The sequence below is a fragment of the Streptomyces sp. NBC_01217 genome (assembly GCF_035994185.1).
GTDB lineage: Bacteria > Actinomycetota > Actinomycetes > Streptomycetales > Streptomycetaceae > Streptomyces.
In genome coordinates this window covers 2,298,277-2,413,619 of sequence record NZ_CP108538.1, presented here as the reverse complement: position 1 = coordinate 2,413,619, position 115,343 = coordinate 2,298,277, and the positions used below count along the sequence as shown (strand labels likewise).

At 71.1% G+C, this 115,343-nt stretch carries 107 protein-coding genes (2 of these 107 only partly in view); 72 read left to right on the top strand and 35 right to left on the bottom strand.

Annotated elements, in window-relative coordinates; all coding sequences use genetic code 11:
* Positions 1–561, bottom strand: partial view of a YhgE/Pip domain-containing protein gene (locus tag OG507_RS10510; protein WP_327366903.1) — the beginning only. It extends 1,527 nt beyond the left edge of the window; only the first 561 of its 2,088 coding nucleotides appear in the window; its start codon is at positions 559–561; the stop codon falls past the left edge of the window.
* The gene (locus OG507_RS10505) at positions 533–1,336 is read right to left on the bottom strand and encodes an ATP-binding cassette domain-containing protein (protein WP_327366902.1); all 804 of its coding nucleotides are present in this window, start codon (positions 1,334–1,336) and stop codon (positions 533–535) included. The genes OG507_RS10510 and OG507_RS10505 overlap by 29 nt, the downstream gene beginning before the upstream one ends.
* A 165-nt stretch (positions 1,337–1,501) precedes the next feature.
* Between OG507_RS10505 and OG507_RS10500 the strand changes: the two genes are divergently transcribed.
* The 3 genes from OG507_RS10500 (at position 1,502) to OG507_RS10490 (ending at position 3,576) form a co-directional block, all read left to right on the top strand.
* Entirely contained in the window at positions 1,502–2,029 is a 528-nt protein-coding gene (locus OG507_RS10500) for an SAV_6107 family HEPN domain-containing protein (protein ID WP_327366901.1), read from the top strand.
* 102 nt (positions 2,030–2,131) lie between these two features.
* Positions 2,132–2,890, top strand: coding sequence for a class I SAM-dependent methyltransferase (locus tag OG507_RS10495; protein WP_327366900.1), 759 nt, complete (start codon positions 2,132–2,134; stop codon positions 2,888–2,890).
* A gap of 293 nt (positions 2,891–3,183) precedes the next feature.
* Positions 3,184–3,576: a DUF3040 domain-containing protein gene (locus OG507_RS10490; RefSeq protein ID WP_327275703.1), complete on the top strand. Its 393-nt coding sequence runs from the start codon at positions 3,184–3,186 to the stop codon at positions 3,574–3,576.
* A gap of 303 nt (positions 3,577–3,879) precedes the next feature.
* Here the strand turns inward: OG507_RS10490 and OG507_RS10485 are convergent, their stop codons facing one another.
* The 4 genes from OG507_RS10485 to OG507_RS10470 form a co-directional block, all read right to left on the bottom strand.
* Complete coding sequence (locus tag OG507_RS10485) at positions 3,880–6,312, bottom strand: transglutaminase TgpA family protein (protein ID WP_327366899.1); 2,433 nt, start codon at positions 6,310–6,312, stop codon at positions 3,880–3,882.
* Positions 6,309–7,697, bottom strand: a complete 1,389-nt coding sequence (locus tag OG507_RS10480) for a DUF58 domain-containing protein (RefSeq protein ID WP_327366898.1) — start codon at positions 7,695–7,697, stop codon at positions 6,309–6,311. The genes OG507_RS10485 and OG507_RS10480 overlap by 4 nt, the downstream gene beginning before the upstream one ends.
* Positions 7,697–8,746 (bottom strand): AAA family ATPase, encoded by a 1,050-nt coding sequence (locus OG507_RS10475; protein ID WP_327366896.1) that lies wholly within the window; start codon positions 8,744–8,746, stop codon positions 7,697–7,699. The genes OG507_RS10480 and OG507_RS10475 overlap by 1 nt, the downstream gene beginning before the upstream one ends.
* Positions 8,747–8,987: 241 nt before the next feature.
* Positions 8,988–9,551, bottom strand: a complete 564-nt coding sequence (locus OG507_RS10470) for a beta-class carbonic anhydrase (protein ID WP_327366895.1) — start codon at positions 9,549–9,551, stop codon at positions 8,988–8,990.
* A gap of 380 nt (positions 9,552–9,931) precedes the next feature.
* Here OG507_RS10470 and rsmH point away from each other — a divergent pair, with 380 nt between their 5' ends.
* The 16 genes from rsmH (at position 9,932) to OG507_RS10390 (ending at position 27,935) form a co-directional block, all read left to right on the top strand.
* Positions 9,932–10,897, top strand: a complete 966-nt coding sequence (gene rsmH / locus OG507_RS10465; protein ID WP_327366894.1) for a 16S rRNA (cytosine(1402)-N(4))-methyltransferase RsmH — start codon at positions 9,932–9,934, stop codon at positions 10,895–10,897.
* A gap of 49 nt (positions 10,898–10,946) precedes the next feature.
* Positions 10,947–11,534, top strand: a complete 588-nt coding sequence (locus OG507_RS10460) for an FtsB family cell division protein (RefSeq protein WP_327366893.1) — start codon at positions 10,947–10,949, stop codon at positions 11,532–11,534.
* Positions 11,535–11,538: 4 nt separating this feature from the next.
* Positions 11,539–13,524, top strand: a complete 1,986-nt coding sequence (locus tag OG507_RS10455) for a peptidoglycan D,D-transpeptidase FtsI family protein (RefSeq protein WP_327366892.1) — start codon at positions 11,539–11,541, stop codon at positions 13,522–13,524.
* Positions 13,525–13,542: 18 nt separating this feature from the next.
* The gene (locus tag OG507_RS10450) at positions 13,543–15,270 is read left to right on the top strand and encodes a UDP-N-acetylmuramoyl-L-alanyl-D-glutamate--2,6-diaminopimelate ligase (RefSeq protein WP_327366891.1); all 1,728 of its coding nucleotides are present in this window, start codon (positions 13,543–13,545) and stop codon (positions 15,268–15,270) included.
* A gap of 4 nt (positions 15,271–15,274) precedes the next feature.
* Positions 15,275–16,681 (top strand): UDP-N-acetylmuramoyl-tripeptide--D-alanyl-D-alanine ligase, encoded by a 1,407-nt coding sequence (locus OG507_RS10445; RefSeq protein ID WP_327366890.1) that lies wholly within the window; start codon positions 15,275–15,277, stop codon positions 16,679–16,681.
* The gene (mraY, locus tag OG507_RS10440; RefSeq protein ID WP_266745659.1) at positions 16,678–17,748 is read left to right on the top strand and encodes a phospho-N-acetylmuramoyl-pentapeptide-transferase; all 1,071 of its coding nucleotides are present in this window, start codon (positions 16,678–16,680) and stop codon (positions 17,746–17,748) included. The genes OG507_RS10445 and mraY overlap by 4 nt, the downstream gene beginning before the upstream one ends.
* Positions 17,730–19,172 (top strand): UDP-N-acetylmuramoyl-L-alanine--D-glutamate ligase, encoded by a 1,443-nt coding sequence (gene murD, locus OG507_RS10435; protein ID WP_327366889.1) that lies wholly within the window; start codon positions 17,730–17,732, stop codon positions 19,170–19,172. Before mraY ends, murD begins: the two co-directional genes overlap by 19 nt.
* Before the next feature lie 113 nt (positions 19,173–19,285).
* Entirely contained in the window at positions 19,286–20,740 is a 1,455-nt protein-coding gene (gene ftsW, locus OG507_RS10430) for a putative lipid II flippase FtsW (protein ID WP_327366888.1), read from the top strand.
* A 6-nt stretch (positions 20,741–20,746) separates the two neighbouring features.
* Positions 20,747–21,841, top strand: coding sequence for an undecaprenyldiphospho-muramoylpentapeptide beta-N-acetylglucosaminyltransferase (murG, locus tag OG507_RS10425; protein ID WP_327366887.1), 1,095 nt, complete (start codon positions 20,747–20,749; stop codon positions 21,839–21,841).
* A gap of 50 nt (positions 21,842–21,891) precedes the next feature.
* Positions 21,892–22,686 (top strand): cell division protein FtsQ/DivIB, encoded by a 795-nt coding sequence (locus OG507_RS10420; protein WP_327366886.1) that lies wholly within the window; start codon positions 21,892–21,894, stop codon positions 22,684–22,686.
* Positions 22,687–22,963: 277 nt separating this feature from the next.
* Positions 22,964–24,178, top strand: coding sequence for a cell division protein FtsZ (gene ftsZ / locus OG507_RS10415; RefSeq protein ID WP_327366885.1), 1,215 nt, complete (start codon positions 22,964–22,966; stop codon positions 24,176–24,178).
* Between the two features lie 26 nt (positions 24,179–24,204).
* Complete coding sequence (gene pgeF / locus OG507_RS10410; protein ID WP_327366884.1) at positions 24,205–24,942, top strand: peptidoglycan editing factor PgeF; 738 nt, start codon at positions 24,205–24,207, stop codon at positions 24,940–24,942.
* A 6-nt stretch (positions 24,943–24,948) separates the two neighbouring features.
* Positions 24,949–25,668 (top strand): YggS family pyridoxal phosphate-dependent enzyme, encoded by a 720-nt coding sequence (locus OG507_RS10405; RefSeq protein ID WP_327366883.1) that lies wholly within the window; start codon positions 24,949–24,951, stop codon positions 25,666–25,668.
* Between the two features lie 126 nt (positions 25,669–25,794).
* Positions 25,795–26,412: a cell division protein SepF gene (locus OG507_RS10400; RefSeq protein ID WP_327366882.1), complete on the top strand. Its 618-nt coding sequence runs from the start codon at positions 25,795–25,797 to the stop codon at positions 26,410–26,412.
* Between the two features lie 70 nt (positions 26,413–26,482).
* Complete coding sequence (locus OG507_RS10395; RefSeq protein WP_072483208.1) at positions 26,483–26,767, top strand: YggT family protein; 285 nt, start codon at positions 26,483–26,485, stop codon at positions 26,765–26,767.
* 49 nt (positions 26,768–26,816) lie between these two features.
* The gene (locus OG507_RS10390) at positions 26,817–27,935 is read left to right on the top strand and encodes a DivIVA domain-containing protein (RefSeq protein ID WP_327366881.1); all 1,119 of its coding nucleotides are present in this window, start codon (positions 26,817–26,819) and stop codon (positions 27,933–27,935) included.
* Between the two features lie 193 nt (positions 27,936–28,128).
* Here the strand turns inward: OG507_RS10390 and ileS are convergent, their stop codons facing one another.
* Positions 28,129–31,278, bottom strand: a complete 3,150-nt coding sequence (ileS, locus tag OG507_RS10385; protein ID WP_327366880.1) for an isoleucine--tRNA ligase — start codon at positions 31,276–31,278, stop codon at positions 28,129–28,131.
* Positions 31,279–31,819: 541 nt separating this feature from the next.
* On the opposite strand from ileS, the gene OG507_RS10380 reads away from it, so the two are divergent.
* From OG507_RS10380 to OG507_RS10355, 6 genes are all read left to right on the top strand, one after another.
* Positions 31,820–32,644, top strand: coding sequence for a TraR/DksA family transcriptional regulator (locus OG507_RS10380; protein ID WP_327366879.1), 825 nt, complete (start codon positions 31,820–31,822; stop codon positions 32,642–32,644).
* A 58-nt stretch (positions 32,645–32,702) separates the two neighbouring features.
* Positions 32,703–33,293 carry a signal peptidase II gene (gene lspA, locus OG507_RS10375; RefSeq protein WP_327366878.1) on the top strand — a complete coding sequence of 197 codons (591 nt, stop codon included), beginning with the start codon at positions 32,703–32,705 and terminating at the stop codon, positions 33,291–33,293.
* A gap of 23 nt (positions 33,294–33,316) precedes the next feature.
* A complete protein-coding gene (locus tag OG507_RS10370) occupies positions 33,317–34,258 on the top strand; it encodes an RluA family pseudouridine synthase (RefSeq protein WP_327366877.1) in 942 nt (313 codons plus the stop codon).
* The gene (locus OG507_RS10365) at positions 34,255–34,731 is read left to right on the top strand and encodes a GNAT family N-acetyltransferase (RefSeq protein WP_327366876.1); all 477 of its coding nucleotides are present in this window, start codon (positions 34,255–34,257) and stop codon (positions 34,729–34,731) included. Before OG507_RS10370 ends, OG507_RS10365 begins: the two co-directional genes overlap by 4 nt.
* 112 nt (positions 34,732–34,843) lie before the next feature.
* Positions 34,844–36,430 (top strand): Na+/H+ antiporter, encoded by a 1,587-nt coding sequence (locus OG507_RS10360; protein WP_327366875.1) that lies wholly within the window; start codon positions 34,844–34,846, stop codon positions 36,428–36,430.
* A 41-nt stretch (positions 36,431–36,471) separates the two neighbouring features.
* Entirely contained in the window at positions 36,472–37,050 is a 579-nt protein-coding gene (locus tag OG507_RS10355) for a dienelactone hydrolase family protein (RefSeq protein WP_327366874.1), read from the top strand.
* Between the two features lie 51 nt (positions 37,051–37,101).
* On the opposite strand, the gene OG507_RS10350 is transcribed toward OG507_RS10355, so the two are convergent.
* From OG507_RS10350 to OG507_RS10330, 5 genes are all read right to left on the bottom strand, one after another.
* Positions 37,102–38,106: a zinc metalloprotease gene (locus tag OG507_RS10350; protein WP_327366873.1), complete on the bottom strand. Its 1,005-nt coding sequence runs from the start codon at positions 38,104–38,106 to the stop codon at positions 37,102–37,104.
* Positions 38,107–38,390: 284 nt separating this feature from the next.
* Positions 38,391–40,052, bottom strand: coding sequence for an alkaline phosphatase D family protein (locus OG507_RS10345; protein ID WP_327366872.1), 1,662 nt, complete (start codon positions 40,050–40,052; stop codon positions 38,391–38,393).
* 85 nt (positions 40,053–40,137) lie between these two features.
* Entirely contained in the window at positions 40,138–40,953 is an 816-nt protein-coding gene (locus OG507_RS10340) for a DsbA family protein (RefSeq protein ID WP_327366871.1), read from the bottom strand.
* A 47-nt stretch (positions 40,954–41,000) separates the two neighbouring features.
* Positions 41,001–41,732 carry a hypothetical protein gene (locus OG507_RS10335; RefSeq protein ID WP_327366870.1) on the bottom strand — a complete coding sequence of 244 codons (732 nt, stop codon included), beginning with the start codon at positions 41,730–41,732 and terminating at the stop codon, positions 41,001–41,003.
* A 72-nt stretch (positions 41,733–41,804) separates the two neighbouring features.
* Positions 41,805–43,130, bottom strand: coding sequence for a DUF2252 domain-containing protein (locus OG507_RS10330; RefSeq protein WP_327366869.1), 1,326 nt, complete (start codon positions 43,128–43,130; stop codon positions 41,805–41,807).
* 168 nt (positions 43,131–43,298) lie between these two features.
* On the opposite strand from OG507_RS10330, the gene dnaE reads away from it, so the two are divergent.
* Positions 43,299–46,838: a DNA polymerase III subunit alpha gene (dnaE, locus tag OG507_RS10325; RefSeq protein WP_327366868.1), complete on the top strand. Its 3,540-nt coding sequence runs from the start codon at positions 43,299–43,301 to the stop codon at positions 46,836–46,838.
* 97 nt (positions 46,839–46,935) lie between these two features.
* Here dnaE and OG507_RS10320 read toward each other — a convergent pair whose 3' ends face one another.
* Positions 46,936–47,112, bottom strand: a complete 177-nt coding sequence (locus OG507_RS10320) for a hypothetical protein (RefSeq protein ID WP_327366867.1) — start codon at positions 47,110–47,112, stop codon at positions 46,936–46,938.
* A 224-nt stretch (positions 47,113–47,336) separates the two neighbouring features.
* Between OG507_RS10320 and OG507_RS10315 the strand changes: the two genes are divergently transcribed.
* The 4 genes from OG507_RS10315 (at position 47,337) to OG507_RS10300 (ending at position 51,437) form a co-directional block, all read left to right on the top strand.
* A complete protein-coding gene (locus tag OG507_RS10315) occupies positions 47,337–48,605 on the top strand; it encodes an NYN domain-containing protein (protein WP_327366866.1) in 1,269 nt (422 codons plus the stop codon).
* A 154-nt stretch (positions 48,606–48,759) separates the two neighbouring features.
* Entirely contained in the window at positions 48,760–49,734 is a 975-nt protein-coding gene (locus OG507_RS10310; protein WP_327371924.1) for an ABC transporter ATP-binding protein, read from the top strand.
* A 169-nt stretch (positions 49,735–49,903) separates the two neighbouring features.
* Positions 49,904–50,704: an ABC transporter permease gene (locus OG507_RS10305; RefSeq protein ID WP_327371923.1), complete on the top strand. Its 801-nt coding sequence runs from the start codon at positions 49,904–49,906 to the stop codon at positions 50,702–50,704.
* A gap of 34 nt (positions 50,705–50,738) precedes the next feature.
* A complete protein-coding gene (locus tag OG507_RS10300) occupies positions 50,739–51,437 on the top strand; it encodes an ABC transporter permease (protein WP_327366865.1) in 699 nt (232 codons plus the stop codon).
* Positions 51,438–51,570: 133 nt separating this feature from the next.
* On the opposite strand, the gene ybaK is transcribed toward OG507_RS10300, so the two are convergent.
* The 4 genes from ybaK to OG507_RS10280 form a co-directional block, all read right to left on the bottom strand.
* Entirely contained in the window at positions 51,571–52,074 is a 504-nt protein-coding gene (gene ybaK, locus OG507_RS10295) for a Cys-tRNA(Pro) deacylase (RefSeq protein WP_327366864.1), read from the bottom strand.
* Between the two features lie 21 nt (positions 52,075–52,095).
* Complete coding sequence (locus OG507_RS10290; RefSeq protein ID WP_327366863.1) at positions 52,096–52,839, bottom strand: LON peptidase substrate-binding domain-containing protein; 744 nt, start codon at positions 52,837–52,839, stop codon at positions 52,096–52,098.
* Positions 52,840–52,844: 5 nt separating this feature from the next.
* On the bottom strand, positions 52,845–53,882 hold the full coding sequence (locus OG507_RS10285) for a hypothetical protein (protein WP_327366862.1): 1,038 nt from the start codon (positions 53,880–53,882) through the stop codon (positions 52,845–52,847).
* Between the two features lie 266 nt (positions 53,883–54,148).
* Complete coding sequence (locus OG507_RS10280; RefSeq protein ID WP_327366861.1) at positions 54,149–55,750, bottom strand: oxidoreductase; 1,602 nt, start codon at positions 55,748–55,750, stop codon at positions 54,149–54,151.
* A gap of 138 nt (positions 55,751–55,888) precedes the next feature.
* On the opposite strand from OG507_RS10280, the gene hisD reads away from it, so the two are divergent.
* Genes hisD through hisF form a run of 8 tightly spaced genes read left to right on the top strand, consistent with a single transcriptional unit; the run spans position 55,889 to position 61,643 of the window.
* Positions 55,889–57,211 carry a histidinol dehydrogenase gene (gene hisD / locus OG507_RS10275; protein ID WP_327366860.1) on the top strand — a complete coding sequence of 441 codons (1,323 nt, stop codon included), beginning with the start codon at positions 55,889–55,891 and terminating at the stop codon, positions 57,209–57,211.
* A complete protein-coding gene (locus tag OG507_RS10270) occupies positions 57,208–58,356 on the top strand; it encodes a histidinol-phosphate transaminase (protein ID WP_327366859.1) in 1,149 nt (382 codons plus the stop codon). Before hisD ends, OG507_RS10270 begins: the two co-directional genes overlap by 4 nt.
* Positions 58,353–58,955 (top strand): imidazoleglycerol-phosphate dehydratase HisB, encoded by a 603-nt coding sequence (gene hisB / locus OG507_RS10265; RefSeq protein ID WP_327366858.1) that lies wholly within the window; start codon positions 58,353–58,355, stop codon positions 58,953–58,955. Before OG507_RS10270 ends, hisB begins: the two co-directional genes overlap by 4 nt.
* Positions 58,952–59,119, top strand: a complete 168-nt coding sequence (locus OG507_RS10260) for a hypothetical protein (protein WP_327366857.1) — start codon at positions 58,952–58,954, stop codon at positions 59,117–59,119. The genes hisB and OG507_RS10260 overlap by 4 nt, the downstream gene beginning before the upstream one ends.
* Positions 59,120–59,129: 10 nt before the next feature.
* A complete protein-coding gene (gene hisH / locus OG507_RS10255) occupies positions 59,130–59,771 on the top strand; it encodes an imidazole glycerol phosphate synthase subunit HisH (RefSeq protein ID WP_327366856.1) in 642 nt (213 codons plus the stop codon).
* The gene (priA, locus tag OG507_RS10250; RefSeq protein ID WP_327366855.1) at positions 59,771–60,496 is read left to right on the top strand and encodes a bifunctional 1-(5-phosphoribosyl)-5-((5-phosphoribosylamino)methylideneamino)imidazole-4-carboxamide isomerase/phosphoribosylanthranilate isomerase PriA; all 726 of its coding nucleotides are present in this window, start codon (positions 59,771–59,773) and stop codon (positions 60,494–60,496) included. The genes hisH and priA overlap by 1 nt, the downstream gene beginning before the upstream one ends.
* On the top strand, positions 60,493–60,891 hold the full coding sequence (locus OG507_RS10245) for a RidA family protein (protein WP_327366854.1): 399 nt from the start codon (positions 60,493–60,495) through the stop codon (positions 60,889–60,891). The genes priA and OG507_RS10245 overlap by 4 nt, the downstream gene beginning before the upstream one ends.
* Positions 60,888–61,643, top strand: coding sequence for an imidazole glycerol phosphate synthase subunit HisF (hisF, locus tag OG507_RS10240; RefSeq protein ID WP_327366853.1), 756 nt, complete (start codon positions 60,888–60,890; stop codon positions 61,641–61,643). The genes OG507_RS10245 and hisF overlap by 4 nt, the downstream gene beginning before the upstream one ends.
* Before the next feature lie 110 nt (positions 61,644–61,753).
* Here hisF and OG507_RS10235 read toward each other — a convergent pair whose 3' ends face one another.
* Positions 61,754–62,386, bottom strand: coding sequence for a TIGR03085 family metal-binding protein (locus OG507_RS10235; RefSeq protein WP_327366852.1), 633 nt, complete (start codon positions 62,384–62,386; stop codon positions 61,754–61,756).
* Positions 62,387–62,470: 84 nt separating this feature from the next.
* Between OG507_RS10235 and hisI the strand changes: the two genes are divergently transcribed.
* The 11 genes from hisI to lgt all read left to right on the top strand — a co-directional run bounded on the left by hisI (position 62,471) and on the right by lgt (position 71,353).
* Entirely contained in the window at positions 62,471–62,854 is a 384-nt protein-coding gene (hisI, locus tag OG507_RS10230; protein ID WP_327366851.1) for a phosphoribosyl-AMP cyclohydrolase, read from the top strand.
* An 11-nt stretch (positions 62,855–62,865) separates the two neighbouring features.
* The gene (locus tag OG507_RS10225; RefSeq protein ID WP_327366850.1) at positions 62,866–64,359 is read left to right on the top strand and encodes an anthranilate synthase component I; all 1,494 of its coding nucleotides are present in this window, start codon (positions 62,866–62,868) and stop codon (positions 64,357–64,359) included.
* 14 nt (positions 64,360–64,373) lie between these two features.
* Positions 64,374–65,033 carry a TIGR02234 family membrane protein gene (locus OG507_RS10220; protein WP_327366849.1) on the top strand — a complete coding sequence of 220 codons (660 nt, stop codon included), beginning with the start codon at positions 64,374–64,376 and terminating at the stop codon, positions 65,031–65,033.
* Between the two features lie 127 nt (positions 65,034–65,160).
* Positions 65,161–65,409 carry an HGxxPAAW family protein gene (locus OG507_RS10215; protein WP_327366848.1) on the top strand — a complete coding sequence of 83 codons (249 nt, stop codon included), beginning with the start codon at positions 65,161–65,163 and terminating at the stop codon, positions 65,407–65,409.
* A gap of 151 nt (positions 65,410–65,560) precedes the next feature.
* Positions 65,561–65,995 (top strand): DUF2752 domain-containing protein, encoded by a 435-nt coding sequence (locus OG507_RS10210; protein WP_327371922.1) that lies wholly within the window; start codon positions 65,561–65,563, stop codon positions 65,993–65,995.
* A 115-nt stretch (positions 65,996–66,110) separates the two neighbouring features.
* A complete protein-coding gene (gene trpC / locus OG507_RS10205; protein WP_327366846.1) occupies positions 66,111–66,920 on the top strand; it encodes an indole-3-glycerol phosphate synthase TrpC in 810 nt (269 codons plus the stop codon).
* Positions 66,921–66,928: 8 nt separating this feature from the next.
* On the top strand, positions 66,929–67,144 hold the full coding sequence (gene trpM / locus OG507_RS10200) for a tryptophan biosynthesis modulator TrpM (RefSeq protein WP_327366845.1): 216 nt from the start codon (positions 66,929–66,931) through the stop codon (positions 67,142–67,144).
* Positions 67,145–67,281: 137 nt separating this feature from the next.
* Positions 67,282–68,562 (top strand): tryptophan synthase subunit beta, encoded by a 1,281-nt coding sequence (gene trpB / locus OG507_RS10195; RefSeq protein ID WP_327366844.1) that lies wholly within the window; start codon positions 67,282–67,284, stop codon positions 68,560–68,562.
* Positions 68,559–69,371, top strand: a complete 813-nt coding sequence (gene trpA, locus OG507_RS10190; RefSeq protein WP_327366843.1) for a tryptophan synthase subunit alpha — start codon at positions 68,559–68,561, stop codon at positions 69,369–69,371. The genes trpB and trpA overlap by 4 nt, the downstream gene beginning before the upstream one ends.
* Before the next feature lie 75 nt (positions 69,372–69,446).
* Positions 69,447–70,274, top strand: a complete 828-nt coding sequence (locus OG507_RS10185) for a thioredoxin domain-containing protein (RefSeq protein WP_327366842.1) — start codon at positions 69,447–69,449, stop codon at positions 70,272–70,274.
* Positions 70,275–70,375: 101 nt separating this feature from the next.
* Positions 70,376–71,353, top strand: a complete 978-nt coding sequence (lgt, locus tag OG507_RS10180; RefSeq protein WP_327366841.1) for a prolipoprotein diacylglyceryl transferase — start codon at positions 70,376–70,378, stop codon at positions 71,351–71,353.
* Between the two features lie 139 nt (positions 71,354–71,492).
* On the opposite strand, the gene OG507_RS10175 is transcribed toward lgt, so the two are convergent.
* From OG507_RS10175 to OG507_RS10145, 7 genes are read right to left on the bottom strand one after another with little or no spacing between them, the layout of a single operon-like run.
* Positions 71,493–72,305, bottom strand: a complete 813-nt coding sequence (locus OG507_RS10175; protein ID WP_327366839.1) for an HpcH/HpaI aldolase/citrate lyase family protein — start codon at positions 72,303–72,305, stop codon at positions 71,493–71,495.
* Positions 72,302–73,501: a CaiB/BaiF CoA transferase family protein gene (locus OG507_RS10170; protein WP_327366838.1), complete on the bottom strand. Its 1,200-nt coding sequence runs from the start codon at positions 73,499–73,501 to the stop codon at positions 72,302–72,304. The genes OG507_RS10175 and OG507_RS10170 overlap by 4 nt, the downstream gene beginning before the upstream one ends.
* Entirely contained in the window at positions 73,498–74,382 is an 885-nt protein-coding gene (gene rbsK, locus OG507_RS10165) for a ribokinase (RefSeq protein WP_327366837.1), read from the bottom strand. Before rbsK ends, OG507_RS10170 begins: the two co-directional genes overlap by 4 nt.
* Positions 74,379–75,752: an ADP-ribosylglycohydrolase family protein gene (locus OG507_RS10160; protein WP_327366836.1), complete on the bottom strand. Its 1,374-nt coding sequence runs from the start codon at positions 75,750–75,752 to the stop codon at positions 74,379–74,381. The genes rbsK and OG507_RS10160 overlap by 4 nt, the downstream gene beginning before the upstream one ends.
* A complete protein-coding gene (locus OG507_RS10155; protein WP_327371921.1) occupies positions 75,749–76,927 on the bottom strand; it encodes an ADP-ribosylglycohydrolase family protein in 1,179 nt (392 codons plus the stop codon). The genes OG507_RS10160 and OG507_RS10155 overlap by 4 nt, the downstream gene beginning before the upstream one ends.
* Positions 76,878–78,149, bottom strand: a complete 1,272-nt coding sequence (locus OG507_RS10150; RefSeq protein WP_327366835.1) for an ADP-ribosylglycohydrolase family protein — start codon at positions 78,147–78,149, stop codon at positions 76,878–76,880. The genes OG507_RS10155 and OG507_RS10150 overlap by 50 nt, the downstream gene beginning before the upstream one ends.
* On the bottom strand, positions 78,146–79,300 hold the full coding sequence (locus tag OG507_RS10145) for an ADP-ribosylglycohydrolase family protein (RefSeq protein ID WP_327366834.1): 1,155 nt from the start codon (positions 79,298–79,300) through the stop codon (positions 78,146–78,148). The genes OG507_RS10150 and OG507_RS10145 overlap by 4 nt, the downstream gene beginning before the upstream one ends.
* Positions 79,301–79,563: 263 nt before the next feature.
* Here OG507_RS10145 and OG507_RS10140 point away from each other — a divergent pair, with 263 nt between their 5' ends.
* The 3 genes from OG507_RS10140 (at position 79,564) to OG507_RS10130 (ending at position 86,752) form a co-directional block, all read left to right on the top strand.
* Positions 79,564–80,298, top strand: coding sequence for a VIT1/CCC1 transporter family protein (locus OG507_RS10140; protein WP_327366832.1), 735 nt, complete (start codon positions 79,564–79,566; stop codon positions 80,296–80,298).
* Positions 80,299–80,739: 441 nt separating this feature from the next.
* Entirely contained in the window at positions 80,740–85,299 is a 4,560-nt protein-coding gene (gene gltB / locus OG507_RS10135) for a glutamate synthase large subunit (protein WP_327366831.1), read from the top strand.
* Positions 85,292–86,752, top strand: coding sequence for a glutamate synthase subunit beta (locus OG507_RS10130; protein ID WP_327366830.1), 1,461 nt, complete (start codon positions 85,292–85,294; stop codon positions 86,750–86,752). The genes gltB and OG507_RS10130 overlap by 8 nt, the downstream gene beginning before the upstream one ends.
* 128 nt (positions 86,753–86,880) lie before the next feature.
* On the opposite strand, the gene OG507_RS10125 is transcribed toward OG507_RS10130, so the two are convergent.
* Positions 86,881–87,804: a rhomboid family intramembrane serine protease gene (locus tag OG507_RS10125; RefSeq protein WP_327366829.1), complete on the bottom strand. Its 924-nt coding sequence runs from the start codon at positions 87,802–87,804 to the stop codon at positions 86,881–86,883.
* A 141-nt stretch (positions 87,805–87,945) separates the two neighbouring features.
* Between OG507_RS10125 and OG507_RS10120 the strand changes: the two genes are divergently transcribed.
* Positions 87,946–88,581 (top strand): HutD/Ves family protein, encoded by a 636-nt coding sequence (locus OG507_RS10120; protein ID WP_327366828.1) that lies wholly within the window; start codon positions 87,946–87,948, stop codon positions 88,579–88,581.
* An 81-nt stretch (positions 88,582–88,662) separates the two neighbouring features.
* Positions 88,663–89,169, top strand: a complete 507-nt coding sequence (locus tag OG507_RS10115; RefSeq protein WP_327366827.1) for a pyridoxamine 5'-phosphate oxidase family protein — start codon at positions 88,663–88,665, stop codon at positions 89,167–89,169.
* Here the strand turns inward: OG507_RS10115 and OG507_RS10110 are convergent.
* Together OG507_RS10110 and OG507_RS10105 are read right to left on the bottom strand one after the other, a co-directional pair.
* A complete protein-coding gene (locus OG507_RS10110) occupies positions 89,149–90,189 on the bottom strand; it encodes an acyl-CoA dehydrogenase family protein (protein WP_327366826.1) in 1,041 nt (346 codons plus the stop codon). The genes OG507_RS10115 and OG507_RS10110 overlap by 21 nt on opposite strands.
* Positions 90,189–91,334: an acyl-CoA dehydrogenase family protein gene (locus OG507_RS10105; RefSeq protein ID WP_327366825.1), complete on the bottom strand. Its 1,146-nt coding sequence runs from the start codon at positions 91,332–91,334 to the stop codon at positions 90,189–90,191. The genes OG507_RS10110 and OG507_RS10105 overlap by 1 nt, the downstream gene beginning before the upstream one ends.
* An 84-nt stretch (positions 91,335–91,418) precedes the next feature.
* Here OG507_RS10105 and OG507_RS10100 point away from each other — a divergent pair, with 84 nt between their 5' ends.
* The 5 genes from OG507_RS10100 to OG507_RS10080 all read left to right on the top strand — a co-directional run bounded on the left by OG507_RS10100 (position 91,419) and on the right by OG507_RS10080 (position 96,493).
* On the top strand, positions 91,419–92,201 hold the full coding sequence (locus tag OG507_RS10100) for an SDR family oxidoreductase (RefSeq protein ID WP_327366824.1): 783 nt from the start codon (positions 91,419–91,421) through the stop codon (positions 92,199–92,201).
* Positions 92,202–92,262: 61 nt separating this feature from the next.
* On the top strand, positions 92,263–92,874 hold the full coding sequence (locus OG507_RS10095) for a TetR/AcrR family transcriptional regulator (RefSeq protein ID WP_327366823.1): 612 nt from the start codon (positions 92,263–92,265) through the stop codon (positions 92,872–92,874).
* Positions 92,875–92,896: 22 nt separating this feature from the next.
* Complete coding sequence (locus OG507_RS10090) at positions 92,897–94,054, top strand: acetyl-CoA C-acetyltransferase (protein ID WP_327366822.1); 1,158 nt, start codon at positions 92,897–92,899, stop codon at positions 94,052–94,054.
* Between the two features lie 381 nt (positions 94,055–94,435).
* Complete coding sequence (locus tag OG507_RS10085) at positions 94,436–94,639, top strand: cold-shock protein (protein ID WP_003969786.1); 204 nt, start codon at positions 94,436–94,438, stop codon at positions 94,637–94,639.
* A gap of 177 nt (positions 94,640–94,816) precedes the next feature.
* Entirely contained in the window at positions 94,817–96,493 is a 1,677-nt protein-coding gene (locus OG507_RS10080; RefSeq protein ID WP_327366821.1) for a DEAD/DEAH box helicase, read from the top strand.
* A gap of 40 nt (positions 96,494–96,533) precedes the next feature.
* Here the strand turns inward: OG507_RS10080 and OG507_RS10075 are convergent, their stop codons facing one another.
* Genes OG507_RS10075 through OG507_RS10060 form a run of 4 tightly spaced genes read right to left on the bottom strand, consistent with a single transcriptional unit; the run spans position 96,534 to position 99,982 of the window.
* Positions 96,534–97,610: an NAD(P)H-dependent flavin oxidoreductase gene (locus OG507_RS10075; protein ID WP_327366820.1), complete on the bottom strand. Its 1,077-nt coding sequence runs from the start codon at positions 97,608–97,610 to the stop codon at positions 96,534–96,536.
* The gene (locus OG507_RS10070; protein WP_327366819.1) at positions 97,610–98,350 is read right to left on the bottom strand and encodes a CoA-transferase subunit beta; all 741 of its coding nucleotides are present in this window, start codon (positions 98,348–98,350) and stop codon (positions 97,610–97,612) included. Before OG507_RS10070 ends, OG507_RS10075 begins: the two co-directional genes overlap by 1 nt.
* On the bottom strand, positions 98,347–99,216 hold the full coding sequence (locus tag OG507_RS10065) for a CoA transferase subunit A (protein ID WP_327366818.1): 870 nt from the start codon (positions 99,214–99,216) through the stop codon (positions 98,347–98,349). The genes OG507_RS10070 and OG507_RS10065 overlap by 4 nt, the downstream gene beginning before the upstream one ends.
* Positions 99,217–99,238: 22 nt before the next feature.
* Positions 99,239–99,982: an enoyl-CoA hydratase family protein gene (locus tag OG507_RS10060; RefSeq protein ID WP_327366816.1), complete on the bottom strand. Its 744-nt coding sequence runs from the start codon at positions 99,980–99,982 to the stop codon at positions 99,239–99,241.
* A gap of 86 nt (positions 99,983–100,068) precedes the next feature.
* Between OG507_RS10060 and OG507_RS10055 the strand changes: the two genes are divergently transcribed.
* On the top strand, positions 100,069–101,007 hold the full coding sequence (locus tag OG507_RS10055) for an SDR family oxidoreductase (protein WP_327366815.1): 939 nt from the start codon (positions 100,069–100,071) through the stop codon (positions 101,005–101,007).
* Positions 101,008–101,078: 71 nt separating this feature from the next.
* Here the strand turns inward: OG507_RS10055 and OG507_RS10050 are convergent, their stop codons facing one another.
* Entirely contained in the window at positions 101,079–102,002 is a 924-nt protein-coding gene (locus OG507_RS10050; RefSeq protein ID WP_327366814.1) for a hypothetical protein, read from the bottom strand.
* Positions 102,003–102,234: 232 nt separating this feature from the next.
* Between OG507_RS10050 and OG507_RS10045 the strand changes: the two genes are divergently transcribed.
* Positions 102,235–103,011, top strand: a complete 777-nt coding sequence (locus tag OG507_RS10045; protein ID WP_327366813.1) for a serine protease — start codon at positions 102,235–102,237, stop codon at positions 103,009–103,011.
* Between the two features lie 22 nt (positions 103,012–103,033).
* Here OG507_RS10045 and OG507_RS10040 read toward each other — a convergent pair whose 3' ends face one another.
* Positions 103,034–104,866 (bottom strand): glycoside hydrolase family 35 protein, encoded by a 1,833-nt coding sequence (locus tag OG507_RS10040; RefSeq protein WP_327366812.1) that lies wholly within the window; start codon positions 104,864–104,866, stop codon positions 103,034–103,036.
* A 189-nt stretch (positions 104,867–105,055) separates the two neighbouring features.
* Here OG507_RS10040 and OG507_RS10035 point away from each other — a divergent pair, with 189 nt between their 5' ends.
* Positions 105,056–105,946 (top strand): helix-turn-helix domain-containing protein, encoded by an 891-nt coding sequence (locus OG507_RS10035; protein WP_327366811.1) that lies wholly within the window; start codon positions 105,056–105,058, stop codon positions 105,944–105,946.
* An 11-nt stretch (positions 105,947–105,957) separates the two neighbouring features.
* Positions 105,958–106,284: a chorismate mutase gene (locus OG507_RS10030; protein WP_327366810.1), complete on the top strand. Its 327-nt coding sequence runs from the start codon at positions 105,958–105,960 to the stop codon at positions 106,282–106,284.
* A 31-nt stretch (positions 106,285–106,315) separates the two neighbouring features.
* On the opposite strand, the gene OG507_RS10025 is transcribed toward OG507_RS10030, so the two are convergent.
* Positions 106,316–107,026: a hypothetical protein gene (locus OG507_RS10025; RefSeq protein WP_327366809.1), complete on the bottom strand. Its 711-nt coding sequence runs from the start codon at positions 107,024–107,026 to the stop codon at positions 106,316–106,318.
* Between the two features lie 252 nt (positions 107,027–107,278).
* On the opposite strand from OG507_RS10025, the gene OG507_RS10020 reads away from it, so the two are divergent.
* The 9 genes from OG507_RS10020 to OG507_RS09980 form a co-directional block, all read left to right on the top strand.
* Positions 107,279–108,772, top strand: coding sequence for an aldehyde dehydrogenase (locus OG507_RS10020; RefSeq protein WP_327366808.1), 1,494 nt, complete (start codon positions 107,279–107,281; stop codon positions 108,770–108,772).
* A gap of 29 nt (positions 108,773–108,801) precedes the next feature.
* Positions 108,802–109,767: a VOC family protein gene (locus tag OG507_RS10015; protein WP_327366807.1), complete on the top strand. Its 966-nt coding sequence runs from the start codon at positions 108,802–108,804 to the stop codon at positions 109,765–109,767.
* A complete protein-coding gene (locus tag OG507_RS10010) occupies positions 109,764–110,582 on the top strand; it encodes an aspartate dehydrogenase domain-containing protein (protein ID WP_327366806.1) in 819 nt (272 codons plus the stop codon). Before OG507_RS10015 ends, OG507_RS10010 begins: the two co-directional genes overlap by 4 nt.
* Positions 110,579–111,379: an alpha/beta fold hydrolase gene (locus tag OG507_RS10005; protein ID WP_327366805.1), complete on the top strand. Its 801-nt coding sequence runs from the start codon at positions 110,579–110,581 to the stop codon at positions 111,377–111,379. Before OG507_RS10010 ends, OG507_RS10005 begins: the two co-directional genes overlap by 4 nt.
* Before the next feature lie 44 nt (positions 111,380–111,423).
* A complete protein-coding gene (locus OG507_RS10000) occupies positions 111,424–111,945 on the top strand; it encodes a cupin domain-containing protein (protein WP_442810956.1) in 522 nt (173 codons plus the stop codon).
* Positions 111,945–112,739 carry an SDR family NAD(P)-dependent oxidoreductase gene (locus tag OG507_RS09995; RefSeq protein ID WP_327366804.1) on the top strand — a complete coding sequence of 265 codons (795 nt, stop codon included), beginning with the start codon at positions 111,945–111,947 and terminating at the stop codon, positions 112,737–112,739. Before OG507_RS10000 ends, OG507_RS09995 begins: the two co-directional genes overlap by 1 nt.
* A 67-nt stretch (positions 112,740–112,806) precedes the next feature.
* Positions 112,807–113,592, top strand: a complete 786-nt coding sequence (locus OG507_RS09990) for an SDR family oxidoreductase (RefSeq protein WP_327366803.1) — start codon at positions 112,807–112,809, stop codon at positions 113,590–113,592.
* Positions 113,593–113,620: 28 nt separating this feature from the next.
* Positions 113,621–115,318 (top strand): thiamine pyrophosphate-binding protein, encoded by a 1,698-nt coding sequence (locus OG507_RS09985; protein WP_327366802.1) that lies wholly within the window; start codon positions 113,621–113,623, stop codon positions 115,316–115,318.
* A protein-coding gene (locus tag OG507_RS09980) for a PDR/VanB family oxidoreductase (protein WP_327366801.1) crosses the window boundary here: on the top strand, positions 115,315–115,343 show its start. The gene runs 934 nt beyond the window's last position; 29 of the gene's 963 nt are visible here — the first part of the coding sequence; it begins with the start codon at positions 115,315–115,317; the stop codon falls past the right edge of the window. The genes OG507_RS09985 and OG507_RS09980 overlap by 4 nt, the downstream gene beginning before the upstream one ends.

The following is a 115,343-nucleotide window of genomic DNA, read 5'->3' as shown; positions in this document are numbered from 1 at the left end:
CTTGGCGGCCTTCGCCGTGGCGTCGTGGAGGTCGGAGAAGCTGATGAAGATCCGGTCGAGGAAGCCGCGCGAGGCGTTGGTCGACGCGGCGGTGCGCACCTCGGAGAACACCGTCCGGGAGATCTGCCCGACGATGTAGTTGTTGGCGTCGTTGGTCCGCACCTGGAGCGCACCGGTCTCGGGGGAGTCACCCGAACTGGACGCGATCCGCCTGCTGAAGTCCGACGGCATGGTGAGCGAGAGGTAGTACGTACCGTCCTCGACGCCCTTGTGTGCCTCGGCGGAACTCACCTCGTGCCACTGGAAGGTCTTGGAGTCGAGGAGCTTGCCGGTGATCTCGTCACCGGCCGCGAGGTGCCTTCCGTCGGCGGTGGCGCCCCTGTCGTTGTTGACCAGCGCGACCGGGATCCTGTCGAGGCGGCTGTACGGGTCCCAGAAGGAGCACAGGTACAGGGCGCCGTAGAGCAGTGGCAGTAGCAGGAGCGCGATGAGTGCGGCGACCGGCAGCTTCCCCCTGCCGAAACGCTTCAGCTCAAGCGCGGCCAGTCTCGGCGAACGCATCGGCCGGTTCCTCCTCGGTCGTGATGTCCTCGGCAGCGGCTTCCTCGGCAGCGGTGCCCCGCGCGTGTGCCGGTGCGGCCTTGGTGTCGGTACGTACGGTGAGGGCGCCCTCGGGCGCCTGGCTGCACACGGCGAGCACGGTCGTCCCGCTGTCGGCGATGGACCGCAGCAGCGCCCAGGCCTCGGCCCGCTCCGCGTCGGAGAGCTTGAGATCGGTGTCGTCCACCGCGAGCAGCCGGGGCCGGCCGATCAGCGCGAGGGCGATGGACAGCCGCAGCGCCTCCAGCCGTTCCAGATCCCGTACGGAGGTCCGCTCGGCCTTGGGCAGGGCGGACGGGTCGAGTCCGGCGGCGTCCAGTGCCGCGTCGATCCGTCCCTGCGCGGTGGCGACGCGCTCGGCGCGCGGACGCAGCAGAGCGCGCGGCGAACCGTCGAAGCGGCGTTGCAGCAGGGCCCGCTCGCGCAGGTGCTCGGCGACGGTGAAGGCCGGGTCGAGCTCGCTGACCCCGGGTACCGGGCCCAGTGCGCTGAAGCGGCGTACGGCGGCCATCCTGCGTGGCAGGAGGAGACCGCCGGTCTCCGCCCGGCCCTCGGTGGGGCGCATCCGGCCGGTGAGGGCGAGGAGCAGGCAGGTGCGGCCGGAGCCGGACGGGCCCTCGACCGCCACCAGCGAGCCGGGCCCTGCCTCGATGTCCACGCCTCGGAAGGCCCAGCCGCGCGGTCCCTTGAGCCCGAGATCCTCGGCGGTGACAGCTGCCCCGTGCGGGCTGTCCACAGACTCTCCCCTTTTTGAACTGACTGGTCAGTTCAAAAAGTAGCCCGAACTTGCGATCGAAGCAAAAGAGCAGGTCAGAGGGTGTGCGAGGCCGATTGTCAGTGGTGCCCCTCACGATGGATACATACGGCCACGGAGCCGTTACACGAGACAGGAGGTTTCGTCATGGCCCACTCGTCCGCAGCCGCCGCACCCCGGCGCCGCGCAGCCGGCCCTGCCCCCTCACCGACCGGTCCGGCAAACGACGTCCATCCCGTTCTGCGCCGCACCACGGCGCCGCCGGTCGCCCTCGAACTGCTCGCCCAGGCCCGCACCGGCCTCGACGAGGCCGCCGTTCTCGATGTGCCGAACGAGCGGTATGCCACCGCCCACCTCGCCGCGCTGCGCACCGCCGCCGCAGTGCTCGCCGTGCGGGGCCGCCCCGAGACCTCCAGGCGGCGCCGGGAGCGGATCCGCAGCGCCTGGGAGGTCCTCCCGGAAATAGCCCCCGAGCTGACGGAATGGAGCGCGCTGTTCGCCTCCGGCGCCCGCCGCAGGGCCCGGGCAGAGGCCGGTATCCCGGGCGCGGCCAGCAGGCGGGACGCCGACGACCTGCTGCGCGACGCGGCGATGTTCCTGCGCCTCGTGGAGCGGCTCCTGGTGCTTCAGCCGGTGCTCCCGCAGGCCCGGAAGGAGCGGCCCGACGCGGGATGACGGCGACGGGGGCGTGAGGCAATAGGGTGGACAGCACCTGTACCACCTGCACTGTTCACGCTCCGCCGTCCGTGGCGGCACCGTGCCGAGGAGTCATCTGCCGTGTCGGACCAGCTGCGCCCCCGCGCCTCCCTCCGTACCGCCGTGGTCTGGGAGGTCCTGAAGGACGCCCTCGACCGTCAGGTCAAGGCGACCGGCAGGGACGCCCTGGACGTCCTGGACACCGGCGGCGGCACCGGCAACTTCGCGGTGCCGGTCGCCCGTCTCGGCCACCGGGTCACCGTCGTCGACCCCAGCCCCAACGCGCTCTTCGCCCTGGAGCGCCGCGCCGCCGAGGCCGGGGTCGCCGACCGGGTCCGCGGGGTCCAGGGCGACATCCATGGCCTGTTCGAGGTGGTCGAGCGCGGTGGCTACGACGCGGTGCTGTGCCACGGCGTCCTGGAGTACGTGGACGACCCCGCCGAGGGCGTGCGCAACGCGGTCGAGGCGCTCCGCCCGTCCGGCGCGCTCAGCCTGCTCGCCGCCGGGCTCGGCGGCGCCGTCCTGGCCCGCGCGCTCGCCGGTCACTTCACCGAGGCCCGGCAGGCGCTCGGAGACCCGGCGGGCCGCTGGGGCGCCGGGGACCCGGTACCCCGGCGCTACACCGCTGAGCAGCTCACCGAGCTGGTCTCCGCGGCGGACGTCGAGGTCGGCGCGGTGCACGGCGTACGGGTCTTCGCCGACCTCGTACCGGGCGTTCTGGTGGACACCGAGCCCGGTGCCATGGAGGCCCTCCTCAAGCTGGAGGCGGCCGTGGCCGAACTGCCCGCCTTCCACTCGGTGGCGACGCAGCTGCACGTTCTGGGCACCAAGCGCGCCTGAGCGCGGCCGCGGACCGGTGGTAGCTCAGCCGTAGCGTGGCTGATCAGGGACGCAGCCGCAGATGGAGTACGCCACAGGACCCCCGATCGAGGGCTTCGCCCCGTATGATCGGGGGACACCATCCGGCATGACGGATCGGAGGTTGGGGAATCAACGCCTCAGCAGCTGAGCCGTCGTGGCGGCCCGGACTGGCTGATTGGCAAAGAGGGCGGGTTTCACGGGGGCGAATCCCTGCCTATCCTGGAAGGGCCGCATACCGGCCGCCCCCCGCGGCCGACGACGAGGAGGACTCCGTGCCGCTCTCGGAGCACGAGCAGCGAATGCTCGAGCAAATGGAGCGAGCGCTGTACGCCGAAGATCCCAAGTTCGCGACAGCGCTCGAGGGAAGCGGGCTGCGTACGTACACCCGGCGACGGGTCTACCAGGCGGTCGCAGGCTTCCTGGTGGGTATCGCGCTCCTCATGGCCGGAATGGTCGCGCAGCAGATCTGGATCAGCGTGGTGGGGTTCCTCGTCATGCTCGGCTGTGCGGTTCTTGCGGTCACTGGTTGGCGCAAAGCGCCCAAGCCGGGCGAGCGACAGGCAGCCGGAGGCGGTGGCGAGCGCCGCCAGCCCAGGCAACGCCGGACCGTGATGAATCGGATCGAGCAGCGGTGGCAGCGCCGCCGTGACGAGCAGGGCCAGTAGGCCTCGGACAATCTTGGATGAGGGGCGGCCGCAGACATGCGGCCGCCCCTCACGTGTACCCGGGTCCGGGCGGACTCGAAAATCAGGCCTGCCCGGCGCCTGAGGGCGGACCCTTGCCTGAGTCCGAGTAGGCCCGAGGAAGGCTGCCAGCCCGGCGGCTGTCCAGGGGCAGGGACAGGGGACTGCCGGGCGGGCCCCAGGGAGCATCAGGTCCGCCCGCTGCCGGAGGCGAAAGGCTGCACACCCGACCGGCCCGTCCGGCGGCTGAGGACAGAGGCGGGCCCGCAGGCCACGCCCCATCCGTCACCCCGCCTGCTGCCGGGACGGCCGTCGTAGCCGGTCCGTCAGCCGGCCCGGGCCCCGTTCCCACCGCGCCGCCCACCCACCGGTGAACGCCGCCCAGCGGTCGGACGCCGCCCATATCACCCGAATGGCGGAGCGCGGTGCAGCGACCGCGCGGATCCGGGCGAACCGATCGGCCGATGCCCGCAGACCGGCCCGTACCACCTCCACGTCCTCGGCGAGCCCGGTACCCCACCGGGGCTCCGGGGCGTAGAGCACCTGCTCCACCGCCCCCGCCACCCGGTGCACCGCGGCGGCCCCGTCGGGTTCGAGCTGCCCCAGCCGTACCACCCGGGCCGCCGCCTTGCGCGGGGTCAGGGAGTCGTCCGGCTCGATGCCGTGGTCCCACGCCGTGTCGGTGATCTCCTGCCAGGCCGCCAGCGTCCTGGCCGTCGCGTCCGCCGGCGTACGCCCGGCGGAGAAGCTCAGCCGGCGCCTGCGCACCCGCAGCCGCCAGAGCAGCGGCAGGAACGGCAGCGCCAGGATCACCACGGCGGCCAGGACCAGACCGAGGACGGTGCCCGTCGGCGTCCCGGAATCCGTCGGAGCCACTACCCCCGGCGCCACCGAGCTGCCGCATTCGCCCTGCCTGCGCAGCTGGGCCGGGCAGCTGTCCGAGACGGACGGCGCGACCGTCGGAGCGGCCGAAGCGTTCGTCTCCGGCCGGGCCGGGTCGGCGGCGCCACCGGCTGGGGCATCCGGCCGGGTGTAGGAGGGAGTGGAGCCCCGCGTCGGGGTCGGCTCGAAGCGGGTCCACCCGATGCCCTCGAAATACAGCTCGGGCCAGGCATGCGCATCGCGCAGCCCCACCGACACCGAGCCGTTCGACTGCCCGGTGCCGGGAGTGAAGCCCACCGCGACCCGGGCCGGAATGCCCAGCGTCCGCGCCATCGCGGCCATCGTGAACGAGAAGTGGACGCAGAAACCCCGCTTGTCCTTCAGGAACCGGCCGATCGCCGCGCTCCCGGTGCCCGAGCTCACGGAGGTGTCGTAGGTGAAGCCGCCGTCCGAGGCGAAGAAGTTCTGCAGCTTCACAGCGCGCTCGTAGTTGGTGGCGGCACCCTCCGTCACTCTGTCCGCGGTCCGGGCGACCACCTCCGGCAGGGAGCCGGGAACATGGGTGTACTCGCGCTGCAGGGCGGCCGGCGGGGAGCCCGCCGCGGCGAGCTGATCGGCGGTCGGCTGCACCATCAGACTGGATACCTGGTACTGCGCGCCACCGGTCGTCTCCCCGCGGTCACCGACGAGGGTCCGCCCCATCGGCTCGTACCGCCAGCGTCCGCCGATCTTGACCTCGGTCGCGGGGTAGGGGAGCGGCAGATAGGTCTGCTGGTAGGAGCGGGACGCGGAGATGTTCGTCCTGATCTCCGTGACCGTGACGTCCGGGCCGAGACCCTGCGGGGTCGGGAGCCGCTTCGGCACGTCCTCCAGACGGCGCGTGGAGGGCCGCCACTCGTTGCCGTTGAACTGGTCCAGGGCCAGGATCCGCAGATAGAAGCCCTGTGGGTCACCGGAATTGGTGCGGTAGGACATCACCTCCCGGTTCTCCGGCTGGTTCAGATTGTTCTGCAGCGAGACCAGGGGGTTGACCGCGGAGATGGTGCCACCGCCGCTCCCCTTGCCGTTCGTGCCGCCCGTACCGGCCAGCAGACCGCTGTCGAGCGCGGGCAGTGCCGCCGGCACGATCAGTGAGATCCCCAGCGCCAGCGCACCGATGCGCCGGCCGGTGCGGACCGGGGCCGTCGGCCGGCCGTCGGAGAACGCCGCGCCGACCGCCGGACCGCCCGGGGATCCGGCCGCGCCGCTGAAGACCCGTCCCCACTGGGAGAGCCGGTCGCGGCCCTCCGCCAGCAGAAGCAGCAGATAGCCACCGGCCGCGAGCAGGAACCAGAGCCAGTCCGCTCCGCCCTCGGTCAGCCCGGCGGCGACCGAGTACAGCGCGAGGAGCGGCAGACCGGCCGGGGCGGCGCTGCGGAACGTCACTGCGAGGGCGTCCACGATCAGGCCGACCAGCAGCACACCGCCGATCAGCATCAGCCGGATGCCGTCCGTCACCGGGGCCGGGGCGGCGTACCTCCCGACATCATCGGCGCCCGAGGTCAGCAGGTTCGCGAGCCGCTGGACGGCCTCCGGACCGGGCAGGACACCGGCCAGTGCCTGAGTCCTGGCGAACACCACCGTCAGCAGAACCAGCGTGACCAACATCTGCACCGCGACGATCAGCATCCGGGGCATGGGCGCCCGGCGGGCCAGCGCACCCAACCCGCCCTGGATCGCCAGCAGGAACGCGGCCTGCAGAATCCAACCGGCCGGCTCGACCAGCGGCAGCATCGAGCCCGCCGCCATCAGCGTCGCCGCAAAGGCGCACAGCGCCAGCCGACCACGACCGCTCATGACCATCCCCCGGAGAAACCTGTCGTGCCACCCGTGGTGCCGCCGACGGCGGAGTGCGCCGTGAGGCCCTGGTGCCCCGCCTGCTGCCAGTACTGGGCGAGACCGGTGCCCGGCGTCACCGTCACCGCCGTCCAGCCCGATTCGCGCAGCAGCCGAAGCCGCCGATCGAACGCCGTGTCCGGCCCCGCGGGCGGGGCGGCTCCCTGCACCCAGGCCGTGCTGTCCAGTACGAACGCGACGGCGCCGCCACTGCGCTGTCGCATCCGGGCCGCGACCGCCGCCTGCTCCTCGTCGAGATCGCCGAAGAACGCGATCAGCAGCCCTTCGTTGCCGCCGCGCAGCACGTCGTACGCGCGTGAGAGACCGCCCCCGTCGGAGTGGTCGACGACCGCCAGGGTGTCCATCATCAGTCCCGCGGAGTCGGCGGACTCCTGCGTCGATCCGGCGAAGCCGCCCTCGCCCTCGCCCGGGACCGCATTCCCGTCGTCGGTCAGCAGCCGGACCGCGAAGCCGCGCTCCAGCATGTGCACCAGCGTGGACGCCGCCCCGGACACCGCCCACTCGAAGGCGGAGTCGGGCCCCGTCCCCTGATAGGCGATCCGCCGGGTGTCCAGCAGCACCGTGCATCTGGCCCGCTGCGGCTGCTCCTCGCGGCGCACCATCAGCTCGCCGTAGCGCGCCGTGGAGCGCCAGTGGACCCGGCGCAGATCGTCGCCGTGCCGGTAGCCGCGCGGAATCACGTCGTCATCACCGGCCAGCGCCAGCGAACGCTGCCGTCCCTCGCCGTACCCCGAGGCCTCGCCCGCGAGCCGCACCGGCGGCAGCGGCTCGGTCCGCGGAATGACGACGAGGGTGTCGTACGCGCTGAACGAACGGGTCAGCTCGCACATCCCGAACGGATCGCTCAGCCGCAGCTGCAGTGGCCCCAGCGGATAGCGCCCGCGCAGATCCGAACGCACCCGGTAGGAGACCTCGCGACGGCCGCCCGCCTCCACCCGGTCCAGTACGAACCGGGGCCGCGGCCCGAGCACATAGGGCACCCGGTCCTGGAGCATCAGCAGCCCGGTCGGCAGCCGCGAGACGTTCTCCATCCGCAGATGGACCCGCGCCTCCGTGCCCGCGGGCACCCGGGACGGCGAGAGCCGCCGGGTGCCCGTGACCCGGTAACGGGTGCGGACGAGCATCACGACACAGACCAGCGGCAGCGCGGCGAGCAGCAACCCGACCCGCAGCAGATCCGCCTGCCCCAGCACATACGCGCAGATCGCCGCCGCGACACCGGCCGCGAGGAAGGACCGCCCACGCGTGGTCAGCCCGCTCAGCGCGGCCCGCAGACCGCCCTTGTCGTCGCCGTCGTCCATCGTGGGCGGCCCCCCGGCGGTCATCACACCCGCCGTACGCCGGGCTGCTGCCGGCCGTACACCGGATGGCCCGGCTGGTGCTGGGGCTGCACCTGGGTGACGCCGCCGGCGGCGGTCGGTACCGGTGTCTTCTGGAGGATCTCCAGCACGACCTGCTCGGCCGTACGGCGGTTCAGCTGGGCCTGCGCCGTCGGCAGCAGCCGGTGTGCGAGCACCGCGACCGCCAGCGCCTGCACATCGTCCGGCAGACAGTAGTCCCGGCCGCTCAGCGCCGCGGAGGCCTTCGCCGCGCGCAGCAGATGCAGGGTGGCCCGCGGCGAGGCACCGAGCCGGAGATCGGGATGGCTGCGGGTGGCCCCGACGAGCTCCACCGCGTACCGCCGCACGGCCTCGGCCACATGGACCGTCCGCACCGCCTCGATCAGCTTCACGATGTCGTGGGCGTGCGCCACCGGCTGCAGATCGTCGAGCGGCGAGATCCCGCCGTGCACATCGAGCATCTGCAGCTCGGCGTCCGCGCTCGGATAGCCGATCGACACCCGCGCCATGAACCGGTCGCGCTGGGCTTCGGGCAGCGGATAGGTGCCCTCCATCTCCACCGGGTTCTGGGTGGCCACCACCATGAACGGGTCGGGCAGCTCATAGGTGTGTCCGTCGATGGTGACCTGGCGCTCCTCCATCGACTCCAGCAGCGCCGACTGGGTCTTCGGCGAGGCCCGGTTGATCTCGTCGCCGATCACGATCTGGGCGAAGATCGCGCCCGGCTTGAACTCGAACTCGCGCCGCTGCTGGTCGAAGATGGACACACCGGTGATGTCCGAAGGCAGCAGGTCCGGTGTGAACTGAATGCGCCGCACCGAGCAGTCGATGGACCGCGCCAGCGTCTTGGCCAGCATCGTCTTGCCGACTCCGGGGACATCCTCGATGAGGAGATGTCCCTCCGCCAGCAGCACGGTCAGCGAAAGCCGTACGACCTCAGGCTTGCCCTCGATCACGCTCTCCACCGACCTGCGCACCCGCTCCGCAGTCGTGGTCAGATCTGTGAGGCTCGCTCGATCGTCATAGGTCGTCACCCGGCCCTCCTCGGCCCTGCCCCACGCTCACCAGGAGCAGGGGATACCCCATTCACGGACCGACGCCCATGCAGCGGCCCGGCCCACCCCGAAACACGGACACCCCTGCGGAGCGTCCGTCGGGATGTCACATGCGCATTCTTGTTGCCGTTACCGCTTCGTGTCACTCGCCTGTGGATAAGTGGGGGCGATATGCCGGGTTCGGTGGGGTTTTCGGTTCCCGAAGAACACCGTCGGGCGGTCAGGACACGGGAAGGATCTCGCGCAGCAGGCCATTGGTCACATCGAAGACGAAGCCGCGGACGTCGTCGGTGTGCAGCAGGAACGGTGAGGTGCGCACGCGCTGCATCGACTGCCGTACGTCCTGGTCGGCGTCCTTGTACGCCTCGACCGCCCAGACCGGACGCTGACCGACCTCCACCTCGAGCTCATGGCGGAATTCCTCGGTGATCGACTCCAGGCCGCAGTTCGTGTGATGGATGAGTATGACGCTGCGGGTGCCGAGGGCGCGCTGGCTGATCGTCAGCGAACGGATCACGTCATCGGTGACCACCCCGCCCGCGTTACGGATGGTGTGGCAGTCGCCGAGCGACAGACCGAGTGCGTCGTGCAGGTCGAGCCGGGCGTCCATGCACGCGACCACGGCGACGCGCAGCACCGGCTTGGCGTCCATGCCCGGGTCGTCGAATTCGGCGGCGTACCGGATGTTCGCCGCGACGAGGCGGTCGGTGACCGTTCCCCCGGTGCGGGCCTGGTCGGCAGTGGGCGCGGAAGGCTCGCCGGGGGAGTGCGCGGAAGTCGACATGGCTACGACGTTAGCTGTCGGCCCTGCTCCCGTCGTGCTGTGAGAAGGGACAAAGAACGTCAACGAGACTTGTTGTGAGGTAACCCACAAGCCTCACAGTCATTCATTCGACCGGGTGAACAGCGGGCACGGCGACGCGCTGCCCGGTTGATTGATCGGGAATCGATCGAATGGCAGGGTGGACTAAAGTGACGGGAAGTTACCGACACCCTGCACATTCCGTAGATTTCCCCTGTGTGTGCGGCGTACGTACGGTCCGGCCCTCTCCCGCTCGCCGGTCGACCGACGCCCCTTCCCCGGCGCCGGCCGACCTCCCCTTCTGAGCGGGCGGGGACCAGGCCGTACGTGCAGCCACACGGGACCTGAGCCTGAGAGGGCGCATGAGCCAGACCCGACACGTCCCGGTGATGCTCCAGCGGTGCCTGGACCTGTTGGCCCCGGCTCTGGAGGCGCCGGGTCCGCCGCAGCCCGTGGTCGTCGACTGCACCCTCGGCCTCGGCGGGCACAGCGAGGCCCTGCTCTCCGCCTTCCCCTCCGCGCGGCTGATCGCGCTGGACCGGGACAAGGAGGCGCTGCGCCTGTCCGGCGAGCGGCTCGCCCCGTACGGGGACCGGGCCACCCTGGTGCATGCCGTCTACGACGAACTGCCCGAGGTGCTCGCCAGGCTCGGCATCCCCAAGGTCCAGGGCGTCCTGTTCGACCTCGGCGTCTCCTCCATGCAGCTGGACGAGGCCGACCGCGGATTCGCGTACGCCCAGGACGCCCCGCTCGACATGCGCATGGACCAGACGACCGGCATCGGCGCCGCCGAGGTGCTCAACACCTATCCGCCGGGCGAACTGGTACGGATCCTGCGGGCCTACGGCGAGGAGAAGCAGGCCAAGCGGATCGTCTCCGCGATCGTGCGCGAGCGCGAGAAGGAGCCGTTCACCAACAGCGCCCGGCTCGTCGAGCTGATCCGTGACTCGCTGCCGCAGGCCGCCAAGCGCACCGGCGGCAACCCCGCCAAGCGCACCTTCCAGGCGCTGCGCATCGAGGTCAACGGCGAGCTCACCGTCCTGGAGCGGGCCATTCCGGCAGCCGTGCAGAGCCTCGCGGTCGGCGGCCGCATCGCCGTCCTCTCGTACCACTCGCTGGAGGACCGGCTGGTCAAGCAGGTCTTCGCGGCTGGCGCCGCCACCACGGCGCCGCCCGGACTGCCGGTCGTGCCCGAGCGCTATCAGCCCCGGCTGAAGCTGCTGACCCGCGGCGCGGAGCTCCCCACAGAGGAGGAGGTCGCCGAGAACCGGCGCGCCGCCCCCGCTCGGCTGCGCGGCGCCCAGCGGATCCGCGAGGAGGAACGATGAGCGTCCGGCATCCGGGAACCCGGACACCGGCGACGCCCGGGGCGGCGCGGTGAGCAAACCGGCCGGGCAGTTGAAAGGGCGGGCCGCGCGGCTCGCCCGGCTGATGCCGTCCGGGCCCAGCAACGCGGCCCGTACCCCTTTCGTCCTGCTGGTCGTGCTGCTTCTCGGCGGTGGCCTGATCACGCTCCTGGTGCTCAACTCGGCCCTCAACGAAGGATCGTTCAGACTGAGCGAGCTGAAGAAGCGGACCACCGAGCTCACGGACGAGCAGCAGGCCCTCCAGCACGACGTCGACAGCTACTCCGAGCCGGACGCCCTGGCCCGGCGAGCCCGCGAACTGGGCATGGTGCCCGGCGGCAGCCCCGCCTTCCTCGACCCGGGCGGCAAGGTCCGCGGTGTACCCGCCGAGACCAGCGCCGAGCCGGTCCCCGCACCGCCGCCGCAAAAGCCCAGCACCCCCCAGCCACCCCCCGCGACCGCACCGTCCACCGCCGCCTCGTCCCCGGCCCCCCGCTCGTCCTCCCCTTCGGCACCGGCCACCCCTTCGGGCGCCGCCGTGAAGCCCAGCACCTCCGCGGCCCCGCCCACCGGGCCGCGTACCCCTGCACCTCAGCCCTCGACGAGCCCCGGCAGGTGACGCAGTGCCTTCCAAGGAACCACCGCGCCGCCGGGTCCCCGGCCCCGCGCGCCCCCGCAGCGCCGCGGGCGGCCAGGGGCGCCCCCGGCCCGCCGCCCGCCGCTCGTCCGCCCCGGCACCGCGCCGACGCGCGCCCCGCAACGGACCCCCGCGCCCCCTCAGACTCGGCAGCCCGCGCCCCCGGCTCCGCCTCGTCAGCCTCGCCCTGACGCTCGTCATGCTGACGTTCGTCGTCCGGCTCCTCCAGGTCCAGGCCGTCGACGCCAACGCGTACGCGGCCAAGGCCAAGGAGAACCGCTACCTCAGCTACACGATCTCCGCCGAGCGGGGCGAGATCACCGACCGCAGCGGCATCGCGCTGGCCACCAGCGTCGACGCGTACGACATCACGGCCGACCCCAAGATGTTCACGCCCGAGGACAGCAAGGCCCCGGACGCACCGCAGCAGGCCGCGGCCCTCCTCGCCCCCATCCTCGGCGTCGACGCCGAGGAGCTGACGAAGAAGCTGTCGAAGCCGAAGAGCCGGTACGCGGTCCTGGCCCGCCGCCGGACCCCGCAGGTCTGGAACCAGATCAAGGACCTCAAGTCCGTCTTCGCCGAGAAGGCCGCCAAGGACAAGGCGGCCGGGGGGCCCGGAGCCAATGTGCTGGCCGGGGTCTTCCAGGAGTCGACCACCAAGCGGGTCTACCCCAACGGAGGGCTCGCCGCCGGGATACTTGGTTACGTCAACGGCGAAGGCAAGGGCGCGGGCGGCCTCGAATCGCAGCTGGACAAGGAACTCGCGGGCGAGGACGGCAAGATCAAGTACGCCCAGTCCGGCGGCCGGCGGGTGCCCACCGCGGGCACCAAGGAGGTCCCGGCCGTCCCTGGGTCCGACATCGAGCTGACCATCGACCGCGACATCCAGTGGGCCGCCCAGCAGGCCATCACCGACCAGGTGAAGAAGTCCAAGGCGGACCGCGGCTATGTGATCGTGCAGAACACCAGGACCGGCGAGGTCCTCGCCATGGCCAACGCACCCGGCTTCGACCCCAACGACCTCTCGCAGGCCGACGCGGCATCGCTGGGCAACGCGGCACTCCAGGACGTGTACGAGCCCGGCTCCACCAGCAAGGTCATGTCCATGGCCGCCGTGCTGGAGGAGGGGGTCGCCACCCCCGGCACCCATGTCACCGTCCCGAACCGGCTGCACCGCGGCGACCGGCTCTTCAAGGACGACATCGACCACGCCACCTGGTACCTGACGCTCAACGGCGTACTCGCCAAGTCGAGCAACATCGGCACCATCCTGGCCACCGGACAACTCGGCAAGACCCAGCCGGCGGCCAACAAGGTCCTCTACTCCTACCTGCGCAAATTCGGGATCGGCTCGCCCACCGGCCTCGACTACCCGGGCGAGACCCCCGGCATCCTCGCCAAGCCCGGGGACTGGTCCACCTCGCAGCAGTACACGATCCCTTTCGGCCAGGGCCTCTCGCTCAACGCCATGCAGGCCGCGTCCATCTACTCCACGATCGCCAACGGCGGGGTCCGCGTCGCGCCCACACTGGTACGCGGCACCAAGGGCCCCGACGGCCGCTTCGAGGCCGCCCCGGCCCCCGAGCAGGGGCGGGTGGTCAGCGAGAAGACCGCCAAGACGCTCGCCACCATGCTGGAGTCGGTGGTCGGCGACGAGGAGGGTACCGGAACGAAGGCCAAGATCCCCGGCTACCGGGTGGCGGGCAAGACCGGCACGGCCAACCGCGTCGATCCGGTACGCGGTGGCTACCACGGCTACACCGCGTCCTTCGCGGGCTTCGCGCCCGCCGACAACCCGCAGATCACCGTCTACTGCGCGATTCAGAACCCGACCAAGGGCAGCTACTTCGGCGGACAGATCTGCGGACCCATCTACAAACAGGTCATGGAGTTCGCACTGAAGACCCTCCAGACCCCACCGTCCGGCAGCGAGTCAGCCAGGCTGCCGGTGTCCTTCAATCCCGGCGAGTGAACACGGGGAAACCAGCCAGTGACAACCATCACCCCCGATCCCGGGAACCGGAACGGGAACCACCAGAACCCCGCCCCCTCACTTCGCGAGAGGCCGGGTGCGCCCGGTACGCTCACCGCCGTGCCCCACGCTGATCAGTTCCAAACCACCCTGAAGGACGCCCCTGTGAACTACCCGGGAGCGCCCCGCCCGGATCGGCTCGGGCCGACGCCCCTCGGCGAGCTGGCAGCCGCGCTGGGAGTCGAACCGCCCGCCACCGCGGAGGTCACCGGCATCACCCACGACTCGCGGGCGGTACGCCCCGGGGACGTGTACGCGGCCCTGCCGGGCGCCCGCTTCCACGGCGCCGACTTCGCCGCCCAGGCGGCCGGTCTCGGCGCTGCGGCGATCCTCACCGACCCGGCAGGTGCCGAGCGCGCCGCCGCCACGGGACTGCCGGTGCTGGTCACCGAGGACCCGCGCGGCCGGATGGGCGAACTCGCCGCCGAGATCTACGGACGGCCCGGCGCCGGCCTTCTCCAGATCGGCATCACCGGAACCTCCGGCAAGACCACCACCGCGTATCTCATCGAGGGCGGCTTCCGGGGCGCCGGGCGTTCCACCGGGCTGATCGGCACCGTGGAGACACGGATCGGCGACGAGCGCATCAAGTCCGAGCGCACCACCCCCGAAGCCACCGACCTGCAGGCCCTGTTCGCCGTCATGCGCGAACGCGGCGTCGACTCGGTGACCATGGAGGTCTCCAGCCACGCATTGGTGCTCGGCCGCGTCGACGGCTGCGTCTTCGACGTCGCGGTCTTCAACAACCTCAGCCCGGAGCACATGGAGTTCCACTCCGGGATGGAGGACTACTTCCAGGCCAAGGCGCAGCTCTTCACCCCCCGGCGCAGCCGGCAGGGCGTCGTCAACTTCGACGACGCGTACGGCCGCAGGCTGGTCACCGAGGCGTCCGTCCCGGTCGTCACCTTCTCCGCCGAGGGCCACCCGGACGCCGACTGGCGCGCCGAGGACGTCGAGATCGGGCCGTTGGGCTCCACCTTCACCGTCGTCGGCCCCAAGGACGAGCGGATCGCCGCCAGGGCCCCGCTGCCCGGCCCGTTCAACGTCGCCAACACCCTCGCCGCGATCGTCACGCTCGCCGTCGCGGGCCTCGACCCGCAGACCGCGGCCGACGGTGTCGCCGCCGTGCCGGGCGTCCCCGGCCGGCTGGAACGCGTCGACGCCGGACAGCCGTACCTCGCGGTCGTCGACTACGCGCACAAGACCGACGCCGTCGAATCCGTGCTGCGCTCCCTGCGCAAGGTCACCGAGGGCAGGCTGCACATCGTCCTCGGCTGCGGCGGCGACCGCGACACCACCAAACGCGGCCCGATGGGCGCCGCCGCCGCCCGTCTCGCCGACACCGCCGTACTGACCTCCGACAACCCCCGTTCCGAGGACCCCCTCGCAATCCTCGCCGCAATGCTCGCGGGCGCCGCCGAGGTGCCCGTCCACGAGCGGGGCGACGTCCTGGTCGACGCCGACCGGGCGGCCGCCATCGCCACCGTGGTCGCCCGTGCCGAGCCCGGTGACACGGTGCTGATCGCCGGCAAGGGCCACGAGCAGGGCCAGGACATCCATGGCGTGGTACGCCCCTTCGACGACCGTGTGGTCCTGCGCGCGGCCATCGAGCGGTCCCTGGGGCCCGGCGGCACCGAGAGCGCCGCCCACCGCGCCCACACCCACGAGAACAACAGTCAGGGATGACCAAGTGATCGCCCTTTCACTCGCCGAGATCGCCGAAATCGTCGGCGGGCAGTCGTACGACATACCCGATCCGGCAGCAACCGTCAGCGGGCCCGTCGTCATCGACTCCCGAGAGGTGGAGCAAGGCAGCCTGTTCGTCGCCTTCACCGGCGAGCGGGTCGACGGCCACGACTATGCGCAGCGCGCCGTCGAGGCGGGCGCGGCAGCCGTGCTGGCCGCCCGCCCCGTCGGTGTTCCGGCGATCGTCGTAGACGACGTCGTGGCCGCACTCGGCGCGCTCGCCCGCACCGTCGTCGGCCGCCTCGGCACCACCGTCGTCGCCCTCACCGGCTCCGCGGGCAAGACCTCCACCAAGGACCTCATCGCCCAGCTCCTCGAACGCAAGGGGCCCACCGTCTACCCGGCGGGCAACCTCAACAACGAGATCGGCCTGCCGCTCACGGCGCTGCGCGCCACCGAGGACACCCGGCACCTCGTCCTCGAAATGGGTGCACGCTACATCGGCGACATCCGTTACCTCACCGGCCTGGTCCCGCCCCGGATCGGCCTGGTACTCAACGTCGGCACCGCCCACATCGGCGAGTTCGGCGGCCGCGAGCAGATCGCCACGGCCAAGGGCGAGATGGTCGAGGCGCTGCCCGAGGACGGTCTCGCCGTGCTCAACGCCGACGATCCGCTCGTGCGCGCGATGTCCTCCCGTACGAAGGCCCGGGTGCTGCTCTTCGGCGAAGCCGCGGAAGCGGACGTACGGGGAGAGAACGTGCGTCTCACCGACGACGGACGCCCCGCTTTCAAGCTCCACACACCCACCGGGTGCAGCGACGTGACCATGCGCCTGTACGGTGAGCACCACGTGTCGAACGCGCTCGCCGCGGCCGCCGTCGCCCATGAGTTGGGCCTGTCCGCAGACGAGATCGCCGAAGGGCTCTCCGAGGCGGGCACCCTCTCCCGCTGGCGCATGGAGGTCACCGAGCGTCCGGACGGCGTGACGTTCGTCAATGACGCCTACAACGCGAACCCCGAATCCATGAGAGCAGCGCTGCGCGCGCTGGTCGCCATGGGGAAGGGCCGGCGTACGTGGGCGGTGCTCGGCCCCATGGCCGAGCTCGGCGACGCCTCGCTCGCCGAGCACGACGCGGTCGGGCGGCTCGCCGTCCGGCTCAACGTCAGCAAGCTCGTCGCAGTGGGGGGCAGAGAAGCCTCCTGGCTGCAACTGGGCGCATACAACGAGGGTTCGTGGGGTGAGGAGTCGGTGCACGTGTCCGACGCACAGGCTGCCGTCGACCTGTTGCGCAGTGAACTGCGCCCGGGAGACGTCGTGCTGGTGAAGGCGTCCCGGTCGGTCGGCCTGGAGCAGGTCGCCATGGCACTGCTGGAGAACGCGTCCGAGGGCGAGGTCGCCGGCCGATGAGGCAGATCCTCTTCGCGGGGGCCATCGGGCTCTTCCTGACCCTGGTCGGAACTCCGCTGCTGATCAAGCTCCTGGCCCGCAAGGGATACGGGCAGTTCATCCGGGACGACGGCCCACGCACCCACGGGTCCAAGAAGGGCACGCCCACCATGGGCGGTATTGCCTTCATCCTGGCGACGATCATCGCGTACGTCCTGGCGAAGGTGATCACCGGCGAGGAGATGCGCTTCTCCGGTGTGCTGGTGCTCTTCCTGATGACCGGCATGGGTCTGGTCGGCTTCCTCGACGACTACATCAAGATCGTCAAGCAGCGTTCGCTGGGTCTGCGGGCCAAGGCGAAGATGGCGGGCCAGCTGATCGTCGGTATCGCCTTCGCGGTGCTCTCGCTCCAGTTCGCCGACGCCCGCGGCAACACCCCGGCCTCCACGAAGCTTTCGTTCGTCGCCGACTTCGGCTGGTCGATCGGCCCCGTGCTGTTCGTGGTCTGGGCGCTGTTCATGATCCTGGCCATGTCCAACGGCGTGAACCTGACGGACGGTCTGGACGGCCTGGCGACCGGCGCGTCGGTGATGGTCTTCGGCGCGTACACCTTCATCGGGCTGTGGCAGTTCCAGGAGTCCTGCGCCAACGCGACGACCCTGACCAACCCCAACGCCTGTTTCGAGGTACGCGATCCACTCGATCTCGCGGTCGTCGCCTCCGCGCTGATGGGCGCCTGCTTCGGCTTCCTGTGGTGGAACACCTCACCCGCCAAGATCTTCATGGGTGACACCGGCTCGCTCGCCCTCGGCGGCGCCCTCGCCGGTCTCGCGATCTGCTCCCGCACCGAGTTCCTGATGGCGGTCCTCGGCGGCCTCTTCGTGATGATCACCATGTCCGTGGTCATCCAGGTCGGCTCCTTCAAGATGACCGGCAAGCGGGTCTTCCGGATGGCACCGCTCCAGCACCACTTCGAACTCAAGGGGTGGTCCGAAGTCCTTGTCGTGGTCCGCTTCTGGATCATCCAGGGCATGTGCGTGATCGTCGGACTCGGTCTCTTCTACGCAGGATGGGCAGCCGAGAAGTGAGCAACCAGGACTGGCAGGGCAAGCGCGTCACCGTCGCGGGACTCGGAGTCTCCGGCATTCCGGCGGCCAAGGTGCTGCACGGCCTCGGGGCCGTCGTCACGGTGGTCAACGACGGGGACGACGAGCGCTCCCGCACGCAGGCCGCGGAGCTGGAGGCGCAGGGCATCACCGTGCGCCTCGGCGACGGGGCGACCCTGCCCGAGTCCACCGAGCTCATCGTCACCACCCCGGGCTGGAAGCCCGACAAGCCGCTGTTCACCGCGGCCGCCGAGGCGGGCGTCCCGGTCTGGGGCGACGTCGAACTCGCCTGGCGGCTGCGCGGTCATGACGGCAGGGAACCAGCCCCCTGGCTCGCGGTCACCGGCACCAACGGCAAGACCACGACCGTACGGATGCTCGCCTCGATCCTGGAGGCGTCCGGGCTGCGCACCGCCGCCGTCGGCAACATCGGCGTCTCCCTCCTCGACGCCGTCCTCGGCGGCGAGGAGTACGACGTGCTCGCCGTCGAGCTGTCCAGCTACCAGCTCCACTGGGCGCCCTCGCTGCGCGCCCACTCCGCGGCCGTCCTCAACCTGGCCCCGGACCACCTCGACTGGCACGGCTCCATGGAGGCGTACGTCGCGGACAAGGGCCGGATCTACGAGGGCAATCGCGTCGCCTGCGTCTACAACGTCGCCGAGAAGGCGACCGAGGACCTGGTCCGCGAGGCCGACGTCGAGGAGGGCTGCCGCGCCATCGGCTTCACCCTGGCCACACCGGGCCCGTCCCAACTGGGCGTCGTCGACGGCATCCTCGTCGACCGTGCCTTCGTGACGAACCGGCAGAAGCAGGCCCAGGAGCTCGCCGAGGTCGGCGACATCGACCCGCCGGCCCCGCACAACATCGCCAACGCCCTGGCGGCTGCGGCCCTGGCCCGTGCCTTCGGTGTCGAACCCGCGGCCGTACGGGACGGGTTGCGGGCCTTCCGCCCCGACCCGCACCGCATCGAGCATGTCGCGGACGTCGCCGGGGTCACGTACATCGACGACTCCAAGGCCACCAACACCCATGCCGCCGAAGCCTCCCTCGCGGCCTACGACCCGATCGTCTGGATCGCCGGGGGCCTCGCCAAGGGCGCCACTTTCGACGAACTGGTGACCGGGGCGGCCGGGCGGCTGCGGGGCGTCGTACTGATCGGCCGGGACCGGGCGCTGATCCGCGAAGCCCTCGCGCGACACGCCCCCGAGGTCCCGGTGGTCGACCTCGACCGGACCGACACTGGGGCGATGTCCGAGGCGGTCCGCGAAGCGGCACGGCTCGCCCGGCCGGGAGACACCGTACTGATGGCCCCGGCCTGCGCCTCGATGGACATGTTCGTCAATTACAACAAGCGGGGCGAGGCGTTCGCGGACGCGGTCCGCGCACTCGCCGCCGAGAGCGCCTGACAGGCCCGGCCCCCGCGCCGTACCGTCCCGGACCAGGGGGCGCGGGCGGCCGCGCCACAGGCTCCGGCCCTCGGCGGCCGCCCCGGGCACGAGCAGTGGAGGGGACAGCGACAATGCCGGCCGAAGAGAGCTCCGCCGCGCCCCGTGGGGACCGCTCACGGGCCACCGCGGCGATCAGCCGGGCGCTCCCGGTGCCCCTGCTCGCCGGTGCGGGCGCGGGAGCCTGGGCGCCCCTCGGCCCCGCCCTGCGGGTCCGGTCGGTCAGCGGCTCCCGGCGCCCCCCGGTGCCACGCTCCAAGGGGCGCTCCACCGGCGACCCCCGCTCTCCCCGCGGTGGCGGAGTGCGGCGGATCTACGAGCAGGCACGCCGGGCCTGGGACCGCCCCCTGACCGCGTACTACCTGATCCTGGGCGCCGGCCTGCTGATCACCGTGCTCGGCCTCGTGATGGTCTACTCCGCCTCGATGATCAAGGCCCTGGAGCTGGACAAACCCGGCACCTACTTCTTCCGCAAACAGTTCCTCGCCGCAGTGATCGGCGCCGGACTGATGGCGCTCGCGGCCCGGATGCCCGCCAGACTGCACCGGGCGTTCGCCTACCCGCTGCTCATGGGAACCGTCTTCCTGATGGTGCTGGTCCAGGTGCCGGGGATAGGGATGTCGGTCAACGGCAACCAGAACTGGCTCTATCTGGGCGGCCCCTTCCAGCTCCAGCCCAGCGAGTTCGGAAAGCTCGCCCTGGTCCTGTGGGGCGCGGACCTGCTCGCCCGTAAACAGGACAAACGGCTGCTGACGCAGTGGAAGCACATGCTCGTGCCGCTCGTCCCGGTCACCTTCATGCTCCTCGGGCTGATCATGCTCGGCGGTGACATGGGCACCGCGATCATTCTCACGGCGATCCTGTTCGGGCTGCTCTGGCTGGCCGGGGCACCCACCCGGCTCTTCGCCGGGGTGCTCGCCTTCGCCGGAGTGATCGCCTTCGTGCTGATCAAGACCAGTCCGAACCGGATGTCCAGGCTCGCCTGCATCGGCGCCAGCGAACCCGGTCCGGGGGACTCCTGCTGGCAGGCCGTGCACGGCATCTATGCTCTGGCGTCCGGCGGGCTGTTCGGTTCCGGGCTCGGTGCGAGTGTGGAAAAATGGGGTCAACTACCTGAACCGCACACCGACTTCATCTTCGCCATCACCGGGGAGGAACTGGGGTTGGCGGGGACGCTGTCGGTACTCGCCCTCTTCGCGGCTCTAGGCTATGCGGGTATCCGCGTGGCCGGACGCACGGAGGACCCCTTCGTGAGGTACGCCGCGGGAGGTGTGACCACCTGGATCACGGTGCAGGCCGTGATCAACATTGGTGCGGTGCTCGGCCTGCTGCCGATCGCCGGTGTCCCGCTCCCGCTGTTCTCCTACGGAGGGTCGGCCCTGCTGCCGACCATGTTCGCTGTCGGGCTGCTGATCGCGTTCGCGCGAGAGGATCCCGCCGCGAAGGCGGCCCTGGCCATGCGGAGGCCCGGGGTGAGATGGAAGACGATGAGACGGCGCGTCAAGAAGCGTCCGTCCGGAGAGCGGTGAATTTCGGTGCATGTCGTACTCGCCGGTGGGGGGACCGCCGGCCACATCGAGCCCGCGCTTGCCCTCGCGGACGCCCTGCGCAGGCAGGACCCGACCGTGGGAATCACTGCCCTCGGCACGGAGCGCGGACTCGAGACCAGGCTCGTACCCGAGCGGGGGTACGATCTCGCGCTGATCCCGGCCGTGCCGCTGCCGCGCAAGCCCACCCCGGAACTGATCACCGTCCCGGGACGGCTGCGCGGCACCATCAAGGCCGCCGAGCAGATCCTGGAGCGCACCAAGGCGGACTGCGTCGTCGGCTTCGGCGGCTATGTCGCCCTGCCCGGCTACCTGGCGGCCAAGCGGGTCGGAGTGCCGATCGTCGTCCATGAGGCCAACGCCCGGCCGGGCCTGGCCAACAAGATCGGCTCCCGGTACGCCCACGGCGTCGCCGTCTCCACCCCCGACAGCAAGCTGCGCGGCGCCCGCTACATCGGCATCCCGCTGCGCCGCACCATCGCCACCCTGGACCGGGCCCGGGTCCGCCCCGAGGCGCGTGCCGCCTTCGGCCTCGACCCCAACCTGCCGACGCTGCTCGTCTCCGGCGGCTCGCAGGGCGCCCGGCACCTCAACGAGGTGGTCCAGCGGGTCGCCCCGCTGCTGCAGCGCTCCGGGATCCAGATCCTCCACGTGGTCGGCCCGAAGAACGAATTGCCGCGCGTCGACAACATGCCCGGGATGCCGCCCTACATCCCGGTACCGTACGTGGACCGGATGGATCTCGCGTACGCGGCGGCCGACATGATGCTCTGCCGTGCGGGCGCGATGACCGTCGCCGAACTCTCCGCCGTCGGGCTCCCCGCCGCCTACGTACCGCTGCCCATCGGCAACGGCGAACAGCGGCTCAACGCCCAGCCGGTGGTCAACGCCGGCGGCGGTCTGCTGGTGGACGACGCGGCGCTCACCCCCGAGTGGGTGCATGGCAACGTCCTTCCGGTGCTGGCGGATCCGCACCGGCTGTACGAGATGTCCCGCGCCGCCGCCGAGTTCGGCCGCCGGGACGCCGACGACCTGCTCGTCGGCATGGTGTACGAGGCGATTGCCGCACGCCGAGGGGCGTGAGGCGGACGGGTCCGGGGGCGCGGCCCCCGGACCCGGCATAAGGAGCGAGCGTGGCCGGACCGACGACCGCCCAGCGCGGTGCAGCACAGCAGGAGGACTCCCCGGCCCACCCGCCGAGCCCACGCCCCGAAGGGCGCCGACGGCCCAGCCGCAGACAGCTGATCGTGACCGGCGTGCTCGTGCTGCTGCTCGGCTCAGGCGCCGTCTGGGCGCTCTACGGCTCCTCCTGGCTCCGGGCCGAACACGTCAGGACCACCGGTGTCGACGTACTGACACCGGCCGAGGTCGAGGCCGCCGCGGCGGTGCCGATCGGGGCCCCGCTGATCTCCGTGGACACCGACGCCATCGCCGACCGGTTGCGCCAGAAGTTGCCTCGTATCGACTCGGTGGATGTCGTACGGTCATGGCCGCACGGAATCGGACTTAAAGTGACCGAACGACAGCCGGTCCTGTTGGTGAAAAAGGGCGCAAAGTTCATCGAAGTGGACGCGAAAGGCGTGCGCTTTGCAGCGGTGGACAAAGCGCCCGGGCGCGTACCTCTGCTGGAACTGACACCTGGTCGGTCCGCGAGCCTGCGCCGCTTCGGCAGTGCCCGGCTGGTGCAGGAAGCGGTCCGGGTCGCGGGCGAACTTCCGGGTGCGGTCGCCAAGGACACCAAGGTCGTACGGGTCACCTCGTACGACTCGATCTCCCTGGAACTCACCCGGGGCCGCACGGTGGTCTGGGGCAGCGGCGAAGAAGGTCCGGTGAAGGCAAGAGTCCTCACCGCTCTCATGAAAGCCTCTCCCAAAGCGGGACACTTCGACGTGAGTGCACCCACCGCACCTGCGGTGTCCGGCAGTTGACGCGCATTTGGCCTGGCCAGCACCCTGGTTGGTCAGCGCTACGGGTGATCACATAGGGTGAAAAGAAAAACGGGAGGTTCGGCGTGTTCGTTGAACGTGCGCCACTTGTCGACTTAGTGTCCTGTTCGGAAGAGTCCATGAAGCAGACACACTGGTAACCCTAAACTTCAACGTTAGGGTTTGGGTCGGCGTTTCGGACCGCCCCAATCGGCATCCGTCGTCGCGGCGGTACTACCGCAGAGCGACGACACGTAACTCGAGGCGAGAGGCCTTCGACGTGGCAGCACCGCAGAACTACCTCGCAGTCATCAAGGTCATCGGTGTCGGCGGCGGTGGTGTCAATGCCATCAACCGAATGATCGAGGTCGGTCTCAAGGGCGTCGAGTTCATCGCGATCAACACTGATGCGCAAGCCCTGTTGATGAGCGACGCCGACGTCAAGCTCGACGTCGGCCGCGAACTCACCCGCGGCCTCGGCGCCGGGGCGAACCCGGCCGTCGGTCGCAAGGCGGCAGAGGACCACCGTGAGGAGATCGAGGAGGTCCTCAAGGGGGCCGACATGGTCTTCGTCACCGCCGGAGAGGGCGGCGGCACCGGCACCGGCGGCGCACCCGTCGTCGCCAACATCGCGCGCTCGCTCGGCGCCCTGACGATCGGTGTGGTCACCCGCCCGTTCACCTTCGAGGGCCGGCGACGCGCGAACCAGGCGGAGGACGGCATCGCCGAGCTCCGCGAGGAGGTCGACACCCTCATCGTCATCCCCAACGACCGGCTGCTGTCCATCTCGGACCGCCAGGTCAGCGTGCTCGACGCCTTCAAGTCGGCCGACCAGGTGCTGCTCTCGGGCGTCCAGGGCATCACCGACCTCATCACGACCCCGGGTCTGATCAACCTCGACTTCGCCGACGTCAAGTCGGTCATGTCCGAGGCCGGATCGGCACTCATGGGGATCGGTTCCGCCCGTGGCGACGACCGCGCGGTGGCCGCCGCGGAGATGGCGATCTCCTCGCCGCTCCTGGAGGCGTCCATCGACGGCGCCCGCGGTGTACTGCTCTCCATCTCCGGCGGCAGCGACCTCGGTCTCTTCGAGATCAACGAGGCCGCCCAGCTGGTGAGCGAGGCGGCGCACCCCGAGGCGAACATCATCTTCGGTGCGGTCATCGACGACGCACTGGGCGACGAGGTACGCGTCACCGTGATCGCCGCGGGCTTCGACGGCGGACAGCCGCCCACCCGTCGCGAGAACGTCCTGGGCGCGAACTCCGCCAAGCGCGAGGAGCCGGTCCCGCCGGTCCGGTCCGCCGAGCCCGTGCGCCAGAGTGGCGGACTGGGCTCCCTGCCCCCGCGCGAGGAGCCCCCGGTCCAGGCCGAGCCCGTACCGGCGGCCAATGAGAGCCACCTGCCGCCGGTCGCTCCGCCGCACATCCCGCCGGCCCGTCCCTACCAGGACTCCCAGGCCGAAGAGCTGGATGTTCCGGACTTCTTGAAGTGATAGGTCCGCATCACACAGAATCCGAAGTGTCCTCTGTGTCCGCAGTGTCCTTGGAGGGGCGCGCGCACTTCGCCTTCACCGACAGGTGGGGCGGGGTGAGCGCCGCTCCGTACGAGGAACTCAACCTCGGCGGCGCGGTCGGCGACGACCCCGCCGCCGTTCTGGCGAACCGGGGGCGCGCCGCGCGGGCCCTCGGACTGGACCCGGCGCGGGTCGTCTGGATGAACCAGGTGCACGGGCGGGACGTCGCGGTCGTCGAAGGGCCGTGGGGAGACGCTTGCGAGATCCCCGCGGTGGACGCGGTGGTGACCGCACGGCGCGGGCTCCCGCTGGCCGTGCTCACCGCCGACTGCACCCCCGTACTGCTCGCCGACCCGGTCGCCGGGATCGCGGCGGCCGCACACGCGGGCCGTCCCGGTCTGGTCGCCGGAGTGGTCCCCGCCGTGATCGAGGCCATGACCGGACTCGGCGCCGAGCCCTCCCGGATCATCGCCCGCACCGGACCGGCGGTCTGTGGACGGTGCTACGAAGTCCCGTCCCGGATGCGCGACGAGGTCGCCGAGAGCGTCCCGGCCTCATGGTCCGAGACCAGTTGGGGCACCCCGGCCGTGGATGTCACCGCCGGGGTCCACGCCCAGCTCGAAGCCCTCGGGGTCGAGGACCGGCGCGCGTCGTCGGTCTGCACCCTCGAATCCGGCGACCATTTCTCGTACCGCCGCGACCGCACGACCGGGCGGCTCGCCGGATATGTCTGGTTGGACTGATAGGGCATGACGGACCGTAGGACTCAACTCGCCGAAAATCTGGCACAGGTGGAGGAACGCATTGCTTCCGCCTGTACCGCCGCCGGTCGCAAGAGGGAAGAAGTGACCCTCATCGTGGTCAGCAAGACCTACCCCGCGAGCGATGTGCGGATCCTGCATGAACTCGGTGTGCGCCATGTCGCCGAGAATCGTGACCAGGACGCGGCGCCCAAGGCAGCCGAATGTGCGGATCTGTCGCTCACCTGGCACTTTGTCGGCCAGTTGCAGACGAATAAGGTTCGTTCTGTGGCGAGTTATGCCGATGTCGTGCAGTCGGTGGACCGGACCAGACTGGTCACGGCTCTCTCGGCGGCGGCCGTGCGTGAGGGGCGCGAACTCGGCTGTCTCATCCAGGTCGCACTCGACGCGGAGAGCGGCGAGCGCGGTGACCGGGGCGGCGTCGCTCCGGACGGGATCGAGGAGTTGGCCGCCGCGGTCGAATCCGCGCCCGGGCTGCGGCTCGGCGGTCTGATGACCGTCGCACCACTCGCCGGGCCGTACGCGGGGCGGCAACGCGCCGCCTTCGACCGACTGATGGAATTCTCATCCCGCCTGCGCGGGAACCATCCGGCTGCGAACATGGTCTCTGCAGGGATGAGTGCGGACCTCGAGGACGCGGTTGCAGCCGGAGCGACACATGTGCGCGTCGGTACGGCGGTACTCGGAGTCCGACCGAGGCTCGGGTAACGTCGCCAAGCAGGTCGGACCACAGCAGAAAATATGGTCATTCCCGCCTATGGCGGGCAGGCCTCAGTGGATCGCGGGGCACTTGGTGACAGATGCCGATCCACCACAGAGCGGAGGACTCAGAGCATGGCCGGCGCGATGCGCAAGATGGCGGTCTACCTCGGCCTCGTGGAGGACGATGGGTACGACGGTCCGGGGTTCGACCCCGACGACGAATTCGAACCCGAGCCGGAGCCCGAGCGCGACCGGCGGCGGCACCAGCCCGTGCATCAGGTGGACCGGGACCGGGATCGGGACGAACCGGTGCGAGTGGTGCAGCCCCCCGCGCAGCGGGAACCGGTTCAGATCCCGGCGGAAAGGGAGCGACCCGCCCGAATCGCACCCGTGGCATCCATCACACCTGAACGTCCGAGCATGGAGAAGAACGCACCGGTGATCATGCCCAAGGTTGTGTCCGAGCGGGAGCCCTACCGCATCACCACGCTGCACCCCAGGACCTACAACGAGGCCCGTACCATCGGGGAACACTTCCGTGAGGGCACTCCGGTGATCATGAATCTCACGGAGATGGACGATACCGACGCGAAGCGACTTGTCGACTTTGCCGCAGGGCTCGTCTTCGGTCTCCATGGCAGCATTGAGCGCGTGACGCAGAAGGTGTTCCTGTTGTCGCCTGCTAACGTCGATGTCACGGCGGAGGACAAGGCCCGCATCGCTGAGGGCGGATTCTTCAACCAGAGCTGAGAACACGACACCGGGAACGACCCGGCCGCAGGGCCGGAGCTACGAGAGTCAGGGGAGAGGGAAGCGCGAAATGGGCGTCGCACTGCAGGTTGTCTATATCGCGTTGATGTGTTTCCTCATCGTGCTGATCTTCCGGCTGGTCATGGACTACGTCTTCCAGTTCGCACGTTCATGGCAGCCCGGCAAGCCGATGGTGGTCATACTTGAGGCCACCTACACTGTCACGGATCCACCGCTCAAGCTTCTGCGGCGGTTCATCCCGCCGCTGCGTCTCGGGGGCGTGGCACTCGACCTGTCCTTCTTCGTTCTGATGATCATCGTCTACATCCTGATCAGCATTGTGATCAGGCTGTGAGCGATACGGTCTTGCCGACTGCCGACGACTACGTAGAGGTGAAGAAGAGATGCCGCTGACCCCCGAGGACGTGCGGAACAAGCAGTTCACGACCGTCCGCCTCCGAGAAGGCTATGACGAGGACGAGGTCGATGCTTTCCTCGACGAGGTCGAGTCCGAGCTGACCCGCCTGCTCCGTGAGAACGAGGACCTGCGCGCCAAGCTGGCCGCCGCCACGCGTGCCGCCGCGCAGAACCAGCAGCAGGGGATGCGCAAGCCGGAGCCGCAGGACCGGCCCGGGGCACCTGTGCCCGCCGCCATATCGGGTCCGCCGGTCCAGCAGCAGCCCCCGCAGATGGGTCCCCCCCAGCTGCCCGGTGGTGCTCCGCAGCTGCCCGCCGGTCCCAGCGGTCACGGTCCCCAGGGCCCGCACGGCCCCGGTCCGATGCAGGGCGGTCCCATGGGTGGCCCGATGGGCGGCCCCATGGGCGGTCACGCCCCGCAGCAGATGCAGCAGATGCAGCAGCCGCCGCAGATGCAGCAGATGCAGCAGCCCGGTCAGGGCCCCGGTGGCGACAGCGCCGCCCGTGTCCTCTCGCTCGCGCAGCAGACCGCCGACCAGGCGATCGCGGAGGCCCGTTCCGAGGCCAACAAGATCGTCGGCGAGGCGCGTAGCCGTGCCGAGGGCCTGGAGCGGGACGCGCGCGCCAAGGCGGATGCGCTGGAGCGGGACGCGCAGGAGAAGCACCGCGTGGCGATGGGCTCGCTGGAGTCGGCCCGCGCGACGCTGGAGCGCAAGGTCGAGGACCTGCGCGGCTTCGAGCGCGAGTACCGGACCAGGCTGAAGTCCTACCTGGAGAGCCAGCTGCGTCAGCTGGAGACCCAGGCCGACGACTCGCTGGCCCCGCCGCGGACCCCGGCGGCCGCTTCGCTGCCGCCGTCGCCCTCGCTGGCTCCGGCCGGTGCGGGTGCGATGGGTCACACCATGGGCGGAAACCACGGCGGTCACGGCGGCCAGCAGATGGGCGGCAACCCGTCCATGGGCGGTGGGCCCTCGTACGGCGGCCAGCAGCAGATGTCGCCGGCGATGACCCAGCCGATGGCGCCGGTGCGGCCGCAGGCGCCGCAGCCGATGCAGCAGGCTCCTTCGCCGATGCGTGGGTTCCTGATCGACGAGGACGACAACTGAGCCGGGTGCGCGCGATGAGCGCGTAGCCGTCGGCAGGCTGAGGGCCGGGCCCCGGGGTTTTCCCCGGGGCCCGGCCCTTTTGCCGTGGGCGCGGACGGGCGTTCCCCGGGGGCCTCTGCCCCCGAACCCGCGGAAAACGCCGGAGGCCCGCCCGGAACGGGATTCCGGGCGGGCCTCCTGGGGGAGCTCGGGTTTACTGCTCCGTCTTGCGGAGGCGGAATGTCAGGGACAGGCCCTCGTCCTCGAACGGGGCGCCGTAGGCCTCGTCCGCCTCGCCCTGTGCGTAGTCCAGGGCCAGGACCTCGTCCGCGATCAGGGCCGCGTGCTCGGTCAGGGCCTCCACCGTGGCAGGGGAGGCCGACGTCCAGCGGACGGCGATGCGGTCCGCGACGTCCAGGCCGCTGTTCTTGCGGGCCTCCTGGATGAGGCGGATCGCGTCACGGGCGAGGCCCGCGCGCCGCAGCTCCGGGGTGATCTCCAGGTCCAGGGCGACTGTCGCGCCCGAGTCGGACGCCACCGACCAGCCCTCGCGCGGCGTCTCGGTGATGATCACCTCGTCGGGGGAGAGGGCGACCGTCTCGCCGTCCACCTCGACCGATGCCGTGCCCTCGCGCAGGGCCAGGGAGAGGGCCGCAGCGTCGGCGTTCGCGACGGCCTTGGCCACCGCCTGGACGCCCTTGCCGAACCGCTTGCCGAGCGCCCGGAAGTTCGCCTTCGCCGTGGTGTCGACCAGCGAGCCGCCGACATCCGAGAGGGAGGCCAGCGAGGAGATGTTCAGCTCCTCGGTGATCTGGGAGTGCAGGTCGGGGGAGAGCGCGTCGAAGCCCGCCGCCGCGACCAGGGCACGCGACAGCGGCTGACGGGTCTTGACGCCCGATTCGGCGCGCGTGGCCCGGCCGAGCTCGACCAGACGGCGCACCAGCGCCATCTGGGTGGAGAGCGCCGGATCGATGACCGCGAGGTCCGCCTTCGGCCAGGTGGAGAGGTGGACCGACTCGGGGGCTTCCGGGGTGACCGGGGCCACCAGGTCCTGCCAGACCCGCTCGGTGATGAACGGGGTGAGCGGGGCCATCAGCCGGGTCACCGTCTCGATGACCTCGTGCAGGGTGCGCAGCGCCGCCTTGTCGCCCTGCCAGAAGCGGCGGCGCGAGCGGCGTACGTACCAGTTGGACAGATCATCGACGAACGACGACAGCAGCTTGCCGGCGCGCTGGGTGTCGTAACCCTCCAGGGCCTGCGTGACCTGGTCCACCAGCGCGTTCAGCTCGCTCAGCAGCCAGCGGTCCAGGACCGTGCGGTCAGCCGGGGCCGGGTCGGCCGCGGAGGGCGCCCAGTTCGACGTACGGGCGTACAGGGCCTGGAAGGCGACCGTGTTCCAGTACGTCAGGAGGGTCTTGCGGACGACCTCCTGGATCGTGTTGTGGCCGACGCGGCGCGCCGCCCACGGGGAGCCGCCCGCCGCCATGAACCAGCGCACCGCGTCCGCGCCGTGCTGATCCATGAGGGGGATCGGCTGCAGGATGTTCCCGAGGTGCTTGGACATCTTGCGGCCGTCCTCGGCGAGGATGTGGCCCAGGCAGACCACGTTCTCGTAGGACGACTTGTCGAAGACCAGCGTGCCGACCGCCATCAGCGTGTAGAACCAGCCGCGGGTCTGGTCGATGGCCTCGGAGATGAACTGCGCCGGATAGCGGCTCTCGAAGATCTCCTTGTTCTTGTACGGGTAGCCCCACTGCGCGAACGGCATCGAGCCCGAGTCGTACCAGGCGTCGATGACCTCCGGGACGCGGTACGCCTCCAGCTGGCAGTTCTCGTGCGAGCAGGTGAATGTGATCTCGTCGATGAACGGGCGGTGCGGGTCGAGACCGGAGAGATCGGTGCCGGTGAGCTCGCTCAGCTCGGCGCGCGAGCCGACGCAGGTGAGGTGGCTGTCCTCGCAGCGCCAGATCGGCAGCGGGGTGCCCCAGTAGCGGTTGCGGGACAGTGCCCAGTCGACGTTGTTGTTCAGCCAGTCACCAAAGCGGCCGTTCTTGACCGAGTCCGGGAACCAGTTGGTCTTCTCGTTCTCTTCGAGGAGCCGGTCCTTGATGGCGGTCGTACGGATGTACCAGGACGGCTGCGCGTAGTAGAGCAGCGCGGTGTGGCAGCGCCAGCAGTGCGGGTAGCTGTGCTCGTACGGGACGTGCCGGAAGAGCTTGCCGCGGGCGGCCAGGTCCTCGGTGAGCGCCTCGTCGGCCTTCTTGAAGAAGACGCCGCCGACCAGCGGCAGGTCCTCCTCGAAGGTGCCGTCGGGGCGGACGGGGTTCACGACCGGGAGGCCGTAGGCACGGCAGACGACGAGGTCGTCGGCGCCGAAGGCGGGGGACTGGTGGACCAGACCCGTACCGTCCTCGGTCGTCACGTACTCGGCGTTGACCACGTAGTGGGCCTCCGCCGGGAAGTCGACCAGGGTGAACGGGCGCTCGTACGTCCAGCGCTCCATCTCACGGCCGGTGAAGGTCTGACCGGTGAGCTCCCAGCCCTCGCCGAGTGCCTTCTCGACGAGGGGCTGGGCGACGACGAGCTTCTTCTCGCCGTCGGTCGCGACGACGTAGGTGACGTCGGGGTGCGCGGCGACGGCGGTGTTGGAGACCAGGGTCCAGGGGGTGGTCGTCCAGACGAGAAGGGACGCCTCGCCGGCCAGCGGGCCCGAGGTGAGCGGGAAGCGCACGAAGACCGACGGGTCGACGACCGTCTCGTAACCCTGCGCCAGCTCGTGGTCCGAGAGGCCGGTCCCGCAGCGGGGGCACCAGGGGGCGACGCGGTGGTCCTGGACCAGCAGGCCCTTGTTGAAGATCTCCTTCAGCGACCACCACACCGACTCGACGTACTCGGGGTCCATCGTGCGGTACGCGTCGTCGAGGTCGACCCAGTAGCCCATCCGGGTCGTGAGCTCGGTGAACGCGTCGGTGTGACGGGTCACGGACTCGCGGCACTTGGCGTTGAACTCGGCGATGCCGTACGCCTCGATGTCCTTCTTGCCGTTGAAGCCCAGCTCCTTCTCGACCGCGAGCTCGACCGGCAGTCCGTGGCAGTCCCAGCCGGCCTTGCGGCCCACGTGGTAGCCCTGCATGGTGCGGAAGCGGGGGAAGACGTCCTTGAAGACGCGGGCCTCGATGTGGTGGGCGCCGGGCATGCCGTTGGCGGTGGGCGGGCCCTCGTAGAAGACCCACTCGGGGCGGCCCTCGGACTGTTCGAGGCTCTTGGCGAAGACCTTGCTCTCGCGCCAGAAATCGAGCACGGCGTGCTCCAGCGCGGGCAGGTCGACCTGGGCGGGTACCTGGCGGTACTGCGGCGATGTCATGGGCGAACTTCCTCCGGCGGACGTTTTCCACTTCCGTCGGAGGGACGAGAGCCTCATCGACTCCCGCGGTACCACCCTCCTTGGCCCCGGGTGTGCGCCCGTGGCCCCCTCATTGGGGTCGCGATGCCGGTTCTACTCGCCCTGCGGCTTTCTTCCGACGGCTCCGGGTGATCTTCACGACGCGCTCGCCCCCGGGCTTCCACCGTCCCCGGGTCGCTCCTGGCTGCGTACGACGCTACTCGTCCCATCCACGCCTCTCGCTGAGGCCAGTGTACGGGCCCGTACGGGCGACGGCCGACCGGTTTAACCCGTGGAGCGGGGCGTGACCCGAATGGCCAGACGCGGCCGTACGGAGTCCGGCCGGGGAGCCGGGAGGCGGATTACCCGGCGGGGAGCTGGGAACAACGGATTCAAGCGCGTCGGTATCCGGACACGGGGAGGGGCGATTCGGCGGCGTGCCCCGTTGCCGCGGGACTGGGGTCGATTTATCGTCCCAGCACGATTCGCGTGCAAGATCACAATATGTGAAGGGGCCGCGGCCATGGTGGTGAAGAAGACCGCCGCGAAGAAGTCGGCGTCATCGAGATCCACGGGTGCGGCGGCCGGAACGACGAGCGGAGAGGCGGGTACACAGAGCGGTTCGCAGGAGGGCGCGGCGAAGAAGACCGCGCTGAAGAAAACCGCGGCGAAGAAAACCGCGGCGAAGAAGTCCGCGGCGAAGAAGTCCGCTGGCAAGAAGGCGGCGGCTTCCGCGGAGCACGCGGCGCCCGCCGGAAAAGCACCTGCGAAGAAGAGCGCGGCCAAGAAGGCTTCGAAGAAGGCCGCTGCGGCGGCCACGATGGCGGCCGAGGCCGCCGAGCAGACGGGAGCCCACACGGTGGTAGCCAAGAAGAGCGCGGCCCGGACCCGCACGGCCGGCAAGGGCGCGGCGCCCGTGCCCCCGGCCCGTGGAACCGCCACGACAGCCCCCGGCGAGCTGGCGGTCCGGCCCGGTGAGGACCCCTGGACGCCGGAAGAGGTCGAAGAGGCGCGGGCCGTGCTGAGCAGCGAGATCATGCGGCTGCGAAGTGAGCTGGAGGCCGCGGGCGCCGCTCTCGCCGGGCTGATGCGCGACTCCGGCGACGGGGCGGGTGACGACGAGGCGGACACCGGCACCAAGAACATCACCCGCGAACACGAGATGTCGCTCGCCGCCAACGCCCAGGAGATGCTGGAGCAGACCGAGCGTGCCCTGGCCCGGCTCGACGCCGGGACGTACGGACTGTGCGAGGTCTGCGGCAATCCGATCGGCAAGGCGCGGATGCAGGCGTTCCCCCGCGCCACGCTCTGTGTCGAGGACAAACAGAAGCAGGAGCGTCGCGGCTGATCCGCGGCCGTGTGTCGTACCCTCGTCCTCAGTCAGGAACCTAGGTTGAGGGACTCACGTGGCAGAGGCGGAGCGCATCATCGGTACGCCGGACATCCCCGAAGCTGAGGGGACCGAAGGGGACGAGGCCGCGGACCGGGTCGAGGAGACGGCCCCGGGCAGGGGCAAGCGGAAGGTCGTGGTGCTCTTCGCCGTGGCCGTCTTCGCCTATCTGCTCGACCTGATCAGCAAGATGATCGTGGTCGCGAAGCTGGAGCACCACCCGCCGGTCGAGATCCTCGGCGACTGGCTGAAGTTCGACGCGATCCGTAACGCGGGCGCCGCGTTCGGCTTCGGTGAGGCCTTCACGATCATCTTCACCTTCATCGCGGCGACCGTCATCGTGGTGATCGCCCGCCTCGCCCGCAAGCTCTACAGCCTGCCGTGGGCCATCGCGCTCGGCCTGCTGCTCGGCGGGGCGCTCGGCAACCTCACCGACCGCATCTTCCGCGCTCCCGGCACCTTCCAGGGCGCGGTGGTGGACTTCATCGCGCCCGCGCACTTCGCCGTCTTCAACCTCGCCGACTCCGCGATCGTCTGCGGCGGCATCCTGATCGTGATCCTTTCCTTCAAGGGCCTGGACCCCGACGGCACCGTGCACAAGGACTAGCGGGCGCAAGGCATACTCGACAGGTGAGTACGTATCCCGAGGTCCGCACCCTGCCCGTACCCGACGGTCTGGAGGGCGAGCGTGTCGACGCCGCCATTTCCCGGATGTTCGGTTTCTCCCGCACCAAGGCCGCCGACCTGGCCGCTGCCGGAAAGGTGCAGGTGGACGGCGCGGTGGTCGGGAAGTCCGAGCGGGTACGGGGCGGTGCCTGGCTGGAAGTGGAGATGCCGCAGGCACCCGCTCCGGTGCAGATCGTCGCCGAGCCCGTCGAGGGCATGGAGATCGTGCACGACGACGACGACATCGTCGTGATCGTGAAGCCGGTCGGGGTCGCCGCCCACCCGAGCCCCGGCTGGACCGGAACGACCGTCATCGGCGGTCTCGCCGCCGCCGGGTACCGGATCTCGACCTCCGGCGCCGCCGAGCGCCAGGGCATCGTCCACCGCCTCGACGTCGGCACCTCCGGCCTGATGGTCGTCGCCAAGTCCGAGCGCGCCTACACCCTGCTGAAGGCGCAGTTCCGCGACCGGGTCGTCGAGAAGAAGTACCACGCGCTGGTCCAGGGCCACCCGGACCCGATGAGCGGCACGATCGACGCCCCCATCGGGCGCCATCCCAACCACGACTACAAGTGGGCCGTGACGGCCGAGGGCAAGCCCTCCGTGACGCACTACGACCTCATCGAGGCCTACCGCGCCGCCAGCCTCCTGGACATCAAGCTGGAGACGGGCCGTACGCACCAGATCCGGGTGCACATGTCCGCCCACCGCCACCCCTGCGTCGGTGACCTCACCTATGGCGCCGACCCGACGATGGCCAAGCGCCTCGGCCTGACGCGGCAGTGGCTGCACGCCGTCCGGCTCGGCTTCGAGCACCCGTCCGACGGCGTCTGGGTGGAGTTCTCCAGCAACTACCCGGACGACCTCCAGCAGGCCCTGGACAAGATCGCGGCGGAGAGCGAATGACCGGCACGCCCGCCCCGTACACCACGCGTACCGTCGTCGACGAGCAGGATCGCGCCGCCTGTTTCCAGATCCGCAAGGACGTCTTCGTCGGTGAGCAGAACGTGCCCGAGGAGATCGAGTACGACGCCCTCGACGCGGTCGCGGTGCATGTGATCGCCGTCGCGCCGGACGGCTCCGCGCTCGGCACCGGGCGGCTGCTGCACGGCCCGGCCGCCCTCGACAGGACCGGCGGCGACCTCACCGTCGGCTCGCTCGGCCGGCTGGCGGTGGCCAAGGAGGCGCGCGGTCTCGGTGTCGGTGTGGCGCTCGTCCGGGCCATCGAGGACGCGGCCCGTGAGCTCGGTCTGACCGCCGTCGATCTGCACGCCCAGACCCATGCGCTCGGCTTCTACGAGCGGCTCGGCTACGTGGCGTACGGCCCGGAGTTCCCGGACGCCGGGATCGCCCACCGGGCGATGCGCCGCGACCTGTAGCCGCCACGCCCCGCACAGCCGCGACCGTGTCCGGGCCGGTCCGGCAGGGCGGGCGTGACGTCCAGATCCGCCGATCACAGAGTTCGGCTCTCCGTGCTCCGGAAGGCACCTCGTGGACCAGATGGCACTGCTCCTCCTGCTGTTGCTCGGAGCCGTGGTCACGGTGCCCCTGGGGGAGCGTCTCGGACTGCCCGCGCCGGTGCTGATGACGCTCGCCGGGGTCGGCATGGCGTTCCTCAGCTTCGTACCGAACGTGGACATCCCGCCCGAGATCATTCTTCCCGCGCTGCTGCCGCCGCTGCTCTACGCCTCCGTGCAGCGCACCTCCTGGCGGCAGTTCGCCGCCAACAGACGACCGATCTTTCTGCTGGCCGTGGCGCTGGTCTTCATCACGACGGCCGCCGTCGCCGCGGTCGCCAACGCGATCGTGCCCGGGCTGCCCATCGCCGCCGCCGTGGCGCTCGGCGCGCTCGTCGCCCCGCCGGACCCGATCGCGGCGACGGCCGTCGCGGGCTCGGTCGGACTGCCGCGCAGGCTCGTCTCCATCCTGGAGGGCGAGGGGCTGTTCAACGACGTGACCGCGATCGTGCTGTACCACGTGGCGATCGCCGCCGCGGTGAGCGGCACGTTCTCCCTGCCGGAGGCATTCGGGCTGCTGATCCTCTCCGCCGTCGTCGCCGTGGCCGTGGGTCTCGTGCTCGGCTGGGTCACCATCAAGCTCATGGGCCTGCTCGGTGATGCCACGCTCCAGGTCGGTCTCACCCTGCTGGTGCCGTTCGTGAGCTATGTGCTCGCGGAGGAGCTGATGGGTTCCGGTGTGCTGGCCGTCCTCACCACCGCGCTCTTCCTCGCCGAGCACACCGCCGACGCCGACGACGTCCTCGGGCGGCTCACCGGCCGAACCTTCTGGGAGATCGTCGACACCCTCGTCACCGGGGTCGCCTTCGGACTTATCGGCCTCGAACTGCACAACGTCTTCGGGACGGCCGACGGGCGCGAGCTACGGATGCTCGGCTGGGGGCTGGCCGTCGTCGCGGTCGTCGTCGGCGTACGGCTGCTGTATCTGCTGCCCGCGACCTGGCTCGCCAAGCGGCTGCACACCCGGCGCGACGTCAGCGAGGAGATCCCCACCAGCTGGCGGGAGACCGTCGTGATGTGGTGGTCCGGGATGCGCGGAGTGGCCTCGGTCGCGCTGGCGCTCGCGATTCCGCTGAAGACGGACGACGGGAATCCGTTCCCGGGCCGGGACGAGATCGTCTTCATCGCCTTCGCCGTGATCATGGCCACGCTCGTCGTCCAGGGACTCACCCTGCCGTGGCTGGTGCGCAGACTCCGCGTCCGGGCGGACACGGACGCCGAGGCGGCGCTGGAGCGGGACCTCGCGATCCGTGCGGCGAAGGCCGCGAAGCAACGGCTCAAGGAGATCCGCGAGGTCGAGCAGTTCCCGGACGAGGTCGCGGAGCGGCTACAGCGCCTCGCGTACGACATGGGGGCGCGGATCAGCCCCGACATGGTCGACGAGGAGCGCCGTGAGGCCTATGCGCAGCGCGCCGAACGCTTCAGGGCGGTCAGCCGCGTCCAGCGCGAAATGATGTCGGCCGCCCGCCACGCGGTGCTCTCGGCCCGCAGCGAGGCGGGTGCGGACCCGGAGGTCGTCGACCGGGTGCTGCGGCAGCTGGACGTACGCAGCCTGCGGTGACGCGGTGCCGTGCGGCGCCGGTGTCCTGTGCGACTGGCACCATGGGCCCCATGAACATCATGCTTTTCCACTCGACGTACGGACTGCGCCCCGCCGTGCACGCGGCCGCCGCCCGGCTGCGCGCCGCCGGGCACGAGGTGCAGATGCCGGATCTCTTCGAGGGGCGCATCTTCGAGACCGTCGAGGAAGGCCTGGCCTTCAAGGAAGAGGTCGGCAAGGACGAACTGCTCAGGAGGGCCGTGCTGGCCGCCGCGCCCTACTCCGACCGGGGCCTGGTGTACGCGGGTTTCTCCTTCGGGGCGTCCACCGCCCAGACGCTGGCGCTCGGTGACGAGAAGGCGCGCGGTCTGCTGCTGTTCCACGGCACCTCGGACATCGCCGAGAACGCCTCGGTGGACGAGCTGCCCGTACAGCTGCATGTCGCGGACCCGGACCCGTTCGAGACGCACGACTGGCTGAACTCCTGGTATCTGCAGATGCAGCGGACCGGCGCCGATGTGGAGATCTACCGCTACCCGGGCGCGGGCCATCTCTTCACGGACGCCGAACTGCCGGACCACGACGCGGCCGCGGCCGAGCTGGCCTGGAAGGTCGCGCTCGGCTTCCTCGCCACGCTGTGAGCGAGCGAAGGGCCCCGCGCGGTGCGGGGCCCTTCGGACGGACAGGACGGATCATCCGCGGTAGGCGGTCCAGCTGTCGCTCATCCGCTGCACCTGGCCCGCGGTGAACTGGTACATGCAGGAGTCGTAGGTGTAGTCCATGAAGTTGTGGATCGGGTCGACCCCCGTCTTGTTGGCGCAGGTGTCGCGCCCGGTCGGGCACTCGAACGCGGCGCTCTTCTCGGCGGGTGTGTCGGAGACGTAGTCGCCGTTGCCGTTACAGCCGCCCTGGAAGGTGTGGTAGAGCCCCATCCAGTGGCCGACCTCGTGGGTCGCGGTGTCGCCCTCGTCGTAGTTGGTGGCCGAACCGCCGGGCAGCGAGGCGTCCAGGACGACGACGCCGTCCATGCTCGGGCTGGAGTTGTACGAGCTGGGGAAGGTGGCCCAGCCGAGCAGCCCGCCGCCGAGGTTGGCGGTGTAGACGTTGAGCGCGTTCGCACCGCCCTTGCGCAGCGCCGTCTTCATCGCCCTCTCGGCGGACGAGCCCGAGGAGAGGTTGTACCAGGAGGCGTTGTCGGTGTAGTCGGTGCCGGCCAGCGAGAACTGGAAGCCGGAGTCGGTGTTGCCCGTTCCCTGGCCGCTGTAGGCCGCGTTCAGCACGTTCATCTGGCTGCTGATGTCGCCCGAGGTGAGCTTGCCCGTGGTGCCGGAGTGGATGACGTGGAAGTAGACCGGGACGGTCGCTCCGGCGGCGAGCGTGGAGCCGCTGACCCGGCGGTCGGCGAGTCTCTCCTTGAGCTGGGCATCCATGGCCTTGGCCTGGGACGTCGTGAGCTCATTGGGGTCGGCGGCGTGCTCGGTGCCCGAGGGGCGGGCCTCGCGTGCGGTGGCGCTGGTGCTTGCCTCGCTCGCGCACTTCTCGGCGTTCGACGCGGCGGACGCGGAGGAGACCGTCGCCTTCGCGGCGGCGGAGCCGGTGGTGGCGGAAAGCGGTGCCAGGGCCAGCGTTCCGGCCAGGACGGCGGTGCCGATCGCACGGTGACGCAGACGTGGCGATATACGGGCAAGAGCGCGCACAGGGACTCCTCGCGGATGTGTGGGGGAGGGATTTCCTCACCTGCCGCCGGGAGATTACGTGCGCATGTCAGATCTTGAGGAGAATCGATCAGGCCCAATGATTCATGGGGCAAACCGGGGGAAGGGGGAGAAATAATTCTGTGCGTTCCAGAGTTTGAGATGCGGACGTAACGTCCGGCGTTACCCCGGCGGTGGTGTGTCCCCATTGGAGCCGGAGGACACACCACCCGCCGTAGCGATGTAATGCGCCGTCAACATGAGCCTCGGTGGCTGAAAACAGACCCTCAACGCACCGGGCGGTCCACCCGCTCGACCTTCTGCGTTCCGCTGAGCGTCCGGTACGAACGCGTCCAGGCGGAGGTCGCGTCCTGCTTCGTCCTGTCGGAGACCACGTAGTAGTCCATCTGCGAACGCTCGGCAGTCACATCCAGGACGCCGTAGCCGTGCGAGTCCATGTCCACCCACTTCACATGGCGGTTGGCGGCCTTGACCGCGGCGGCGGCGACCACCGAGACGGTCTGCGGCGCCACATGGAGGATGTCGTCGAGATTGTCCGAGGTCACCGACGTCACCACGAACTCGGTGGCGGCCGACGCCGAGAGCGGGTACGTCGCGGCCTTCACCGGCACGTTATTGGCCCACGCCATGTGGATGTCGCCGGTCAGGAAGACCGTGTTGGTGATCGACCGGTCCCGCAGATGCGCGATCAGCTCCTTGCGGTCGTCCGTGTAGCCGTCCCACTGGTCGACGTTGACGGCGAGACCCTCCGTGGGCAGCCCCAGCAACCCGGCCAGCGGCTCCAGCAGATGCGCGGGTACGGAGCCGAACGCGACCGGCGAGATCATCACGGACGTACCGACCAGCTTCCAGGTGGCGTCCGAGCCGGCCAGGCCCGACTTCAGCCAGTCCAGCTGTGCCCGGCCGGTGATCGTGCGGTCCGGGTCGTCGACCGAGCCGTTGCCGATCGTCGACTGCTGGGAGCGGAAGGTGCGCAGATCGAGGAGGTGGAGATCGGCCAGGTTGCCGAAGCGCAGCCGCCGGTAGACCGTGCCCTCGGTGGAGGCGCGGACCGGCATCCACTCGAAGTACGCCTGCTTGGCGCCCGCCGCCCGGTCGGCCCAGGCGCCCTCCGTGCCCGGGGTGTGGTTCTCGGCCCCGCCCGACCAGGCGTCGTTGGCGAACTCGTGGTCGTCCCAGATCGCGATCACCGGGTGGGTGGCGTGCAGGGTCTGGAGGTCGGTGTCCGTCTTGTAATTGCCGTGCCGGGTGCGGTAGTCGGCGAGGGTGAGGATCTCGTGCCTCGGCTCGTGCGGCCGTACGACGTACTTCGCGGCCGGGTAGGCGCCCGACGCGTACTCGTAGATGTAGTCGCCGAGATGCAGCACCGCGTCGAGGTCGGCGCGGGCGGCGAGATGCCGGTACGGGGAGAAGAACCCGGCCTCCCAGTTGGCGCACGACACCACCCCGAAACGCACACCGGGCGTGGTGGCACCGGCCGCGGGTGCGGTCCGGGTGCGGCCCGTCGGCGAGAACGTCTGCGTACCGTCGCCCGCCGAGAAGCGGAACCAGTACGCGGTGGCCGGGCTCAGCCCGCGTACATCGGCCTTGACGGTGTGGTCGGAAGCGGCCTTCGCGACGGTCGTGCCCCGGGCGGCGATCCGGGTGAAGCCCTTGTCCTCGGCGACCTCCCAGCGCACCGCCGTATCGGCGCCGCGGCCGGAGCCGGGCACGGCGTCGGGGGTCGGGGTGACACGGGTCCACAGGAGTATGCCGTCGGGCAGGGGGTCGCCGGAGGCGACGCCGTGGAGGAAGGCCGGACCGTCCGCGGCACGCGCGGGGGTGGCGGCGCCCAGCACGGGGACGGCGACGGCGGTGGCGGCAGCGGCCTTGACGAGCGTGCGGCGGCTGGGAGCGGACAGTGGCGAGGGAAGGTGTCGGCTGGTCACGGACGAGAACCCTACTGACCGGTAAAGCGAACGGGCGGGCGAACAAAGGATGTTCGCCCGCCCGTCGGGAAACCGCCGCCCGGAATTAGCCCTTCAGGGCGTTGGTGACCGCGGTGTTGAATTCGGCGACGGTCATGGGGGCGTTCTCGGTGCCCTCGCCGGTGAGCGTCTTGCCGTCCATCTTCAGCGTCGGGGTGCCCTGCACGCCGCTCTTGTCGAACGTCGCGGACATCTTCATCGCCCAGTTGTCGTACGTACCGTCCTCGACGTTCTTCTGGAACGCCTTGTTGCCCTTCAGGGCGTCGACCGTGTCGGCGACCTTGATCAGGTACGCGTCGTCCTTGAACTTGTCGTCGGTCTCCTCCGGGTGGTACTTCGCGGAGTAGAGCGCGTACTTGTAGTCGAGGAACGCCTCCGGGCTGACGTCGAGCGCGGCACCCAGCGCGCTCAGCGCGTTCTTCGAGCCCTCGCCGCCCGCACCGTTGTCGATGAACGTGGCACCGATGTACTTGATCTTGTACTTCCCGGCGTCGACGTCCTTGTGCACCGTCTCGCCGACGGTCTGCTCGAACGAGGCGCAGACCGGGCAGCGCGAGTCCTCGTACAGCTCCAGGGTCTTCTTGGCGGTCGACTTGCCGATGACGACGGTGGTGCCGTCGTCGCCCGAGGTGTTCTTGGGCGCGGTCACGTTCTTCGCGTCCGCGGCCGCCTCCCAGTGGGACGGCTTGTTCAGCTGCATGACACCCCAGCTGGCGGCGCCCACGATCGCCAGGACGGCGACGATCGAGCCGCCGACGACGAGCTGCCTGCGGGTCTTGTCCCTCTTGGCCTGGCGCTCGCGCTCGGCGCGCAGACGCTCGCGGGCCGCCGCCTTGTTGGCCTGGCTGTTGCGCTTGCTCATGTTCGTCTCTCCATGGTGTGGGTGGTACGGCGTCGGGGTGTACGTGTTCAGGCGAAGACGCAGGCCGAGCGCGGCGGTCCCCTTCGTCCCACGGAGTGCACGAGCAGACGGGCGTGTACGGGCAGATGCGGGCCGCGTCCGGCGGGGCGCACTCCGCGGCGTACGGAGCGGCGGGCCGTACCCACCACGGCGACCGCGATCAGCAGCGGCCGGAACGCCAGGACCGCGGCCGCCCCCAGCAGACCGGCGAGCGCGGACTCGCCGTGCCGCAGCCAGGCCGCGGCGAGCAGCCCGACCGTCACATGGGCGGCGAGCAGCAGCCACGGCACCGCGGGGCCGGGCGAGGCCAGCAGCGCGGCCGCCGTGTGTCCGGTGCCGGTCACCGAGGCGATCGGGGTGCCGACGTCACCGACGCCGCCGATCTTCGACGCACCGTCGCCGAGGTCACCGCCGCCGCACAGCACATCGACGCCGACCCAGCGCAGCGGACCCGTGACCGGGCCGCCCGCCGCGCCGTAACAGAGGTGCTGGCCGGTGGTGAAGACGGTGTCGGCCGCCAGCTCCAGCGGGACCAGCAGCCCGGCGATCGCCCCGAAACCGCGCTCCCGGCCGGCCAGCGCGTACGCCACCGCGAAGACCACGCCGGCCAGCAGGGCGACGACGGTCAGCGGCAGCGGGACCCGGGAGAGCAGCACATGGGACGCAGCGGAGAGCGTCACGACGAGCGCTGTGAAAAGCGCCGCGCGAACGACTCTGAGCTGCGTCCCGGATATGTCCATCGTCGAGGAGTGTCGCATGCGAACCTGTAGGCGATTTTTGGGGCCTTGGAATGCCCGGCCGCTTGCGGAGCCCTACAGCCCCGGGATGCGGCCGTTGCGGAAGAGGTCCACGAAGATCTGGTGGTCCGCGCGGGCCCGGGCGCCGTAGCTGTGGGCGAAGTCCACCAGCAGGCCGGTGAAGCCCTCCTCGTCCGCCGCGATCGCCGCGTCGATCGCCCGCTCGGTGGAGAACGGCACCAGCGAGTGACCGCTCTCGTCGTCCGCCGCGGAGTGCATCGTCGCCGTCGCCCGGCCGAGGTCCGCGACGACCGCGGCGATCTCCTCCGGCTCGTCGATGTCGGACCAGTCGAGATCGACCGCGTACGGAGACACCTCGGCGACCAGCTGCCCGGCCCCGTCCAGCTCGGTCCAGCCGAGCCACGGGTCGGCGTGCGCCTGCAGGGCGCGCTGCGAGATGACCGTGCGGTGGCCCTCGTGCTGGAAGTAGTCACGCACGGCCGCGTCGGTGATGTGCCGGGAGACCGCGGGGGTCTGCGCCTGCTTGAGATAGATCACCACATCGTTCTCCAGGGCGTCGCTGTTGCCCTCCAGAAGGATGTTGTACGAGGGCAGCCCGGCCGAGCCGATGCCGATGCCGCGACGGCCGACGACATCCTTCACCCGGTAGGAGTCGGGGCGGGTCAGGCTCGACTCCGGCAGGGTCTCCAGATAGCCGTCGAAGGCGGCAAGCACCTTGTAGCGCGTGGCCGCGTCCAGATCGATCGAGCCGCCGCCCGCCGCGAACCGGCGCTCGAAGTCACGGATCTCCGTCATCGAGTCCAGCAGCGAGAACCGGGTCAGCGACCGGGCGTCGCGCAGCGCGTCCAGCAGCGGGCCGTCCGCCGTGTCCAGCGTGAACGGCGGCACCTCGTCGTTCTTCGCGCCCGCCGCCAGGGCGTGGATCCGCTCGCGGTAGGCCGCCGCGTAGATCCGGACGAGCTCGCTGATCTGGTCGTCGCCCAGCGCCTTCGCGTACCCGATCAGGGCGACGGAGGCGGCGAAGCGCTTGAGGTCCCAGGTGAACGGGCCGACATACGCCTCGTCGAAGTCGTTCACATTGAAGATCAGCCGGCCGTTGGCGTCCATGTACGTGCCGAAGTTCTCCGCGTGCAGATCGCCGTGGATCCACACCCGGCCGGTCCGCTCGTCCAGATACGGGCCGCCGTGCCGCTCCCGCTCCAGGTCGTTGTAGAACAGGCACGCCGTGCCCCGGTAGAAGGCGAACGCCGAGCCCGCCATCTTGCGGAACTTGACCCGGAAGGCAGCCGGATCGGCGGCCAGCAGCTCCCCGAACGCGGTGTCGAAGACCTCAAGAATCTGCTCCCCGCGCTGCGCTGCGCCGGTCTGCGCTTCCGACATCTCTGGGTGCCTCCTGGTACCTGACGTGCATGACAAATGGGACGGACTTCTCAGCCCTTCAACGCGCGACCGTACCCGGGAGTGCCCCTCGGTTGTCACCTCCAAGACGTAGACTTCCACGCTGTCCCCCCAGCCAGTCATTGCCTGTTTCCCCGGAGGCCCGACGCCGTGACCAAGCCGCCTTTTACGCACCTCCACGTCCACACCCAGTACTCGCTGCTGGACGGTGCCGCGCGGCTCAAGGACATGTTCGCCGCCTGTAACGAGATGGGCATGTCGCACATCGCGATGACGGACCACGGCAACCTGCACGGGGCGTACGACTTCTTCCACTCGGCGAAGAAGGCGGGTGTGACGCCGGTCATCGGGATCGAGGCGTACGTCGCCCCGGAGTCGCGCAAGCACAAGCGGAAGATCCAGTGGGGCCAGCCGCACCAGAAGCGCGACGACGTCTCCGGTTCGGGCGGTTACACCCACAAGACGATCTGGGCGTCGAACGCGAAGGGGCTGCACAACCTCTTCCGGCTCTCCTCGGACGCGTACGCCGAGGGCTGGCTGCAGAAGTGGCCGCGCATGGACAAGGAGACCATCGCCCAGTGGTCCGAGGGCCTGATCGCGTCCACCGGTTGCCCCTCCGGCGAGGTGCAGACCCGACTGCGGCTCGGCCAGTTCGACGAGGCGGTCCAGGCGGCCTCCGACTACAAGGACATCTTCGGCGAGGGCAAGTACTTCCTGGAGCTGATGGACCACGGCATCGAGATCGAGCGCCGGGTCCGTGACGGGCTCCTCGAAATCGGCAAGAAGCTGAACATCCCGCCGCTGGTCACCAACGACTCGCACTACACCTACGCGCACGAGGCCACCGCGCACGACGCGCTGCTGTGCATCCAGACCGGCAAGAACCTCTCCGACCCGGACCGCTTCCGCTTCGACGGCACGGGCTACTACCTCAAGACGACGGACGAGATGTACGCCGTCGACTCCTCCGACGCCTGGCAGCAGGGGTGCGCCAACACCCTGCTGGTCGCCGAGCAGATCGACACCACCGGGATGTTCGAGAAGCGCGACCTGATGCCGAAGTTCGACATCCCGGAGGGTTTCACCGAGATCACCTGGTTCCAGGAAGAGGTCCGGGTCGGGATGAACCGCCGCTACCCCGGCGGCGTCCCCGAGGACCGGCAGAAGCAGGCCGAGTACGAGATGGACGTCATCATCCAGATGGGGTTCCCGGGATACTTCCTCGTCGTCGCCGACTTCATCATGTGGGCGAAGAACAACGGCATCGCGGTCGGCCCCGGCCGAGGCTCCGCGGCCGGTTCGATCGTGGCGTACGCGATGGGCATCACCGACCTCGACCCGATCGAGCACGGACTGATCTTCGAGCGGTTCCTCAACCCCGAGCGCGTCTCCATGCCCGATGTCGACATCGACTTCGACGAGCGCCGGCGCGTCGAAGTGATCAGGTACGTGACGGAGAAGTACGGCGCCGACAAGGTCGCCATGATCGGCACGTACGGCAAGATCAAGGCCAAGAACGCCATCAAGGACTCCGCCCGCGTCCTCGGCTACCCCTACGCGATGGGCGACCGGCTCACCAAGGCCATGCCCGCCGACGTCCTCGGCAAGGGCATCGACCTCAACGGCATCACCGACCCCAAGCACCCGCGCTACAGCGAGGCGGGCGAGATCCGGGGGATGTACGAGAACGAGCCGGACGTGAAGAAGGTCATCGACACCGCGAAGGGCGTCGAGGGCCTGGTCCGGCAGATGGGCGTGCACGCCGCGGGCGTCATCATGTCGAGCGAGCCGATCGTCGACCACGCCCCGATCTGGGTGCGGCACACCGATGGCGTCACCATCACACAGTGGGACTACCCCCAGTGCGAGTCGCTCGGCCTGCTGAAGATGGACTTCCTGGGCCTCAGGAACCTGACCATCATGGACGACGCCGTCAAGATGGTGGAGACCAACAAGGGCGTCAAGCTGGACCTGCTCGGCCTCCCGCTGGACGACCCGAAGACATACGAAATGCTCTGCCGCGGTGACACGCTCGGCGTGTTCCAGTTCGACGGCGGCCCGATGCGCTCCCTGCTGCGCCAGATGCAGCCCGACAACTTCGAGGACATTTCCGCCGTCTCGGCCCTGTACCGGCCGGGCCCGATGGGCATGAACTCGCACACGAACTACGCCGAGCGAAAGAACGGCCGCCAGGAGATCACCCCGATCCACCCGGAGCTGGAGGAGCCGCTCAAGGAGACGCTCGGCCTGACCTACGGCCTGATCGTCTACCAGGAGCAGGTACAGAAGGCCGCCCAGATCGTCGCCGGATACTCGCTCGGCGAGGCCGACATCCTGCGCCGCGTGATGGGCAAGAAGAAGGCCGACGAACTGGCGAAGAACTTCGTGCTCTTCCAGGCGGGCGCCAAGAAGAACGGCTACTCCGACGCGGCGATCCAGGCCCTGTGGGACGTGCTGGTCCCCTTCGCCGGATACGCCTTCAACAAGGCGCACTCCTCCGCGTACGGCCTGGTCACCTACTGGACCGCCTACCTCAAGGCGAACTACCCCGCCGAGTACATGGCGGCGCTGCTGACCTCGGTCAAGGACGACAAGGACAAGTCGGCGGTCTATCTCAACGAGTGCCGTCGCATGGGCATCAAGGTGCTGCCGCCCAATGTGAACGAATCCCTGTCGAACTTCGCCGCGCAGGGCGACGACGTGATCCTCTTCGGCCTGACCGCCGTCCGCAACGTCGGTCAGAACGTCGTCGACTCGATCATCCGGTGCCGCAAGGCGAAGGGGAAGTACGGCTCCTTCCCCGACTTCCTGGACAAGGTCGAGGCGGTCGTCTGCAACAAGCGCACCGTCGAGTCGCTGATCAAGGCCGGCGCCTTCGACGAGATGGGCCACACCCGCAAGGGCCTGGTCGCCCACCACGAGCCGATGATCGACAACGTGGTGCAGGTCAAGCGCAAGGAGGCCGAGGGACAGTTCGACCTCTTCGGCGGCATGGGCGAGGAGGAGAGCGACGAGCCGGGCTTCGGGCTCGACGTGGAGTTCTCCGACATCGAGTGGGAGAAGTCCTACCTGCTCGCGCAGGAGCGCGAGATGCTCGGCCTGTACGTCTCCGACCACCCGCTCTTCGGCCTGGAACACGTGCTGTCCGACAAAGCCGACTCCTCGATCTCCCAGCTGACCGGCGGCGAACACGCCGACGGGGCGATCGTCACCGTCGGCGGCATCATCTCCGGCCTCCAGCGCAAGATGACCAAACAGGGCAACGCCTGGGCCATCGCCACCGTCGAGGACCTGGCCGGTTCCATCGAGTGCATGTTCTTCCCCGCCACCTATCAGCTGGTCTCCACCCAGCTCGTCGAGGACACCGTCGTCTTCGTCAAGGGACGCCTGGACAAGCGCGAGGACGTGCCCCGGCTCGTCGCCATGGAGATGCAGGTCCCCGACATCTCGTCGGCCGGCACCAACGCCCCCGTGGTCCTGACCATCCCCACGGTCAAGATCACCCCGCCGATGGTCAGCCGCCTCGGCGAGGTCCTCAGCAGCCACCGCGGCGACACCGAGGTACGGATCAGGCTCCAGGGCCCCCGCAAGACCACGGTGCTCCGGCTCGACCGGCACCGGGTGAAGCCCGATCCGGCGCTCTTCGGCGACCTGAAGGTGCTGCTCGGCCCGTCCTGCCTGGCCGGCTGAGCCGGTCGGCGACAGACGTACGAGAGGGGCGCCCCGCGAAAGCGGGAGCGCCCCTCTCGGTCATCCGGCACGGGGGCCGGACCGGAGATCCACCCGGTCAGTTGTGGCCGAAGCGCCGCTGGTGCTTACGGGCAACATCGGCAGGGCTGCCCTGGGCCTGCGACTGAGGCTGTATCTGCGTCTCGTACGCGTTCTTGGACTCTTCCGCGCCGCGCTCCGGGCCGGACGCACGGTTCTGCTGGCTGCTCTGCTTGCGGTTCTTGTTCTTGGCCATGGTGTTCCTCCTGTGGGGACTCTCGGGGCCAGGACCGCGTTCAGATTCACATAGCGCATCAAAGCGTGCATGTTGGATCATTACCGTGCGTAGTGAGGGGGTATCATGCGCCGTTTTCCCGATCCGCCACGCCGATGATCGAGTTCCGGCCGTCAACCCCTGCGCGGTCGGGCAGACTCGAAGGAAACCCTTGGCAAAGACCACACCCGAACTTCTGGAAGAGGGTGGAACGCGTGGACCGTTGCGTCGTCCTGGTGGACGCCGGCTACCTGCTGGGAGCAGCCGCGAGTCTGCTGGCCGGGGAGCCCGCCCGATCCCGCATCACCGTCGACCACGCGGCCCTCATCCGGGGCCTGCGCGAGCTGGCAGAGGCCGATACGCAGCAGCCGCTGCTGCGGATCTACTGGTTCGACGGCGCCCCCGACCGCGTACCGCAGCCCGAGCACCGCAGACTGCGCGTGATGCCCAGGGTGACCGTCCGGCTCGGCGCTCTCACCCGCAGTGACGGGCGCTGGGCACAGAAGGGCGTCGACGCCGCGATGCACGCCGAACTCACCGAACTGGCCAGGAACCGGGCCTGCTCCGACGTGGTGCTGGTGACCGGCGACGGCGATCTGCTGCCCGGCCTGATGTCCGCCAAGGAACACGGCGTCGCCGTCCATCTGTGGGCCGTCCAGGCCGCCGACGGCGACTACAACCAGTCCGAGGACCTGGTCGCCGAGGCCGACGAACGCAGGGTGCTCGACCGCGCCTGGATCACCCAGTCCGTACGGGCCAAGGAGACGGGCGTCTGCGCCCCGCCGCCCGCGCCCCGCCCGGAGATCGCCGCGATCCTCTCCGCACCGCTGCCCGAGGCGGCCCTCGCCGCCTCCGCCGAGCGGGCATCGGAGGCCCAGGCGGCCGCCGCCAACGGCAGCGCGGCACCGCCCGAGGAGACCACCACCGCCGACCGGCCCGGCCACGGCGGAAGGGGCGTCCCCACTCCCAAGGACCTGGCGGGCACTCTGCGCGGCCCCGGCATTCAGACCGCCCAGCCGTCCTCGCCCGCCAACGCGACCCTGCGCTGGTCCTCCGACAAGGGCTGGCTGGAGCGCGGCGGACCGCTCGGCGAGCCCGCCGAGACCGCCTCCCTGCCGACGCTGGCCCAGCTCACCAGCGCCGAGCAGCGCTGGGCGGACCGCGAGGAGGACATCACCACCGTCGGCGGCGACCCCTTCGAGGTGGGCCAGGTCTTCGCCCGCCGCTGGATGGAGCGGCTGCCGGAGACCACGCATCTGCAGAAGCTGTCGACCATGTATCCGCGCATCCCACACCGCATCGACGGCGAGCTGCTGCGGTACGCGGCACGGTTCGGCCTGCTCGCCCACAAGGACGACCAGATCGACGAACACGACCGTTATGCGATCCGGGCAGGATTCTGGCGGGAGATCGACGTGCGGGCCGCGGCGGAACACGCCCCGGTGGTGGAGCGGACGAGCCCGTCCGCCGACTGACGGTGCGGCGGCCCCGAGGGCGGGCGAGAAGGCCGCCGATCGCGGCGCTGGCGCCCGACCGGCATGGCCCCGGAGGCAATACGGGGCATCCGACCCCGTACTCTCGTACCTCGTGAGTACGGGCACAGCACAGGCGCAGACGGCGACCGGGACCGTGTGCGCGGTGCGTGATCTGGTCAAGACCTATCCCGCCGCCCGCGGCCGCCGCGGTGCACCGGCCACCCCCGAGGTGCGCGCCACCGACGGGATCAGCCTGGACGTGCGGCGCGGCGAGATCTTCGGACTCCTCGGCCCCAACGGCGCCGGGAAGTCCACCCTGGTACGCCAGCTCACCGGGCTGATGCGGCCCGACTCCGGCAGCGTCGACGTGCTGGGCCACGATCTCGTACGCCATCCCGAGCGGGCCTCCCGGCTGATCGGATACCTCGGCCAGGAGTCCACCGCCCTCGACGAGCTGACCGTGTCGCTGGCCGCCGAGACCACCGGACGGCTTCGCGGCCTCGCGGTACGGGACGCCCGCGCCGAGCGCGACGCCGTACTCGACGAACTCGGCCTCACCGAGATCGCGGGACGCCCGCTGAGGAAGCTCTCCGGCGGCCAGCGGCGGCTCGCCTGCTTCGCGGCCACGCTGGTCGGCGAGCGGCCGGTGCTGGTGCTGGACGAGCCGACCACCGGGATGGACCCCGTCGCACGGCGTGCCGTCTGGGCCGCTGTCGACCGGCGCCGGGCCGAGCGCGGCACGACGGTGCTGCTCGTCACCCACAACGTCATCGAGGCCGAGACGGTCCTCGACCGGGTCGCCGTGATCGAACGGGGCAAGGTCATCGCCTGCGACACGCCGACCGGGCTCAAGGAACGGGTCGCGGGCGAGGTCCGCGTCGAGCTGGTGTGGCGCGAGCGGGCGCCCCTGGAGGTGCCCGAAGTGGCCGCACTGCGCGGCTCGGCCCAGGAGTCAGGGCGGCGCTGGGTGCTGCGGCTGGGCCCCGACGAGGCACGGGCGGCGGTCGCCGCGGTGACCGGAGGCGCGGCCTTCGCCGCACTCGACGACTTCACGCTGGCGACGCCCAGCCTGGAGGACGTCTATCTCGCGCTCGGCGGGGACGCGACCAAGGGGCTGGTGAAGTCATGACCGGGACCGGCGGGACTGACGTGGCGAGCGGGGCGGCCGGGTGCGCGTGCGTGGCCGGGCAGGGAGCGAACAGGAGCAGCGCCAGGTGACGAGCATCGTTCCCGCGCAGGCGGTGACCGGACCTGTCCGGACCGCCGGTGACGGCCGTGCCGGACGCGACAGCGAGGGCTTGGACGGGGAGGTCTTCGACGGCGAGGGCTTCGGCGGGGCTGCTCCCGCGCCGCTCGCGCCGCGGGCCCGGCTGCTCCCGTCGCTCGCGGCCGTCTACCGTGCCCAGCTGTCCAGGGCCAGGGTCGCCCGCATCCCGCTGCTGTTCGTCGCGACCTTCCAGTCCGTCGGGATCATGGTGCTGATGCGCGGGGTCGTCGAAGGCGGCTCCGAGGCGCGGGCCGTCGTCGCCGGATCCAGCGTCCTCGTGGTGGCCTTCGTCGCGCTCAACCTGCTCGCCCAGTACTTCGGGCAGCTGCGGGCCGGGGGCGGGCTCGACCACTACGCCACCCTGCCGGTGCCGCCCGCCGCTGTGGTGCTCGGCGCGGCCGGGGCGTACGCCTCCTTCACCGTGCCCGGCACGATCGTCACGGCCGTGGCGGGCAGCGTGCTGTTCGGGCTGCCGCTGACACATCTGTGGGTGCTCGTCGCCGTCATCCCGCTCTCCGGGGCGGCGCTCTCCGGGCTCGGTGCCGCTATGGGGCTGCTCGCGCCCCGGCAGGAGCTGGCCACGCTGCTCGGGCAGCTGGGCATGTCGGCGGCGCTGCTGCTCGGCGTCCTGCCGGCCGACCGGTTGCCCGGGCCGATCGGCTGGGCCCGCGATCTGCTGCCGTCGACGTACGGCGTCGAGGCGCTCTCCCGGTCCTTCGACGCCCACCCCGACTGGGCGGTCGTCGCCCTGGACCTCGCGGTCTGCGCCGTCGTCGGCGTCCTCTCGCTGGCCGCGGCCACGTGGGCGTACCGCAGGGCAGCGGTCCGGTGAGGCGCGGCACAGGGACGCCTGGCACGATGGCACGGTGACCGCACCTCTGACGCCGCCTCACCAGCCCTCGTCCAATGACCCCTGGCAGACCCCGCCGAAATGGGGTGGGCCGGTCGGGACCGGTGGCCCCGGAGGCCCCGGTGGGCCTCACGCCGGGGCCCTGCTGGAGTCCGACGGGTCGAGCGATCGCCGGTCGGATCTGTGGCGGGCCGTGACCGTCGCCCTTTTCGTGACCGTCGCGGGGATCGGGCTCGCGTTTCTCTGGCTGTGGCTGGCCCCGCGGATTCCGCTGATCTCCGACGGCACGGCCGTCTTCCTCAGCGACAGCGAGGGTGAGGAGGCGATCGGCGCCGACGGTACGTTCGTGCTGCTGGCGCTGGCGTTCGGCGCGGTCTCCGCGGTGCTGGCCTTCCTCTTCCAGCGGCGCGGCGGGATCGCCCTGGTGGTGGGGCTCGCGGTGGGCGGGGTGCTCGGTTCGCTGCTGGCCTGGCGGCTGGGGGTGTGGCTGGGACCGACCCAGGACGTGGTCGCGCACGCGCGCGAGGTCGGCAAGGGCGTGGTCTTCGACGCGCCGCTTCGGCTGCGGGCGAAGTGGGCGGCGCTGCTGGCGTGGCCGCTGGCGGCGATGGCGGTTCATCTCGGGCTGACGGCGTTGTTCGGGCCGCGGGATCCGGAGCCGGAGTGGGGGGTGTTTCCGGGGGCGGGGGCGCCGGTGCCGCCGGGGGAGTCGTAAAGGCGGGTGCGGGTGGGGCGGGGGTGGGCCGCTGCGCGGGGCTTGTCCCCTACCCGCCCCTTCCCGAAACCGGGGCTCTGCCCCGGACCCCGGTCCTCAAACGCCGGACGGGCTGAAAATTCGGCTGTGGTGTCTACCCCCGGCCGATCTCCGCGAACACCGCCCCCGTCAGCGACGCCAGGTCCGTGGGGGAGAGTTCTACCTCCAGGCCCCGGCGGCCTGCCGAGACGCAGATTGTTTCGTGGGACCGGGCCGATTCGTCCAGCACCGTACGCAGGCGCTTGCGCTGGCCCAGGGGGGAGATGCCGCCGCGTACGTAGCCGGTGGTGCGTTCTGCTGCTGCCGGGTCGGCCATGGCGGCTCGTTTGCCGCCCACCGCGGAGGCCAGGGCCTTGAGGTCGAGGGAGCCGGCCACCGGGACGACGGCCACGGTGAGGGTGCCGTCGACGTCCGCGACGAGGGTCTTGAAGACGCGGTCGGGGGAGACGCCCAAGGCCTCGGCCGCCTCCTCGCCGTAGGAGGCGGATGCCGGGTCGTGGTCGTAGGAGTGGACGGTGAACGCCGTGCCGGCCGCGGTCAGCGCGACCGTTGCCGGGGTGCCGCCGGACTGTTGCTGCTTCTTCGGCTTCTTCGCCACGGGGAAGGGTCCTCGGGTCGGTCAGTTGGGGTGGGTCGGGGCGCGCGTCAGGTCCACCGCGGGCAGGGACGGCAGATGCCGGATCACGGCGGTCTCCGAGCGCAGCAGCGTCAGTTCCTCGCGCAGCCGGGTCGCGGTGTCGGGCGCCTGGAGCAGCCGCTGCTTGCACGGGATGTCGAACACGGCCGCCGCCGCGACCAGGTAGGAGACGACGGAAGGGTCGTCGGGCAGGTCCGCGCCCGTCGTCAGGGACCGTTCGCTCGCCCCGGCCAGTCGCTTCTGGTAGCTGCGGAAGGCCCGCAGGACGCCCTCGGCGAGCGCACCGGCCTCCTCGCCGGGCTCCTCGTCCAGCTCTTCGAGTTCGGCCGTCAGATAGGGGCCGCTCGCATCGACGGAGAGCAGCTTGACCCGGGTGGTGCCGGTCGCGAGGACCTCGAAGCTGCCGTCCGGCCGTTCCCGGATCTTCGCCGCGTCGGCGATGCAGCCGACCCGGTGGAAGGTCTGGATCGGGTCGGGGCCGAAGCCGTCCGAGGGGCCGCGCTCGGCGGGGGTACGCGTCGGGTCGGGCATTCCCGTGGCCGTCGGTGCGATCTCGCGGCCGTCGCGGATCGCGACCACGGCGAAACGGCGGGGCTCGTCGTCATCGGTCTTCAGCAACTCGCGCATCATGGCGCGATAACGCTCTTCGAAGACGTTCAGCGGCAGCACGAGGCCGGGGAACAGCACCGCGTTCAGCGGGAACAGAGGCAGGCGAGCGGTGGTCACAACGGTCAAGCGTAATGGCCGCGGGGCCTGCCCCGGTCGGCCCTGCCCGGCATGGGCGTCACACAGGCCACCCGGAGCCGCGCGTCGTCCCTCGCGTCGAGGAACCGGCCGAGCGGATCCTCGGAGACCGACGACCACGGGAACGACGACGCATGGGGTCCGATCTGCCGGAACTGTTCCAGTGCCTCGGCCCAGCGGCCCCGGGCGACCAGCACGAACGCCAGCAGGTTGCGGACCTCGGCGGGCCAGGGATCGCCGGGCGCGAACGAGGCGGACAGCGTGATCGCCAGATCCGCCGCCGCGTCGATCCGCTCCTCCTGCACCGAGGTGGTCCGTACACCCGGCTCCTCGATCAGCAGGGCGAAGGCGGCCCGCAGCGGCAGGGCCTGCACCAGCGAGCTGGGCAGCGAGTCCTCGGCCGCGCGCTCCGCGAAGTCGAAGCACTCACGGTGCGAGCCGTACCAGGCGGCGGAGAGATACCGCAGCGCCGCGACGTGGCAGCCGTAGTGGTGCGAGGAGCGCTGGATCGCCTGCTCCCACAGCGCCTCGAACATGGTGTGTGTGGCGTGCGTGCCGCGCGCGTGGTCGAGCGCGAGGCGCCAGGGCACGGGGTCGCGCGGATCGCTCTCGGCCGCCGCGGTGATCAGCGGCCCCACCTCGCGCAGCTGCTCGGCCCGCACGGGCGACTCCCAGGCCCGGCGGACCGCCAGCTCGGCCTTGACGAGCAGCGCGTCCGGGTCGTGCGGGGCGGCGGCGAGCCAGTCGGTCAGCCAGCCGTCGCGGTTGCGGGCGAAGGTGACGAGCCGGCCGAGGTAGCGGTCCCGGTCCTCCCACTCCGCGGCGTCGCGGGTGGTGGCGAGGAGTTTCGCGGCCGGTTCGTACTCCCCGAGGGCGGCGGCGACGAGCGCCGGGGAGAGCCGCTCGTCGGGGGCGTCGAGCAGCACCGCGTCGTCCGCAGGCAGTCCGGCCGCCCCCAGGGGGGAGTGCCGGATCCTGCGCGCGGTACGGAGCAGAGCGCGAAGGAATGGCATGGTGCAGACCATTGAAATGCGCTGGTCGGGACGGTGCCAGGGGGGCACTGTGAAGCTTTGGTGCCGAGTGAATGGGTTGTACCGGGCTTGGTCAATAAAGGGCAAAGGAAAGTGTGGAATCTGGCTTGTTCCCACCGCTGTGGCCATCATTTCCGCCACTTCGGCCGTGGCCCGTCCGGACGTTCGGCCGCGACCTCCGCGGCCTCGGCGGCCGCTGCGTGGAAGGGCTCCGGGCGGTCGGACGGCCGGTCCCGCGACCATCCGCGGCCAGATTTCGGTCAGCCACGGCGCAGCAGCCGTGAGGCGCCCGCGGCGACCGTCGTGGCCAGTATCCAACCCAGCAGGACGAGCACGGCAGCCACCCACTGCCAGCCGCCCTCCATCCGCCAGTAGCCGTCCTGGCCGAGATTGATCACCGGCACCAGCAGATCGAGCGCGTACAGCGCCGCGTTCCACTGCGGATGCTCGTCCTGTTTGATCGCGGTGGGGACGTGCCGGGAGAAGGCCAGCGCACCCGCCGCCCACAGCACCGCCATCCACACCGCGGCCCGCCCCGGCCGGTAGCCGTACGCCACCGTCCAGTCCTGCAGGAAGCCCCAGAGCTTCGCGGCGGGCGGCAGCGTCTCGCGCCGCCGCCGCTGCTTGGCCAGCAGCACCTCACGGGCGTCCGCGTCCTCCCCGCAGTTGCGCAGCACCGCCGCGAGGCGTTCGTACGGCTCCGGCACGTACTCCGGGGTCGCCGCGGCCACCCACTCCAGGCGCCGGGAGAGCGGGAAGTGCCCGTACGGGACGAGGTTCTCGTACACGAAACCGCCCATCGCCAGACCGCCTGGCCCCGGCCAGCTGGTCGACACATCGATCAGCGTGACGACCTTCGCGCCGTTCAGCACGACCCGGCCCTCCTCCGGCCGCTCCGCGTTGAACCGCAGCTCGGGGGTGACGATCCGGCGCAGCGACAGCTCCTCGTGCCGGGCCAGCACGAACCGCGCCTTGTGCAGGTCGACCGCGTCGCCGAACCGCCCGTCGTCCAGCCGCACCCCGCCACGGCACTCGAAGATCTGCGAACGCGTGCCGCGCGCCGGGGTCGGGGCCATGACGATGCCGTACGGGGGAGTGGTGCCCTGGTTCCCGGTGTCGATGCTCACCCACGCCTCGCTCATGTACAGCGTCCGCTCCACGGTCAGCTGAGGGGCGTTCAGCGCGCGCCGCCCCTCCCTGCCCCGCAGCCGGCTGCCGCGCAGACTCAGCGAACCGCCTACCTTCGCCCCGCGCAGGCTCAGCTCGCCGCGCGCCTCGACCATCTCCGCCTGCAGGTCCTGGCCGACCGCCAGCCCGTCGGCGGCCAGGGCGCGGCCGCCCCGGTCGGGACCGACCTCGATCTGGTTGATCAGCAGATCGGTGCCGATCTGCGCGTCGGTGAGCCGGATCCCGCGCTTGATGCGACAACGCGGCAGATGCAGATCGCCCTCCGTGCGCAGCCGGGCCGCCTCCAGCCGCGGCATCGCGCAGCCGACCATCCGCAACGTCGTGAAATGGCATTCGGGCAGCACCACCTCGCTCTCGAAGCGGCAGCCGGTCAGCTCGACGTACGGCGCGACGCGCCCGCCCGCGAGATCGAGTGTCCCGGTGATCCGTACGCCCCGGAGCTTCAGCGCCGCGACCCGGCCGGGCCTCGGCGGCGGCCCCGACAGCAGCAGCCGGGCAACGACGCGCCCGTCCACACTGCGCTCCGGTCCCCAGGCGCACGGCGCGAACGGATCGTCCCGCGCCGGGTCACGGGCGCGCAGATCGTAGGTGCTGCCGTTCCGGAAGGCCTGCCACATGCCCAGCTCGGCCGCGCTGAGACCGTCCGGAAAATCGCCGTCGTGCGGTTCGGTCACGGGTGCCCCTTCCGCTCGGAGCTGTTCTTCCCCCTGAGTGACGACGTGAACGCGATTGGTCAGCAGTGACAGCCGGGACATGTATCAGCCAGTGATACGGGCGTCCGGACGCCGGAGGCGGTCTGCGAGAATTGCGGTGTGATCTCTCGAATCGATCTGCGCGGCGGTGCCCTCCCCGAGGGCGGCGACCTGCGCGACCTGCTGCCCCGAGCCGAGTTCGACGTGGAAGCCGCCCTGGAGACGGTGCGGCCCATCTGCGAGGACGTACGCCATCGTGGCTCGGCGGCAGTGATCGAGTGGGGGGAGAAATTCGACGGCGTACGGCTCGACTCGATCCGGGTCCCGGCGGCGGCGATCGCCGAGGCGCTGGAGAATCTCGACCCCGCCGTACGGGCCGCCCTTGAGGAGTCGATCCGCCGCGCCCGCCTCGTCCACCGCGAGCAGCGCCGCACCACGCACACCACCCAGGTCGTCCCCGGCGGCACCGTCACCGAGAAGTGGGTGCCGGTCGAGCGCGTCGGGCTGTACGTACCGGGCGGGCGCTCCGTCTACCCGTCGTCCGTCGTCATGAACGTCGTACCGGCCCAGGAGGCGGGCGTCGAGGGCATCGCCGTCGCGTCCCCGCCGCAGAAGGACTTCTACGGTCTGCCGCACCCGGCGATCCTGGCAGCCTGTGCCCTGCTCGGCGTCGACGAGGTGTACGCGGCCGGGGGCGCCCAGGCCATCGCGATGTTCGCGTACGGAACGGCCGAATGTCCCCCGGTGAACCTCGTCACCGGCCCCGGCAACATCTACGTCGCCGCCGCCAAGCGCCTCCTCAAGGGACGCATCGGCATCGACGCCGAGGCCGGCCCCACCGAGATCGCGATCCTCGCCGACTCCACCGCCGACCCGGTGCACGTCGCCGCCGACCTGATCAGCCAGGCCGAGCACGACCCGATGGCCGCCGCCGTCCTCGTCACCGACTCCGAGGAGCTGGCCGCCGCCACCGAGGCCGAGCTGAAGCCGCAGGTCGCCGCGACCAAGCACATCACCGACCGGATCGAGCCCGCACTGGCCGGCCGCCAGTCCGCGATCGTCCTGGTCAACGACCTGGAGGACGGCCTCAGGGTCGTCGACGCGTACGCCGCCGAGCACCTGGAGATCCAGACCGCCGACGCCGCCGCGCTCGCCGACCGGGTCCGCAACGCCGGAGCGGTCTTCGTCGGCCCGTGGGCCCCGGTCTCGCTCGGCGACTACTGCGCCGGCTCCAACCACGTCCTGCCGACCGGCGGCTGCGCCTGCCACTCCTCGGGCCTGTCGGTGCAGTCCTTCCTGCGGGGCATCCACATCGTCGACTACACGCGCGACGCGCTCGCCGAGGTCACCCACCACGTCGTGACGCTCGCCGAGGCGGAGGACCTACCCGCCCACGGCGCCGCGCTCAAGGCCAGGTTCGGCGGAGAGGTCCCGCAGCAGTGACGAACAGCGACACCCCTCGCAGGACCGTCCGGATCGACGACCTTCCGGTCCGGGAGGAGCTCCGCGGCAAGTCCCCGTACGGGGCGCCGCAGCTCGACGTACCCGTGCGGCTGAACACCAACGAGAACCCGTACCCGCTGCCCGAGGAGCTCGTCGACCGGATCGCCGAGCGTGTCCGCGAGGCCGCCCGCGACCTCAACCGCTACCCCGACCGGGACGCCGTCGAACTCCGTACGGAGCTGGCCCGCTACCTCAGCCGCACCGCCGGGCACGAGGTCGCCCTCGCCAACGTCTGGGCGGCCAACGGCTCCAACGAGGTGCTCCAGCAGCTGCTGCAGACCTTCGGCGGCCCGGGGCGCACCGCGATCGGCTTCGAGCCCTCGTACTCCATGCACGCCCTCATCGCCCGAGGCACCGGCACCGGCTGGATCTCCGGACCGCGCAACGAGGACTTCACCATCGACGTCGAGGCCGCCGAGAAGGCCATCGCCGAGCACCGGCCCGATGTCGTCTTCATCACCTCGCCCAACAACCCCACCGGCACCGCCGTCGACGCCGATACCGTTCTCGCGCTGTACGAAGCGGCCCAGGCGGCCAGGCCGTCGATGGTTGTCGTCGACGAGGCGTACGGCGAGTTCAGCCACCACCCCTCACTGCTCCCGCTGATCGAGGGCCGGCCGAACATGGTGCTCTCGCGCACCATGTCGAAGGCGTTCGGCGCCGCCGGACTGCGCCTGGGCTACCTCGCCGCCGATCCGGCCGTCGTCGACGCCGTCCAGCTGGTGCGGCTGCCGTACCACCTGTCCTCCGTCACCCAGGCCACCGCGCTCGCCGCCCTGGAGCACACGGATACGCTGCTCGGATACGTCGCGCAGCTCAAGAGCGAGCGCGACCGGATCGTCACCGAACTGCGCGCCCTCGGCTTCGACGTGACGGACTCGGACGCCAACTTCGTCCAGTTCGGCCGCTTCGCCGACAGTCACACCGCCTGGCAGCAGATCCTCGACCGGGGCGTCCTGGTCCGGGACAACGGCGTACCGGGATGGCTGCGGGTCTCCGCAGGAACCCCGGCAGAGAACGACGCGTTCCTCGACGCGGCACGCACGCTTGTAACTGAGAACGCCAAGAAGGAGCACGACGCATGACTCGCGCGGCCCGCGTAGGAAGAGTCGAACGCACCACCAAGGAGACCTCGGTTCTCGTCGAGATCAACCTCGACGGCACCGGCAAGGTCGACGTGTCGACCGGGGTCGGCTTCTACGACCACATGCTCGACCAGCTCGGCCGGCACGGGCTCTTCGACCTCACGGTCAAGACCGACGGCGACCTGCACATCGACTCGCACCACACCATCGAGGACACCGCCCTCGCACTCGGCGGCGCGTTCAAGCAGGCACTCGGCGACAAGGTCGGCGTCTACCGCTTCGGCAACTGCACCGTCCCGCTGGACGAGTCGCTCGCCCAGGTCACCGTCGACCTGTCCGGCCGCCCGTACCTGGTGCACACCGAGCCGGAGAACATGGCGCCCATGATCGGCGCGTACGACACGACGATGACCCGGCACATCCTGGAGTCCTTCGTCGCCCAGGCGCAGATCGCCCTGCACGTCCACGTGCCGTACGGGCGCAACGCCCACCACATCGTGGAGTGCCAGTTCAAGGCGCTCGCCCGCGCTCTGCGCTACGCCAGCGAGCACGACCCGCGCGCCGCCGGGATCCTCCCCTCCACGAAGGGCGCACTGTGACCGGCCTCAACACCATCCTGATCCTGGCCGGCCTGTTCCTGGCCGGCGGGGTCTACTCCTTCTCGAAGCAGAAGATGCCCAAGGGCGTCATCGTCCTGCTCGGGATCGCGTCCGTGATGTGCCTGGTCGCAGGCGTCATGCGGATCCAGGGACTCTGGGACTGAGGTAGGACTTGTGAGTGACCAGAAGAAGGTCGTCGTCTTCGACTACGGCTTCGGCAACGTCCGGTCCGCCGAGCGCGCCCTCGCCCATGTCGGCGCGGACGTCGAGATCACCCGCGACTACGACAGGGCGATGAACGCCGACGGGCTGCTGGTGCCCGGTGTCGGCGCGTTCTCCGCCTGCATGGAGGGGCTGAAGCGGGCCCGCGGCGAATGGATCATCGGCCGCAGGCTCTCCGGCGGCCGACCCGTCATGGGCATCTGCGTCGGTATGCAGATCCTCTTCGAGCGCGGCATCGAGCACGGCGTCGAGACGGAGGGGCTGGACGAATGGCCCGGTACCGTCGCCCCGCTGAAGGCCCCGATCGTCCCGCACATGGGCTGGAACACCGTGCGGTCCCCCGAAAACTCCCAGCTCTTCGCGGGGCTCGACCCCGAGGCCCGGTTCTACTTCGTGCACTCCTACGCCGTGCACGACTGGAGCCTGGAGGTCACCAACGACAGGATCCGGGCGCCCCGGGTCACCTGGGCCACCCACGGCGAGCCGTTCGTCGCGGCCGTGGAGAACGGCGCCCTGTGGGCCACCCAGTTCCACCCCGAGAAGTCCGGCGATGCCGGCGCCCAGCTGCTGACCAACTGGATCGAGACGCTGTAATGCCGAAGCTTGAACTCCTTCCCGCCGTCGACGTCCGCGACGGCCAGGCCGTCCGTCTCGTCCACGGCGAGTCCGGCTCCGAGACCTCCTACGGTGACCCCCTGCAGGCCGCCCTCGCCTGGCAGCAGTCGGGCGCCGAATGGCTGCATCTCGTCGACCTGGACGCCGCGTTCGGCACCGGTGACAACCGGGAGCGGATCGCCGAGGTCGCCCGCTCCATGGACATCAAGGTCGAGCTCTCCGGCGGCATCCGCGACGACGCCTCGCTCGCCGCCGCCCTCGCCACCGGCTGCACCCGGGTCAACCTCGGAACCGCCGCCCTGGAGACGCCGGAGTGGGTCGCCAAGGTCATCGCCGAGCACGGCGACAAGATCGCCGTCGGCCTCGACGTCCGCGGCACGACGCTGCGCGGCCGCGGCTGGACCCGTGACGGCGGCGACCTCTACGAGACGCTCGCCCGCCTCGACTCCGAGGGCTGCGCCCGCTACGTCGTCACCGACATCGCCAAGGACGGCACGCTCCAGGGCCCCAACCTGGAGCTCCTGAAGAACGTCTGCGCCGCCACCGACAAGCCCGTCGTCGCCTCCGGCGGTGTCTCCTCGCTGGACGACCTGCGGGCCATTTCCTCTCTCGTCCCGGACGGCGTCGAGGGCGCGATCGTCGGCAAGGCGCTGTACGCGAAGGCGTTCACCCTCGAAGAGGCGCTGCAGGTGGTATCCGGATGACCGACTCCGTCAACCGCATCTCCTCCGGGGCTCCCTGGGAGGACAAGTTCGGCTACTCCCGCGCGGTCGAGCTTCCGAACGGCCTTGTCCTGGTCGCCGGTTGCACGTCGGTGGTGGGCGGGCAGATCTCCGCGGGCGGCCCGTACGAGCAGGCAGTCACCTCCTTCAAGGTGTCCTTCGACGCGCTGAAGCAGGTCGGTCTCGGCCGCGAGGACGTCGTCCGCACCCGGATGTACATCACCCACGCCCGGGACGTGGACGAGGTCGGCCGCGCCCACAAGGAGCTGTTCGACGACGTACGCCCCGCCGCGTCGATGATCATCGTGTCCGGCTTCGTCGACCCGAGCCTGGTCGTCGAGGTCGAGGTCGAGGCCTACCGGGCAGGTGCGCGATGACTCTCGCCGTACGTGTCATTCCGTGCCTGGACGTCGACAACGGCCGGGTCGTCAAGGGCGTCAACTTCCAGAACCTGCGCGATGCGGGCGACCCCGTCGAGATGGCGAAGCTGTACGACGCCGAGGGCGCCGACGAGCTGACCTTCCTGGACATCACCGCATCCAGCGGCGACCGGGAGACCACCTACGACGTGGTGCGCCGCACCGCCGAGCAGGTCTTCATCCCGCTCACGGTCGGCGGCGGCGTCCGTACCGCCGACGATGTCGACAAGCTGCTGCGGGCCGGCGCCGACAAGGTCGGCGTCAACACCGCGGCCATCGCACGCCCCGACCTCATCCGGGAGATCGCCGAGCGCTTCGGCCGCCAGGTCCTGGTGCTCTCCGTGGACGCCCGGCGCACGCCCGCGGGCACCTTCGAGGTCACCACCCACGGCGGCCGCAAGGGCACCGGCATCGACGCCGTCGAATGGGCACACCGCGCCGCCGAGCTGGGCGCGGGCGAGATCCTGCTCAACTCGATGGACGCGGACGGCACCAAGGACGGCTACGACACCGAGATGATCGCCGCGGTACGGGAGCACGTGACCGTCCCCGTCATCGCCTCCGGCGGCGCGGGCCGGCTCGCGGACTTCGCGCCGGCCATCGCGGCGGGCGCCGACGCGGTGCTCGCCGCATCCGTCTTCCACTTCGGGGATCTGCGGATCTCCGAGGTCAAGGGCGCGCTCAGGGAGGCCGGACACCCGGTCCGCTGACCGCGGCACGGATCGACCCCATCGCCGGGCGGAGCCGTTTTTCGGCCCCGCCCGGCGATGGGCGTTCTGCGGGCCGTCTCCGGCCCTATCGCTCAGGTGTTCGGGTGCCACTACATCCCCAGCTCCGCCGTGTGCAGCCGGGCCACCGCCTCCTTGTCGCCGTCGAGGTCCACCGTCGCCGCGTCCTGCCGGCCGAACACGAAGAGCAGCAGCTCGCCCGGCTCGCCGGTGACCGTCACCACCGGGGTGCCCTTGTGCGCCACCGCCGTCTGGCCGTCCGGGCGGCGCAGCACCAGCCCCACCGGGGACTTGCGGCCCAGCAGCCGGGCCGTCCTCTCGGCGCGCGACCACAGCACATCGGCGAAGACCGGGTCCAGCTCCCGCCGCGACCAGTCCGGCTGGGCCCGGCGCACATCCTCCGCGTGGATGTAGAACTCGACGGTGTTGGCGGCCTCGTCGACCTGCTTCACAGCGTACGGGGAGAACCTCGGTGGTCCCGTACGGATCAGCTGGATCAGCTCCTCGTACGGCTTCGCGGCGAATTCCTCCTGCACCCGCTCCAGACGGTTCCTGAGCGCGCCCAGCAGAATCCCTCCCGCCGCGTCCGGCCGGCGCTCGCGGACCACCACATGGGCGGCCAGGTCCCGGGCCGTCCAGCCGTGGCACAGGGTCGGGGCTTCCGGTCCCGCCGCCTCCAACAGGTCGGCGAGCAGAAGTCGTTCACGCTTCGCATGGGTCGACATGCTCGCCAGCGTACGGCCGCCGTACGCGGTCCGCCCAGTGGACGCCGCACGGAACCGCATCCGCGGCCACGGCACAATGGGCGCATGACCAGCGAGCCCACGCCCAGCACTCCGCCGCCGTCCGGCAACCTCGACCCGGCCATCGCGGCCCGCCTCAAGCGCGGTGCCGACGGCCTCGTCCCGGCCATCGCCCAGCAGTACGACACCGGCGAGGTGCTGATGCTCGGCTGGATGGATGACGAGGCCCTGCACCGCACCCTCACCACCGGCCGCTGCACCTACTGGTCCCGCAGCCGCCAGGAGTACTGGGTCAAGGGCGACACCTCGGGCCACATCCAGCAGGTCAAGTCCGTCGCCCTGGACTGCGACGCCGACACCGTCCTCGTCAAGGTCGACCAGACGGGTGCCGCCTGCCACACCGGCGACCGCACCTGCTTCGACGCCGACGTCCTTCCGCTCACGCAGTAGGGTCAGCCGCCATGGATCTCGGTACCTTCCGCAAGCTGGCCGTCGACCGGCGTGTCATCCCCGTCAGCCGCAGACTCCTCGCGGACGGCGACACCCCGGTCGGGCTCTACCGCAAACTCGCGGGCGAGCGCACCGGCACCTTCCTGCTCGAATCCGCGGAGAACGGCCGCACCTGGTCGCGCTACTCCTTCATCGGGGTACGCAGCGCCGCCACCCTCACCGCACGCGACGGACAGGCCCACTGGCTGGGCACCCCGCCCGTCGGCGTCCCCGTCGACGGCGACCCCCTGCAGGCCCTGCGCGCCACCATCGAGACCCTGCACACCCCTCACGATTTGGTCGTCGACGACGGGCTGCCCCCGTTCACCGGCGGAATGGTCGGCTATCTGGGCTACGACATCGTCCGCCGCCTGGAGAAGATCGGCGACAGCGTCGAGGACGACCTCCACGTCCCCGAGCTGACGATGCTGCTGACCTCGGACCTCGCCGTGCTCGACCACTGGGACGGCAGCGTCCTGCTGATCGCCAACGCGATCAACCACAACGACCTGGCGACCGGCGTCGACGAGGCGTACGCGGACGCCGTCGCCCGTCTCGACGCCATGGAGCGGGACCTCTCGCGCCCCGTCGAGAACGCCCCCGCCGCCCTCCCGCCGTCCGAGCTCCCCCCGTACACCGCGCTGTGGGGCGGCAAGGCGTACCAGGACGCGGTCGAGGACGTGAAGGAGCGCATCAGGGCCGGTGAAGCCTTCCAGGTCGTCCCCTCACAGCGCTTCGAAACCCCGTGCACGGCAAGCGCGTTGGACGTCTACCGGGTGCTGCGCGCCACCAATCCGTCGCCGTACATGTACCTCTTCCGCTTCGACGGCTTCGACGTCGCGGGCTCCAGCCCGGAGGCCCTCGTCAAGGTCGAGGACGGACGTGCCATGGTCCACCCGATCGCCGGGACCAGGCACCGCGGCGCCACCCCGCAGGAGGACCAGGCGCTCGCCGACGAACTCCTCGCCGACCCGAAGGAACGCGCCGAGCACCTGATGCTCGTCGACCTCGGCCGCAATGACCTGGGGCGGGTCTGCGAACCCGGCAGCGTCGAGGTCGTCGACTTCATGTCGATCGAGCGGTACTCGCACGTGATGCACATCGTCTCCACCGTCACCGGCCGCGTCGCCGAGGGCCGCACCGCCTTCGACGTCCTCACCGCGTGCTTCCCCGCGGGCACCCTCTCCGGCGCCCCCAAGCCCCGTGCGATGCAGATCATCGAGGAGCTCGAACCGACCCGCCGCGGACTGTACGGAGGCTGCGTCGGCTACCTCGACTTCGCCGGGGACTCCGACACCGCCATCGCGATCCGTACCGCCCTGCTCCGCGACGGCACGGCGTACGTCCAGGCCGGAGCGGGTGTCGTCGCCGACTCCGACCCGGTCGGCGAGGACACCGAGTGCCGCAACAAGGCCGCCGCGGTGCTCCGCGCGGTGCATACGGCCAACCGGCTCCACGGAGCATGAGGCGGTAAGGGATAGTGGGGTACGTGAGTGCTGTCCCCGTACCCCAGCCCCGTGCCCGCGCCGTCACCGCGCCGGACGCCACGGGAAACCGCCGTAGTCTGGCCGCCGGTCTGCTCCTCGGGGCGGTCGGCGCCACCGTCGTCCTGCTCGCCTCCGGCCAGACCTGGGCCGAGGGCCGGGCGGCCGTCGGCGGTGGCACCCTGCCGCTGACCGCCGACGGCCAGGACGTCACCGGCCTCCCGGCCGCCCTGGCCATAGTCGGCCTGGCCGCCCTCGTCGCCGTCTTCGCCGTCCGCAGCGGCGGGCGGCTGATCGTCGCCGGGCTCCTCGCCCTCAGCGGCCTCGGTGCCGGACTGAGCGCCTACCTCGGCGCCTCCGACAGCTCGGCGCTCGACGAGAAGGCCGCACAGACCACCGGCGACGCCTCGGCGACCATCGACGCCCTCAGCCACACCGCGTGGCCCTACGTCACCGCGGCCGGCGGCCTGCTGATCCTCCTCGCCGGGCTCCTCGCCCTGCGCTACGGGAAGCTCTGGCCCACCATGTCGGGACGGTACGAACGGGACGGAACCCCCCGCCCCCGCAGGGCCGCCCGCACCGCCCCGGACCCGGACCGGCCCGAGGACCTCTGGAAGGCTCTGGACCGCGGCGAGGACCCGACGCGCGAGGCATGACCCCCAGCTCACGTCGTACCCGCACGTACGGGACAATGAAGCTGAGCTTTCTGCACAGCGGCACCGACAGCGGCACCGGCTTTGCGTACAGCGATACCAACAGCGCATCACCAACAAGGAGCAACTCATGGCGGGCAGCAGCCACGGACACACCCCGGCCGCCTGGACCGGTGTCATCATCTCCTTCATCGGCTTCTGCGTCGCAGGCGTCTTCATGGTCGCGGCCAGCCCGATCGGCTTCTGGGCCGGTATCGCCGTCATCTTCCTCGGCGGGATCGTCGGCCTCGCGATGAAGGCCGCGGGCCTCGGCATGCCGAAGGAGTCGGAGGAGATGGCCCGGGCCAGGGCGCGCGCCGCGCAGGCCCAGGTCTCCTGACGCACGCACCATCCGTACGCATACGAGGCGCAGCCCGGACCGGGCTGCGCCTTTCCGTATCAGCGGGGACAATCACCGGGTGGACGCATTGCCTACTCCAGCCGCCGCCCCGTCGGCGCCGGGCTCCCGGCCCGCCCCCGGCCACCCGCCGATGCCCGGACCGGTCCTCCCTCCGGCGCCCGCCCCCGCCTCGCGCCTCCGGCGGCTCGCCACCCCGGTGGGCGTCATGGCTGTCGTCGTCGGGGCCTTCGGCTATGTCGGTGCCGTCGACCCCAACCAGCCGGGCCACTACCCGGTCTGCCCCCTGCTCCGCCTCACCGGTCTGTACTGCCCGGGCTGCGGCGGGCTGCGCAGCGCCCATGCCGTCGCGCACGGCGACATCGCCGCCGCCCTCGGCTCCAATGCGCTCGCCGTCGTCGGCTACGGGATCTTCGCCGTCCTCTGGGCGGTCTGGATGGTCCGCGCCGCCCGGGGAAGGCCCATGAGCATCGCCGCGAAGCCCGTCGTCTGGTGGGGGATCGGGGCCGTGCTGCTGATCTTCTCGATCGTCCGGAATCTGCCGTTCGGATCGGCTCTGGTGCCTTGAATGCCCAGGTAATGGGACATTCGACGACTGGATTCGGGCCCTTCGGCCTCCTGCGGATAGCATTGACATGGCTGATCCTGTTCCCTCATCACCGTCCCGGAAGGGGGCCGCTCGCGTGAGTGTGCTCGACGAGATCATCGAAGGCGTACGCGCCGACCTCGCAGAGCGGCAGGCGCGTGTCAGCCTCGACGAGCTGAAGGAACGCGCGGCGCGCGCTCCTGCCGCCAAGGACGGAGTCGCCGCCCTGCGCGGCGAGGGCGTGACCGTCATCTGCGAGGTCAAGCGCTCAAGCCCCTCCAAGGGGGCGCTTGCCGCGATCGCCGACCCGGCCGCGCTCGCCGCGGACTACGAGGCGGGCGGCGCGTCCGTCATCTCGGTCCTCACCGAGGAGCGCCGCTTCGGCGGTTCCCTCGCCGACCTGGAGGCCGTCCGCGCCAAGGTCGACATCCCGGTCCTGCGCAAGGACTTCATCGTCACCTCGTACCAGCTCTGGGAGGCCCGCGCCTACGGCGCCGACCTCGCCCTGCTGATCGTCGCCGCCCTTGACCAGGAGGCCCTGGTCTCCCTGATCGAGCGCGCCGAGTCCATCGGCCTGACGCCGCTGGTCGAGGCGCACGACGAGGAGGAGGCCGAGCGTGCCGTGGACGCCGGGGCGAAGATCATCGGTGTCAACGCGCGCAACCTCAAGGACCTCAAGGTCGACCGCTCCACCTTCGAGCGTGTCGCCCCCGAGATCCCCAACCACATCGTCAAGGTCGCCGAATCCGGCGTCCGCGGTCCGCACGACCTGATCGCGTACGCCAACGCGGGCGCCGACGCGGTGCTCGTGGGCGAGTCCCTGGTCACCGGCCGTGACCCGCGGGCCGCCGTCGCCGACCTGGTCGCCGCCGGTGCCCACCCGGCGCTCCGGCACGGACGGGGCTGACCGAGACCGTGTCCGCCGACCGTCCCGCGTCCCGTACCCGGCCGGGCCTGCGCCCCGCCGGTACGACGGCCCGGGTACCGCACGCCCCGCTGGCGCGCGGCTGCCGCCCTCGTGGCTGCCGCGCCCCCGCCCGGCGCGTGCGCGGTCGGCGCGTGCGGTACGTGATCGGCGACGAGCCCGGCCAGGTCAACGGCATGCGATGGCGCACGGGGTCCGCGCTGTAGCGAGCCCCGGCCGACGTACCCCGCACCACTTCTGTCGTACGTACGACCGCACCGCCCGACCACCCCCGGTCGCGGTGGCGCTCCGCTCACGGCGCATACGGTGAACCCACCCATTGCAATGTCGAGGAGCACGTCGGATGTCATCTGACTTCTTCATCCCGGACCCGGAGGGTCTGATCCCCAGCGCCGAGGGGTACTTCGGTGCGTTCGGCGGCAAGTTCATCCCGGAGGCGCTCGTCGCCGCCGTGGACGAGGTCGCCGTCGAGTACGACAAGGCGAAGGCCGACCCGGCCTTCGCCGCCGAGCTCAACGAGCTCATGGTCAACTACACCGGCCGGCCCAGCGCGCTGACCGAGGTCCCGCGCTTCGCGGAGCACGCGGGCGGCGCCCGGATCTTCCTCAAGCGCGAGGACCTGAACCACACCGGCTCGCACAAGATCAACAACGTGCTGGGACAGGCGCTGCTCACCCGGCGCATGGGCAAGACCCGGGTCATCGCCGAGACCGGCGCCGGACAGCACGGCGTCGCCACCGCGACCGCCTGCGCGCTCTTCGGCCTCGAATGCACCATCTACATGGGTGAGATCGACACCGAGCGGCAGGCGCTGAACGTGGCGCGGATGCGGATGCTCGGCGCCGAGGTCATCTCCGTGAAGTCCGGCTCAAGGACCCTGAAGGACGCCATCAACGAGGCGTTCCGCGACTGGGTCGCCAATGTGGACCACACGCACTACCTCTTCGGCACCGTCGCGGGACCGCACCCCTTCCCCGCCATGGTCCGCGACTTCCACCGTGTCATCGGCGTCGAGGCCCGCCGCCAGATCCTGGAGCGGACCGGCCGGCTGCCGGACGCCGCGATCGCCTGCGTCGGCGGCGGCTCCAACGCCATCGGGCTCTTCCACGCCTTCATCCCGGACGCCCACGTCCGGCTGATCGGCTGCGAGCCCGCCGGACACGGGGTGGAGACCGGCGAGCACGCGGCGACCCTGACCGCGGGCGAGCCCGGGATCCTGCACGGCTCGCGCAGCTACGTCCTCCAGGACGAAGAGGGCCAGATTACCGAGCCGTACTCCATCTCGGCGGGCCTCGACTACCCGGGCATCGGCCCGGAGCACGCCTACCTCAAGGACATCGGCCGCGGCGAGTACCGCGCCGTCACCGACGACGCCGCCATGCAGTCGCTGCGCCTCCTCTCCCGTACCGAAGGGATCATTCCGGCCATCGAGAGCGCCCACGCGCTGGCCGGAGCCCTGGAGGTCGGGAAGGAGCTCGGCAAGGGCGGACTGCTCGTGGTCAATCTGTCGGGCCGCGGCGACAAGGACATGGACACGGCGGCCCGCTACTTCGGGCTGTACGACGGGAGCGACGGGGTCGTCGAGGCCGATGTGGCCGACGGGGAAGAGGAGGTCACCAAGTGAGCGGCAATGTGGAGTTGTTGAGTTCCTCCCTCGCACGGGCGAAGGCGGAGAACAGGTCCGCGCTCATCGCGTACCTCCCGGCCGGCTTCCCGACCGTCGACGGCGCGATCGCCGCCGTGAAGGCGGTCGTGGCGGGCGGTGCGGACATCGTCGAGGTGGGGCTGCCGCACAGCGACCCGGTGCTCGACGGCCCGGTCATCCAGACCGCCGACGACATCGCCCTGCGCGGCGGCGTGAAGATCGCCGACGTGATGCGCACGGTCCGCGAGGCGTACGAGGCGACCGGTGTCCCGATCCTCGTCATGACGTACTGGAACCCGATCGACCGGTACGGCGTCGAGCGCTTCACCGCCGAGCTCGCCGAGGCCGGCGGTGCCGGGTGCATCCTGCCCGACCTGCCGGTCCAGGAGTCCGGCCTGTGGCGCGAGCACGCCGACAAGCACGGTCTCGCGACCGTCTTCGTCGTCGCGCCGAGCAGCAAGGACGAGCGCCTGGCCACCATCACCGCGGCCGGCTCGGGATTCGTCTACGCGGCATCCCTGATGGGTGTCACCGGCACCCGCGAGTCCGTCGGCGAGCAGGCCCAGGACCTGGTCGCGCGCACACGCGCCACCACGTCCCTGCCGGTCTGCGTCGGCCTCGGCGTCTCCAACGCCCGGCAGGCCGCCGAGGTCGCGGGCTTCGCCGACGGCGTGATCGTCGGCTCCGCCTTCGTCAAGGGCATGCTCGACGCCCCCGACGAGGCGGCCGGCCTTGCCGCGATCCGCTCACTGGCGGGCGAACTGGCCGAAGGCGTTCGAAAGCGCTGAATCGGGTGTAATCCAAACGGGTGGACCTGGACCCGGGGAGGCACGCAGGTGCCTCCCCGGGTCGTTGCTGCGGGTGTGAGCGAGAAGAACGAACAGGGAAAAAGGGCCGCGCGAGACCGGCTCGTCCAGCAGCGCGAGCGCCAGAAGGCGCGCGAGCACCGCAGGCGCACGCTGATCGTCGGCGGTGGCCTGGTGGGGGTGCTCGCGCTGGCCGCCGTCGTCGGCGTGATCGCCGCGAACACGGGCGACAACGGCGGCAAGAGCAAGACGGCGGGCCCCGTCGTCGCGCCGTCCGGAGCGACCGGCAAGGACAGTCTGGCCATCCAGGTCGGCGCGGACAGTGCCCCGTCCACGCTCACCGTCTGGGAGGACTTCCGCTGCCCGGTCTGCGCCCAGTTCGAGAACGCGTTCCGGGACACCATCCACCAGCTGGAAAGCACGAAACAGGTCAAGGTCGAGTACCACCTCGCCACGATCATCGACGGCAATCTCGGCGGCAGCGGTTCGCTGCGGGCGGCCAACGCCGCAGCCTGTGCACAGGGCGTCGGCAAGTTCGCCGCGTACCACGACGTCCTCTACCGCAACCAGCCGGCGGAGTCCGACGACGCCTTCGGTGACAACGCCAAGCTGATCGAGCTCTCCGGGAAGGTCCCGGGGCTCGACACGCCCGGCTTCCGCAGCTGTGTGGAAGACGGCACGCACGACAGCTGGGTCCAGAAATCCAACAAGGCGTTCCTGAGCGGCGGCTTCCAGGGCACGCCGACCGCGCTGCTCAACGGCGAGTCGATCTTCCCGAAGAAGGGGAACGAGCCCATTACCGCGGCGAATCTGAAGAAGTGGGTCGCCGAGGCCAACAAGGCCAAGAAGCCGGGCACGGTCACCCCGGCGCCGTCGGCCTCCTGACCGGCATCCGGCAAGGGGGGAAGAGATGACCCGCCCGTTACCCAGACGTTGTCGGGTGGGTTGCCGTAGGCCCCGCCCGGCAAGGTAGCGTCGACCCTGCCATGGACCTTGCCTACATTCCCAGCCCGTCGACCGGCGTGATCGATCTCGGCCCGATCCCGCTCCGCGGCTACGCGTTCTGCATCATCATCGGTGTCTTCGTCGCCGTCTGGTTCGGCAACAAGCGCTGGATCGCCCGGGGCGGCAGAGCCGGCACCGTTGCCGACGTCGCCGTCTGGGCCGTGCCCTTCGGCCTCGTCGGCGGCCGGCTCTACCACGTCATCACCGACTACCAGCTGTACTTCAGCGACGGTGAGAACTGGGTCGACGCCTTCAAGATCTGGCAGGGCGGCCTCGGCATCTGGGGCGCGATCGCGCTCGGTGCCGTCGGCGCCTGGATCGGCTGCCGCCGCCGCGGGATCCCGCTGCCCGCCTGGGCCGACGCGCTCGCCCCCGGCATCGCCTTCGCCCAGGCGATCGGTCGCTGGGGCAACTGGTTCAACCAGGAGCTGTACGGCAAGCCGACCGATCTGCCGTGGGCGCTGAAGATCAGCGAGGGCCCCAACCGGGTCGCCGGTACGTACCACCCGACGTTTCTGTACGAGTCGCTGTGGTGCATCGGCGTCGCCCTGCTGGTGATCTGGGCGGACCGCCGCTTCAGGCTCGGACACGGCCGGGCGTTCGCGCTGTACGTCGCCGCGTACTGCGCGGGTCGCGGCTGGATCGAGTACATGCGGGTCGACGAGGCCCACCACATCCTGGGCCTGCGCCTGAATGTGTGGACCGCGCTGATCGTGTTCGTGCTGGCGGTGACGTACATCGTGATCTCGGCGAAGGTACGGCCGGGGCGCGAGGAGATCGTGGAGCCGGGCGCGGTGGAAGCCGGAGGCGTCGAGGACGCGGAGGGCGGTGACGCGGAGGGCCGTGACGCCGCCGGTGACGCGGAGCCCGATGCGGACGGTGAGGCCGGGCGCGCGGAGGACGGCGTGGCGGACGCGCCGACGAAGAACGGCACCGCGGAGGCGGCGAAGAACGGCTGAGCGGTGTGTGCGTGTACGGGGGCCCCGAGCCGGACGGTTCGGGGCCCCCACGCATGACCCCGGCCGGTGGCCGAGCGCCGCACTCAAACGGACAAGCGGGCAGGTGGTGGGCCCGCACCGGGCCTTGAGCATCCCCCCGTCACCCCCCTCCCCGCGCCAGCGTCAGCGTGCGGCGGGCCGATGCGACCACCGCCGCGTCGACGAAACGGCCGTCCGGGAGGGCCAGCGCGCCCTCGTCCGTCACGGCCGCCTCCACGATCTCCCGTGCCGCCTCGACCTCCTCGGACGTCGGGCGGAATGCCCGCTCGATGACCGGGAGCTGGCGGGGATGGATCGCCGCCCGGCCCAGGAACCCCAGTGCCCGGCCGTGCGCGCAGGACGCCCGCAGGCCGTCCAGGTCACGTACGTCCGTGAACACCGACTGGGTGGGGGGTGCGAGCCCCGCCGCGCGGGCGGCGACCACGACCCGGCTGCGCGACCAGTCGAGCCCGGTGTCCTCCCGTACCCCCAGATCGGCCCGGAGGTCCGCCTCGCCCAGGGCGATGGAGCGCACCTGGGGATGGGAGGCGGCGACCGTGTACGCGTGCTCGATGCCGAGCGCCGATTCCAGCAGGGGACAGAGTGCGACCCCCGGTGCCACGGCGGCGATGTGGTGGACGGACGCCGCGTGCGTGATCTTGGGCAGCCGGAGTTCGGCGAGGCCCGGCAGCCCGGCCAGGGCGAGGACGTCCGCCTCGGTGTGGACCCGGACATGGATGGGCACGGTCGTCTCCCCGGCCGCCTCGGACAAAAGCTCGACGGTGGCCGCCCGTGCGTACTCCTTGCGGTCCGGCGCGACCGCGTCCTCCAGATCGACGATCACCACGTCCGCGCCCGCGTCACGCGCCTTGCGCACCACCTCCGGGCGGTCCCCGGGGACGTACAGCAGGGTGAGGGGGACCGCCGCCGTCACAGGACGCTCTCCGCCCGCAGCGCGGCGATCTCCGGGCCCGACAGGCCCAGCCCGGTGAGGATCTCCTCGGTGTCCGCGCCGTGCGGCCGGCCCGCCCAGCGGATCGCGCCCGGTGTCCCCGACAGGCGGAACAGGACGTTCTGCATCCGCAGCGGCCCCAGCTCCGGGTCGTCGACCTCGGTGATGGAGTCCAGGGCCCGGTACTGCGGGTCCTCCATCACGTCCCGGATGTCGTGGATGGGCGCGATCGCCGCCTCCGCCTTCTCGAACGCGCAGACCGCGGCCTCCCGGGTGTGCCGGGCGATCCAGTTGCCGACCGCCTCGTCGAGTTCGTCGGTGTGCTCGGCGCGGGTGGTGCCGGAGCCGAACCAGGGTTCGTCGATCAGTTCGGGTCTGCCGACCAGATGCATGACCCGCTCGGCGATCGACTGCGCGGAGGTGGAGACGGCGACCCAGTGCCCGTCCGAGGTGCGGTACGTATTGCGCGGGGCGTTGTTCCGGGAGCGGTTGCCGGTGCGCGGCTGTACGTAGCCGAGCTGGTCGTACCAGAGCGGCTGCGGGCCGAGCACGGTCAGGATCGGCTCGATGATCGCCATGTCGACGATTTGTCCCTGCCCGGTACGGTCGCGCCCGGCGAGCGCGGCCATCACGGCGTACGCGGTGGCCAGCGCCGCGATCGAGTCGGCGAGCCCGAACGGCGGCAGCGTGGGCGGCCCGTCCGGCTCCCCGGTGATCGCGGCGAACCCGCTCATCGCCTCGGCCAGGGTGCCGAAGCCGGGGCGGTGCGCGTACGGGCCGAACTGGCCGAAGCCGGTGACCCTCGTCAGCACCAGCCGCGGGTTGACGGCGTGCAGCTCCGCCCAGCCCAGGCCCCAGCGCTCCAGCGTCCCGGGCCGGAAGTTCTCGATGATCACATCGGTCTCGGCGGCCAGCCGGAGCAGGATGTCGCGGCCACCGGGGCTGGACAGATCGAGGGTCAGATTGCGCTTGTTGCGGCCGAGCACCTTCCACCACAGGCCGATGCCGTCCTTGGCGGGCCCGTGCCCGCGCGAGGGATCGGGCCTGCGCGGATGCTCGACCTTGATCACCTCGGCGCCGAAGTCGCCGAGCATGGTGGCGGAGAGGGGGCCCGCGAAGAGCGTGGCGAGGTCGATGACCCGCAGTCCGGTCAGGGGTGCCTGTGTGTTCGTTTTCATGCGGCGTCGATCTCGCTTCGGTACGGCATGGAGGTCGAGGCGCCCGGCCGCTGTACGCAGAGTGCGGCGGCGGACGACGCCCAGGCCAGTGACTCCGGTACGGACCGCCGCTCGCCGAGGGCGACGGCGAGCGTGCCGACGAAGGTGTCCCCGGCCCCGGTGGTGTCCACGGCGGTGACCTCGGGGGCGGGGAAGAGGATGGTCTCGCTGCCCCGGGCCGCGTACAGACAGCCCTTCGAGCCGAGGGTGATGACGACCGCCGGGACCTGGCCGAGCAGGATCTGCGCCGCCGCACGGGGGTCGCTGGCGCCGGTGAGCGCGGCCGCCTCGTGCTCGTTGGGGATCAGCAGGTCGACGCAGTCGAGGAGTTCGGAAGGCAGGGGCTGTACGGGGGACGGGGTGAGGATCGTCCGTACGCCCTGGGCGTGGGCCACCCGTGCGCCCTCCAGCACGGCGGGCAGCGGCAGCTCCAGCTGGAGGAGCAGCAGATCGGCTCCGGCCACGGCGGCCATCTCGCCGGGGCCGAGCGAGGTGACCGTGCCGTTCGCGCCGGGGATCACCACGATGGAGTTGGAGCCCAGGTCGTCGACGACGATGTGCGCGGTGCCGCTGGGGCCTTCCGCGGTGTGCAGCAGATCCGTGTCGACGCCCGCGTGTTCCAGGCCGGACCGCAGCAGGGTGCCGTACTCGTCGTCGCCGACCGCGCCGATCATCAGCACGTCGCCGCCCGCGCGTGCGGCGGCGACGGCCTGGTTGGCGCCCTTGCCGCCGGGAATGGTGCGCAGCTCCCGTCCGGTGACGGTCTCCCCGCGCTCCGGAGCCCGTGCGACGTATGCGACAAGGTCCATGTTGGTGCTGCCGAGCACCGCGATGCCGGTCATGGGCGGAGTGCCTCCTTGAGGGTGAGCCGGTGGGTCTGTTCGGCGAGTGCGTCGAAGCCGATGGAGTCGAAACCGGGGACGGACGTGGCGAGGCGGTTCTTCAGCGGGGTCGTCCAGCGGTCGGGCAGCCGCTCCGGGGATCCGGTCAGCAGTCCGGCGAGCGAACCGGCGGTCGCGCCGTTCGAATCGGTGTCCAGGCCACCGGAGACCGCACGGCAGATGGAGGCGGAGAAGTCGCCGTCGGCATGGGTGAGGGCGGCGGCGAGCAGCGCGGCATTGGGCAGTACGTGGACCCAGTGGTGCCCGCCGTACTCGGCGTGCAGCCGGTCGACGACCGCGTCGAAGCCGTCCTCGCCGCGGGCCGCCCCGATGCCGGAGCGCACCGCGTGCGCGAACCGCGAACGCGGCGGCACGACCCGCAGCCCGGCGGCCAGGCATCCGTGCACATCGCTTCCGCCACCGGCCGCCTCGGCGAGCGCCGCGGCCGTGAACATCGCGCCGTACACCCCGTTGGCGGTATGGGTGAGGACCGCGTCCCGGTGCGCCTGTTCCGCCGCGGCCGCCGGATCGCCCGGATGCGTCCAGCCATGCACATCGGCCCGGATCTGCGCACCGATCCACTCCCGGAACGGATTGCGGTACCGGGCGGTGTGAGGGGGCTCGATCCCGTCGAGCAGATTGCGGTACGCGATCCGTTCGGCGGTGAACATCCGCCCGGCCGGGAGTTCGTCGAGCCAGAGCCGGGCGAGGTCGCAGGTGGTGAAGGAGGGGCCGTGACGCCGGAGCAACAGCAGGGTCAGCAAAGGGTGGTTGAGGTCGTCGTCCTCCGGCATGCCGTCGATGTTCTCGGCCAGGGACGTGGGTGCGGAGCGGCGGTTCCAGGGGTAGGTGGCGGCCAGTTCGGCGGGCAGCCCCTTAGCCGTGAACCAGGTGGTCAGCGGCCAGTTCCCGGTGGCGCGGGCCAGGGCGCGGATGCCGGTGAGGGGAAGTTTCTCGACGGGTTTGCCGAGCAGACAGCCCGCGGCCCGGCCCAGCCAGGCGGCGTGCAGCCGGTCCCGGCCCACCGGCGGCGGGTCCATGCGCGGGGCGGGCCAGTCGGGGCAGGCGGCCCGGATCGCGGGCAGCTCCGTCGGCTCGTCCGCCGCCAACGGGGATTCCAGCAGGGCGAGTTCGTCGAGAAGCCGCTCGGCGAGCGCCCGCAGCTCCGGTGCCGGAGCGGTCGACGCACCCGCGCGCTCCGGGGCGGGGGCGCCGCCCGCCTCGTACCACCGGCGCGCTACGGTCCGCGCGTCCCGCCCGTCCTCGGCCGCCTGGCGCAGCTCGTGCCCGACCAGGTCCTCGGGCTGCACCCATGTCACCCGTACGTTCACGGCGTGCCCGCCAGCGCGGCGAACGCCGACTCGTGCGCGCGCCGCCGGGCCGTGTCCCGTACGAACACCTCGCGGGCGACGTCCGCCAGGGTGTGCGCGGGGGCGTGCAGATCGAGCCGGCTGGCCTCGGCGACCGTCTTCACCCAGTCGGCGGGGATCGTCCGTTCACCGTGGAGCGCGCCCGCGATCGCGCCGCTCATCGTGGCGATCGAGTCGCAGTCCCGGCCGTAGTTGACCGAGCCGAGCACCGCGCGCCGGTAGTCGCCGTTCGCGGCGAGCAGCATCCCGAGCGCGATCGGGAGCTCCTCGATGGAGTGCAGCCGGGACGGCCGGCGGGCGCCGAGGGAGGGGGCGCGGTAGTCGGGGCCGACGGTGTCGAAGGGGGCGACCGCGGTACGCAGCGGGGCCAGCGCCGACTCGAAATCGCTGTGTTCTGCGGCCACTTCGCAGACCGCCTCGATGGCGGACCGAGTGCCGTCCTTGGCGAGCGACAGACAGGTGTCGACGACGGTGGCGGGCGTCGCGTCCGGGGCACAGGCAGCGGCGACGGCCGCCGCGAAGACCCCGGCCGCCTCCCTGCCGTACGAGGACTGATGGGCACCGGCGACATCCAGCGCCTCCGCGTACGCGGCCTGCGGATGGGCGGCGTTGACCAGGCCGACCGGTGCCATGTACATCGCCGCACCGCAGTTGACGATGTTTCCGGAGCCCGCCTCGCGCGGATCGACGTGGCCGTAGTGCAGCCGCGCGACGATCCACTTCTCGGCCAGAAAGATCCGCTGGAGCGGCAGCGCGTCCGCCTCCAGCTCCGGGATCCAGCGAGGCGTGGAGATCAGCTCGGGTACGAGGTGGTCGGCGACCGCGTACGCGTCGAGATGGTCGCGCACGGCGCCGTACACCCGCACCAGCGCATGGGTCATCAGGGTGTCGTCGGTGACGTGTCCGTCGCCCTTGTGGTACGGCGCGATGGGGCGGGCGGTGCGCCAGTCGTCGCCGTCCCACGGGCCGACGATGCCGCTGATCCGCCCGCCGTGGCGGGCCACGATCTGCTCGGGGGGCCTGCCCTCGACCGGACCGCCGAGAGCGTCGCCGACCGCGGCGCCGACGAGTGCTCCCGTGATCCGTTCATCGAGTGTGAGTGCCGTGGTCCTCGCCTCGGACCGCATGGGCGTCATGGATGTCATGCCCGAATTGTCCACCCGTGGGCTTCGGTTCCGTGTCTGCCAGCAGCCCGGCGAGTTCGATGAGATCGGTCCCCGCGAGACGGGGCAGCGCGCATCCGGCCAGGGTGCGGCAGGCCTCGCGCCAGCTGTCGGGGACGGTGCAGATTCCGCCGAGCGCGCCGGTCAGCGCACCGGCCAGGGCGGGCGCCGAGTCGGCCACCCGCGACAGGCAGGCCGCCGCGGGAACGGCCTGGGCGATCTGACCGCGGGCCGCGGTGGCCAGGGCGAGGGCGACCGGAACGGTCTCGGCGGCGGCGATCCCGTAGCTGTAGACATGGTCGACGATCTGATGCTCCAGCACCGGTACGACGGCGAACGCGCCCGCCGTCTCGCCGACGAAGTCACGGGCGATCCGGACGGCGTGGGCGGCGTTGCGGGCGATCTCCGTACCGTCGGGGAGCTGGGCGAGCGCGGCGTTCACCGCGGTGTCCACGTCCGCACCGCCCAGCGCCTCGGCGACCGCGGCCGCCATCGCCCGGGCGCCGTGCACCCCGTCGCCGTCCTGGGTGTAGCGGGCGTCGAACTCGGCGAGGTCGGCGGCCGCGGCGGGGTCCGCGGGGTGGACGACGGCGAGCACGGCGGCCCGTACACAGGCCGCGTCGTCGAAGTAGTGCGGGTTGTCGTGGCCGGTGGCGGGCGGGCGCAGCCCGGCCGCGAGATTGCCGAGCCCGGCCCGTACCGAGATCCGGGCGCGCAGGGGGAGCACCGCGGACTCGACCTCGGGAGCCCGGGCGGCCGCCGCTGCGACCTCGGCCGCCAGGGCGTTCCAGGCGACGTCGATGGCGGCCCGCACCCGGCGCTCTGGGGACAGCCCGTGCAGCGGACCGGCCGCCGAGGTGAGCACGGTCCCGGCGGCGAACGCCGCCCATTCGGCATCGTCGGAGGGCCCCAGCCGCAGGGGTTCGGGCGGCTGGTTGAGCGCGATGGGGACGGGCAGCGTGGTCGTGGCGTTCTGCTCGGCGAAGGTGTCGAGCTCCCGGGTCAGGCGCCGGGTCCACTCCGGCATCCTGGCGGCCCGGTGCCGCGCGGCCGGCCATCCGGCGGCGTCCCCGGAGGCCAGCCCGAGCAGCAGCCCCTCGATCCGGGCCCGGCGCCCGGGGGCGGGACGGGTACGGAGCCGGGCTGCCGGGGCGTCCGGGTGGGAGCCGTGCTGAGCGCCGCGCGCGGCGCTCATCGCTCCACCACCGTTGCGGGGGAGGCGGGGTCGGCGCCGGTGTCCCGCAGCCCCTCGCTCTCCCGCGCGCCCCTGTACACCTCGTCCGTGTCCTCCGGGGTGAGCAACTCCGCGATGTCCAGGACGTGGTGGCCCCGCATCGACGGCAGGCAGCTGCCCCGGACCGGGCCGATCGCGTCCCCCCAGTGCCGGGGAATCGCGGACGCCCCGTGCTGGGCGCCGGCCAGGGCCCCCGCCACCGCGGCCGTCGTGTCCGCGTCGCGGCCCATGTTGACCGCGGTCAGCACCGCCGTACGGAAATCGCCGCGCGCCGCCGCGAACGCGCCGAAGGCCAGGCCGACCGCCTCGGGCGCCAGGTCCGTCCACGGGTAGCCGCCGATGACCACCGCGGAGCGCACCGCGCGCTCCCTGGTGATCCGGTCGGGGTAGGTGTGCTGCGCGGCCGCCACCGCGCGCCGCAGCGAGCGCGCCGTCCAGGAGTCCATGGGGACCACGGACAGCGCGGCGGCGATCACCGACGCGACCCCCGCACCCACCATCGCCGCGGCGACCCCGGCCGCCACCGCCTGGCCGCCGTAGATGCCCTCCCCGTCATGGCTGACCCGGCCGTCCACCGCGACCAGCCGCGCCGCCTCGTCCGGCCGGCCTGCCGCGAAGACGCCGAACGGCGCCGCCCGCATCGCCAGGCCGTCGCTCCAGGCGTGCCGGTGCTGGGCGGAGATCGGGGCGGCGAGGCCCCGGCGCAGATTCTCCAGCGTGCCGCGCTCACTGAACCCGGCGCCGCGGAACGGCCCCTCGTCCAGGTCGGCGATCCACAGATGCCAGGCCCGCTCCACATGGGTGACGGTCAGCGCCGAACCGTGCCGGGCGAGCAGCAGCCCGGAGAAGATCGCGTACTCCGTGTCGTCCGTACCCGCGGGGTCCTCGCTCACGAAGCCCTCGATCCGGCCCCAGCGACGACGGATCTCGGAGGGCCGCAGGTTCTCCGCCGGTGCGCCCAGCGCGTCACCGACCGCGAGACCGAGCAGGGAGCCGCGGGCCCGGTCGGCCAGGTCCCCCCGCACCACCGCGGCCCGCTCGGCGCCGCCCCGCACCGCCGCCTGCGTACCGCCCGTCCGCGGCTCTGCCGGATTTCCTGCAGTCAACTCCATCGCGTCGACCCTTCGCTCACACCGAGCCAGTTCTCGTGCCTGCTCGATCTGTGCCACGCGGAGCACCGACAGAGGCCGATAATCGCAACAAAAGGGCCAGTCGGATGACGCCCCGGAGTCGGCAAGGCAGGCCGTACTTACCTGCCCCGTGACCAGGTAAGTACGGCCTGCCTTGCTGGCGGGGGGCCTTTTTCGTGCGTACTTTCGATGGTGTCGAGCGGGGGCGGAGCGCGGGAAACCCGCTGCCGGAGAAGGGGAGAGCTGTGGCCATCATCGAGATCGACGCCGTACTGCACGAGGCGCACCGCGACAATCACACCCATCGCGATGTGAACGGTGGCTGGCTGCGTCCGGCGGTGTTCGGTGCGATGGACGGGCTGGTCTCCAACCTCGCGCTGATGACCGGCGTCGCGGGTGGTGCCGTCTCCCAGCAGACGATTGTGATCACCGGTCTGGCGGGCCTGGCCGCCGGTGCGTTCTCCATGGCGGCCGGCGAATACACCTCCGTGGCCTCGCAACGCGAGCTCGTCGAGGCGGAACTCGACGTCGAGCGCCGCGAGTTGCGCAAGCACCCCAAGGACGAGGAGCGGGAGCTCGCCGCGCTCTATGTGTCCCGTGGTGTCGATTCCGGGCTCGCCCGCGAGGTCGCCCGGCAGCTGTCGCGCGATCCGGAGCAGGCCCTGGAGATCCACGCCCGCGAGGAGCTCGGCATCGACCCGGGCGATCTGCCCTCGCCGCTCGTCGCCGCCGTGTCGTCGTTCGGCGCGTTCGCGCTGGGGGCCCTGCTGCCCGTACTGCCGTATCTGCTCGGTGCGAGCGCGCTGTGGCCGGCCGTGCTGCTCGCGCTGGCGGGGCTGTTCGCCTGCGGAGCGGTGGTGGCCAGGGTGACGGCGCGCAGCTGGCTGTACAGCGGGCTGCGCCAGCTGGCGCTGGGCGGGGCCGCTGCGGCCATCACCTACGGCCTGGGCACGCTGTTCGGCGTGGCCGTCGGTGGCTGACCCCCGCCGAGGGGTGTGATATCAAGCCCGTCCGGTTGGGAGCTTTTGTCCCTGTTTGCCGGTCGGGCTTTATTTCCGTAACGTGTACGCCATCCGTGTGACGTACGTCCTGATGCCGGCCTCTGGGCGGACGGCTTCACCCGGCGTAAAATGAGTCTCTATACAAGGCTGCGCATAACTAGCCGTTAACTGGCGGTTTCGTTTCCTTTGCCGCCGGGCATGAGCCGTAGACACCGCGGGCAACGACGCCTGCTCTCTGTGGTCCCCCGGGCGCCGATCCTCCGACAGCGACCCACCTCGCCGCCTCGCGCGGTGTCCGTATGTTGGAACGAACTATCCGCTTCTTGAGAAGCGCCCCATCATGTAACCTGCACGAAATTTCGCAGAGGGCCAACGTCGTCCCTCGGCACTGCATATGCCACGACGACGACGGGAGAGCCGATGCGTTCCGACGCCTGGTCGCCCATGGACGGTCGCCCCGCCCAGCAGGGGATGTACGACCCCCGTAACGAGCACGACGCCTGTGGCGTCGGGTTCGTGGCCACTCTGACCGGTGTGGCCAGCCATGAGCTGGTCGAGCAGGCGCTGACCGTACTGCGCAACCTCGAACACCGCGGTGCCACCGGATCCGAGCCCGACTCCGGCGACGGCGCCGGAATCCTCCTGCAGGTGCCGGACGCCTTCCTTCGCGACGAGGCCGCCTTCGACCTCCCCGAGGCCGGTGGCTACGCCGTCGGAATCGCCTTCCTGCCCGCGGACGACGCCACCGAGGCCGTCCGGAAGCTGGAGAAGATCTCCGCCGAGGAGGGCCTCAAGGTCCTCGGCTGGCGCCATGTCCCGGTCACCCCGGACATCCTCGGCAACGGCGCCCGCGCCACCATGCCCGAGTTCCGCCAGCTCTTCGTCACGGACGGCGAGAGCACCGGCATCGCGCTCGACCGCAAGGCCTTCGTGCTGCGCAAGCGCGCCGAGCGGGAGGCCGGGGTGTACTTCCCCTCGCTCTCCGCCCGCACGATCGTCTACAAGGGCATGCTCACCACGGGCCAGCTGGAGCCGTTCTTCCCGGACCTCTCCGACCGCCGCCTCGCCACCGCCGTCGCGCTCGTGCACTCGCGCTTCTCCACGAACACCTTCCCGAGCTGGCCGCTCGCTCACCCGTACCGCTTCGTCGCACACAACGGCGAGATCAACACGGTCAAGGGCAACCGCAACTGGATGAAGGCCCGCGAGTCCCAGCTCGCCTCGGACCTCTTCGGTACGGAGCAGCTGGACCGGATCTTCCCCGTCTGCACCCCCGACGCCTCCGACTCCGCCTCCTTCGACGAGGTCCTGGAGCTGCTCCACCTCGGCGGCCGCTCGCTGCCGCACTCGGTGCTGATGATGGTCCCCGAGGCGTGGGAGAACCATGACTCGATGGACCCGGCCCGGCGCGCCTTCTACCAGTACCACGCCACGATGATGGAGCCCTGGGACGGCCCGGCCTGCGTCACCTTCACCGACGGCACCCAGGTCGGCGCGGTCCTGGACCGCAACGGTCTGCGCCCCGGCCGCTACTGGGTCACCGACGACGGCCTCGTCGTGCTCTCCTCCGAGGTCGGCGTCCTGGACATCGACCCCGCCAAGGTCGTCCGCAAGGGCCGCCTCCAGCCCGGCAGGATGTTCCTCGTCGACACGGCCGAGGGCCGCATCATCGAGGACGACGAGATCAAGGCGGGCCTCGCCGCCGAGCAGCCGTACCAGGAGTGGCTGGAGACCGGCGAGATCGAGCTCGGCGACCTCCCCGAGCGCGAGCACATCGTGCACACGCACGCCTCCGTCACCCGCCGCCAGCAGACCTTCGGCTACACCGAGGAAGAGCTCCGCGTCATCCTCGCGCCGATGGCCCGCACCGCCGGCGAGCCGCTCGGCTCCATGGGCACGGACTCGCCGATCGCCGCGCTGTCCGAGCGCCCCCGGCTGCTCTTCGACTACTTCACCCAGCTGTTCGCGCAGGTCACCAACCCGCCGCTGGACGCCATCCGCGAGGAGCTCGTCACCTCGCTGCGCTCCTCGCTCGGCCCCGCGGGCAACCTGCTGGAGCCGACGGCCGCGTCGTGCCGCAGCGTCACGCTGCCGTTCCCGGTGATCGACAACGACGAGCTGGCCAAGCTGATACACATCAATGCCGACGGCGACATGCCGGGCATGAAGGCCGCCACGCTCTCCGGTCTCTACCGGGTCAGCGGGGGCGGCGACGCCCTCGCGGCGCGGATCGAGCAGATCTGTACCGAGGTCGACGCCGCCATAGAGGACGGCGCCCGGCTGATCGTCCTGTCCGACCGGCACTCCGACGCCGAGCACGCGCCGATGCCCTCGCTGCTGCTCACCTCGGCCGTCCACCACCACCTCATCCGCACCAAGCAGCGCACCCAGGTGGGCCTGCTGGTCGAGGCGGGGGACGTCCGCGAGGTCCACCACGTCGCGCTGCTGATCGGCTTCGGCGCGGCAGCGGTCAACCCGTACCTGGCGATGGAGTCCGTCGAGGACCTGGTACGCGCCGGTACGTTCATCGAGGGCATCGAGCCCGAGCAGGCCATCCGCAACCTGATCTACGCGCTCGGCAAGGGCGTCCTGAAGGTCATGTCCAAGATGGGCATCTCGACGGTCGCCTCCTACCGCGGCGCCCAGGTCTTCGAGGCAGTCGGCCTGGACGAGGGCTTCGTCGCGAAGTACTTCAACGGCACCGCCACCAAGATCGGCGGCGCCGGACTCGACGTCATCGCCAAGGAGGTCGCTGCCCGCCACGCCAAGGGCTACCCCGCCTCCGGCATCTCCGCCTCGCACCGCGCGCTGGAGATCGGCGGCGAGTACCAGTGGCGCCGCGAGGGCGAGCCGCACCTGTTCGACCCGGAGACGGTCTTCCGCCTCCAGCACGCCACGCGCAACAAGCGCTACGACATCTTCAAGAAGTACACGGACCGGGTGAACGAGCAGTCCGAGCGCCTGATGACGCTCCGCGGCCTGTTCGGCTTCAGGAGCGACCGTGCGGCGATCTCGATCGACGAGGTCGAGTCCGTCTCCGACATCGTCAAGCGCTTCTCCACCGGCGCCATGTCGTACGGCTCGATCTCCCGCGAGGCGCACGAGACCCTCGCCATCGCCATGAACCAGCTGGGCGGCAAGTCCAACACCGGTGAGGGCGGCGAGGACGCCGACCGGCTCTACGACCCGGCGCGCCGCTCGTCCATCAAGCAGGTCGCCTCCGGCCGCTTCGGTGTGACCAGCGAGTACCTGGTCAACGCGGACGACATCCAGATCAAGATGGCGCAGGGCGCCAAGCCCGGCGAGGGCGGTCAGCTGCCCGGCCACAAGGTCTACCCATGGGTCGCCAGGACCCGGCACTCCACCCCGGGTGTCGGTCTGATCTCCCCGCCGCCGCACCACGACATCTACTCCATCGAGGACCTGGCTCAGCTGATCCACGACCTCAAGAACGCCAACCCGGCGGCCCGTATCCACGTGAAGCTGGTCTCCGAGGTCGGCGTCGGTACCGTCGCCGCGGGTGTCTCCAAGGCCCACGCGGACGTCGTCCTGATCTCCGGCCACGACGGCGGAACGGGCGCCTCCCCGCTCACCTCGCTCAAGCACGCGGGCGGCCCCTGGGAGCTCGGCCTCGCCGAGACCCAGCAGACCCTGCTGCTCAACGGTCTGCGCGACCGCATCGTCGTGCAGACCGACGGCCAGCTGAAGACCGGCCGCGACGTCGTCATCGCCGCGCTGCTGGGCGCCGAGGAGTTCGGTTTCGCGACCGCGCCGCTCGTCGTCTCCGGCTGCGTCATGATGCGCGTCTGCCACCTGGACACGTGCCCGGTCGGCATCGCCACCCAGAACCCGGTCCTGCGCGACCGGTTCTCCGGCAAGGCCGAGTACGTCGTCAACTTCTTCGAGTTCATCGCCCAGGAAGTCCGCGAGATCCTCGCCGAGCTGGGCTTCCGTACGATCGAAGAGGCCGTCGGCCACGCCGAGCTGCTCGACACCGACCGTGCGATCACGCACTGGAAGGCACAGGGCCTCGACCTGGAGCCGCTGTTCTACGTCCCCGAGCTGCCCGAGGGCGCCGTCAGGCACCAGCGGACCGAGCAGGACCACGGTCTCGCCAAGGCCCTCGACAACGAGCTGATCAAGCTCGCCGCCGACGCCCTGAACGCGGACAGCGCCGAGGCCGCCCAGCCGGTCCGGGCCCAGATCGCGATCCGCAACATCAACCGGACCGTCGGCACCATGCTCGGCCACGAGGTGACCAAGAAGTTCGGCGGCGCCGGTCTGCCGCAGAACACCATCGACATCACCTTCACCGGCTCCGCAGGCCAGTCCTTCGGCGCTTTCGTGCCGAGCGGTGTGACGCTGCGCCTGGAGGGCGACGCCAACGACTACGTCGGCAAGGGTCTCTCCGGCGGCCGCGTCATCGTCCGCCCGGACCGCGGCGCCGACCACCTCGCCGAGTACTCCACCATCGCGGGCAACACCATCGCCTACGGCGCCACCGGTGGCGAACTGTTCCTGCGAGGCCGCACCGGTGAGCGGTTCTGCGTCCGCAACTCCGGCGCGACCGTCGTCTCGGAAGGCGTGGGCGACCACGGCTGCGAGTACATGACCGGCGGCCACGCCGTCGTCCTCGGCGAGACCGGACGCAACTTCGCCGCGGGCATGTCGGGCGGTGTCGCCTACGTCATCGACCTGGACCGCGACAACGTCAACGTCGGCAACCTCGGCGCGGTCGAGGAACTCTCCGACAGCGACAAGCAGTGGCTGCACGACGTCGTGCGCCGCCACCAGGAGGAGACCGGGTCCACGGTCGCCGAGAAGCTGCTCGCCGACTGGGACACCGCGGTGGCCCGCTTCAGCAAGATCATCCCGTCCACGTACAAGGCAGTGCTCGCCGCCAAGGACGCCGCTGAGCTCGCCGGTCTCTCCGAACAGGAGACCACCGAGAAGATGATGGAGGCGGCGACCAATGGCTGACCCCAAGGGCTTCCTGACCACCGGCCGCGAGGTCGCCAAGACCCGCCCCGTGGGCGAGCGCGTCAAGGACTGGAACGAGGTCTACGTTCCGGGCTCGCTGCTCCCGATCATCAGCAAGCAGGCCGGCCGCTGCATGGACTGCGGCATCCCGTTCTGCCACAACGGCTGTCCGCTCGGAAACCTCATTCCCGAGTGGAACGACTACGCCTACCGCGAGGACTGGACGGCCGCGTCCGAGCGCCTGCACGCCACGAACAACTTCCCGGAGTTCACGGGCCGGCTGTGCCCCGCTCCGTGCGAGTCGGCGTGCGTCCTCGGCATCAACCAGCCGGCCGTCACCATCAAGAACGTCGAAGTCTCCATCATCGACAAGGCGTGGGACAGCGGCGACGTCACCCCGCAGCCGCCCGAGCGGCTCTCCGGCAAGACCGTCGCCGTCATCGGCTCGGGCCCGGCCGGTCTCGCCGCCGCCCAGCAGCTGACCCGGGCCGGCCACACGGTCGCCGTCTTCGAGCGCGCGGACCGCATCGGAGGACTTCTCCGGTACGGCATCCCCGAGTTCAAGATGGAGAAGTCGCACATCAACCGCCGCATCGAGCAGATGCGCGCGGAAGGCACCAAGTTCCGTACGGAGGTGGAGATCGGCAAGGACATCGACGCCGCCAAGCTCCGCCGCCGGTACGACGCGGTCGTCATCGCCGCCGGTGCCACCGTCTCGCGCGACCTGCCCGTCCCGGGCCGCGAGCTGAACGGCGTGCACTTCGCCATGGAGTACCTGCCGCTCGCCAACAAGGTGCAGGAGGGCGACCTGACGGTCTCCCCGATCACCGCCGAGGGCAAGCACGTCGTCGTCATCGGCGGCGGCGACACCGGCGCCGACTGCGTCGGCACCGCCCACCGCCAGGGCGCGCTCTCCGTCACCCAGCTGGAGATCATGCCGCGGCCGGGCGAGGACCGTAACGCCAACCAGCCCTGGCCGACCTTCCCGATGCTCTACAAGGTCACCTCCGCGCACGAGGAGGGCGGCGAGCGGGTCTACTCCGTCTCCACCACTCACTTCGAGGGCGACGAGGACGGCAACGTCCAGGCGCTGCACCTCGTCGAGGTGGAGTTCAAGGACGGCAAGCTGGAGCAGAAGCCCGGCACCGAGCGGACGATCCCCGCGCAGCTGGTCACCCTGGCCATGGGCTTCACGGGCACCGACCAGGCCAACGGCCTCGTCCAGCAGTTCGGCCTGGAGCTCGACGGCCGCGGCAATGTCGCGCGCGACGCGGACTACGCCACCAATGTCGACGGAGTCTTCGTCGCCGGTGACGCGGGCCGCGGCCAGTCCCTCATCGTGTGGGCCATCGCCGAGGGCCGCTCCGCGGCGCGCGGTGTGGACCGCTTCCTGACCGGAGCCAGCGCCCTGCCGGCCCCGATCCGTCCGACGGACCGTTCCCTGACGGTCTGATCAACGGCACACAAGACGTCCCGTACAAAGGCGTACGGAACTGAACGCGGCGCCTGCCCGTCCCCGACCGGACGATCTCGGCAGGCGCCGTGGCGCGTTCCGGGACCGGTCGAAGGGGCGGTCGGGACTCAGCCCGACAGCGCGGACGTCTTCAGCACAACCAGCAGCACCAGTACGGCGAGCAGCACCACACACGCGGCGGCCTGGACCGCCGTACGGCGCTTCGCCGGGGCGTACGCGTACGCCACCATGACGATGCCACCCGTCAGCAGCCCGCCCAGGTGCCCCTGCCACGAGGTGAATCCGGCCGAGACCAGCATCCAGATCAGGAACCCGGCCATGAACCGGTTCACCGCCTGCATGTCGCGGCCCAGGCGCCGGTTGATGACGTAGAACGCCGCACCGAGACCGAAGACCGCCCCGGAGGCACCCACCGTGCCGGCGGACGGCGCGATCAGATACACCAGGACCGAACCGCCCAGCGCGGACAGCAGATACAGCGCGAGATAGCGCGCCCGGCCCAGCTGCTCCTCGACGACCCGGCCCAGATTCCACAGCGCGTACATGTTGACGAGGATGTGCAGCACCCCGAACGGCACCGAGCCGAAGGACGACTCGTCCGGCGGGAGATGCAGGAAGGCCCCGGTCAGCAGCCGGTACCACTCGCCGTCCACCACACCGACCGCATCGAAGCCGGGGAAGGATCCGGGCTCGTAGACGTACCGGGCCCCGTCCGGGCCGTTCAGCCCGGCGCCGAGCATCTCGAACCGGTCGACGATCCCGGGACGGACCAACTCGCCCAGGTACGCCAGGATGTTGAGGCCCATCAGCACATACGTGACGAGCGGCACCGCGGACCTCGGCACCGCACCGCCGAACACCGTCCGCGCCTGCCGGATGGAGCGCTGCCCCTCCTTCACGCACTCCACGCAGTGGTGACCGACAGCGGCCTCGCGCATGCAGTCGGGGCAGATGAAGCGTTCGCAACGGGTGCAGCTCACATACGTCTCGTACGACGGATGGCGGTAACAGGTGGTGACCGCGGCGTCCACGGCAGGCTCCTTCACGGGTGGGCGGGACACGAGCGGCCGGTGGGGACGGCAGCAGATCAAGATAGCGAACGCCGCCCGCCCGGGGCGGACCCGGGTGGCCTACGCTCGGGGCTCCGGGACGTCGAGGATCGGAGAATCCGCATGGCCGGCTCGTCCGCCGCCGCAGAGGGTCCGGCGATCGGCCCCCGCAAGATCGAGGAGAGCGCCCCCGCGCTCGTCGTCCTGCGGGCGGCCGACCGCACGGCCACGCCCTGGAAGAACGGCGGGGGAGTCACCCGCGAGATCGCGGCGTCCCCCGAGGGCGCGCCGCTGGACGGCTTCGACTGGCGGGTCAGCCTTGCCGATGTGTCCCGGGACGGGCCCTTCTCGTCGTTCCCCGGGGTCGAGCGCACGCTGACCGTGGTCGAGGGCGCCGGGATGGACCTCGTGGTGGGCGGCGAGCACCACATCGTCGACGAGCAGTACTGGCCGCACGACTTCCCCGGTGACCTGGAGACGGAGGGCCGGCTGCTCGGCGGCCCGGTCGTGAACGTCAATGTGATGTACCGCAGGGAGCGTACGAGCGCGCAGGTCGCGGTGGTACGCGGCACGGTCCGGCTTTCGGCGCCCCGGGGCGGGGCGGTGCTGGCCATCGCGCTGGAGGACGGTGCGGTGATCGACGGCCAGGACATCGGACTGGACCGCTACGACGCGCTGTTGGTGGAGGGAGAATCGCCGAGGGTGCTCCGGACTCAGGGGTGGGCACTGGTGGTGACCCTGTCGGGCCCGAGTGGCTGAGCCGGGTACCCGGGAAACCGGATACCCGGAGATCCCGAAATCCGGACAGAAGATGTCGGGTTTCCAGGCTTTCCTGGACTCATGACATCGAGTTCCTGGGAAGAGTTCCATTCGGCGGAGCCGGCCTTCGCCGACACCGTCCGGACCCGCTTCCAGCAGTACAAGCACCACGTCCTGGCGACCCTGCGCAACGACGGGTCGCCGCGCGTGACCGGCCTCGAAGTGGATTTCCGGCTGGGTGAGCCGTTCCTCGGCATGATGCCGAACTCGCGCAAGGCGCTGGATCTGCTGCGCGATCCGCGGTTCGCGGTGCAGGCCAACCCCGGACCGGACGCCGAGATGGCCGACGGGGACGTCCGGATCTCCGGCCGCGCGGTGGAGGTGACCGACCCCGCCGTGCTGGCCCGCTTCATCGAGGAGGCGAAGCCGCCGGAACCCTTCCACCTCTTCCGGGTGGAGCTGACCGAGGTGGTACGCACCGGTCTCGAAGGCGGCGACACCCTGGTCATCCAGGTATGGCGTCCCGGTCACCCGCTGCGCACCTTGCGAAGGGGCAACGACGACGGCTCACTGAGCGAAACCTCCTGACACGGGGGGCCGGGCGGCGGGCGCGGCCGGCCCGTCGGCGAGCACCCGCGCCCGGCAGGCCCCCGGCGTCCCCCACGCATCCCGCAGGGGGCGTGCCTTCCGCAGCCACAGCGACAGGTCCAGCTCCTGCGTGTATCCCACCGCCCCGTGCAGCTGCAGTGCCGCCCGCGCCGCCGCGTACCCCGCCTCGCCCGCCGTCACCTTGGCCGCAGCCACCTGCGCGCCGGCGCCGGGCGCCTCCTCCCCGGTGAGCGCGAGCGCCGCCCCGTACAGCAGCGGACGCGCGAACTCCAGCCCGGTCAGCGCGTCCGCGAGGCGGTGCTTGACCGCCTGGAAGGAGCCGATGGCCGCACCGAACTGGGTGCGCTGCTTCACGTACGCGACCGTGGCCCGCAGCAGCGCCTCACCCGTGCCGAGCGCCTGCGCGGCCGTCGCGAACGCCGCCCACCGCCCGGCCCGCTCCGCCGCCCGCGCCACCCGGGGCCCCGATGCGAGCAGTTCCCCGCCCGGCTCGGGGCGCCACAGCCGCCGGGCCGGGTCGCACGACACGCTGAGCGCGCCGGGCCCGGGCGCGAGCCACAGCTCGTCGCCGCTCACCGCGAACACGGCGTCCACGGCATCCGCGTCCAGCGCATAAGGCCCGTACCCGTCCATCCGGAGCGTCACCGACGCCGCCCCGGACGCCAGCCGCGGCAGCCACTCCTTGGCCGCCGCGCCGCCCACGTCCCCCAGCAGCATCCCGGCCGCGACCGTCTCCACGACCGGACCCGGCACCGCGTGCCGCCCCAACTCCGTGAAGGCGACCGCGAGTTCCACCGGCAGCGGCCCGAGGCCCTCGTACGCCTCCGGTACCGCGAGGGCGAACACCCCCGCCCGGGCCAGCCGCGTCCACAGGGCCCTGCCGGGACCGTGGTTCCCGGCGGCCCAGTCACGTATCACCGCAGGAGTGTCCGAGGCGGTCAGCATCGCGTCCAGCGAGCGGGCGAAATCCCGCTGCTCGTCGGCGAGCAGGAAACGCATCAGCGCCGTCCCTTCGGCAGGCCGAGCAGCCGCTCGGCGATGATGTCGCGCTGGATCTCGTTCGTACCGGCGTAGATGGGGCCCGCGAGGGAGAAGACGTATCCTTCGGCCCACGCGGAATCGGCCAGCTCCGCGTCCGGGCCCAGCAGATCGAGTGCCGTCTCGTGCAGTGCGATGTCGTACTCGGACCAGAACACCTTGTTCAGGCTGGACTCCGCGCCGATGGCCGCCCCCGTCGCGAAGCGCGACGCATTGGCGCAGGTGAAGAGCTGATACGCGCGCGCCCCGATCACCGCGTCCGCCACCCGGTCCCGCAGCGCCGTGTCCGAGGGGTCGCCGTGGCCGCGCCACAGCGCGGCCAGCCGGTCCGCGGCGGCCAGGAAGCGGCCGGGGGAGCGGAGCGTGAGGCCGCGCTCGTTGCCCGTGGCCGACATGGCGATACGCCACCCCCGCCCGGGCTCCCCGATGACGTCCTCGTCCGGTACGAACACCTCGTCCAGGAACAGCTCGGCGAAGGCGGGCCTGCCGTCGAGCCGCCCGATCGGCCGGACCGAGACCCCGGGCGCCGACAGGTCGAACATCAGATACGTCAGTCCGTGATGGGGCCTCGCGGCCCCGGGATCCGTACGGAAGATGCCGAACGCCCGGTCCGCGAACGCGGCCCGCGAGGACCAGGTCTTGTGCCCCGACAGCAGCCAGCCGCCATCCGCGCGCACCGCCCTTGAGCGCAGCGACGCCAGGTCCGAGCCCGATTCCGGCTCGGACCAGGCCTGCGCCCAGATCACCTCGCCGCTCGCCATCGACGGCAGGACCCGGGCCCGCTGCTCGTCCGTGCCGTGGTCGAAGAGCGTCGGCGCGAGGAGGTTGATGCCGTTCTGCGAGACCCGGCCCGGGCCGCCCGCCGCGTAGTACTCCTCCTCGAACATCAGCCACCCGAAGATGTCGGCGCCCCGGCCGCCGTACTCGACAGGCCAGGAGACGACCGACCAGCGGTCCGCGTACAGATGGGCCTCCCACTCCCGGTGCGCGGCGAAGCCCTCGGCGGTCTCCAGGGACGGCAGCGGCCCGGCGGGCACATGGGTCCGCAGCCACCGCCGGGCCTCGGCCCGGAACGACTCCTGCTCGGCCGTGTACGACAGATCCATCACACACTCTCCCTAACAAGTGTTTGGTAGGTTAACGTACGGGCAGAGCACCGTCGAGGATCCGCGGACCGAGGAGGCGCAGGCGTGAGCGCACCGCAGTACGTACCCGGACACGGCCTGCTGGCCGGCCGCAGCGCCGTGGTCACCGCGGCCGCGGGCACCGGAATCGGCGGCGCCACCGCCCGCAGATTCCTCGAAGAGGGCGCCCGCATCGTCATCGGCGACGCACACGCCCGCAGGCTGAAGGAGGCGGAACGGGCCTTCGCCGAGGGGTTCGGAGCGGACCGCGTCACGTCCCTGCCCTGCGACGTCACCGACGAGACCCAGGTCCAGGCACTCTTCGCCCATGCCGAACAGGTCCACGGCTGCCTCGACATCGTCGTGAACAACGCGGGCCTCGGCGGCACCGCAGAACTCACCGAGATGACCGACGAACAGTGGACCAAGGTCCTCGACGTCACCCTGAACGGCACCTTCCGCTGCACCCGGGCCGCCCTGCGATCGCTCAGGGCGGCGGGCCGCGGCGGGATCGTCGTCAACAACGCCTCCGTCGCCGGCTGGCGCGCCCAGAGCGGCCAGGCCCACTACGCCGCCGCCAAGGCGGGCGTCATGGCGCTCACCCGGTGCGCCGCGATCGAGGCCGCCGAGTACGGCGTACGTGTCAACGCCGTCGCCCCGAGCCTCGCCATGCACCCGCACCTGGTGAAGGTCACCTCCGCCGAACTCCTCGACGAACTGACCGGGAAGGAGGCCTTCGGCCGCTACGCCGAGCCGTGGGAGATCGCCAACGTCATCGTCTTCCTCGCCAGCGGCTACTCCTCGTACATGACGGGTGAAGTCGTCTCCGTCAGCAGCCGGCATGCCTGACGGGAGGGCGGCCGGGCAGCGAACGGACCGGGCGGAGAACGGCCGGGCGGAGAATGGACGGGTGCCTACCAAGAAGAAGCCCCAGGCGACTCCCTCACCCGAGCGCCGCCGCGAACTGCTCGCCACCGCCGCCGAGGTGTTCGCCGCGCAGGGATACAACGCCACCACCGTCCGCAGGATCGCGGACGAGGCCCGGATGCTCGCGGGCAGCCTCTACTACCACTTCGATTCCAAGGAATCGATGATCGACGAGATCCTCTCGACCTTCCTCACCGAACTCTGGGAGGGGTACGACGCGGTGCTCGCCGCCGGACTCGGACCCCGGGAGACCATCGAGGCCCTCGTCACCGAGTCCTTCCGGGAGATCGACCGGCACCGCGCCGCCGTCGCCATCTACCAGAAGGAATCCAGGCACCTGGCCACCCAGCCGCGCTTCCAGTACCTCCTCGACTCCCAGCAGAAGTTCGAGAAGGCCTGGCTCGGCACGCTGGAGCGCGGCGTCCGCGACCGGACCTTCCGCGCCGACCTCGACATCCGCCTCACCTACCGCTTCGTCCGCGACACCGTCTGGGTCGCGGCGTCCTGGTACCGGCCCGGCGGGCAGCACAGCCCCGACGAGATCGCCCGTCAGTACCTCTCGATGGTCCTGGACGGCATCGCCCTGGACACCTGAGCCCACCCGAGGAGCAGCAGTCATGGCCGAGGCCTACATAGTCGAAGCGGTACGCACCCCGGTCGGCCGGCGGGGCGGAGGGCTCGGCCGGGTCCACCCCGCCGACCTCGGCGCCCATGTCATCAGGGCCCTCGTCGAGCGGACCGGAATCGACCCGGCGGCCGTCGAGGACGTGGTCTTCGGCTGCCTCGACACCGTCGGACCGCAGGCCGGTGACATCGCCCGCACCTGCTGGCTGGCGGCCGGACTGCCCGAGGAGGTCCCCGGCGTCACCGTCGACCGCCAGTGCGGCTCCTCCCAGCAGGCCGTCCACTTCGCCGCCCAGGGCGTCCTCTCCGGCACCCAGGACCTCGTGGTCGCGGGCGGCACCCAGAACATGACGCAGATCCCGATCGCCTTCGCCTCCCGTCAGGCCGCCGAACCCCTCGGCCTGACGGACGGCCCGTACGCGGGCAGCGAGGGCTGGCGCGCCCGGTACGCGGACGCGCCGGTCAACCAGTTCCACGGCGCCCAGCTGATCGCCGAGAAGTGGGGTATCGGCCGCCCGGACATGGAGGAGTTCGCCCTGCGCTCCCACCGGCGCGCGATCCGCGCCATCGACGAGGGCCGCTTCGCCCGCGAGACCGTCCCCTACGGCGACGTCACCATCGACGAGGGACCGCGCCGCGACACCACCCTGGAGAAGATGGCGGGCCTGGGGCCGGTCCTGGACGGCGGCACGATCACCGCCGCCTGTTCCTCTCAGGTGTCCGACGGCGCCGCCGCCATGCTCATCGCCTCCGAGCGCGCCGTCGCCGAGCACGGCCTCACCCCGCGCGCCCGCGTCCACCATCTCTCGGTGCGCGGCGAGGACCCGATCCGGATGCTGTCGGCGCCGATCCAGGCCACCGCGTACGCGCTCAAGAAGGCCGGAATGACCATCGACGACATCGACCTGGTCGAGATCAACGAGGCATTCGCCCCGGTCGTCCTGGCCTGGCTGAAGGAGACCGGGGCCGACCCGGACAGGGTCAACGTCAACGGCGGCGCGATCGCCCTGGGGCACCCGCTCGGCGCAACCGGTACAAAATTGATGACGACTCTGCTGCACGAGCTGGAGCGCACCGGCGGCCGCTACGGGCTGCAGACCATGTGCGAGGGCGGCGGCCAGGCGAACGTGACGATCATCGAACGGCTCTGACCCCGGACCGGCTCCGGCGGGGCCCCGCACTGGCCCCGTCCCGGCCCGTGCCCCGGCCCCCGACCAGGGCGCCCAAGCGCTCCGACAGGGCTTCGAGACGAGTTTCGGCACGGTTCTCAACTCGCTCCGGGCCAGTTACCCCAAGGGTCCGGGCAGAAAATTCGCCGACCGGCGGCGCGGCGTGTCCCACCCCCGACCGGCAGATCGTGCTACGGTTGCCGTGTTGCAGTTTTGGTACCCATGAACTTTATGTGCGCCTGACGGGAATGCTTCCTCAGGCGCATTATTGTTTTCCGGCTTTCTCCGGGTGGGGCTCAATGCGGCGACTTGGAATTCGTAAAGTGCGGATTTCCGGCACTGCACCTCTTTTAGGAGAATGACATGGCTACTGGAACCGTGAAGTGGTTCAACTCGGAAAAGGGCTTCGGCTTCATCGAGCAGGACGGCGGCGGCGCCGACGTCTTCGCCCACTACTCCAACATCGCCACCTCGGGCTTCCGTGAGCTCCAGGAGGGCCAGAAGGTCTCCTTCGACGTCACGCAGGGCCAGAAGGGCCCGCAGGCGGAGAACATCGTCCCGGCCTAATTGCCGGACGCGTACCTCGCAGCCGGGGCCCGCACCGTGAAGGTGCGGGTCCCGGCTTGTGCTGTCCCCGGGGCATGACGAAGAAGCGTGCCGTCCCACAGCGCTCCCCAGCAGTCCCCAAGCAGTTCCCAGGAATCCCCAGGACTCCTCAGGAATCCCCCAGGAGGGCAATTCCGTATGACCCGCTCCGAACGCCAGGACCGATCCGCCCGCAACCGCCCGTCGAGGGGGCGCGGAACGGCCCCGGCACAGGCAACCGCCAAGGGTTCCGGCAAGGGATCCGGCAAGGCGTCGCCCCGTCGCAGGGCCACGCCGCCGCAGGGTGAATTCGCCCTGCCCGAAACCATGACCCCCGCACTGCCCGCCGTCGAGGCGTTCGCCGAGCTGGACATGCCCGCAGCCCTGCTGAAAACCCTTGCCGCGCAGGGCGTCACCGATCCGTTCCCGATCCAGGGCGCCACCCTGCCGAACTCGCTCGCAGGCCGGGACATCCTCGGCCGCGGCCGCACCGGCTCCGGCAAGACCCTTGCGTTCGGCCTCGCGCTGCTGGCCCGCACCGGCGGACGGCGCGCCGAGCCGCGCGCCCCGCTCGCACTGGTTCTCGTCCCGACCCGCGAGCTCGCCCAGCAGGTCACCGACGCGCTCACGCCGTACGCGACATCCGTGAACCTGCGCCTGGCCACCGTCGTCGGCGGCATGTCGATCAGCAAGCAGTCCGGCACGCTGCGCCGCGGCGCAGAGGTGCTCGTCGCCACGCCCGGCCGGCTGAAGGACCTCATCGAGCGCGGCGACTGCCGCCTCGACCAGGTCGCCATCACCGTCCTCGACGAGGCCGACCAGATGGCCGACATGGGCTTCATGCCGCAGGTCGTCGCCCTGCTCAAGCAGGTCGAGCCCGACGGTCAGCGGATGCTCTTCTCCGCGACGCTCGACAAGAACATCGACCGGCTGGTCAAGATGTTCCTGACCGACCCCGTCGTGCACTCGGTCGACCCGTCCGCGGGTGCGGTCACCACCATGGAGCACCATGTGCTGCACGTGGCCGACGAGACCGACAAGAAGGCCGTCGCCACCAGGATCGCCGCCCGCGACGGCCGCGTGATCATGTTCGTGGACACCAAGCGCGCCGCCGACCGCTTCGCCAAGCGGCTGCTCGCCAGCGGTGTACGGGCTGCCGCCCTGCACGGCGGACGTTCGCAGCCGCAGCGCAACCGGACGCTGGACCAGTTCAAGAACGGCCAGGTCACCGCGCTCGTCGCGACGAATGTGGCGGCGCGCGGCATCCATGTCGACGACCTCGACCTGGTCGTGAACGTGGACCCGCCGACCGACCACAAGGACTACCTCCACCGTGGTGGGCGCACCGCCCGTGCCGGGGAGTCCGGCAGCGTCGTCACCCTGGTGCTGCCCGAGGAGAAGCGGGAGATGACCCGGCTGATGGCCGATGCGGGCATCGCTCCGCGGACCACCCGGATCAAGTCCAGCGACGAGGAGCTCACCCGGATCACCGGGGCCCGCGAACCGTCCGGTGTCGCGATCGTCATCGAGGTCCCGCAGCCGACCCCGCCGAAGCCGCGCACGCGGCCGGGCGGGGCCGCGGCGGGTGGCACGGGCTTCCGCTCGGGCAGCCGCGGCCGGGGTCGGCGCGGTGGTGCCGGGCAGGGCGGCGGCGAGGGCCGGGGTACGGGCGGTTCCGCCCGTGGCGCGGGTTCCGGTTCCGCTGCGGGCGGCGGCCGGGGCAGCGGTGAGGCACGCGGTGCCGGTGCTGGTGCCGGGCGTTCCGGTGCCGGGCGTTCCGGTTCCGGGGCGGGACGCGGTGGCGCTGCGGCAGGGCGTGGCCGCAGGGTCGCGTAGCAGTACGTACGTATGAGAAGCGGTGACCGGATTCGTCCGGTCACCGCTTCTCGTGTTCCGGACGGGGGTTCATCGCATCCGCCACCGCGTCCAGCGCCGCGCAGGCCTCCGCCATCACCCGTTCCACCAGCTCCGCGCAGCTGGGCAGGTCCTCGATCAGACCTGCCACCTGGCCCGATGCCATCACGCCAAGATCCGTGCGGCCGTCGACCATGGACGCCTTCAGGAGCATCGGGGTGTTGGCTGCCAGCAGTACCTGGCTCCAGGACAGGTCCTTGCCGTGTTTCATCGCGAGACCGTCGCGCACCATCCGGGACCAGCCGGTTCCCGAGATCCGCCTGAAGCCCGCAGCCCGGCGCACCGCCTGGGCCAACGCCCGTACCCGGCCCGCGTTCTCCAGCGCGGCGACCATCTCCGTACGCAGCATCCGGTGCGGGAGCCCGTCCACCGCCGTGGTGAGGGTGACGTCCTTGACGCCCGCCGCCAGATAGCGGGCCTTCACCGCGTCCGGCACGGTCGAGTCCGACGTCAGCAGGAACCGCGTCCCCATCGCGATGCCAGCCGCCCCGTACGCCAGCGCCGCGACCAGGCCCCGGCCGTCGTGGAAGCCGCCCGCCGCGATCACCGGGATGCCGACCGCGTCGACGACCTGGGGCAGCAGCACGGTGGTTGCCACCTCGCCCGTGTGCCCGCCGCCCTCGCCGCCCTGCACGATCACCGCGTCCGCACCCCACGCCGCGACCTTCTCGGCATGGCGCCGGGCACCGATCGACGGGATCACGACCACGCCCGCGTCCTTCAGTTCGGCGATGAGCTCCTTCGAGGGGGCCAGCGCGAAGGACGCCACCTTCACGCCCTCGTCGACGATGATCCGCACCCGCTCGCGGGCATCACCGGCGTCGGCGCGCAGATTGACGCCGAACGGCTCGTCCGTACGGGATCTGACCTCCCGTACCGCTGCCCGCAGTTGCTCCGTGGTCATCGTCGCGGAGGCCAGGATTCCGAGCGCGCCGGCCCGGGCCGTGGCGGAGACCAGGCGGGGGCCCGCGACCCAGCCCATACCGGTCTGGACGAGGGGGTGGCGGACGCCGACGAGGTCCGTGAGCGCGGTCCGCATCAGACCCGGACCTCGCGGTTCCGGGTGCCGCTCGGGTCGATGACCTCGCGGATCAGGGCTAGCTCGGCGGCGGTCGGCTCCCGGGTGCACGGGACGTCGTCGGCGATCGTGAGCGCGAAACCGGTGGCCTCGCGGACCTGGTCGGCGGTGACGCCGGGGTGCAGCGAGGCGAGGCGCATCGAGTGGTCCGGGGTCGCGAAGTCGAGGACGCCGAGATCGGTGACGACGCGCGGGATGCGGTGGTAGCGGGTCGCCGAGGGCCCGGCCGCCGCGGCACTGTCGTAGCCGACTCCGCAGATCATGTCGACGCGTTCGACGAAGACCCGGGTGGAGTGCTTGGGGATCCAGTAACTGACCGGGTTGTTCAGGGTGTTGACCGGGGCGCCGCGTACGCCGAGGAGCTGGCGGGCGGGCTGTTCCCAGTCGCCGATGCAGGAGATGTTCTGGTTGCCGAACCGGTCGATCTGGCTCGCCCCCATCATCACGTGACGTCTGCCGCCCGTGACCATGGTGAGGTGCTGGCGGTACGGCAGCCAGCCCTCCGCCGTGCCGTCGGGGCCGACGATCAGCGCCTCGCCGTCGGTGAGCAGCAGATCGGGCGAGAAGGTGCGTCTGGCGAGCCGGGCGCCGACGGACGGGATGAGCCCCATCGGGCTGGCGAGCACCTCGCCGTTGCCGCGCCAGGCATCGGCGCAGGCGATCACGCAGTACTCGGCGCGGGAGGCGGTCCGGTTGTTCACTTCTGCTCCTCGTGCCAGTTCTCGACGGCCAGCCGGTAGCTCTTCTCGTTGCCGTCCGCGGGCAGGAAGCGGTCGCCGAAGGCCGCCCAGGCACCGGGGTCGGCGGCCGCGGCCGCGTACGCCCTCTGGAACGCCTCGTCGCGCGGGTGGTCGGGGACGCAGGAGGTGAAGTGCGCGCCGTTCGGGGTCTCGACGACGCCGGTGACGGAGTGCCGCTTGACGAGGAGGGTCTGCGGGGCGGCGCTCCCGGTCAACTCGGCGGTTTCCACGAGACGTTCGCAGGAGACGTACGCGGTGTCGGCGGCCTCGCAGAACAGGTCGTCGAAGTACGGGTCGGGGCCGAGGTACTGGCCGTTGCCGAACCGGTCGGCGCGGTTCATGTGGACCAGTGCCGCGTCCATCCGCAGGGCGGGCATCGCGACGAACTCCTCACGGTCCTCGTACGGCGAAGTGACCGTGCGCAGGCCCGGGTTGACCCGCATCACGTCCGAACCGATACCGGCACGGACGGGGAGGAACGGCAGCCGGTTCGCGGCGGCGTGCAGCCCCCACATGAACATCGCCTCGTCGATCTCCATCAGCTCGAACGCGCCGCGCTGGCGGGCCGCCCTGAAGTGGGGTTCGAGCGGGATCGAGTCGAGCGTGACGAAGGCCGTGACCAGCTTGCGGATCTTTCCGGCGGCGGCGAGCAGGCCGACGTCGGGGCCGCCGTACGTGATCACCGTGAGGTCGTTGATCCCGGAACGCAGCAGCGCCCGGACCAGCGCCATCGGCTTGCGGCGCGAGCCCCAGCCGCCGATGCCGATCGTCATCCCGCTGCCGAGCCGGGAGACGATCTCGTCGGCCGTCATGGTCTTGTCGGTCATGGTCATGCCTCCTCGCGCTTCCTCATGTCTTCCTGCCGAAGGTGCCGCGGACGCGGTCGGCGACTTTGCCGAGGTTGGCCTCGAAGGTGAAGCCCTGCTCGAAGCGGTAGCTGCGGCGTACGTCCACCGGGTCGATCCCGTTGATGGCGGCCTTGGCCAGCCGGATCAGACAGCCGTTTTTACGGGCGATCTCGCCCGCCAACTCCATTGCCGTATCCAGGAGTTCATCGCGGGGTACGACCTTCCAGACCGAGCCGTGGGCGTGCAGTTCGGCGGCGGTGGCGGTGCGCGAGGTGTAGTACAGCGCGCGCATCAGGTGCTGCGGTACGAGCCTGGCGAGATGGGTCGCGGCGCCGAGCGCGCCCCGGTCCAGCTCGGGCAGGCCGAACGTCGCGTCGTCGCTCGCCACGATCGCGTCCGCGTTGCCGACGAGACCAATGCCGCCGCCGAGGCAGTGGCCGTTCACCGCGGCGACGACCGGGACCTCGCACTCGTACACCGCCGAGAACGCCTCGTAACAGCCGCGGTTGGCGCCGATCAGGACGTCGTGCCCGGTGTCGCGCTGCATCTCCTTGATGTCGACGCCCGCGTTGAAACCGCGCCCGGCGGCGGCCAGCACGACACAGCGGATCCCGGGATCGCGGCCCGCGGCGCGGAGGGCGTCGGCGAGGTCGTACCAGCCCCGTACCGGGAGTGCGTTGACGGGCGGGTAGTCGACCGTGAGGAGACAGATGCCCTTGCCGGGACGTGCGGTGGAGACACCCATGGGCGAATCAGCTACCTTTCCACCAAACATTTGTTAGGTGTGGAAGGTAGCAGCCTGCCCCCGCATCGCCAACAAGGAGACGGGTCATGACCGCAGACAGTGACGGGCGCGGCACGGGGCTCTGCGCGGGCCGCGTCGTGATCGTGACGGGTGCCGGGCGCGGGCTCGGCCGGGCCCACGCGCTGGCCTTCGCCGCCGAGGGGGCGAAGGTCGTGGTCAACGATCTCGGTGTCGGCCCGGACGGCGGCGCAGGCTCGGCGGACCCGGCCCGTCAGGTGGCCGATGAAATCGTGGCGGCGGGCGGCGAAGCGGTCGCCCACGGCGGGGACGTCGCCACGACGGAAGGGGCCGCATCGCTGGTCACGGCCGCGCTGGAGGCCTTCGGGCGGCTGGACACGCTGGTCAACAACGCGGGATTCCTGCGGGACCGGATGCTGGTGAATCTGGACGAGGACGACTGGGACGCGGTGATGCGGGTCCATCTCAAGGGCCACTTCCTGCCGTTGAGGCATGCGGCCGCGCACTGGCGGGCCGAGGCGAAGGCGGGGCGCACGCCGGTCGCGCGGGTGATCAACACCAGCTCCGGTGCGGGGCTGCTCGGGAGCGTCGGACAGGGCAACTACTCCGCCGCGAAGGCGGGCATCGTGGGTCTCACGCTCGTCGCCGCCGCGGAGACGAGCCGGTACGGGGTCCAGGTCAACGCGATCGCCCCGGCCGCCCGGACCCGGATGACCGAGCGGACGTTCGCGCGGACGATGACGGCCCCGGGGGAGGGGGAGTTCGACGCGATGGCCCCCGGGAACGTGTCCCCGCTGGTGGTCTGGCTCGGGTCGGCGGCGAGCGACGGGGTGACCGGCCGGGTCTTCGAGACGGAGGCCGGCCGCATCACGGTCATGCAGGGCTGGCGCCCCGGCCCCACCGCGGACCGGGGCGCCCGGTGGTCACCGGCGGAGGCGGGCGAGGCGACCCGGAAACTGCTCGCGCAGGCGGAGCCGGCACGGCCGGTGTACGGGGCGGGGGGCTGAATCGTGCCCGGCAGGATCAAGCCCCTCCGGCGATTGAGGAGCGGGGGTCCGGGGCAGCGCCCCCGGTTGCTTCAGGTGGTGCAGTCCAGGACCGTCCGGCACAACCCGCACCGGGCCCGCACCCGCCCCCGCACCGGAACGCGAATGCGCTGATTGCAGGTGGGGCAGGCGAAGGAGACCCGGAGACCCTGCGGGCCGTTCTCGAAGGCGTACGGGGTGGCGGGGCCCGGGGCCGTCCCCGTCCCCGGATGCTCCTGGGCGTGCCGCCGGTCCTTGGCGTAACGGTGACGGCCCGCCCACCCCGCGGCCGTGAGCGGTGGCTGCCGGGTGTCCTGGAGAGCCTGGGCGCGCCCTTTCGTGTACGCCGTGTACGCCTGTGGACTCGTGAACCACGGGGAGGGGTCCTCGTCGAAGGCGAACGCCCGCTTGGCGAGGACGTATCCGAACTCCTCCGGGGTGAGATAGCCGAGCTTCTGGCTGGACACGGCGTCCTCGCGGAAGGCGTCCAGCAGCAGCCAGCCCGCGCCCAGATATGTCGTCGCGGTGTCGGTGAGGATCTCGTTGTCGCGCGTACCGGGGAATTCCAGGCCGAGGCGGTGCAGCAGCACATGCATGACCTCGTGCGAGAGCGCGGCGCCGATGTCTCTGCGATGGGTGCGGAACCGGTCGTTCAGCTCGATGAAGTACTCGGGCCCTGCGGCGAGTTCGACGCTCGCGGCATGCTCCATCGTCCGGAAGCCGACGATCACGCGGGCGTCCGGCAGGCGCAGGTGCTGGACCACGGCCCGCGCCACCCGCTGGGCGCCGAGATGGAGATCGTCGTTGTCGGAGAACGCGGCGTCGGCGGGGACGAGGCTCGGGGCGTAACCGTGGACCCCGTCGTACGACAGTCGCCGGTACAGCGCCGTGATCGCGGACCGGACGGTGTCGAGATGCGGAAAGCCATGGATCACCGGACTGCCGTTTCGCCCGTGGTCCCGGCTGCTGTACGTCACGTCCGTACCCCCATCCGCGACGCTCGGCCGCTCTTCACTGTAGCCGCAGCGGTCCGGACGATCTTGGCCGGAAAGTGGACCTTGTGGGGGCGGTGATCATTTCTCGATAATCCGGACCATGCCTTTGTCGGGGGCATGACGAGTTTCGGTTGTCTGCGGCACGGCCCCGACCCGGGCACGCACCCCCCACGAGAACCCCCCACAAGCACCCCCCACGAAAGAAGGCAGTCCGTTGAAGCAGCTTCTGCGCGCCGTGAAAAGATGCTCCGTCATAGCCGCCGTGGTCCTCGCGGCCGTCTCCCTCCAGCCCGCCGGGGCGTCCGCCGCCCCCACCCCGGTCGTCGGCGGAACCCGCGCCGCCCAGGGTGAATTCCCGTTCATGGTCCGGCTGTCCATGGGCTGTGGCGGCGCTCTCTACGCCAAGAACATCGTCCTCACCGCCGCGCACTGTGTGAACGGTTCGGGCAACAACACCTCCATCACCGCCACCGCGGGCGTCGTCGACCTCCAGTCCTCCAGCGCCATCAAGGTCAAGTCCACCAAGGTCCTCCAGGCCCCCGGCTACAACGGCGCGGGCAAGGACTGGGCGCTGATCAAGCTGGCCCAGCCCATCGACCTGCCGACTCTGAAGATCGCCACCAACACCACGTACAACACCGGCACCTTCACCGTCGCGGGCTGGGGCGCCGCCACCGAGGGCGGCGGACAGCAGCGGTATCTGCTGAAGGCCACCGTGCCGTTCGTCTCCGACGCCAACTGCCAGAGCGCGTACGACGGCGACCTCATCCCCAGCGAGGAGATCTGCGCCGGATACCTCGGAACCGGCGGCGTGGACACCTGCCAGGGCGACTCCGGCGGACCCATGTTCCGCAAGGACAACGCCGGAGCCTGGATCCAGGTGGGCATCGTCAGCTGGGGCATCGGCTGTGCACAGCCGGACTACCCGGGCGTGTACACCGAGGTCTCGACGTTCGCCGCCAACATAGCCTCGGCAGCGTCCACGCTCTGACGCCCCGCCCGGCTGTGCCGGATCAGCTCCGAACATCCCCTGGGGTGCCCGCCCGGACGGGCACCCCAGGGCCCAGCCGCGCATACGGTGCGCCCGCGCCCTCCAGCTCCAGCACCCACACCTCGTTGGTGCCCTCCCGCAGCACCGGCCCCGGTACGTACAGCGTCCGCTGCGGGCCCGCCGACCAGTAGCGCCCCAGGCAGAAGCCGTTCACCCATACGAACCCGCGCGTCCAGTCCGGCAGTTCGAGCCCCGCATGCCCGGTGCCGTCCGCACCCGCGACCTCGAACGTCCCCCGGAACAGTCCGGTACGTCCGGCTTCCCCCGCTTCCCCCGCTCCATCGGCACCCCAGGTGCTCCGGAAGGCCACCCCGGCCAGCGCGTCCGGCTCCTCGAACGCCTCCAGCCGCAGCGCCCGTGCCCGTACACCGTGCAGGAACTGCCGCTCGTGCAGCACCCCGCCCGTGATCCCCTTGGCTTCACCGAGCCGCGGCCCGTAGTTGATGCGGCCCAGCGACTCCACCCACAGCTCGACCTCCGCGGGTCCGGCCACCGGCTCGTCCAGGGCGCCGTTCTCGTCGCTCAGTACACCCTTTTGGACCCCGTTCACGTACACCACGGCCCGGTCCCGGAGCCCCGCCACACCCAGGGCGTACGGGCCGCGCGGGCCCGGGACGCCGACCCGATAGCGCACCAGGCCCCGGTCGACGCCCAGCTCCTCGAAGGTCGGCGGAACGCCGGACGGCGCCGGCTCCTCGTCGCCCAGCGCCTCCAGCACGGCGGCCAGCGGGGCCCAGTCCGTCAGCTCCGCCTGTACGGGGGCCGCCAGGCCGACGGGCTCGGGCGGAAGCTCCGGAAGCGGCCCGTCCGCGTACTCGGCGAGCACCTTGCGAAACTGCCGGAACTTCTCCGTGGGGCGGCCGTACTCGTCGATCGGCGCGTCGTAGTCGTACGAGGTCACCGTCGGCAAAAAGCCCTGGTCCTGCAGCGGACCGGACCGGTTGGCCCCCGCCCATCCGGCGAAGCTCGTACCCCCGTGCGCCATGTAGATGTTCACCGAGGCCCCGCACTCCAGGATCTCCCGCAGCGAGGCGGCGGCCTGCGCCGGATCCCGTACGACCGGCTCGGCACCCCAGTGCTCGAACCACCCGCACCAGAACTCCATGCACATCAGCGGCCCCTTCGGCTGATGGCGGCGCAGTACCTCGAACGCCTCGCGCGCACCCGATCCGAAGTTCGCCGTGGCGAGCAGGCCCGGCACGGAGCCGCCGGACAGCATGTGGTCCTCCGGCCCGTCGGAGGTGAACAGCGGCACGGTCACACCGAGCTCCCGCAGCATCCCGGCCACCCGCTGCAGATAGACCTGATCGGTGCCGTAGCTCCCGTACTCGTTCTCCGCCTGGACCATGATCACCGGGCCGCCGTGTCCGATCTGCCGCTGCACCACCTGCGGCAGCAGCGCCGTGAACCACCGCTCCACGGCGCCCAGATACTCCTCGTCACGGGTCCGCACCCGTCGCCCGAACCACCCCGTCACCCAGGCCGGCAGGCCGCCGTTCTCCCACTCGGCACAGATGTACGGTCCCGGGCGGACGATCGCCCACAGCCCGGCGCGCTGCGCCGCGTCCAGGAACCGGCCGAGCGCCGCCACGTCCCGGAAGCGGCCGGGCCGCGGCTCATGGAGATTCCACGGCACATACGTCTCGACACAGTTGAGCCCCATGGCACGCAGCATCGACAGCCGGTGGACCCACTGCGCCTCGTGGACCCGGAAGTAGTGCAGGGCCCCCGACAGCAGCCGTACGGGCTTCCCGTCGAGCCGGAAGTGGTCGTCCCCCACGGTGAAGTCAGCCATCGTGCTCGTACTCTCCTGTGCGTGCGGTCTCCCGGGGCCGGTACGCCGGTACGCACCACGGGGCGGGCGAACCCGGGGGGAATGTCGTGACCAACCTTCGCCCCTGGCGTGCGGCCGGTCCATGGACAAAGATCACTGCTGTTTGGACACAACTGTTCGGATGCCCGGACCGGGGAGGAAGGAAGGCCGATGTACCACACCTGGATGCGCTTCTTCACTCCCAGCCCGCTCCACCACCGGCTGGGCCTCGTCTGCCTGGGTGTGGGACTGCAGCACGGCGCACTGCCGACGGTCGGACCGCGCACCCTGGACCACCACGTGGCCGTCGTCATCAACTCCGGCAGCGGCTGGTTCAGCGGCTTTGACGGCCGCCGGGTGCCCGTCGTCGCCCCCAGCCTGATCTGGCTGACCCCCGGCACGCCGCACCACTACGGCGCCGATCCGGGCACCGGCTGGGACGAGAGCTTCGTCGACTTCACCGGCCCCGCCACCGCCACGTACACCGAACTCGGCTACATCGAGCCCGACCGTCCGCTCGTCCCCCTCGCCGACACGGCGGGGCCGCGTGCCGCGGTGGGGCGGATGGTGCGGGCGGCACGGCGCGGCAACCCGCTGCTGGAGGTCGAGACCGGTGCCGCCGTCCATGAACTCCTCGTCGCCCTGCGCCGGGCCCGCGCCGATGTCGGCCCCGACGGAGACCCCGTCCTTCAGGCCCTCGCCCGGGACGCCTTCCAGCCGCTTTCCGTCGCCGAGCACGCGGCCCGGCACGGCATGACACCGGCCGAGCTGCGTACGGCGGTAAGGCGGGGCGCGGGGTGCAGCCCCAAGGACTACCTGCTCGGCATCCGGCTCGGCCGGGCCAAGGAGCTCCTGGCCGCCACGGACCTGCCGGTCGCCGCGGTCGCCCGCCGCGTGGGCTACGACGACCCGGCGTACTTCTCCCGTCTGTTCGCCCGCCGGGTCGGCACCGCCCCGGTCCGCTTCCGCGAACAGCAGGGCCGCAGCGTCCCGGGCGGCTGGAGCGATCAGGTCCCGGACCCGGAACACCCACCGACGATCTCCCCGGGCCCGGCCGTCTAAGCTCGCTGACCATGACCACGAGGGACATCGACGAGTCCGTGAGCGCGGAACTGAACCGGCTGCGCGAGAGCATCGACAACATCGACGCCGCTGTTGTCCATATGCTCGCCGAGCGCTTCAAGTGCACCCAGCAAGTCGGCCACCTCAAGGCCGCCCACCACCTCCCCCCGGCCGACCCGGCCCGCGAGAGCCGGCAGATCGCCCGGCTGAGGCAGCTGGCGGAGAGCGCGCACCTGGACCCGGCCTTCGCGGAGAAGCTGCTGAACTTCGTCGTGGCGGAGGTCATCCGCCACCACGAACGGATCGCGGAGGAGTCGGCGACGAACGGGGAGGAGTGAGCGCCGGGGCGCCGCCCCGCACACGGACCGCTCAGCGCTCGCCGGCTTGCAGCGGGGACGGGCCGGACTGGCCGCCCGCCCGCTTGCGCCTCGACCACGCCACCCAGGCACTCACCAGCAGACCGAGACCCGTGGCGAGGACGACGAGCCCGGCCGAGGCCGACTCATTGACGTGGCCGCCATCGCCCTCCGATGCGGGGAGCCCGGCGGCCGCGAAGTGCGGGAGGACCAGCAGCCCCGCCCCCACCAGGCCCGCTACCGCCCAGCCGACGCTTTCGCGGCGCGGGGAACGGGCGGACACCAGAGCCCCCACCGTCAGAAGCACCGCGCAGCCCAGCGCCGGCAGCACCGTATAGGTCAGCCACTCGGACAGCAACGGCCGCCAGTACCACTGCGATTCGGGCCTCGGTCCGTCGAAGTGGTACAGCGTCCGCGGCTGCGGCGCCCCCAGGAAGTCCCGGAGCGACCTGGGCACCAGCCCGCCCAGCAGCCCGCCGACGAAGACCGGGCGAGCGAAACGCGCCGCCCCGCTGTCCTCCCTTTGCCGGGCCGCCCGCCCGACCCGAAGGCCCAGCACGGCACACCAGCCGGCCGGCAGCCCCAGGAACACGCCCCTGACCGCGCCGTAACCGATGGGCGTCCAGACGTTCCAGGGATAGTTCTGCGTGTGCGCGGCGCGCCAACTCCCCGCGAGACACCAGGCAACCGCCCCGGCCGCCACACCCCACGGCACGACACCCACGGCTCACCGCCCCGCACCACGCGTGCGCACTGCCTGCCCCATCCGCCCCGACACTCCCTCCCGGCACCTGCCTGCGGCGCCTCCCACAACGCGGGACGCGGCAGCCGTCCGTCCGTACGGTTGCGGCCCCAGTGACGGTGGCGTACAGCGGGGCAGGCGAGAGAGATTTCGCCGCGGGGTCTTGCGGTCAACTACTTAAGCACTTAGATTTTTAGCCCTGAGGTAATCGATTCGATCGCAGGAGGCCGACTGATGCTTGCCGACGAGGTGTTGGACGAGGTGTTGGTCGCGGGACAGTGGCGACAGGGCCGCGGTGCCCTCATCGAGACGGTCGACCCGGCCACCGGCCAGGTCATCGCCACCGTGCACGCCGCATCCCTCGCCGACGTCGAGGAGGCCGCCACCGCCGCCGCGCACGCCGCCCAGGACCCCGCGTGGCGCGAGCTGCCCGCCCACCTCCGCGCCCGGCTGCTCCACCGCATCGCCGACCTCGTCGAGCAGGACGCCGACCGGCTCTCCGCGCTCCAGACCGCCGACACCGGCAAGTGCCGCGCCGAGACCCGTGCCCTCGTGCTCAGCGCGGCCGGCACCTTCCGCTACACCGCCGCCGCGCTGGAGACCGCCGAGGACGCGATCACCCCGTCCCGCGGCCCGTACCTCACGATGAGCGTCCATGAGCCCATCGGCGTCGTCGGCGCGATCACCCCCTGGAACTCGCCCATCGCCAGCGACGCCCAGAAGCTCGCCCCCGCGCTCGCCGCGGGCAACGCCGTGCTCCTCAAGCCCGCCGAGTGGACCCCGCTCGTCGCCCTAGCCCTCGGCCGCCTCGTCCACCGGGCACTGACCGAGGCCGCACTGCCCACCGCCCTGCTCTCCGTGCTGCCCGGCCGCGGCAGCGTCATCGGCGACGCCATCGTCCGCCACCCGGCCGTCGGGAAGATCACCTTCACCGGGGGTACGGACACCGGGCGCACCCTCGCGCACATCGCCGCCGACAGGCTGATCCCCGCATCGCTGGAGCTCGGCGGGAAGTCCCCGACGATCGTCCTGGAGGACGCCGACCTGGAGCAGGCCCTGGCCGGAGTCATGTACGGCGTCTTCTCCTCCAGCGGACAGAGCTGCATCGCCGGGTCACGGCTCTTCGTCGCCCGTGCGCGCTACGAGGAGTTCGTCGGCGAACTCGTCGCCCGCACCCGGAAGTTGCGCATCGGACCCGGCACCGACCCGGACACCCAGGTCGCCCCGCTCGTCCACCGCAAGCACCGCGACAGCGTCGCCGCGTACGTGGACCTGGCCCGCGAGGAGGGCGGCACAGTGCGCTGCGGGGGAGCGGCGCCCGATGGCCGCCTCCACCGCGAAGGCGCCTACTACCTCCCCACCGTTCTGGACGGCCTGCCCAACACCGCACGCGTCTGCCAGGAGGAGATCTTCGGCCCGGTCGTCGTCGCCCTGCCCTTCGACGACGAGGACGACCTCGTCGCCCAGGCCAACGACAGCGTGTACGGCCTGGCCTGCGGCATCTGGACCCGGGACCACGCCAGGGCCTGGCGGCTGGCCCGCCGGATCGACGCGGGGACCGTCTGGATCAACACGTACAAGCAGTTCAGCATCTCCACCCCGTTCGGCGGGCTGAAGGACAGCGGCATCGGCACCGAGAAGGGCCGCGACCTGATCCGCGGCTACCAGCGGCAGAAGTCCCTCTACTGGTCCACCGACACCGCACCGCTGCCCTGGGCCGCCAACTGATCCCGAGAAGAGAGGAGTCGGAGAACACCATGGCTCACGAGAACCTCCACGCCCGCCCCACCGCAAGGCGTGAACCCGTCGCCCGGCTGCGCGCCCTGCGCTCCGTCGAACTGCACACCCCCGCCTTCACCGAGTCCGCCGACTTCTACAGCGAGGTCTGGGGACTGGAACCCGTCGAACGGGAGGCCGACGCCACCTGGCTGCGCGGCACCGGCGAGGAACACCACGTCCTCGCCCTCACCCGCGGCGAACGCAACGGACTGGGCCGCATCACCTTCGCCGTCGCCACCCCCGCCGAGATCGACGAGGCCGCCCGTCGGCTCCTCGCCCGCGGCATCGTCCCCGTCACCGGACCCGGCCCCCTCGACCAGGTCGGCGGCGGCTACGGGCTCCGCTTCACCGACCCCGAGGGCCGGCTGATCGAGCTCAGCGCCCAGACCCACGCCGTCGCCCCGCGAGGCCGCGACAGCGCCGTACCCGTCGGCGTCACCCACACCGTCCTCAACACCACCGACATCGACGCCGCCGTCGCCTTCTACACCTCGGTCCTCGGGCTGCGCGTCTCCGACTGGTCCGAGCACCAGATGGCCTTCCTGCGCTGCAACGCCGACCACCACTGCATCGCGTTCAACCAGGCGGAGTGGGCCTCGCTCAACCACGTCGCGTACGAGATGACGTCCGTCGACCACTTCATGCGCGGTCTGGGACGGCTCCGGCACCACGGCATCGACCCCCAGTGGGGGCCCGGCCGGCACGGACCCGGCAACAACACCTTCTCGTACTTCACCGACCCTGCCGGACTCGTCTGCGAATACACCTCCGAGGTCGCCCAGATCGTCGAGGACGCCTGGATCGCCAAGGTCTGGCGGCGGATCCCCGAACTCTCCGACCTGTGGGGGACCGCGGGAGCGCCGTCCGCACGGATCCGCTGCCACATGGCCGGCGAACCCGACCCCGGGCCACTGGCCCCCGCCACTGACGAGGTGTCCGCATGACCACCACCATCCGCCCCACGACCCGTCCCGTGTGCCGCATCGGCCTCGTCGGCTGGGGAGCCATCGGCCGGGTCGTCGGCGCCGCACTCGCCGAAGGGCACGTCCCCGGCGCGGAGCTGACCTGCGTGATCGACAACCGGCCACTCGTCGACGCCCCCGCGCCACAGCTGTCGTTCGAGGACGCGCTCGGCGTCTGCGACCTGATCGTCGAAGCCGCCGGGCAGGCAGTGGTACGGGAATGGGCCGAGCGGGTCCTCGGCAGCGGCACCGACCTGCTGATCGCCTCCACCGGCGCGCTCGTCGACGACGCGCTCGTCGACCGGCTGCGGTCCGCCGGACCCGGCCGGGTCTACTTCACCGGCGGAGCGGTCGGCGGACTCGACCTCCTCCAGGCCGTACGGGGACTGGGCGCCCTCACCTCCGTCACCCTGACCACCACCAAGCTGCCCGCCACCCTCCACCAGCCGTGGATGGACGCCGAGTTGACCGAGCGGCTGCGAACGGCCACCGAGCCGGTCGAGGTGATGCGCGGCACCGCCCGCGACGTCCCGGTGAAGTTCCCCAAGTCCACCAATGTGGCCGCGTCCGTCGCCCTGGCCACCGGCGACCCGGACCTGGTCGAGGTCGTCGTCGTGGCCGACCCCGCCGCCACGCTCACCCGGCATGTCATCGAGGCAGCGGGCCCGCACGGCGCGTACCGCTTCGAGGTCGCCCACCGGCCCGACGCCACCAACCCCGCCACCAGCCAGGTCGTGCCGCACGCCGTGCTCCGCAGCCTCGGCGCCGTCGTCGGCCGGGCGGGACAGATCCTGTGACCACCACCCCGACCACCGAAGGCCTGCACACCCAGGAGGCCGGGAGCCCCGACGCGCCGCTGCTGCTCTGCCTGCACGGCATCGGCTCCTCGTCCGCCGCCTTCGCCCCGCAACTCGCCGGACTCCGTGACCGGGTACGGGTGGTGGCCTGGGACGCCCCCGGATACGCGGCCTCCGCCGACCCCGGCCACGCCCCCGGCCTCGACGGCTACGCCGACACCGCCGCCGCACTCATCCGCGAACGCGGCGGCCGCGCGCACGTCCTCGGCGTCTCCTGGGGCGGAGTCATCGCACTCCGCCTCGCCGCCCGCCACCCCCACCTCGTCGACTCACTGATCGTCGCCGACTCCAGCCGCGGATCGGGCGTCCACCCGGACAGGGCCGAGGCGATGCGCGGCCGCTCGGCCCGGCTCGCCGCCGAAGGCCCGGACGCCTTCGCCGCCGCCCGCGGCCCGCGCCTGGTCTCCGCCGACGCCCCCGCCGAACTCGTCGAACGCGTCGTCGCGACCATGGCCGCCTCCGTCCGTACCCCCGGATACGGGTACGCGGCCGAGTCGATGGCCGAGGCCGACCTCACCGACGACCTGCCCACCATCACCGCACCGGCTCTCGTCCTGTGCGGCGAGGAGGACACCGTCACCGGAACCGAGGAGTCGCAGGCCGTCGCGGGCGGCCTCGCCAAGTCCGTCTACGTCACCCTCTCCGGCGCCGGCCACCTCTCCAACCAGGAACGGCCCGAGACGTTCAACGCCTGGGTCCGCGCCCACCTCCACGTCGTCGCCCGCATACCCGCGTGACGACGGCCCGCCCCCACCCGCACCGACGAACCGAGGAGCAACCCGTGCCCATCGACAACACCCCCTACGAGACCGACGGCGACCTCGCGAAGTACACCGACTCGCTGATCGCCACCAAGGACTCCCGCGAGCCCGACTGGAACACCCTCTCCTTCCAGGCGAAGGCCGGCGACCAGTACAGGCGCGCCCAGATCCGCTATGTCGGCTCCGGCGCCACCGGCAATCACGAGAACGACAACCGGATCATCCCGTCCGGCGGCTTCACCTTCTCCAACATGCTGCTCCCGCCCGGCGCCGAGGGCCCCGAGCACACCCACCACGACGTCGAGGAAGCCTTCTTCGTCCTGGAGGGCCAGGTCAGGGTCGGCATCCACCGCGGCGCCGACGAGGCCGAGTACCGCACCCTCGGCTACCGCGACATGATCGTCGTGCCTGCCGGAGTGGCCCGCTCGCTGAAGAACGAGGGCGACACCGACGCCCTGTTCTGCGTGATCATCGGCACCCGGAAGCCGCAGGTCCCGACCTACCCCGAGCACTCCCCGATGCACGGCATCACCCGCGACTGATGGCCACCGACGACACCTCCCGTACGCCGGACTCCTCCCGGGCGGAGCCGGCCACTCGTACGGTCGTCGTCACCGGCGCCGGCCGCGGCCTGGGACTGGCCGCGGCCCGCCGGATCGGCGCCGACGGCCACCGGGTCGTCATCGCCGAACTCGACGAACGGACCGGCGAACAGGCCGCCGACCAGCTCCGTGCCGAGGGCGTCACCGCGGATTTCCACCCGCTCGACGTCACCGACCCGGACTCCGTCGACGCCCTCGCCGCCACCCTCGCGGGCGACGGCACCAGGCTCCACGGCCTGGTCAACAACGCCGGTCTGGCCAACGCGGTCGGCGGCAGACCGTTCCACGAGATCGGCATCGAGGCATGGGACCGCATCATGAAGGTCAACGCCCGCGGCCCGTGGCTTGTCGCCCGAGCCCTTCTGCCGCTCATGGTGGCAGGCGGCGGCGGCCGGATCGTCAACCTCGCCTCGGACGCGGCCCTGTACGGCTCGCCCCGTCTCGCCCACTACATCGCCTCCAAGGGCGCCGTGATCTCCCTGACCCGGGCCATGGCGCGCGAGACCGGCGATCTCGGCATCACCGTCAACGCGGTCGCCCCCGGGCTGACCGAGGGGGAGTCCGCCGTGGACATCCCCGCCGAACGGCACGAGCTGTACCGGCTGAACCGGGCGATCTCCCGGCCCCAGCAACCGGCGGACGTGGTCGGCCTTATCGCCTTCCTCGTCGGTGACGAGTCCGGCTACATCACCGGCCAGACCTTCGCCGTCAACGGCGGCTTCACGATGCACTGAGCGGATCGGGCCCGCCCTCGGGCAGCCCGTCCTCGATCCGACGTACCCGGAACACCAGGAGCACCACATGGACCTGCGCCTCGCCGACCGCCGCATCCTCGTCACCGGCGGCAGCTCCGGCGTCGGCCTCGCCACGGTCCGCATGCTGCTCGCCGAAGGCACCCGCGTCGCCACCTGCGGCCGCCGCGCCGACGCACTCACCGCGGCCCTCGACGGACTCGCCGGACCGGACAGGCTGTACCACGCGCCCTGCGACGTACGCGACGAAGCCTCCGTACAGGCCTTCACCGAAGCAGCCGCCGACCACCTCGGCGGCCTCGACGGGCTCGTCAACAACGCCGGTGCCTCCCGGATGAAACCTTTCGCCGAGACCACCGCCGACGACTGGCGCGACGAACTGGAACTCAAGTTCTTCGGCGTTCTCCACCCTCTCCACGCCGCCCTGCCCCACCTGCGGAAATCCGGCAACGCGTCCGTCGTCAACATCAACGCGGTCCTCGCCAAGCAGCCCGAGACCCGGCTGATGACCACCAGCGCGGCCCGCGCCGGCATCCTCAACCTCTCCACCTCCCTGTCCAGGGAACTCGCCCCCGACGGCATCCGCGTCAACTCCGTCTGCCTCGGCCTCGTCGACACCGGGCAGTGGGAACGCCGGTACGCGGCCTCCGGCAGCCCCCTCGGCTACGCCGCCTGGCAGGCCGGACTCGCCGCCGACCGGGGCATCGCCCTGGGCCGCCTCGGCAACGCCGACGAAGTCGCCTACGCCGTAACGGCGTTGCTCTCGCCCAGGGCCTCGTACATCACCGGCACCACCGTCGACGTCTGCGGCGGCGTCAACCGCGGCATCGCCTGACCACCGAACACCTCAGGAGCGCAACGACATGACCCAACCCAACGGCGGTGACCTGCTCGTCGAGACGCTGCGCGGACTCGGCGTCGACACGGTGTTCGGCATCGTCAGCGTGCACAACCTGCCGCTCGTCGAAGCCGTCGACCGCGATCTGCGCTTCGTCCCCGTCCGCCACGAAGCCGCCGCCGTCAACGCGGCCGACGGCTACGCCCGCGCCACCGGTGGCCTCGGCTGCGCCCTGACCAGCACCGGCACGGGAGCGGGCAACGCGGCAGGCTCCCTCATCGAGTCCCTCAGCGCCGGCACCTCCGTCCTGCACATCACCGGACAGATCGACAGCGAGTACCTCGGCTCGGGACGCGGCTTCATCCACGAGACCAAGGACCAGCTCGGCATGCTCCGCGCGGTCTCCACCCACGCGGTCACCGTCACCGACGCGGCGGGCGCGGGCGACATCCTGCGCGACGCCGCCGCCCGCGCACTGACCGCCCCGTACGGCCCGGTCAGCGTCGAATGGCCCATCGACCTGCAGTTCGCCCCCCAGCGGCCCACCGGCACACCCGTGCCGACCGCCCCCGTGCCCGCGCTGCCCGACGCGGCGCTCCTCGATCAGGCCGCCGCCCTGCTGTCCGCCGCGCGCCGCCCCCTCATCTGGGCGGGCGGCGGAGCCAACAGAGCCCGCCCCGAACTGGCCGCGCTGCTCGACGCGCTGAACGCCGGACTCGTCACCTCCAACTCCGGACGCGGCTGCGTCCCCGAGTCCGACGAGCGGGTACTCGGCAACTACGCCACCGCCCCCGCAGGCCGCGCGCTGCTCGCCGAAGCTGATGTGCTGTTCTCCATCGGCACCCATTTCCGCTCCAACGAGACCGCCGACTACACCCTCGAACTCCCGTCCACCCACATCCAGTTGGACCTGGACCCGGCCGCGACCGGCCGCGTCCACCCGGCCACCTGCGCCCTGCACGGCGACGCGGCGGCCGTCCTTGCCGCACTCCTTCGACGCGTCACGAGCGGGGTTACGGAGACGAGCTGGCCGGCCCGCGTACGCAAGGCCCGCGCCGACGCCCGCAGCGCACAGCGCCACGCCATCGGGCCGCAGGCCGCCATCAACGACGCCGTCCGCGCGGCCTGCCCGCCCGGGTCCGTGATCGCCCGCGACGTCACCATCCCCTCCTCCACCTGGGGAAACCGGCTCCTGGAGATCACCGACCCGGCCACCAACGTCTTCCCGCGCGGCGGCGGCATCGGACAGGGTCTCGCCATGGGCATCGGCGCCGCCCTCGGCCGCCCGGACGTGCCCACCGTCGTCATCGCGGGCGACGGCGGCCTCGCCGTCCACCTCGGCGAACTCCTCACCCTCGCCCAGGAGAAGCCCGATCTCACCCTGCTCGTCTTCAACGACGGCGGCTACGGCGTCCTGCGCAACATGCAGGACAACCACTTCCCGCGCCGCTCCGGCGTCGACCTCACCACCCCCGACTTCGAGCGGCTCGCCGCCGCCGTCGGCCTCCCGTACGCCCGGATCGCCGCTGAAGCCGACGCGGGCCCCGTCATCAAGGAGGCCACCGCCTGTGAGGGGCCTGTCCTCGTCGAGATCGACCTTGCCGCACTCGGCCCGATGAACACCCCGTTCACCCCGCCCGTCAAGCTCCCCGCGACCGCGACCGCGATCGCCGCCGCGACCCCGACCGACACAGCCACCGGACAGGGAGGCACCCCGCGATGACCAGCGCCCAGGAAACCCGCCTCGA

What these genes read in the sequence shown, in the direction of transcription:
- OG507_RS10500 (WP_327366901.1), top strand. Translation starts at nt 1,502, where the DNA reads ATGGCCCACTCGTCCGCAGCCGCCGCACCCCGGCGCCGCGCAGCCGGC.
- OG507_RS10485 (WP_327366899.1), bottom strand. Translation starts at nt 6,312, where the DNA reads ATGAGCGGTCGTGGTCGGCTGGCGCTGTGCGCCTTTGCGGCGACGCTG.
- OG507_RS10480 (WP_327366898.1), bottom strand. Translation starts at nt 7,697, where the DNA reads ATGACCGCCGGGGGGCCGCCCACGATGGACGACGGCGACGACAAGGGC.
- OG507_RS10470 (WP_327366895.1), bottom strand. Translation starts at nt 9,551, where the DNA reads ATGTCGACTTCCGCGCACTCCCCCGGCGAGCCTTCCGCGCCCACTGCC.
- rsmH (WP_327366894.1), top strand. Translation starts at nt 9,932, where the DNA reads ATGAGCCAGACCCGACACGTCCCGGTGATGCTCCAGCGGTGCCTGGAC.
- mraY (WP_266745659.1), top strand. Translation starts at nt 16,678, where the DNA reads ATGAGGCAGATCCTCTTCGCGGGGGCCATCGGGCTCTTCCTGACCCTG.
- murD (WP_327366889.1), top strand. Translation starts at nt 17,730, where the DNA reads ATGGGCAGCCGAGAAGTGAGCAACCAGGACTGGCAGGGCAAGCGCGTC.
- ftsW (WP_327366888.1), top strand. Translation starts at nt 19,286, where the DNA reads ATGCCGGCCGAAGAGAGCTCCGCCGCGCCCCGTGGGGACCGCTCACGG.
- OG507_RS10405 (WP_327366883.1), top strand. Translation starts at nt 24,949, where the DNA reads ATGACGGACCGTAGGACTCAACTCGCCGAAAATCTGGCACAGGTGGAG.
- OG507_RS10400 (WP_327366882.1), top strand. Translation starts at nt 25,795, where the DNA reads ATGGCCGGCGCGATGCGCAAGATGGCGGTCTACCTCGGCCTCGTGGAG.
- OG507_RS10395 (WP_072483208.1), top strand. Translation starts at nt 26,483, where the DNA reads ATGGGCGTCGCACTGCAGGTTGTCTATATCGCGTTGATGTGTTTCCTC.
- OG507_RS10390 (WP_327366881.1), top strand. Translation starts at nt 26,817, where the DNA reads ATGCCGCTGACCCCCGAGGACGTGCGGAACAAGCAGTTCACGACCGTC.
- ileS (WP_327366880.1), bottom strand. Translation starts at nt 31,278, where the DNA reads ATGACATCGCCGCAGTACCGCCAGGTACCCGCCCAGGTCGACCTGCCC.
- OG507_RS10380 (WP_327366879.1), top strand. Translation starts at nt 31,820, where the DNA reads ATGGTGGTGAAGAAGACCGCCGCGAAGAAGTCGGCGTCATCGAGATCC.
- OG507_RS10365 (WP_327366876.1), top strand. Translation starts at nt 34,255, where the DNA reads ATGACCGGCACGCCCGCCCCGTACACCACGCGTACCGTCGTCGACGAG.
- OG507_RS10355 (WP_327366874.1), top strand. Translation starts at nt 36,472, where the DNA reads ATGGGCCCCATGAACATCATGCTTTTCCACTCGACGTACGGACTGCGC.
- OG507_RS10340 (WP_327366871.1), bottom strand. Translation starts at nt 40,953, where the DNA reads ATGAGCAAGCGCAACAGCCAGGCCAACAAGGCGGCGGCCCGCGAGCGT.
- OG507_RS10335 (WP_327366870.1), bottom strand. Translation starts at nt 41,732, where the DNA reads ATGGACATATCCGGGACGCAGCTCAGAGTCGTTCGCGCGGCGCTTTTC.
- OG507_RS10330 (WP_327366869.1), bottom strand. Translation starts at nt 43,130, where the DNA reads ATGTCGGAAGCGCAGACCGGCGCAGCGCAGCGCGGGGAGCAGATTCTT.
- OG507_RS10320 (WP_327366867.1), bottom strand. Translation starts at nt 47,112, where the DNA reads ATGGCCAAGAACAAGAACCGCAAGCAGAGCAGCCAGCAGAACCGTGCG.
- OG507_RS10285 (WP_327366862.1), bottom strand. Translation starts at nt 53,882, where the DNA reads ATGGTCTGCACCATGCCATTCCTTCGCGCTCTGCTCCGTACCGCGCGC.
- hisB (WP_327366858.1), top strand. Translation starts at nt 58,353, where the DNA reads ATGACTCGCGCGGCCCGCGTAGGAAGAGTCGAACGCACCACCAAGGAG.
- priA (WP_327366855.1), top strand. Translation starts at nt 59,771, where the DNA reads ATGCCGAAGCTTGAACTCCTTCCCGCCGTCGACGTCCGCGACGGCCAG.
- OG507_RS10245 (WP_327366854.1), top strand. Translation starts at nt 60,493, where the DNA reads ATGACCGACTCCGTCAACCGCATCTCCTCCGGGGCTCCCTGGGAGGAC.
- hisF (WP_327366853.1), top strand. Translation starts at nt 60,888, where the DNA reads ATGACTCTCGCCGTACGTGTCATTCCGTGCCTGGACGTCGACAACGGC.
- OG507_RS10235 (WP_327366852.1), bottom strand. Translation starts at nt 62,386, where the DNA reads ATGTCGACCCATGCGAAGCGTGAACGACTTCTGCTCGCCGACCTGTTG.
- hisI (WP_327366851.1), top strand. Translation starts at nt 62,471, where the DNA reads ATGACCAGCGAGCCCACGCCCAGCACTCCGCCGCCGTCCGGCAACCTC.
- OG507_RS10225 (WP_327366850.1), top strand. Translation starts at nt 62,866, where the DNA reads ATGGATCTCGGTACCTTCCGCAAGCTGGCCGTCGACCGGCGTGTCATC.
- OG507_RS10215 (WP_327366848.1), top strand. Translation starts at nt 65,161, where the DNA reads ATGGCGGGCAGCAGCCACGGACACACCCCGGCCGCCTGGACCGGTGTC.
- OG507_RS10210 (WP_327371922.1), top strand. Translation starts at nt 65,561, where the DNA reads ATGCCCGGACCGGTCCTCCCTCCGGCGCCCGCCCCCGCCTCGCGCCTC.
- trpB (WP_327366844.1), top strand. Translation starts at nt 67,282, where the DNA reads ATGTCATCTGACTTCTTCATCCCGGACCCGGAGGGTCTGATCCCCAGC.
- lgt (WP_327366841.1), top strand. Translation starts at nt 70,376, where the DNA reads ATGGACCTTGCCTACATTCCCAGCCCGTCGACCGGCGTGATCGATCTC.
- OG507_RS10170 (WP_327366838.1), bottom strand. Translation starts at nt 73,501, where the DNA reads ATGAAAACGAACACACAGGCACCCCTGACCGGACTGCGGGTCATCGAC.
- rbsK (WP_327366837.1), bottom strand. Translation starts at nt 74,382, where the DNA reads ATGACCGGCATCGCGGTGCTCGGCAGCACCAACATGGACCTTGTCGCA.
- OG507_RS10155 (WP_327371921.1), bottom strand. Translation starts at nt 76,927, where the DNA reads ATGACGCCCATGCGGTCCGAGGCGAGGACCACGGCACTCACACTCGAT.
- OG507_RS10150 (WP_327366835.1), bottom strand. Translation starts at nt 78,149, where the DNA reads ATGAGCGCCGCGCGCGGCGCTCAGCACGGCTCCCACCCGGACGCCCCG.
- OG507_RS10145 (WP_327366834.1), bottom strand. Translation starts at nt 79,300, where the DNA reads ATGGAGTTGACTGCAGGAAATCCGGCAGAGCCGCGGACGGGCGGTACG.
- gltB (WP_327366831.1), top strand. Translation starts at nt 80,740, where the DNA reads ATGCGTTCCGACGCCTGGTCGCCCATGGACGGTCGCCCCGCCCAGCAG.
- OG507_RS10130 (WP_327366830.1), top strand. Translation starts at nt 85,292, where the DNA reads ATGGCTGACCCCAAGGGCTTCCTGACCACCGGCCGCGAGGTCGCCAAG.
- OG507_RS10120 (WP_327366828.1), top strand. Translation starts at nt 87,946, where the DNA reads ATGGCCGGCTCGTCCGCCGCCGCAGAGGGTCCGGCGATCGGCCCCCGC.
- OG507_RS10115 (WP_327366827.1), top strand. Translation starts at nt 88,663, where the DNA reads ATGACATCGAGTTCCTGGGAAGAGTTCCATTCGGCGGAGCCGGCCTTC.
- OG507_RS10110 (WP_327366826.1), bottom strand. Translation starts at nt 90,189, where the DNA reads ATGCGTTTCCTGCTCGCCGACGAGCAGCGGGATTTCGCCCGCTCGCTG.
- OG507_RS10105 (WP_327366825.1), bottom strand. Translation starts at nt 91,334, where the DNA reads ATGGATCTGTCGTACACGGCCGAGCAGGAGTCGTTCCGGGCCGAGGCC.
- OG507_RS10090 (WP_327366822.1), top strand. Translation starts at nt 92,897, where the DNA reads ATGGCCGAGGCCTACATAGTCGAAGCGGTACGCACCCCGGTCGGCCGG.
- OG507_RS10085 (WP_003969786.1), top strand. Translation starts at nt 94,436, where the DNA reads ATGGCTACTGGAACCGTGAAGTGGTTCAACTCGGAAAAGGGCTTCGGC.
- OG507_RS10080 (WP_327366821.1), top strand. Translation starts at nt 94,817, where the DNA reads ATGACCCGCTCCGAACGCCAGGACCGATCCGCCCGCAACCGCCCGTCG.
- OG507_RS10075 (WP_327366820.1), bottom strand. Translation starts at nt 97,610, where the DNA reads ATGCGGACCGCGCTCACGGACCTCGTCGGCGTCCGCCACCCCCTCGTC.
- OG507_RS10065 (WP_327366818.1), bottom strand. Translation starts at nt 99,216, where the DNA reads ATGACCGACAAGACCATGACGGCCGACGAGATCGTCTCCCGGCTCGGC.
- OG507_RS10060 (WP_327366816.1), bottom strand. Translation starts at nt 99,982, where the DNA reads ATGGGTGTCTCCACCGCACGTCCCGGCAAGGGCATCTGTCTCCTCACG.
- OG507_RS10055 (WP_327366815.1), top strand. Translation starts at nt 100,069, where the DNA reads ATGACCGCAGACAGTGACGGGCGCGGCACGGGGCTCTGCGCGGGCCGC.
- OG507_RS10040 (WP_327366812.1), bottom strand. Translation starts at nt 104,866, where the DNA reads ATGGCTGACTTCACCGTGGGGGACGACCACTTCCGGCTCGACGGGAAG.
- OG507_RS10035 (WP_327366811.1), top strand. Translation starts at nt 105,056, where the DNA reads ATGTACCACACCTGGATGCGCTTCTTCACTCCCAGCCCGCTCCACCAC.
- OG507_RS10030 (WP_327366810.1), top strand. Translation starts at nt 105,958, where the DNA reads ATGACCACGAGGGACATCGACGAGTCCGTGAGCGCGGAACTGAACCGG.
- OG507_RS10020 (WP_327366808.1), top strand. Translation starts at nt 107,279, where the DNA reads ATGCTTGCCGACGAGGTGTTGGACGAGGTGTTGGTCGCGGGACAGTGG.
- OG507_RS10015 (WP_327366807.1), top strand. Translation starts at nt 108,802, where the DNA reads ATGGCTCACGAGAACCTCCACGCCCGCCCCACCGCAAGGCGTGAACCC.
- OG507_RS10010 (WP_327366806.1), top strand. Translation starts at nt 109,764, where the DNA reads ATGACCACCACCATCCGCCCCACGACCCGTCCCGTGTGCCGCATCGGC.
- OG507_RS09995 (WP_327366804.1), top strand. Translation starts at nt 111,945, where the DNA reads ATGGCCACCGACGACACCTCCCGTACGCCGGACTCCTCCCGGGCGGAG.
- OG507_RS09990 (WP_327366803.1), top strand. Translation starts at nt 112,807, where the DNA reads ATGGACCTGCGCCTCGCCGACCGCCGCATCCTCGTCACCGGCGGCAGC.
- OG507_RS09985 (WP_327366802.1), top strand. Translation starts at nt 113,621, where the DNA reads ATGACCCAACCCAACGGCGGTGACCTGCTCGTCGAGACGCTGCGCGGA.